This window comes from Siminovitchia acidinfaciens, assembly GCF_003605385.1.
Classification (GTDB): domain Bacteria; phylum Bacillota; class Bacilli; order Bacillales; family Bacillaceae_C; genus Siminovitchia; species Siminovitchia acidinfaciens.
This window is the reverse complement of sequence record NZ_QYTV02000002.1, coordinates 1-115,343: the sequence shown is the minus strand read 5'-3', so window position 1 is coordinate 115,343 and position 115,343 is coordinate 1. Positions and strand designations below refer to the sequence as shown.

At 40.5% G+C, this 115,343-nt stretch carries 115 protein-coding genes, 2 other RNA genes, 3 pseudogenes, 1 riboswitch and 2 other annotated features; of the genes and pseudogenes, 85 read left to right on the top strand and 35 right to left on the bottom strand.

The window, feature by feature from the left end:
* Nucleotides 1–62: 62 nt before the first annotated feature.
* The gene (locus D4T97_RS04850; protein WP_126048301.1) at nt 63–689 is read right to left on the bottom strand and encodes an NAD(P)-dependent oxidoreductase; all 627 of its coding nucleotides are present in this window, start codon (nt 687–689) and stop codon (nt 63–65) included.
* Between the two features lie 834 nt (nt 690–1,523).
* Nucleotides 1,524–2,192, bottom strand: a complete 669-nt coding sequence (locus tag D4T97_RS04845) for a carboxymuconolactone decarboxylase family protein (protein WP_126048299.1) — start codon at nt 2,190–2,192, stop codon at nt 1,524–1,526.
* Nucleotides 2,193–2,333: 141 nt separating this feature from the next.
* Nucleotides 2,334–2,446: riboswitch (SAM riboswitch) on the bottom strand.
* Between the two features lie 613 nt (nt 2,447–3,059).
* Here D4T97_RS04845 and ssrS (D4T97_RS04840) point away from each other — a divergent pair.
* From ssrS (D4T97_RS04840) to D4T97_RS04745, 20 genes are all read left to right on the top strand, one after another.
* Nucleotides 3,060–3,255: non-coding RNA, 6S RNA (gene ssrS, locus D4T97_RS04840), on the top strand.
* Between the two features lie 475 nt (nt 3,256–3,730).
* Complete coding sequence (gene resA, locus D4T97_RS04835; RefSeq protein ID WP_126048297.1) at nt 3,731–4,261, top strand: thiol-disulfide oxidoreductase ResA; 531 nt, start codon at nt 3,731–3,733, stop codon at nt 4,259–4,261.
* 39 nt (nt 4,262–4,300) lie between these two features.
* Nucleotides 4,301–5,029, top strand: coding sequence for a cytochrome c biogenesis CcdA family protein (locus D4T97_RS04830; protein WP_126048295.1), 729 nt, complete (start codon nt 4,301–4,303; stop codon nt 5,027–5,029).
* 454 nt (nt 5,030–5,483) lie between these two features.
* Nucleotides 5,484–5,927 (top strand): MarR family winged helix-turn-helix transcriptional regulator, encoded by a 444-nt coding sequence (locus tag D4T97_RS04825; protein WP_126048293.1) that lies wholly within the window; start codon nt 5,484–5,486, stop codon nt 5,925–5,927.
* Nucleotides 5,928–5,992: 65 nt separating this feature from the next.
* Nucleotides 5,993–6,391: a DoxX family protein gene (locus D4T97_RS04820; RefSeq protein ID WP_126048291.1), complete on the top strand. Its 399-nt coding sequence runs from the start codon at nt 5,993–5,995 to the stop codon at nt 6,389–6,391.
* A gap of 114 nt (nt 6,392–6,505) precedes the next feature.
* Nucleotides 6,506–7,492: a ring-cleaving dioxygenase gene (locus D4T97_RS04815; protein WP_126048289.1), complete on the top strand. Its 987-nt coding sequence runs from the start codon at nt 6,506–6,508 to the stop codon at nt 7,490–7,492.
* A gap of 114 nt (nt 7,493–7,606) precedes the next feature.
* Nucleotides 7,607–8,218, top strand: a complete 612-nt coding sequence (gene wrbA / locus D4T97_RS04810) for an NAD(P)H:quinone oxidoreductase (protein ID WP_126049145.1) — start codon at nt 7,607–7,609, stop codon at nt 8,216–8,218.
* Nucleotides 8,219–8,508: 290 nt separating this feature from the next.
* Nucleotides 8,509–8,844, top strand: a complete 336-nt coding sequence (locus D4T97_RS04805) for a 2Fe-2S iron-sulfur cluster-binding protein (RefSeq protein WP_126048287.1) — start codon at nt 8,509–8,511, stop codon at nt 8,842–8,844.
* Nucleotides 8,845–8,962: 118 nt separating this feature from the next.
* On the top strand, nt 8,963–10,228 hold the full coding sequence (locus D4T97_RS04800) for a hypothetical protein (RefSeq protein ID WP_206435535.1): 1,266 nt from the start codon (nt 8,963–8,965) through the stop codon (nt 10,226–10,228).
* Nucleotides 10,229–10,664: 436 nt separating this feature from the next.
* On the top strand, nt 10,665–11,141 hold the full coding sequence (locus D4T97_RS04795; protein WP_126048285.1) for a DUF2975 domain-containing protein: 477 nt from the start codon (nt 10,665–10,667) through the stop codon (nt 11,139–11,141).
* A 10-nt stretch (nt 11,142–11,151) separates the two neighbouring features.
* Nucleotides 11,152–11,373, top strand: coding sequence for a helix-turn-helix domain-containing protein (locus D4T97_RS04790; protein ID WP_126048283.1), 222 nt, complete (start codon nt 11,152–11,154; stop codon nt 11,371–11,373).
* A gap of 74 nt (nt 11,374–11,447) precedes the next feature.
* On the top strand, nt 11,448–12,278 hold the full coding sequence (locus tag D4T97_RS04785) for a DUF817 domain-containing protein (RefSeq protein ID WP_126048281.1): 831 nt from the start codon (nt 11,448–11,450) through the stop codon (nt 12,276–12,278).
* Between the two features lie 496 nt (nt 12,279–12,774).
* Nucleotides 12,775–13,197 carry a VOC family protein gene (locus D4T97_RS04780; protein WP_126049141.1) on the top strand — a complete coding sequence of 141 codons (423 nt, stop codon included), beginning with the start codon at nt 12,775–12,777 and terminating at the stop codon, nt 13,195–13,197.
* A gap of 451 nt (nt 13,198–13,648) precedes the next feature.
* On the top strand, nt 13,649–14,146 hold the full coding sequence (locus D4T97_RS04775; RefSeq protein ID WP_126048279.1) for a GNAT family N-acetyltransferase: 498 nt from the start codon (nt 13,649–13,651) through the stop codon (nt 14,144–14,146).
* Between the two features lie 184 nt (nt 14,147–14,330).
* A complete protein-coding gene (locus D4T97_RS04770; protein WP_126048277.1) occupies nt 14,331–15,287 on the top strand; it encodes a patatin-like phospholipase family protein in 957 nt (318 codons plus the stop codon).
* Between the two features lie 322 nt (nt 15,288–15,609).
* Nucleotides 15,610–16,239, top strand: coding sequence for a DJ-1/PfpI family protein (locus D4T97_RS04765; protein ID WP_126048275.1), 630 nt, complete (start codon nt 15,610–15,612; stop codon nt 16,237–16,239).
* Between the two features lie 35 nt (nt 16,240–16,274).
* Nucleotides 16,275–17,303 (top strand): flavin-containing monooxygenase, encoded by a 1,029-nt coding sequence (locus D4T97_RS04760; RefSeq protein ID WP_126048273.1) that lies wholly within the window; start codon nt 16,275–16,277, stop codon nt 17,301–17,303.
* Between the two features lie 443 nt (nt 17,304–17,746).
* Nucleotides 17,747–18,316 carry a hypothetical protein gene (locus tag D4T97_RS04755; protein WP_206435534.1) on the top strand — a complete coding sequence of 190 codons (570 nt, stop codon included), beginning with the start codon at nt 17,747–17,749 and terminating at the stop codon, nt 18,314–18,316.
* Nucleotides 18,317–18,397: 81 nt separating this feature from the next.
* Nucleotides 18,398–20,488, top strand: a complete 2,091-nt coding sequence (locus tag D4T97_RS04750; RefSeq protein ID WP_126048268.1) for a copper-translocating P-type ATPase — start codon at nt 18,398–18,400, stop codon at nt 20,486–20,488.
* Nucleotides 20,489–20,674: 186 nt separating this feature from the next.
* Nucleotides 20,675–21,268 (top strand): YdhK family protein, encoded by a 594-nt coding sequence (locus tag D4T97_RS04745; RefSeq protein WP_126048266.1) that lies wholly within the window; start codon nt 20,675–20,677, stop codon nt 21,266–21,268.
* 594 nt (nt 21,269–21,862) lie between these two features.
* On the opposite strand, the gene D4T97_RS20890 is transcribed toward D4T97_RS04745, so the two are convergent.
* The 4 genes from D4T97_RS20890 to D4T97_RS04730 all read right to left on the bottom strand — a co-directional run bounded on the left by D4T97_RS20890 (nt 21,863) and on the right by D4T97_RS04730 (nt 25,183).
* Nucleotides 21,863–21,991, bottom strand: coding sequence for a hypothetical protein (locus D4T97_RS20890; protein ID WP_268920401.1), 129 nt, complete (start codon nt 21,989–21,991; stop codon nt 21,863–21,865).
* A gap of 200 nt (nt 21,992–22,191) precedes the next feature.
* Nucleotides 22,192–23,100 carry a F510_1955 family glycosylhydrolase gene (locus tag D4T97_RS04740; protein WP_126048264.1) on the bottom strand — a complete coding sequence of 303 codons (909 nt, stop codon included), beginning with the start codon at nt 23,098–23,100 and terminating at the stop codon, nt 22,192–22,194.
* Nucleotides 23,101–23,132: 32 nt separating this feature from the next.
* A complete protein-coding gene (locus tag D4T97_RS04735) occupies nt 23,133–23,810 on the bottom strand; it encodes a response regulator transcription factor (protein ID WP_126048262.1) in 678 nt (225 codons plus the stop codon).
* A 2-nt stretch (nt 23,811–23,812) separates the two neighbouring features.
* On the bottom strand, nt 23,813–25,183 hold the full coding sequence (locus D4T97_RS04730) for a HAMP domain-containing sensor histidine kinase (protein WP_126048260.1): 1,371 nt from the start codon (nt 25,181–25,183) through the stop codon (nt 23,813–23,815).
* A gap of 518 nt (nt 25,184–25,701) precedes the next feature.
* Between D4T97_RS04730 and D4T97_RS04725 the strand changes: the two genes are divergently transcribed.
* A complete protein-coding gene (locus tag D4T97_RS04725; RefSeq protein ID WP_126048258.1) occupies nt 25,702–26,313 on the top strand; it encodes a trimeric intracellular cation channel family protein in 612 nt (203 codons plus the stop codon).
* A 124-nt stretch (nt 26,314–26,437) separates the two neighbouring features.
* On the top strand, nt 26,438–26,965 hold the full coding sequence (locus tag D4T97_RS04720) for a hypothetical protein (RefSeq protein ID WP_126048256.1): 528 nt from the start codon (nt 26,438–26,440) through the stop codon (nt 26,963–26,965).
* A gap of 421 nt (nt 26,966–27,386) precedes the next feature.
* Here the strand turns inward: D4T97_RS04720 and D4T97_RS04715 are convergent, their stop codons facing one another.
* Entirely contained in the window at nt 27,387–28,265 is an 879-nt protein-coding gene (locus D4T97_RS04715; protein WP_268920409.1) for a LysR family transcriptional regulator, read from the bottom strand.
* Between the two features lie 121 nt (nt 28,266–28,386).
* On the opposite strand from D4T97_RS04715, the gene D4T97_RS04710 reads away from it, so the two are divergent.
* From D4T97_RS04710 to D4T97_RS04695, 4 genes are all read left to right on the top strand, one after another.
* Nucleotides 28,387–29,145, top strand: a complete 759-nt coding sequence (locus D4T97_RS04710; RefSeq protein WP_126048252.1) for an alpha/beta hydrolase — start codon at nt 28,387–28,389, stop codon at nt 29,143–29,145.
* Nucleotides 29,138–30,358 carry an MFS transporter gene (locus D4T97_RS04705; protein ID WP_126048250.1) on the top strand — a complete coding sequence of 407 codons (1,221 nt, stop codon included), beginning with the start codon at nt 29,138–29,140 and terminating at the stop codon, nt 30,356–30,358. Before D4T97_RS04710 ends, D4T97_RS04705 begins: the two co-directional genes overlap by 8 nt.
* Nucleotides 30,359–30,947: 589 nt before the next feature.
* Nucleotides 30,948–31,472, top strand: a complete 525-nt coding sequence (locus D4T97_RS04700; RefSeq protein ID WP_126048248.1) for a sigma-70 family RNA polymerase sigma factor — start codon at nt 30,948–30,950, stop codon at nt 31,470–31,472.
* Nucleotides 31,462–32,265 carry a hypothetical protein gene (locus D4T97_RS04695; RefSeq protein WP_126048247.1) on the top strand — a complete coding sequence of 268 codons (804 nt, stop codon included), beginning with the start codon at nt 31,462–31,464 and terminating at the stop codon, nt 32,263–32,265. Before D4T97_RS04700 ends, D4T97_RS04695 begins: the two co-directional genes overlap by 11 nt.
* A 127-nt stretch (nt 32,266–32,392) precedes the next feature.
* On the opposite strand, the gene D4T97_RS04690 is transcribed toward D4T97_RS04695, so the two are convergent.
* Nucleotides 32,393–33,487: a serine hydrolase domain-containing protein gene (locus tag D4T97_RS04690; protein ID WP_126048245.1), complete on the bottom strand. Its 1,095-nt coding sequence runs from the start codon at nt 33,485–33,487 to the stop codon at nt 32,393–32,395.
* Nucleotides 33,488–33,707: 220 nt separating this feature from the next.
* Nucleotides 33,708–33,951, top strand: a binding site (T-box leader).
* A 48-nt stretch (nt 33,952–33,999) separates the two neighbouring features.
* Between D4T97_RS04690 and D4T97_RS04685 the strand changes: the two genes are divergently transcribed.
* From D4T97_RS04685 to D4T97_RS04670, 4 genes are all read left to right on the top strand, one after another.
* Nucleotides 34,000–35,559: a 2-isopropylmalate synthase gene (locus tag D4T97_RS04685; protein ID WP_126048243.1), complete on the top strand. Its 1,560-nt coding sequence runs from the start codon at nt 34,000–34,002 to the stop codon at nt 35,557–35,559.
* 810 nt (nt 35,560–36,369) lie between these two features.
* Nucleotides 36,370–37,935, top strand: a complete 1,566-nt coding sequence (locus D4T97_RS04680) for an ABC1 kinase family protein (RefSeq protein ID WP_235872159.1) — start codon at nt 36,370–36,372, stop codon at nt 37,933–37,935.
* A gap of 26 nt (nt 37,936–37,961) precedes the next feature.
* On the top strand, nt 37,962–38,387 hold the full coding sequence (locus D4T97_RS04675; protein ID WP_235872158.1) for a hypothetical protein: 426 nt from the start codon (nt 37,962–37,964) through the stop codon (nt 38,385–38,387).
* Between the two features lie 32 nt (nt 38,388–38,419).
* Nucleotides 38,420–38,890 (top strand): DUF523 domain-containing protein, encoded by a 471-nt coding sequence (locus tag D4T97_RS04670; RefSeq protein ID WP_126048237.1) that lies wholly within the window; start codon nt 38,420–38,422, stop codon nt 38,888–38,890.
* Between the two features lie 54 nt (nt 38,891–38,944).
* On the opposite strand, the gene fabZ is transcribed toward D4T97_RS04670, so the two are convergent.
* On the bottom strand, nt 38,945–39,370 hold the full coding sequence (fabZ, locus tag D4T97_RS04665) for a 3-hydroxyacyl-ACP dehydratase FabZ (RefSeq protein ID WP_126048235.1): 426 nt from the start codon (nt 39,368–39,370) through the stop codon (nt 38,945–38,947).
* A gap of 353 nt (nt 39,371–39,723) precedes the next feature.
* Between fabZ and D4T97_RS04660 the strand changes: the two genes are divergently transcribed.
* The 5 genes from D4T97_RS04660 (at nt 39,724) to D4T97_RS04640 (ending at nt 44,098) form a co-directional block, all read left to right on the top strand.
* Nucleotides 39,724–40,449 (top strand): MOSC domain-containing protein, encoded by a 726-nt coding sequence (locus D4T97_RS04660; RefSeq protein ID WP_126048233.1) that lies wholly within the window; start codon nt 39,724–39,726, stop codon nt 40,447–40,449.
* Nucleotides 40,450–40,576: 127 nt separating this feature from the next.
* Nucleotides 40,577–41,371, top strand: a complete 795-nt coding sequence (locus D4T97_RS04655; RefSeq protein ID WP_126048232.1) for a YwqG family protein — start codon at nt 40,577–40,579, stop codon at nt 41,369–41,371.
* A 413-nt stretch (nt 41,372–41,784) separates the two neighbouring features.
* On the top strand, nt 41,785–42,831 hold the full coding sequence (locus D4T97_RS04650; protein WP_126048230.1) for an alpha/beta hydrolase: 1,047 nt from the start codon (nt 41,785–41,787) through the stop codon (nt 42,829–42,831).
* 17 nt (nt 42,832–42,848) lie between these two features.
* Nucleotides 42,849–43,775, top strand: coding sequence for a ketopantoate reductase family protein (locus tag D4T97_RS04645; protein WP_126048228.1), 927 nt, complete (start codon nt 42,849–42,851; stop codon nt 43,773–43,775).
* Nucleotides 43,776–43,864: 89 nt separating this feature from the next.
* Entirely contained in the window at nt 43,865–44,098 is a 234-nt protein-coding gene (locus D4T97_RS04640; protein ID WP_126048226.1) for a hypothetical protein, read from the top strand.
* Nucleotides 44,099–44,689: 591 nt separating this feature from the next.
* Here the strand turns inward: D4T97_RS04640 and D4T97_RS04635 are convergent.
* Nucleotides 44,690–45,496, bottom strand: a complete 807-nt coding sequence (locus D4T97_RS04635) for a nuclease-related domain-containing protein (protein ID WP_268920400.1) — start codon at nt 45,494–45,496, stop codon at nt 44,690–44,692.
* Nucleotides 45,497–45,756: 260 nt separating this feature from the next.
* Here D4T97_RS04635 and mutM point away from each other — a divergent pair, with 260 nt between their 5' ends.
* The 12 genes from mutM to D4T97_RS04575 all read left to right on the top strand — a co-directional run bounded on the left by mutM (nt 45,757) and on the right by D4T97_RS04575 (nt 57,389).
* The gene (gene mutM / locus D4T97_RS04630) at nt 45,757–46,557 is read left to right on the top strand and encodes a bifunctional DNA-formamidopyrimidine glycosylase/DNA-(apurinic or apyrimidinic site) lyase (RefSeq protein WP_126048222.1); all 801 of its coding nucleotides are present in this window, start codon (nt 45,757–45,759) and stop codon (nt 46,555–46,557) included.
* Between the two features lie 16 nt (nt 46,558–46,573).
* Nucleotides 46,574–47,413 carry a deoxyribonuclease IV gene (locus D4T97_RS04625; RefSeq protein WP_126048220.1) on the top strand — a complete coding sequence of 280 codons (840 nt, stop codon included), beginning with the start codon at nt 46,574–46,576 and terminating at the stop codon, nt 47,411–47,413.
* Between the two features lie 129 nt (nt 47,414–47,542).
* Nucleotides 47,543–48,001 (top strand): GNAT family N-acetyltransferase, encoded by a 459-nt coding sequence (locus D4T97_RS04620; RefSeq protein WP_126048217.1) that lies wholly within the window; start codon nt 47,543–47,545, stop codon nt 47,999–48,001.
* Nucleotides 48,002–48,016: 15 nt separating this feature from the next.
* Complete coding sequence (fosM, locus tag D4T97_RS04615) at nt 48,017–48,439, top strand: FosM family fosfomycin resistance protein (RefSeq protein WP_126048216.1); 423 nt, start codon at nt 48,017–48,019, stop codon at nt 48,437–48,439.
* 21 nt (nt 48,440–48,460) lie between these two features.
* The gene (locus tag D4T97_RS04610; RefSeq protein WP_235872157.1) at nt 48,461–49,468 is read left to right on the top strand and encodes a DUF1835 domain-containing protein; all 1,008 of its coding nucleotides are present in this window, start codon (nt 48,461–48,463) and stop codon (nt 49,466–49,468) included.
* A gap of 148 nt (nt 49,469–49,616) precedes the next feature.
* Complete coding sequence (locus D4T97_RS04605; protein WP_164525471.1) at nt 49,617–50,123, top strand: GNAT family N-acetyltransferase; 507 nt, start codon at nt 49,617–49,619, stop codon at nt 50,121–50,123.
* A 441-nt stretch (nt 50,124–50,564) separates the two neighbouring features.
* Nucleotides 50,565–52,307 carry an ABC transporter ATP-binding protein gene (locus D4T97_RS04600; protein WP_126048212.1) on the top strand — a complete coding sequence of 581 codons (1,743 nt, stop codon included), beginning with the start codon at nt 50,565–50,567 and terminating at the stop codon, nt 52,305–52,307.
* Entirely contained in the window at nt 52,304–54,037 is a 1,734-nt protein-coding gene (locus tag D4T97_RS04595; RefSeq protein ID WP_126048210.1) for an ABC transporter ATP-binding protein, read from the top strand. The genes D4T97_RS04600 and D4T97_RS04595 overlap by 4 nt, the downstream gene beginning before the upstream one ends.
* A 293-nt stretch (nt 54,038–54,330) precedes the next feature.
* Complete coding sequence (locus D4T97_RS04590) at nt 54,331–54,648, top strand: PadR family transcriptional regulator (protein ID WP_126048208.1); 318 nt, start codon at nt 54,331–54,333, stop codon at nt 54,646–54,648.
* Entirely contained in the window at nt 54,648–55,181 is a 534-nt protein-coding gene (locus tag D4T97_RS04585) for a DUF2812 domain-containing protein (protein WP_126048206.1), read from the top strand. The genes D4T97_RS04590 and D4T97_RS04585 overlap by 1 nt, the downstream gene beginning before the upstream one ends.
* Nucleotides 55,182–55,237: 56 nt before the next feature.
* Nucleotides 55,238–56,170: an ABC transporter ATP-binding protein gene (locus D4T97_RS04580; RefSeq protein ID WP_126048204.1), complete on the top strand. Its 933-nt coding sequence runs from the start codon at nt 55,238–55,240 to the stop codon at nt 56,168–56,170.
* Nucleotides 56,163–57,389 (top strand): ABC transporter permease, encoded by a 1,227-nt coding sequence (locus D4T97_RS04575; RefSeq protein ID WP_126048202.1) that lies wholly within the window; start codon nt 56,163–56,165, stop codon nt 57,387–57,389. The genes D4T97_RS04580 and D4T97_RS04575 overlap by 8 nt, the downstream gene beginning before the upstream one ends.
* A 195-nt stretch (nt 57,390–57,584) precedes the next feature.
* On the opposite strand, the gene D4T97_RS04570 is transcribed toward D4T97_RS04575, so the two are convergent.
* The 4 genes from D4T97_RS04570 to D4T97_RS04555 form a co-directional block, all read right to left on the bottom strand.
* Entirely contained in the window at nt 57,585–58,076 is a 492-nt protein-coding gene (locus tag D4T97_RS04570) for a staygreen family protein (RefSeq protein WP_126048200.1), read from the bottom strand.
* 137 nt (nt 58,077–58,213) lie between these two features.
* Nucleotides 58,214–59,407, bottom strand: a complete 1,194-nt coding sequence (locus tag D4T97_RS04565) for a chromate transporter (RefSeq protein ID WP_126048198.1) — start codon at nt 59,405–59,407, stop codon at nt 58,214–58,216.
* A 16-nt stretch (nt 59,408–59,423) separates the two neighbouring features.
* A complete protein-coding gene (locus D4T97_RS04560) occupies nt 59,424–59,732 on the bottom strand; it encodes a PadR family transcriptional regulator (RefSeq protein WP_126048197.1) in 309 nt (102 codons plus the stop codon).
* Between the two features lie 220 nt (nt 59,733–59,952).
* Complete coding sequence (locus D4T97_RS04555) at nt 59,953–61,716, bottom strand: PhoX family protein (RefSeq protein WP_126048195.1); 1,764 nt, start codon at nt 61,714–61,716, stop codon at nt 59,953–59,955.
* 191 nt (nt 61,717–61,907) lie between these two features.
* Here D4T97_RS04555 and D4T97_RS04550 point away from each other — a divergent pair, with 191 nt between their 5' ends.
* The 4 genes from D4T97_RS04550 to D4T97_RS04535 all read left to right on the top strand — a co-directional run bounded on the left by D4T97_RS04550 (nt 61,908) and on the right by D4T97_RS04535 (nt 64,733).
* Nucleotides 61,908–62,579, top strand: a complete 672-nt coding sequence (locus D4T97_RS04550) for a hypothetical protein (protein ID WP_235872156.1) — start codon at nt 61,908–61,910, stop codon at nt 62,577–62,579.
* A 133-nt stretch (nt 62,580–62,712) separates the two neighbouring features.
* Entirely contained in the window at nt 62,713–63,174 is a 462-nt protein-coding gene (locus D4T97_RS04545; protein ID WP_126048191.1) for an SAM-dependent methyltransferase, read from the top strand.
* Nucleotides 63,175–63,186: 12 nt separating this feature from the next.
* Nucleotides 63,187–63,780: a dienelactone hydrolase family protein gene (locus D4T97_RS04540; RefSeq protein ID WP_126048189.1), complete on the top strand. Its 594-nt coding sequence runs from the start codon at nt 63,187–63,189 to the stop codon at nt 63,778–63,780.
* A gap of 284 nt (nt 63,781–64,064) precedes the next feature.
* Nucleotides 64,065–64,733 carry a YdeI/OmpD-associated family protein gene (locus tag D4T97_RS04535; RefSeq protein WP_126048187.1) on the top strand — a complete coding sequence of 223 codons (669 nt, stop codon included), beginning with the start codon at nt 64,065–64,067 and terminating at the stop codon, nt 64,731–64,733.
* 478 nt (nt 64,734–65,211) lie between these two features.
* Here D4T97_RS04535 and qoxD read toward each other — a convergent pair whose 3' ends face one another.
* Genes qoxD through qoxA form a run of 4 tightly spaced genes read right to left on the bottom strand, consistent with a single transcriptional unit; the run spans nt 65,212 to nt 69,038 of the window.
* Nucleotides 65,212–65,502: a cytochrome aa3 quinol oxidase subunit IV gene (gene qoxD, locus D4T97_RS04530; protein ID WP_126048185.1), complete on the bottom strand. Its 291-nt coding sequence runs from the start codon at nt 65,500–65,502 to the stop codon at nt 65,212–65,214.
* A 1-nt stretch (nt 65,503) separates the two neighbouring features.
* Entirely contained in the window at nt 65,504–66,100 is a 597-nt protein-coding gene (gene qoxC / locus D4T97_RS04525; protein ID WP_126048183.1) for a cytochrome aa3 quinol oxidase subunit III, read from the bottom strand.
* A complete protein-coding gene (gene qoxB / locus D4T97_RS04520) occupies nt 66,097–68,040 on the bottom strand; it encodes a cytochrome aa3 quinol oxidase subunit I (RefSeq protein ID WP_126048181.1) in 1,944 nt (647 codons plus the stop codon). The genes qoxC and qoxB overlap by 4 nt, the downstream gene beginning before the upstream one ends.
* 50 nt (nt 68,041–68,090) lie before the next feature.
* Nucleotides 68,091–69,038: a cytochrome aa3 quinol oxidase subunit II gene (gene qoxA, locus D4T97_RS04515; protein WP_126048179.1), complete on the bottom strand. Its 948-nt coding sequence runs from the start codon at nt 69,036–69,038 to the stop codon at nt 68,091–68,093.
* 429 nt (nt 69,039–69,467) lie between these two features.
* On the opposite strand from qoxA, the gene D4T97_RS04510 reads away from it, so the two are divergent.
* Nucleotides 69,468–69,752: a cupin domain-containing protein gene (locus D4T97_RS04510; RefSeq protein WP_126048177.1), complete on the top strand. Its 285-nt coding sequence runs from the start codon at nt 69,468–69,470 to the stop codon at nt 69,750–69,752.
* 84 nt (nt 69,753–69,836) lie between these two features.
* Here D4T97_RS04510 and D4T97_RS04505 read toward each other — a convergent pair whose 3' ends face one another.
* On the bottom strand, nt 69,837–70,742 hold the full coding sequence (locus tag D4T97_RS04505) for a GNAT family N-acetyltransferase (RefSeq protein ID WP_126048175.1): 906 nt from the start codon (nt 70,740–70,742) through the stop codon (nt 69,837–69,839).
* A gap of 65 nt (nt 70,743–70,807) precedes the next feature.
* Complete coding sequence (locus D4T97_RS04500; RefSeq protein ID WP_126049137.1) at nt 70,808–71,389, bottom strand: LOG family protein; 582 nt, start codon at nt 71,387–71,389, stop codon at nt 70,808–70,810.
* A 180-nt stretch (nt 71,390–71,569) separates the two neighbouring features.
* Between D4T97_RS04500 and D4T97_RS04495 the strand changes: the two genes are divergently transcribed.
* The 4 genes from D4T97_RS04495 to D4T97_RS04480 all read left to right on the top strand — a co-directional run bounded on the left by D4T97_RS04495 (nt 71,570) and on the right by D4T97_RS04480 (nt 74,814).
* Nucleotides 71,570–72,514, top strand: coding sequence for a DMT family transporter (locus D4T97_RS04495; protein ID WP_126048173.1), 945 nt, complete (start codon nt 71,570–71,572; stop codon nt 72,512–72,514).
* A gap of 78 nt (nt 72,515–72,592) precedes the next feature.
* A complete protein-coding gene (locus tag D4T97_RS04490; RefSeq protein WP_126048171.1) occupies nt 72,593–73,261 on the top strand; it encodes an RluA family pseudouridine synthase in 669 nt (222 codons plus the stop codon).
* Nucleotides 73,262–73,358: 97 nt separating this feature from the next.
* Complete coding sequence (locus D4T97_RS04485; protein ID WP_126048169.1) at nt 73,359–74,207, top strand: SDR family oxidoreductase; 849 nt, start codon at nt 73,359–73,361, stop codon at nt 74,205–74,207.
* A 175-nt stretch (nt 74,208–74,382) separates the two neighbouring features.
* The gene (locus D4T97_RS04480; protein WP_126048167.1) at nt 74,383–74,814 is read left to right on the top strand and encodes an acyl-CoA thioesterase; all 432 of its coding nucleotides are present in this window, start codon (nt 74,383–74,385) and stop codon (nt 74,812–74,814) included.
* 488 nt (nt 74,815–75,302) lie between these two features.
* Here D4T97_RS04480 and D4T97_RS04475 read toward each other — a convergent pair whose 3' ends face one another.
* Both D4T97_RS04475 and D4T97_RS04470 read right to left on the bottom strand, forming a co-directional pair.
* On the bottom strand, nt 75,303–75,527 hold the full coding sequence (locus tag D4T97_RS04475) for a hypothetical protein (protein WP_126048165.1): 225 nt from the start codon (nt 75,525–75,527) through the stop codon (nt 75,303–75,305).
* 1 nt (nt 75,528) lies between these two features.
* A complete protein-coding gene (locus D4T97_RS04470) occupies nt 75,529–75,852 on the bottom strand; it encodes a YbjQ family protein (protein ID WP_126048163.1) in 324 nt (107 codons plus the stop codon).
* Between the two features lie 142 nt (nt 75,853–75,994).
* On the opposite strand from D4T97_RS04470, the gene D4T97_RS04465 reads away from it, so the two are divergent.
* The 3 genes from D4T97_RS04465 (at nt 75,995) to D4T97_RS20415 (ending at nt 80,501) form a co-directional block, all read left to right on the top strand.
* Nucleotides 75,995–78,193: a YhgE/Pip domain-containing protein gene (locus D4T97_RS04465; protein ID WP_206435532.1), complete on the top strand. Its 2,199-nt coding sequence runs from the start codon at nt 75,995–75,997 to the stop codon at nt 78,191–78,193.
* Nucleotides 78,194–78,317: 124 nt separating this feature from the next.
* Nucleotides 78,318–80,282 (top strand): aconitate hydratase, encoded by a 1,965-nt coding sequence (locus tag D4T97_RS04460; RefSeq protein WP_126048161.1) that lies wholly within the window; start codon nt 78,318–78,320, stop codon nt 80,280–80,282.
* A 48-nt stretch (nt 80,283–80,330) separates the two neighbouring features.
* Nucleotides 80,331–80,501, top strand: a complete 171-nt coding sequence (locus D4T97_RS20415; protein ID WP_164525470.1) for a hypothetical protein — start codon at nt 80,331–80,333, stop codon at nt 80,499–80,501.
* 76 nt (nt 80,502–80,577) lie between these two features.
* On the opposite strand, the gene D4T97_RS04455 is transcribed toward D4T97_RS20415, so the two are convergent.
* Together D4T97_RS04455 and D4T97_RS04450 are read right to left on the bottom strand one after the other, a co-directional pair.
* A complete protein-coding gene (locus D4T97_RS04455; protein ID WP_126048159.1) occupies nt 80,578–80,784 on the bottom strand; it encodes a heavy-metal-associated domain-containing protein in 207 nt (68 codons plus the stop codon).
* Between the two features lie 85 nt (nt 80,785–80,869).
* Nucleotides 80,870–81,712 carry an MBL fold metallo-hydrolase gene (locus D4T97_RS04450; RefSeq protein ID WP_126048157.1) on the bottom strand — a complete coding sequence of 281 codons (843 nt, stop codon included), beginning with the start codon at nt 81,710–81,712 and terminating at the stop codon, nt 80,870–80,872.
* Between the two features lie 216 nt (nt 81,713–81,928).
* On the opposite strand from D4T97_RS04450, the gene D4T97_RS20410 reads away from it, so the two are divergent.
* A complete protein-coding gene (locus D4T97_RS20410; protein WP_164525469.1) occupies nt 81,929–82,102 on the top strand; it encodes a hypothetical protein in 174 nt (57 codons plus the stop codon).
* An 87-nt stretch (nt 82,103–82,189) separates the two neighbouring features.
* On the opposite strand, the gene D4T97_RS04445 is transcribed toward D4T97_RS20410, so the two are convergent.
* Entirely contained in the window at nt 82,190–82,294 is a 105-nt protein-coding gene (locus D4T97_RS04445) for a YjcZ family sporulation protein (RefSeq protein WP_126048155.1), read from the bottom strand.
* Between the two features lie 216 nt (nt 82,295–82,510).
* Between D4T97_RS04445 and D4T97_RS04440 the strand changes: the two are divergent.
* From D4T97_RS04440 to D4T97_RS04435, 3 genes and pseudogenes are all read left to right on the top strand, one after another.
* Nucleotides 82,511–82,963, top strand: a pseudogene (locus D4T97_RS04440) (spore coat protein).
* A gap of 57 nt (nt 82,964–83,020) precedes the next feature.
* On the top strand, nt 83,021–83,173 hold the full coding sequence (locus D4T97_RS20405) for a hypothetical protein (protein WP_164525468.1): 153 nt from the start codon (nt 83,021–83,023) through the stop codon (nt 83,171–83,173).
* Nucleotides 83,174–83,344: 171 nt separating this feature from the next.
* Complete coding sequence (locus tag D4T97_RS04435; protein ID WP_126048153.1) at nt 83,345–84,145, top strand: ABC transporter ATP-binding protein; 801 nt, start codon at nt 83,345–83,347, stop codon at nt 84,143–84,145.
* Between the two features lie 38 nt (nt 84,146–84,183).
* Here D4T97_RS04435 and D4T97_RS04430 read toward each other — a convergent pair whose 3' ends face one another.
* Both D4T97_RS04430 and D4T97_RS04425 read right to left on the bottom strand, forming a co-directional pair.
* Nucleotides 84,184–84,801 carry a YktB family protein gene (locus tag D4T97_RS04430; RefSeq protein WP_126049133.1) on the bottom strand — a complete coding sequence of 206 codons (618 nt, stop codon included), beginning with the start codon at nt 84,799–84,801 and terminating at the stop codon, nt 84,184–84,186.
* A 112-nt stretch (nt 84,802–84,913) separates the two neighbouring features.
* The gene (locus D4T97_RS04425) at nt 84,914–85,618 is read right to left on the bottom strand and encodes a general stress protein (RefSeq protein WP_164525467.1); all 705 of its coding nucleotides are present in this window, start codon (nt 85,616–85,618) and stop codon (nt 84,914–84,916) included.
* Nucleotides 85,619–85,804: 186 nt separating this feature from the next.
* On the opposite strand from D4T97_RS04425, the gene ruvA reads away from it, so the two are divergent.
* The 6 genes from ruvA (at nt 85,805) to yajC (ending at nt 90,419) form a co-directional block, all read left to right on the top strand.
* A complete protein-coding gene (gene ruvA / locus D4T97_RS04420; RefSeq protein ID WP_126048149.1) occupies nt 85,805–86,425 on the top strand; it encodes a Holliday junction branch migration protein RuvA in 621 nt (206 codons plus the stop codon).
* A gap of 20 nt (nt 86,426–86,445) precedes the next feature.
* Complete coding sequence (gene ruvB / locus D4T97_RS04415) at nt 86,446–87,447, top strand: Holliday junction branch migration DNA helicase RuvB (RefSeq protein WP_126048147.1); 1,002 nt, start codon at nt 86,446–86,448, stop codon at nt 87,445–87,447.
* The gene (locus D4T97_RS04410) at nt 87,444–87,650 is read left to right on the top strand and encodes a DUF2905 domain-containing protein (RefSeq protein ID WP_126048145.1); all 207 of its coding nucleotides are present in this window, start codon (nt 87,444–87,446) and stop codon (nt 87,648–87,650) included. Before ruvB ends, D4T97_RS04410 begins: the two co-directional genes overlap by 4 nt.
* 3 nt (nt 87,651–87,653) lie before the next feature.
* Nucleotides 87,654–88,682: a tRNA preQ1(34) S-adenosylmethionine ribosyltransferase-isomerase QueA gene (gene queA / locus D4T97_RS04405; protein WP_126048143.1), complete on the top strand. Its 1,029-nt coding sequence runs from the start codon at nt 87,654–87,656 to the stop codon at nt 88,680–88,682.
* A 306-nt stretch (nt 88,683–88,988) separates the two neighbouring features.
* Nucleotides 88,989–90,128: a tRNA guanosine(34) transglycosylase Tgt gene (gene tgt / locus D4T97_RS04400; protein WP_126048141.1), complete on the top strand. Its 1,140-nt coding sequence runs from the start codon at nt 88,989–88,991 to the stop codon at nt 90,126–90,128.
* A 30-nt stretch (nt 90,129–90,158) separates the two neighbouring features.
* Nucleotides 90,159–90,419, top strand: coding sequence for a preprotein translocase subunit YajC (gene yajC, locus D4T97_RS04395; protein ID WP_126048139.1), 261 nt, complete (start codon nt 90,159–90,161; stop codon nt 90,417–90,419).
* Nucleotides 90,420–90,642: 223 nt separating this feature from the next.
* Here yajC and D4T97_RS04390 read toward each other — a convergent pair whose 3' ends face one another.
* Nucleotides 90,643–91,038 (bottom strand): TIGR04086 family membrane protein, encoded by a 396-nt coding sequence (locus tag D4T97_RS04390; protein ID WP_126048136.1) that lies wholly within the window; start codon nt 91,036–91,038, stop codon nt 90,643–90,645.
* Between the two features lie 148 nt (nt 91,039–91,186).
* Here D4T97_RS04390 and D4T97_RS04385 point away from each other — a divergent pair, with 148 nt between their 5' ends.
* Entirely contained in the window at nt 91,187–91,849 is a 663-nt protein-coding gene (locus D4T97_RS04385; RefSeq protein ID WP_126048134.1) for a DUF421 domain-containing protein, read from the top strand.
* Between the two features lie 74 nt (nt 91,850–91,923).
* Here D4T97_RS04385 and spoVB read toward each other — a convergent pair whose 3' ends face one another.
* Nucleotides 91,924–93,468: a stage V sporulation protein B gene (spoVB, locus tag D4T97_RS04380; RefSeq protein ID WP_126048132.1), complete on the bottom strand. Its 1,545-nt coding sequence runs from the start codon at nt 93,466–93,468 to the stop codon at nt 91,924–91,926.
* A gap of 117 nt (nt 93,469–93,585) precedes the next feature.
* On the opposite strand from spoVB, the gene D4T97_RS04375 reads away from it, so the two are divergent.
* The 7 genes from D4T97_RS04375 to dtd all read left to right on the top strand — a co-directional run bounded on the left by D4T97_RS04375 (nt 93,586) and on the right by dtd (nt 103,676).
* Nucleotides 93,586–93,882, top strand: a complete 297-nt coding sequence (locus D4T97_RS04375) for a post-transcriptional regulator (RefSeq protein WP_126048130.1) — start codon at nt 93,586–93,588, stop codon at nt 93,880–93,882.
* A gap of 101 nt (nt 93,883–93,983) precedes the next feature.
* Complete coding sequence (secDF, locus tag D4T97_RS04370; protein WP_126048127.1) at nt 93,984–96,251, top strand: protein translocase subunit SecDF; 2,268 nt, start codon at nt 93,984–93,986, stop codon at nt 96,249–96,251.
* A 642-nt stretch (nt 96,252–96,893) separates the two neighbouring features.
* Nucleotides 96,894–97,790, top strand: a complete 897-nt coding sequence (locus D4T97_RS04365; protein WP_126048124.1) for a cation diffusion facilitator family transporter — start codon at nt 96,894–96,896, stop codon at nt 97,788–97,790.
* A 92-nt stretch (nt 97,791–97,882) separates the two neighbouring features.
* Nucleotides 97,883–100,252 carry a single-stranded-DNA-specific exonuclease RecJ gene (gene recJ, locus D4T97_RS04360; RefSeq protein WP_126048122.1) on the top strand — a complete coding sequence of 790 codons (2,370 nt, stop codon included), beginning with the start codon at nt 97,883–97,885 and terminating at the stop codon, nt 100,250–100,252.
* Complete coding sequence (locus tag D4T97_RS04355; protein ID WP_126048120.1) at nt 100,243–100,755, top strand: adenine phosphoribosyltransferase; 513 nt, start codon at nt 100,243–100,245, stop codon at nt 100,753–100,755. Before recJ ends, D4T97_RS04355 begins: the two co-directional genes overlap by 10 nt.
* A 276-nt stretch (nt 100,756–101,031) precedes the next feature.
* Nucleotides 101,032–103,224 (top strand): RelA/SpoT family protein, encoded by a 2,193-nt coding sequence (locus D4T97_RS04350; RefSeq protein ID WP_126048118.1) that lies wholly within the window; start codon nt 101,032–101,034, stop codon nt 103,222–103,224.
* Nucleotides 103,225–103,238: 14 nt separating this feature from the next.
* On the top strand, nt 103,239–103,676 hold the full coding sequence (gene dtd, locus D4T97_RS04345) for a D-aminoacyl-tRNA deacylase (RefSeq protein ID WP_126048116.1): 438 nt from the start codon (nt 103,239–103,241) through the stop codon (nt 103,674–103,676).
* Nucleotides 103,677–104,045: 369 nt separating this feature from the next.
* Here the strand turns inward: dtd and D4T97_RS04340 are convergent, their stop codons facing one another.
* Nucleotides 104,046–105,314, bottom strand: a complete 1,269-nt coding sequence (locus D4T97_RS04340; protein ID WP_164525466.1) for an N-acetylmuramoyl-L-alanine amidase — start codon at nt 105,312–105,314, stop codon at nt 104,046–104,048.
* 456 nt (nt 105,315–105,770) lie between these two features.
* Here D4T97_RS04340 and D4T97_RS20400 point away from each other — a divergent pair, with 456 nt between their 5' ends.
* From D4T97_RS20400 to aspS, 3 genes are all read left to right on the top strand, one after another.
* Complete coding sequence (locus D4T97_RS20400; RefSeq protein ID WP_164525465.1) at nt 105,771–105,947, top strand: hypothetical protein; 177 nt, start codon at nt 105,771–105,773, stop codon at nt 105,945–105,947.
* Nucleotides 105,948–105,999: 52 nt separating this feature from the next.
* Nucleotides 106,000–106,228: a binding site (T-box leader), on the top strand.
* A 65-nt stretch (nt 106,229–106,293) separates the two neighbouring features.
* A complete protein-coding gene (gene hisS / locus D4T97_RS04335) occupies nt 106,294–107,565 on the top strand; it encodes a histidine--tRNA ligase (RefSeq protein WP_235872155.1) in 1,272 nt (423 codons plus the stop codon).
* A 13-nt stretch (nt 107,566–107,578) separates the two neighbouring features.
* Nucleotides 107,579–109,348, top strand: a complete 1,770-nt coding sequence (gene aspS, locus D4T97_RS04330) for an aspartate--tRNA ligase (RefSeq protein ID WP_126048112.1) — start codon at nt 107,579–107,581, stop codon at nt 109,346–109,348.
* Between the two features lie 142 nt (nt 109,349–109,490).
* Here the strand turns inward: aspS and D4T97_RS04325 are convergent, their stop codons facing one another.
* The gene (locus tag D4T97_RS04325; RefSeq protein WP_126048110.1) at nt 109,491–110,336 is read right to left on the bottom strand and encodes a hypothetical protein; all 846 of its coding nucleotides are present in this window, start codon (nt 110,334–110,336) and stop codon (nt 109,491–109,493) included.
* Nucleotides 110,337–110,395: 59 nt separating this feature from the next.
* Between D4T97_RS04325 and D4T97_RS04320 the strand changes: the two genes are divergently transcribed.
* Entirely contained in the window at nt 110,396–110,617 is a 222-nt protein-coding gene (locus tag D4T97_RS04320) for a hypothetical protein (protein ID WP_126048108.1), read from the top strand.
* 2 nt (nt 110,618–110,619) lie between these two features.
* On the opposite strand, the gene D4T97_RS04315 is transcribed toward D4T97_RS04320, so the two are convergent.
* Nucleotides 110,620–111,084 carry an Hsp20/alpha crystallin family protein gene (locus D4T97_RS04315; protein WP_126048106.1) on the bottom strand — a complete coding sequence of 155 codons (465 nt, stop codon included), beginning with the start codon at nt 111,082–111,084 and terminating at the stop codon, nt 110,620–110,622.
* 301 nt (nt 111,085–111,385) lie between these two features.
* On the opposite strand from D4T97_RS04315, the gene D4T97_RS04310 reads away from it, so the two are divergent.
* From D4T97_RS04310 to D4T97_RS04295, 4 genes are all read left to right on the top strand, one after another.
* The gene (locus tag D4T97_RS04310) at nt 111,386–111,637 is read left to right on the top strand and encodes a hypothetical protein (RefSeq protein ID WP_126048104.1); all 252 of its coding nucleotides are present in this window, start codon (nt 111,386–111,388) and stop codon (nt 111,635–111,637) included.
* A gap of 1 nt (nt 111,638) precedes the next feature.
* On the top strand, nt 111,639–111,875 hold the full coding sequence (locus tag D4T97_RS04305) for a hypothetical protein (protein ID WP_235872154.1): 237 nt from the start codon (nt 111,639–111,641) through the stop codon (nt 111,873–111,875).
* 505 nt (nt 111,876–112,380) lie between these two features.
* Nucleotides 112,381–112,568: non-coding RNA, 6S RNA (ssrS, locus tag D4T97_RS04300), on the top strand.
* A 358-nt stretch (nt 112,569–112,926) separates the two neighbouring features.
* Nucleotides 112,927–113,688, top strand: coding sequence for a tRNA threonylcarbamoyladenosine dehydratase (locus D4T97_RS04295; protein ID WP_126048102.1), 762 nt, complete (start codon nt 112,927–112,929; stop codon nt 113,686–113,688).
* A gap of 81 nt (nt 113,689–113,769) precedes the next feature.
* Here D4T97_RS04295 and D4T97_RS04290 read toward each other — a convergent pair.
* From D4T97_RS04290 to D4T97_RS20715, 3 genes and pseudogenes are all read right to left on the bottom strand, one after another.
* A pseudogene (locus D4T97_RS04290) lies at nt 113,770–113,931 on the bottom strand (IS3 family transposase); the annotation flags it as partial.
* Between the two features lie 2 nt (nt 113,932–113,933).
* Nucleotides 113,934–114,991 (bottom strand): annotated as a pseudogene (locus D4T97_RS04285) (IS3 family transposase); the annotation flags it as partial.
* A gap of 4 nt (nt 114,992–114,995) precedes the next feature.
* Nucleotides 114,996–115,288: transposase (locus D4T97_RS20715; protein ID WP_235872153.1), on the bottom strand; the 293-nt coding region annotated here is incomplete at its 3' end.
* Nucleotides 115,289–115,343: the final 55 nt, after the last annotated feature.

Below are 115,343 nucleotides of genomic sequence, written 5' to 3'. Positions count from 1 at the left end.
TAGTATGCTTTTTCGGTCGCGTAACGCCACTCTTCATACATGAACCTTCCACTCTTTGAGGCTTAATACGAAATTCCTACCCGTTTGCCAATAAATGTGCTGTCATGGAGCTGGGCATAGGCAAAGGCCGCGGTGTCTTGAACGGATATCTGTTTTCCGTCTGCAGGCAGCATATCCACTTCCACCCGATATTGTCCCGTTTCTTCTCCTTCCGGCAAGTAGGTCGGACAAACGAGCGTCCAATCCAGCGCAGACTTCTGCATCTGGTGATAAGCTGCTAAATGGTCTTCCGCTGCAGTGGTTGTCTTCCGCTTGGATTCACTTGATTGAAAACGGTACAACTTTGGGTTCACTCTGCTGTCCAATATACCTGCCGTACCTATGGCAATCAGTCTGTTTACATGGTGTTTTTTCATCAAATGAATGAGTAAGGTAGTGCTCCTGGACAATGTATTATTTTTATCGGTGTTTAATCCACTCACAACCGCTTCAATGGGCAGCCTCGTCATCGCTTCTTCCAGTGCCGCTTCATCGAGCACGTCTCCATGGATAATTTGCAGATTAGGGCTTGTGACTGTAATTCTACCAGGCGTCCGGACGAGTGCCACCACTTGATGTCCGTCTCTCAGGGCTTTTGCCAACAGCACACTTCCAACTCTGCCCGTAGCCCCCAATAATAAAATATTCATCGTATGACCTCCGCATTCTTAATATTCCCCTTGTACTATTGTTGCACATGCGTTCTATTAAGTGAAATCATCAACGTGGCCACCTGTTAGAAAATATTTTAGGGAGAGGGAAGATCATATTAGAAGAAACATGAAATATGTTGCGATGGGTGCTGTCAATTTATGATAGAGCCTATAAAGTAATAGGAGAAGTGGGATGAAATAATGTTTAACTGAGCCCCGATTGGTGGAAGGTTAAAAATGATTTAATCATTGGTTCTAAGTTAGTTCCTCCAAGTACAATACTACAACTAAAAGATGCATTTGGAACAATTCCCAACAATAAGCAAAACTACGTTGTTCGTATTCATAATAAAGTTTTAACCATTAAGCTTGAATAGGGAGTTTTAAAGAAACATGAATGACAAACCTCTGTCTAGATGACATGGGGGACATGCAGGAACGTTTCTGCGAACACCCACTTTGCGGAGTGGTGGTTTAAAACTTTCTTAGATTCTATACGGCAGAAGCGGCTTGTACATAATGAAAACAAATCAGCTTCCTTTGGGTGCTGTTTTATTGATGTCTATATTTAAATCTTTTTAAAGCTACTATGTATTAGTCTAGCATCTGACGGACAGTCTTACGGCAATGGCCGGCCCATCCAATACTGCTATAGTAAGGCAATCAAGGTGAACAGATAGGGGAAAGTGTCTAATGTTTCCTCTATACTTTAAAGCCTTTAAAACTCTAGGCTCTAAAGTTAACTCACTGAGTAAATTTTTATAACTTAAAACGCTACACCTCTTTATGAGGCATAGCGTTTTGTTAAGCTCCTTCGTTAGGTATTATTTATTACTTTTCATAAGCATTTAATGCATTGACACCGTGAGCAAGGGCAGAACCAGCTTTTAATGCTACAGCAACAAAAATTGCTTCCGATACATCTTCCAAGCTTGCTCCAGCTTTTTTCGCTGCACCAATATGTAAATCAATGCAATATGGGCAACCTGTGACATGTGCGACAGCAACAGCGATTAATTCTTTTTCTTTTACAGTCAACTCTCCGGCTTTTAATGCTTTTTGATCAAAGTCGATAAATGATGAAAAATTATCACCGCTTAAATTAGCAAACTCTTTAATCCGATTGAAATAAGAAGCTTTATATAGTTCTTGATCTCCCTCTCCATCGAATGCATTCAGTGCATTAACCCCGTGAGCAAGTGCAGAGCCAGCTTTTAACGCAGTTGCAACAAAGATTGCCTCAGCTACTTCTTCTTTACTAGCTCCAGCTTTTTTTACATCATTCACATGAATTTCAATGCAATACGCACATCCAGTAACATGGGCGACAGCCACGGCGATCAATTCTTTTAATTTTACAGATAACTTACCTTCCGCTAGTGCCTTATTGTTAAAGTCAATAAACGATGTAAAGGCTTCTGGAGCATAGTCAGCCAATTCTCCTAATTTGTTTAAGTTTGATTTTCTGTAAAGTCCCAATTCAGTTGTTTTAGTTGTCATTTTATATTCCTCCAGTATGTTATATAATTTGCACTTATCAGATCTGAAAACTTAAATTAAAGGTGTAAAGATTCGTCGCGACTTTTTCTTTTACAAAAAAACCCCCTTCCAAAAAGGAAGAGGGTTTTTTATCTACACTCTTCCTCATCTTTCAAGCTGACTCGCTTGCTGGAATTAGCACCTTTTTACTTATTTTAAGTAATGGTTGCCGCAGGATCGCCGGACCAGATTCCTCCCCTGACTCTTGATAAGGAAAAATATTTAATTGTCATTGAATAACTATACCTTAACTTGAATAGAATTATCTGTCAAGTATAAAAATGAAGGGAGCTAGATGAAATCTGGGGTAGAATGAATGAATTTTATACAAAACAATTATGTTGTTTTCTCCGGGGTAAAAGTCGAAATTGCTTTCAATTTCAAGTGAAAACGATTGTTTTGAAATTTATTAATAGTGGGTGGAACCATATTATCATTTTGTTTTTAATATTCCATCCAATCAATTTAAGAAGCAAAGATTTGGTTCAAAGGAAGAAAAAAACTTTTGCGGGGGAGACAGAGAAGACAGAGTCCATTTTTCATTTCGGCCCGCACATGTCTTCCATTTTGAAGATCTAGCAGGAAGTAGAACTAATTGATCCATTTGCAAACCTCCGTCTTTCAGTAAATAATATTTTTAATATCATTGAAATTTGTTTAATTGCAAAGGACGCACCAAGAGTGGGTGTGTAACTAAAAGAAATAACCATTTTTGAACTCGATTTTTGGCTATGCAAAATATCGCCTAAAATAAGAGGAAATTAACAACTAAAATGCATCGACAACAATTTCCATTGAACTATAAGTAAATCTAGGGTAAAATAATCACATAAGCTGCGTTGTTCGTATTCATAATAAAGTTTTAACCTTTAAGCTGGAATAGGGAGTTTTAAAGGAAACCGGAATGACAAACCTCTGTCTAGATGACATGGAGGACATGCAGGAACGTTTCTGCGAACACCCACTTTGCGGAGTGGTGGTTTAAAACTTTCTTATATTTCTATACGGCAGAGGCGGCTTGTACATATTGTAAGCAGATCAGCTTCCATTGGGAGCTGTTTTTTTGTTGTCTAATTTAACTCTTTTTTAAAAAACAGACTTAAATTACAGAGTTTCAGCCCAGCATCAATTCCAGACAGTCTTTCGGCAATGTACTGCTTAAACCAATACTGTTTTAGAGAAGGTAAATAGTGGTCATGCTCGTGGTTAGTTTTTTGGTGATAATAGAATAGAGGCCCAAAGAGAAGGACTCTTTTTAGCTTTTTATATTTGTATTTTTTTAGTTAATCCTTTGTTAATTTAAACTCATTTCAAGCCTTTAAAGAATGCTATTTTTATAACTTCCAACTAAATGATGACATTTATAAGTTTTCAAGATAACTTCATAGTTTCTTCACATTCGTGTCTTATCTTAAATAGTGCGTATGTTCATCAATCTTGGTAGGGACAAGTTTTATTGGATTTTAATAACTGTTTTTTACATATATAGGAGGTAAAAAATGAAGAAAAAGAAACGACTGATTATGCGAAGTGTGATACTAGCCATTATGGTGACTGCTATCGTCTACACCCTATATAACAATTTTACCAAGGAAGCCAGAGGGCAACTGGCTATCGGGGATAAAGCACCGGATTTCATTCTATCTGATATGAATGGTAATACACATAAATTGTCTGACTATGAAGGAGAAGGTGTGTTTTTGAACTTTTGGGGAACATGGTGCAAGCCGTGTGAAAGAGAGATGCCTTATATGGAAAATCAATATCAAGTGTTCAAAGATCAAGGGGTGGAGATATTGGCTGTTAACGTAGGGGAGCCAGAATTCGCCATAAATAAATTTGTTCAAAAACACGGTTTAAACTTTCCGATTTTGAAAGATACGAATAAAGAAGTTCTCAATCTGTACAAAATCACACCTCTACCCACTACAATACTGATTAATTCAGAAGGTATAATAACGGCAATAGAATCAGGGGAACTTCCAGAAGCAAAAATTAAAGGAATGATGGAGAGCATCCAGCCTCATTAAGAAACTATAAAGTGGTAAGATTAAAATGAGGTCGATGATATGTATCAAGAGATCAGCAAAATAAGTCAATTTTTAAGTGACCCATTTATGTCACTGTATCATGGGACAGAGGCACCTATAGTTGTTGCTTTTTTACTAGGGTTAATAGGTGCACTGGCACCTTGCCAGTTAACAGGAAATATAAGCGCAATTACACTTTATGGGAATAGGAGCCTGCAAAATTCCCAGTACTGGGTCGATGTGCTTTTCTTTGTCCTTGGCAAGATTGTAGTATTTAGCGGTTTGGGCCTCCTTGTCTGGTTGGCTGGACGAAGCTTTGAAGAGAAAATCATTGTCCTATTTCCTGTATTCCGTAAAGCGATTGGCCCCATTCTTATTTTTATAGGAATCTTTTTACTTGGGTGGATAAAACTAAATTTAATCAATAAAATGACAAGTAAAATACCAATGAAACTGCGCAGCGGAAAAACGGGGTCTTTCTTAATGGGCGCAAGTTTCTCCATTGCATTTTGCCCAACCATGTTTGTCATATTTTTCGTTACACTAATGCCGGTTGTTTTGACCTCTTCTTACGGTTTGATTCTCCCCACTGTTTTTGGAATTGGAACTTCTATACCTGTACTGGTTGTTATCGGAATGATTTCATATTTAGGATTAAGTGGTTCCCTAATGAAAAGAAGTAGAAAAGTAGGGAATGTGGTCCAACGAATTGCCGGAGCAGCTCTTATTTTGATAGGGATATTGGATACCGTTACTTATTGGGTTTAGAAAAGCCAAACAATCACTATATACTAAATAAAAATTCCCTTTGCATCGCAATAGGGAATTTTTTTGTTCAGCTGTTTTCCTGCATATTTCTGCACAGTTAAAGCAGTCTCCGTACATTTTCGACAGATATCGTGGTCTTTATTACATTGTCTCCTCAAGCTTCACAAACCACTGCACATAATTCGCAAATTTGCATTGCGAAAGGACTTCTGGACTCGATATGGTTCGCTTTTCTTAAAAAGCTTCCTCATTAATACCATTAACACAATAGAAAGAGCCCAATTCTTGCTACAGAATTGGGCTCTTTGATTGAAGCCTTCTATTTTGAATTCATCGCGAACATTTCAAAAGCGACAAATATCAGTTTTGAATCACGACCTATATTAAAGTGTTGACATCGATAAAATTTCATCATATAATTATCTCGAATTCGAGATAATGGAGGTGAGTTCCTATGGGGCTAGCTGAGGATCGGGATGTATCATTAAAACTATTTATTGTTTTAACGAGAGCAATGCAATCCATCACGAAACGTGCTGAGGAAGATATAAAAAGTTATGGACTTAACACTACAGAGTTTGCAGTCCTGGAGTTACTTTATCATAAAGGGGAACAACCGATACAAAAAATAGGTGAAAAAATTCTGCTTGCAAGCAGCAGTATAACTTATGTTGTAGATAAATTAGAAAAGAAAAATCTAATTGTACGTAAACCATGTCCTAAAGATCGTCGAGTTACTTATGCAGTCATAACCGAGAAAGGACAGGAGTTCATGAGTGAAGTCTTTCCAAAACATAAAGAAGCCCTTCAAGAGATCTTTGCTGGATTGGAAGTTGAGGAAAAAGAGCAGTTAATTAGACAATTAAAGAGGTTAGGCATGTACGCTGAGCAAATCTAACCTTTTTTTTGGTTAATTATCTCGAATTCATAATATATTAATGGATTATATCCAAAAAGGAGATTATAATGAGTTTAGGATTATTATTAATACGATTGGTTATTGGAATTTTATTTATAGGACACGGTGCCCAAAAATTGTTTGGATGGTTTGGTGGTCATGGATTGAAAGGTACTGGAGGGTGGTTCGAATCAATTGGCATGAAACCAGGAGTATCTCTGGCCCTTTTAGCAGGATTAGCAGAGCTTATTGGTGGAATTTTGTTCGCTTTAGGGCTTCTAACTCCACTTGCAGGAGTCATAATTGCAGGAACCATGGTAATGGCTATTGTTAAGGTGCATGGCTCGAATGGATTATGGGCAACATCAAATGGATACGAATATAATCTGACTTTGTTAGTAGTCGCTATTGGTATAGCACTAATAGGTCCGGGTCAATATGCTTTGGACACATTTTTATTCTAATATATCTCGAACTCGAGACTCTTTGATTTAATATAAACCTGTGACAATTTAGATTCTATATTATGGACAAAATAAAGTATTAGATTTCTGCAAAGGATAAAGGAGGGTTTAACAATGAATGAATTAAAAGGGATACATCATGTAACAGCTATAACTAGCAGTGCAGAAAAAAACTATGAATTTTTTACGTATGTTTTAGGAATGCGCTTAGTAAAGAAAACAGTTAACCAAGATGATATTCAAACATATCACTTATTTTTCGCCGATGATAAAGGCAATCCGGGAACAGATATGACCTTTTTTGATTTTCCTGGCATACCAAAAGGGGTTCATGGTACAGATGAGATTTCGAAGACATCATTCCGTGTACCGAACGACGCAGCTTTGGATTATTGGGTAAAACGTTTCAACCGTCTTAAGGTTAAACATACAGGGATTAGAGAACAATTTGGAAAAAAGACACTTTCCTTTGTTGATTTTGATGACCAAAAATATCAATTGATCTCTGATGAAAATAATAAAGGGGTTGCTCCGGGGATACCATGGCAAAAAGGCCCTATACCTATAGAATATGCGATTACTGGATTAGGGCCAATATTTGTTCGTGTCTCTAACTTTGATTATTTTAAGAAGATGATGGAGGAAGTCCTATTATTCAAAGAAATAGCAGAAGAGGATTCATTTCATTTGTTTGAAGTTGGAGAGGGAGGAAATGGCGCTCAAGTAATAGTTGAATACAACGCGATTCTGCCCAGATCACGCCAAGGTTTTGGAACGGTGCATCATGCAGCATTTCGTGTTGAAGACCGTTCTGTATTAGATGAATGGACCAAACGATTGCAATCCTTTGGTTTATCAAACTCAGGTTATGTGGAGCGTTATTACTTTGGATCATTATATTCGAGGGTTGCACCGCAGATTTTGTTTGAATTTGCTACAGATGGACCAGGTTTTATGGGAGATGAACCATATGAAACGCTTGGAGAAAAATTATCATTGCCTCCATTTTTTGAACCACAACGTGAAGAGATTGAAAAACTAGTTCGTCCGATTGACACAGTCAGAAGTACGAAAGAATTTATAAAAGAATATGAGGATTAAAACCGTTACTAAGAAATGAATACAAACTTTATAAGAAAGAAACAATAGGTGGTGTGTGAAATGAGTTTTTTATCCAAATTATTTGGAAGTTCAACAATAAAGGAGCCAGAAAAAATGACAAATGTAAAGTTAGCAGTAGTTTTTTACAGCATGGGTGGAACAAATTATCAATTAGCAAAATGGGCGGAAGAAGGAGCCAAAGAAACTGGTGCAGAAGTGAAAATTTTAAAAGTACAAGAATTGGCGCCACAATCCGTTATCGAGGGAAATGAAGTTTGGAAAGCTACTGTCGATGCTACGAAAGACGTTCCAGTCGTAACATCGGACGATATTGAATGGGCAGATGCAATCATCTTTAGTGTCCCAACTCGATTTGGAAACATGCCATCACAAATGAAGCAATTCCTTGATACTCAAGGTGGGCTTTGGGCTAGTGGTAAAACAGTGAATAAAGTTGTAAGTGCAATGACCTCCGCGCAAAATCCACACGGTGGTCAGGAAGCTACTCTCTTATCATTATATACTTCAATGATGCACTGGGGAGCCATTATCGCAACTCCAGGTTATACAGACCCAGTTATATTTGGAGCGGGGGGAAATCCGTATGGAACAAGTGTAACTGTAGATCAGGATGGAAAAATGATAGAAGACGTTCAAGCAGCTGTCAAACATCAAGCGAAACGCACAGTTCAAGTTGCGGAATGGGTTAAAAAAGGAAATCAATAATTAAAAATAGAGGCTGACCGATAGTAATCGGTTGGCTTTTTTTAATTTGCCAAGAACATTTAAAGTAGCAGATTTATTTTTAGAAATTAATCTAAAAAAACCGGTTTCTGCTTTAAGTTTGTCTACCCTCTATTTTCTTTATTTTTTTATTGACATCCATTCGGAAAAATACAGCCAATATTTTCTGCATACAAATAGATATCTGAATACAGGCTAATAATAAATCTTTTTCATCGGGAATTGCAGGTACAGACTATAAAAACCAAGAAATTATATGGGGAGGTATTACAATGCCTAATGTAACAGTATTCGGCGGAAAGACTTTTGAAGTTGAAATGGGAAAAAAATTAGTACTAGCTCTCGAAGACAATGACGTAAATATTCTCCATCAATGTGGAGGAAACGCGAAATGTACTACTTGCAGGGTGGAAGTATTAGCGGGTGACTTTTTGGAGGTAACAAAAAAAGAAAAAAAAGCCTTTGCTGATAAAGGTATTGATGAGCATTTATATGAAGATTATTTACGCTTATCTTGTCAAATTCGTGTAAATGGAGACATAACTGTTCGACCGATTATGACAGTGGAAAGCACGGGGAAAATAGCTGGCCCAAGACCAGCTGACTAATAAGATTTACCTTAGAGTGGGAATGATTTTTGTTAATATCCGTAAATCCTTGAGTGAATGACGGCAGCATCTTAAGAAAAACGATCTAGATGATAATAAGTTTAAGGGAGTTTTTTTAATGAAAACAACAAGAATAACTACACTTTTAGAATTGATGAAAGCAATTTCTGAAAATATACCACAGGTTTTGGAGATAGAAACATCCATTCTTTCCCCTCATTCCATTACTTTACCTGAAGGCTACAAATTAAAAGGAAAAAACAGCGATTCATGTATGGTGAGCTTTAATAATAGTGATGGCTTTGGTATGACGCGCAACAATACCATCTCAAACCTAACAATGATGACAAAACAAACAAACCGAGCAATATATACGGTGTGCGGAATTTCAGATATGGGGAATATTCACCTTGAAAATTTGAATATTACAGGGCAAGTTTCTATTATTTCTAGGCCGGGAACAGACAAGATCAATCTGATTGCAGATAAGATACACATTACTTCTTGCGATTCAAGGCATTACAGTGAGCAGCCGCAAAAGTATGGCGTTAATGTATACCAAGGGGCATTGACTGTATATAATTTTAATTCTAATAAAGAAAGTAAGATTGATTGCAGATTAACGAATATCCGCATAGGGTTAAAAAACTCTCCTGTTATTGGCTCGGGCATTTTTGTTTCCGGTTTTGGCGATGAGGGTGGAAAAGTAAATTTGGAAACACTAACCACAGGTGCTGTGTATTCAAATGGCATGTTACCCTATGGTACCGCCGATATCATTACTGCAGCTGTTTTCATTGTTTATGGTGTTAAGGCAAAAACAGTTGAACATCATGGTGAACTCGTGACTTACGGTGTTAATGATATGGTCCTAGATACGTGGGGCGAAGTAGAAAAATGGGTTAGCAATGAACAAATAGTATCTTATGGCCCGAGCGGTATAGGATTTGTGAACTTTGGTACAGTAAAAGATTTCACGGCACAAGATATCACTACATATGGTTTGGGTGCTAGAGGCTTTAACCAATATGACGGTACGGTTGAAAATATTAAGTTTAAATCCATTACAACCCATGGTGATGGCTCTATAGGTATACAAGTGAGCAAACCGATTGGAAATATGACTGTGGAAGAAAATGTAACAACCTATGGTTCTATGGGTAATTCTTTAGTTAAAGGCGTAATAACGGAGCTTGCAGCAAATGCAATAAGTATTAAATCAGGTGGCAAAGTTGAAAGTTTGACCATTCATGGTGACATTGTTACTTATGGTGAAAATGTTACGAATTACGCATTGGAAGGCGGAGAAGTTGCAAATTTTAAGATTGACGGCAAAATGACAGTTCATGGGGAAAATTCACAACCGAAACTAATGGTGGAGTAAACTTTCCATCGAACTGTTGAATGCATTATTAAAGTTGAAAGAGTAATTGATGATGGAGATATGACGCTTATTAGAGTACTGCCTCAAATTGAACGTCGATCCTTAGGCCCGTTCGTTTACCTTGATCATTATAAGCATTACTCAAAAAGAATAATCCCCCATCAACAGAAACGATTCTGGTAAAAGGGGCGCCTTATTTGGATTGGCCATATTATTGAGGAACAGATATATAAAGCTTGGAGTTGAACAATTTATAAATTAAATAGTATTAAGTTATAGAGCATTTCCTTGTAATGAGGAATTGCTTTTTTTTGTCTAAATTAAAGGGGAATTTTAAATATCAATAATAATATAATCAAAAAGGATAAATATTTATTGTAAAACGATAAATGTGCTGTTAAAATCAAAATGAAAATAAATAGGTGAGGTGCTTTTTATGAAACATGGTTCAAAACTCTTTTTGAAGGTAGCAGTTTTTCTTATTGGAACTCCAGTTCTAGCATTGTGTATATTTGGGCTGCCTTGGTTAACTAAAAACCCAGTAAATCCAGATTATGCCCATATACTATATCCCATTTTGATAGGTATGTTTGTATCGATCATCCCGTTTTATATTGCATTGTATAAGGCTTTTAGACTTTTAAGTTTTATTGACAAGAACCAAGCTTTCTCTGATTTGTCTGTTAAAGCTCTAAAGGATATTAAATTATGTGCAATGACAATCAGTGGTTTGTATGTGTTAATTCTGCCATTTGTTTATATCGTAGCAGAGCTGGACGATGCCCCAGGTCTCATAATAATCGGAATGGTCCCTATATTTGCTTCAATGGTGATTGCAGTCTTTGCTGCTGTTCTCCAAAGACTTTTACAAGAAGCTATAAATATAAAATCAGAAAATGATTTAACGGTCTGAGGTGAAAAACATGGCAATTATAATCAATATTGACGTGATGTTGGCTAAAAGGAAAATGAGCGTGACAGAACTTTCGGAGAGGGTTGGAATCACAATGGCTAACCTTTCTATATTGAAGAATGGTAAGGCAAAAGCGATTCGATTATCGACATTAGAAGCGATTTGTAAGGCGCTGGAATGCCAACCAGGGGATATTTTAGAATATCGAAGTGATGAAGACATCCTAGATTAATAATATATGATAGGAAAACAAGATTCCTTGTTCCATCATTTCAATGATCAAATCCAATAAAAGTGGGGTTACTCATGAATGTAATCGATCAATGTAATTCTCGACAAAAAACATTGAATGCACAAATTGCAAGAGCACTAAAACAACTAGTTCGTTTTGGTTGGGAAGAGGCCCTATCGTGTTTATTTCCTATCGTTGTATTCGCTTCTCTGGCTTTTACTCAACTCATACCACTTCCCATCCTGCCACGGTATGACTGGCTGCTCATCATCTTCCTTCTGATGCAGTGGTGGATGGTGCGCTCTGGGCTTGAAACACGGGATGAACTGAAGGTTATTACACTGTTCCACCTAATTGGGCTTACTTTGGAAATTTTCAAGGTACATATGGGCTCATGGTCTTATCCAGAGGAAGGATATTTCAAAATTCTTGGAGTGCCTTTGTATAGCGGATTCATGTACGCAAGTGTAGCGAGTTATCTGTGCCAGGCGTGGAGAAGGCTAAATGTTGATTTGGTTATGTGGCCGCCGATTTGGGCAGTTGTACCTCTTGCAGCTGCGATTTATTTAAATTTTTTCACCCACCATTATTGGATTGACGTTCGTTGGTGGTTATTCGGACTTGTGATTATCGTCTTTTGGCAATCATGGATCACATACGAGGTCGATGGTACCCGTTATCGTATGCCACTCGTACTTTCTTATTTGCTCATTGGGTTTTTTATTTGGATAGCCGAAAATATCGCAACGTTTTTTGGAGCGTGGCAATATCCGAACCAGACATATGCATGGAGTCCAGTTCATCTAGGAAAGGTTAGTTCATGGGTCTTATTAGTGATAGTTAGCTTTCTTATAGTAGCAATGTTAAAGCGGGTTAAGGGAAGATTCCACTATGATAGACACTAGTCAATTTTTATATCGTTAAGAATCCACTTTTAATAAAGTGAGTTCCATAGGAGCTTTTTAGGGTAAAGTTCTCCTGCTGTATAAAATTACAATAATGAAAAAAGTAACGTTCGAATTGTTACTTTTTTTAAAAATAATACTGCCATGGTCACTTTAAATATAGGGTGCGTTAGTTTCGAAAAAACCATTTCTCTAACTTTCGTTATGCCAATATTGGGCACAATTCGTAACTATATCAGCGCTTATTCGTTTTGTTAGTAATAATTAAAAAGTAATCTTCCAATTTTCCGAACGGGCGGTTTTCTTTAATAATTCGATCTCACTATAAATGTGCGTTATCATCAACAAGAATAACATAAAAATATTAGTATTCAATCATGTTTTTGTTGACGAGCTTATGTACACCTCTATAAAGTTATGGTAATAATAGTTGATGGTTACAGCCAGTGGAAATTACATAAAAATTGAAAAAATAGAACTAAGGAGCTGTTGAATGATGTCAATTAGTTTGAACCCGTATTTGATTTTTGACGGTAACACGAGAGAAGCGGTTCATTTTTATGAGAAAGCGCTTGGCGGGAAAGTGATGGGTATCATGACATTCGGAGACATGCCGGCGGATCCGAACCATCCCTTACCGGATGATATGAAGGATCGCGTTATGCATGCACACTTGAAAGTCGGAGAAGCAGATCTCATGTTTAGCGATACGTACTTAGGCATGCCTTATCAACCAGGCAATACGATTCAGATGGCCATTCATCCTAAAGAAGAGGCCAGAGCCAGAGAAATCTTCGCGGCTTTGGCAGACGATGGGCAAGTCATTATGCCACTTCAGAAGACAGATTGGAGTCCCTTGTATGGACAAGTAAAGGACAAGTTCGGCGTTACTTTCCAAGTGAATGTTCCTGGAGAGTAACCTCAGTATTAGTAAACAGACTTCCACTTCAGCAACAAACAAAGCCTCCTGTTCGCGAATCGACAGGAGGCTTACTTAATTGCAATAAAGTGTTTGTATGGGTAAAGAGTAAATCATACCTGGCCAAGCATCTACAATATAAGGGCGCAAATCTGAAGTAAGGATTTGCGTCATAATAGGGCAGTTTGCCGAATGTATATGAACTTTGTTGTTTGGCTTAATATTTAGACCCTGCTACGTATTGAACCCCGCTTGTAGTATCATAGTTTTTTTCATTTCCTCCAACAGAAAATGGTCAACCAGAAATATTTTTTGGCTAAACTTATAATACGATCAGTTGCGTTTCAGGAACAAGTGCCCATTTTTAATTTAGGGCCATTTAGTGGAATAAAGATTCTTTATTTTATTGTAAAATAGAGGAAATTACTTTTCTTTTTATTAGGAGGAAATAATGGGTATAAGACTTTTGAAGCCGTTAGATGCCGAAGAGTATCGGAATTTTAGATTAGAAGCGTTAAAAAACAGTCCTGAGTCATTCGGTTCAACCTATGAGGAGGAAAAGGAAAATCCCTTAGAAACTTATAAGGATCGGTTTCAATCGGCAAAGTCTTTTACTTTTGGTGCATTTGAAGATGAAAAACTTATCGGTGTAGTTACTTTGGTTAAAGAGTCTAAACTTAAATTAAAACATAAAGCCAATATCTTTGCCATGTACGTTTGTCCTAAGAAGCGCGGTATAGGAATTGGAATGTGTTTGATGGTAGAAGCAATTAAGAAGGCAAAAGAATTGGGGGGAATTGAGCAGATTCATTTAACTGTGGTGTCTACTAATGAGCCAGCAAAAAAACTCTATTCTTCTCTGGGTTTTAAGGTTTTTGGAAAAGAAAAAAGAGCGATGAAATTAGATAAAATGTATTTTGATGAAGATCATATGGTCTTGTTTCTTTAAAGTTAATATATTAACAGCGTGAGCAAAGTAACTAAGAAAGATTCGTATAATAATTTCGCACTTTTCAAACTTGGGTAATCGGGCGCATTCCGGAGCAAGAAATGCGCTCTTCTTAATGTAGTGGGAGATTGTAGAATAGGAGATTGCAGAACTACAATAACTGTAAACGAGAGGTGGTAAAAAGTTGAAGGCAGATGCTGTTTTTGAGGGTGGTGGGGTTAGGGGAATTGCTTTTATTGGAGCGATTCAAGCAATGGAAGAGGAAACAGTAAAATGGGAAAGGTTGGCTGGAACATCAGCGGGCGCATTAATAGCTGCTCTTTTGGCAAGCGGATACAAAAGCTATGAAATTAGCGATCGTGTGAGTGAACTCAATTTTTCAAAGCTTCGAGGTAAGACTTTCTTGAATCGAATTCCTGTTCTCGGTGTATTTTTAGAACTTATGATTAATCTCGGAATATATAAAAATGATTATTTGGAATCATGGGTGGATTCACTTCTTGCAGAAAAAGGAATTATGACGTTTGCAGATCTTCCAGATGGAAAGTTGAAGGTTATTGCTTCTGATATTTCGAATGGCCGAATGCTTATTTTGCCAGATGATTTGGAGCGCTATAGGATGACTCCTGCTGATTTGAAAGTTTCAACAGCGGTTATGATGAGTGCATCTATGCCGTTTTTCTACCGTCCGGTTATATGGAAATCAAAAGAACGCAACAAATCTTACATTTTAGATGGTGGTTTACTTAGTAACTTCCCAATATGGATATTTGATACGGACAACCCTAGGTTTCCAACGTTCGGCTTCCATTTTGTGAAAGATAAAGTTAGCATAGATGCAGTTATACCAACGCCAATCCACCTTTTCAAAAATATTTTTAAAACGATGCTTCAAGCCCATGATTTACGGCATATGAACGAAGAAACGATTGAACGCACGATTCAAATTCCGGCTGGAGACATCAACGCAACTGATTTCGAACTGAATGAGGATGAAATCGATTTTCTCTATAGCTCAGGCTATACTGCTGCTAAAGAGTTTTTATCGAAGTGGGATTTTGAACAATATAAGGTCAAAAGAATGCAGAGAGTGAAGAATAAACAGATGAAAGAAAAGAGAAAGAAAGAACGGCTTTTTTAAAGAAATCCTAATTGAACTTAGGGAATCAATCTTATTTGAAGTGGCCTGGAGCATCTTATTGTTTATACCAAGAATGCTGCTACGCTTAATAAAGAACATTTGGTGAATGGTTAGTCAAAATAAAGCTAACGGGTGCGTTAATTTAATATGGCTGTGCCGTAATTGGGCCATTTAGTTGAAGAAGGATTTTATTAAAGTTCAGCTCTTTTGGATATGTTACATATTTAATTTCCCCAAGTATCCCTAAAACGTTCTTGCCATCAAAATATATATACTTATACCCCCTATACGTATAGAATTGATTGAAAAGGGAGTGAAAAAGATGAAACAATTTCACGTAGGGATTTTACTTTTCAATGAGGTAGATGCCATGGATTTCGTTGGCCCCTATGAAGTTTTCAATTTATCAACCTATAAAGACAGCGATGTATCTAAATTGTTTTTAAACCAGTTGGATAAAGAAGAGAAACCGTTTCTAGTCCACACAGTTTCTGAGGATGGTGGGCTTATAACTGTACATAACGGATTAAAGGTTCAGCCAGATTATAGTTTTCAGACAGCACCCGACTTTGATATTGTCGTCGTCCCCGGGGGACCTTATCGAGCAATAAAGACTGTTACCCAAAATGAAGGAATCATTCATTGGATTGCTGGGAAATCGGAGGATAAATTAGTCCTGTCGGTTTGTACGGGTGCCCTGTTTTTAGCCAAAGCCGGATTGTTAAATGGAAAGCAAGCAACTACAAATCAAGCTGCATTAGATCTTTTAGAGACATCCTACCCTGAAGTGAAAGTAATTAGAGGGGTCAAGTTTGTCGATCAGGGAAGTGTCGTAACAGCTGCTGGCATATCTGCAGGAATTGACATGTCCCTTCATGTTGTTGGCAGGCTTTTAGATAAGGAAGCCGGCATTCGGACAGCCGACACGATTGAATACAATAAACATAAGTAGTTTGTAAAATATCCTATGAAAAGGAAGTTATTTAAATGGATTTTGATGTGATTGTTGTAGGGGGAGGGCAGGCAGGATTATCAGTTGGGTATTATTTAAAAAAAGCTCAAAAACAATTTTTGGTTTTGGATGACCAGAAAGAAACCGGAGATTCATGGAAAAATAGATATGATTCCTTGGTTCTCTTCACTCCAAGGTCTTATTCTTCTTTGCCGGGATTAAAATTGCCCGGGAATCCGGAAGGGTATCCGACAAAAAATGAAGTCGCTGGATATCTGAATGAATATGCTCAGGACTTTGAATTGCCCATTTACCATAATGCTCTAGTAGTTGAACTGCTTAAAGACAAAGGGGCTTTCATCATAAAAACGAGCAGGGGAGATATTTACCGGACCAGACAAGTTGTAGTGGCTTCAGGGGCTTTCCATACAGCCTATATCCCTCCAATCACAGATTCAATCAGTAAAAGAATTATACAGCTGCATGCGTCTGACTATCGAAATCATCATCAGATTCCTTCAGGCAAAGTTCTTGTTGTAGGTGCTGGCAACACAGGCGTACAAATTGCGGCCGAACTCAGCGACACCCACAGTGTAATTCTTTCATGCAGCAAGAAAATAAAGGCCCTCCCACAAATTCTGCTTGGAAAAAGCTTGTTCTGGTGGCTGGACAACTTAGGCTTATTGAACGTTAAAGCCTATTCAACTTTAGGAAAATGGCTAAAAAGAAATGATCCCATTATTGGCAATGACCTGAAAAAGGTAAAAAGAAATGCTCTTATTGTAGATAGATTGGTGGATTTTAAGAATGATACTGCCATGTTTGCCAATCAAACTAAAATGGAAGTACAGACAATTATTTGGGCGACAGGATATCGCAACGATTACCAATGGATTAAAATTGATGGTGTTTTGGATAAAAATAATTTGCCGATTCATAAAAGAGGAGTCAGTGACATTCAAGGGCTGTATTTTATCGGCTTAAGCTGGCAACATAAACGAGGCTCGGCACTTATCCATGGCGTTGGAGAAGACGCAGAATATCTGGTTAACGTAATGGAATAATTAAGATTATTAATTGTCTGCTGACCAATGATAAGTTATGAGATTACAGCATGATATTTTATAAAAGAAAAGTCCTTACCATTCAAAAGATAGTGAGGCTTATGCCTTATTACCATTAGTTTATGGAGCAGCAACCTTTTCTTGTACCTCTTTGCTTGGCTGGCTTGCGCGATTTTGGTTAGTCTGCTCTGTTTTTTTCGTGATTCTTATCGCCAAAGCTTTATTCTGTATGTTTTCTAGATTAGAAGATAAGCAGCCATAAAATAGGATGAAGCACTCTTTTAATCCTTAAAATACTCCTTTTACCGAATATCCTTTTATAATTTCCACGTATTTTTTTGCACAATCTCTGCATTTTTTATGACAAATTATCAGTAAATGGATGTACAGTAATAAAACCTATTTTTCAACCCATATACTTGTACAAAAGTATGGAGCTGATCATGATGACTAAAGGATTAGCCTTTTTAGTTTCTGTATTATTGATACATTTTGCTGGTGTTTCAGTGTCCGCATTTATAGTTAGAAAACAGGTAACAGCTATGCACGGGATGTTGTTTGCCATGTCGATGGCCATGGGAATCGGTTTATTTGCTGGAACGCTTTTCGTGATATTATTTCAGGGTCAATTATTGCTATCAACTGTTATCGGAATATGTATAGGTTTAATAACTGGAGCCTCTATCGGTTCTTATTACTCCTTTCTTGCTCTTTTAGAAGGGATGTTATCTGGAGTAATGGCTGGTATGATGGGGGCTATGCTTGGGGAGATGATAGATTCCGCAGATTGGGACAAAGCCATTATGACCATGTTTACGATTGCCCTATCGATTTGCTTTTTAATTATTTATGAAGTTTTCACCCAATGGAATAGCCAGCCTAAGTGGCTTCGTCTTTATCAAAACCCATTTATTATTGTTTTGATGTTCAGCCTGCTCTGTTTATTCATTTATTCTCAAACGCCGTTTATTTTAAATTCAATGCCATTCCTTTCTCCATCTCACTACCCCTAGCCGAAACCTGTTTCTTCTGCATACATTCTGGATAAATTACATGTAAAATGAGGTAAACATATAAAGAGAGGAGGAAACAAAATGGATGAACATAATCACGATCATTCTCATCATCACAAAACATCTGCCGACGATCATCAACATGGTGAACACTCGGGACATGGCCATCATTCGCATAATGGGAACGAAGGAGATCATCACGGGGGGCATATGGGACATCATGATCATCATGCCCACATGGTAGATGACTTTAAAAAGCGTTTTTATATTTCCCTGATTCTTACAATTCCCATTTTGATACTATCTCCGATGATTCAGATGTTTTTAGGTGTCAACTGGCGTTTTGCTGGCGATATGTACATATTGTTTGCCTTGTCCTCCGTCGTCTTCTTTTATGGAGGATGGCCATTTCTAGCCGGGGCAAAAGATGAGCTTAAGGATAAAAACCCGGGGATGATGACGCTCATTTCCCTGGCCATTATTGTCGCTTATGTTTACAGTTCAGCGGCTGCATTTGGTCTTGCAGAAGATGATTTCTTTTGGGAACTGGCAACCTTGATCGACATTATGCTTCTTGGCCATTGGATTGAAATGCGCTCAGTTATGGGAGCCTCAAAGGCATTAGAGGAACTGGCGAAGTTAATGCCTTCAGAGGCAAGCGTCATTGATGAAGACGGTAATGTAAAAGTTGTGGATATTACCGAACTTAGACACGGGGATCATGTGTTGGTAAGGCCTGGTGAAAAGATTCCGGTGGATGGTGAAATTATCGAAGGTAAATCTACGGTCGATGAGTCGATGTTGACAGGAGAATCAGTACCAGTCGAAAAAGAAACAGGTGAGGAAGCGATTGGAGGCTCCGTTAACGGAGAAGGCTCATTGATCATATCGATTAAGAAGACAGGTGAGGAAACATACCTTTCTCAGGTGATAAAGTTAGTCAGGGAAGCCCAGGAATCCAAATCAAAGGCTCAGGATCTTGCCAACCGTGCAGCGAAGTGGTTGTTTTATGGAGCGCTTGTCGCAGGATTGCTCACTTTTGTTTTTTGGTTGTCCCTCGGTTATACCGTTTCTTATGCAATCACAAGGATGGTCACCGTCCTAATCATTGCCTGTCCGCACGCTCTGGGCCTAGCAGCACCTCTAGTTGTGGCTGTCTCTACATCCATAGCAGCCAAAAATGGTCTGTTAATCAGGAACCGTGCTTCATTTGAAAATGCCCGCTTCATCGAGGCGATTGTTTTTGATAAGACAGGAACGTTGACGAAGGGAGAGTTTGGGGTAACCAATATCGCTATCTCAAGCCCCTACACAGAAAAGGAAGTACTATCATTGGCAGCAGCAGTTGAGGCCCATTCAGAACACCCTATTGCCCGCGGTATTCTTAAATCTGCAAAAGAAAAACAACTTTCGATTCCGCCTGTAAGTAATTTTCAGTCTCTAACAGGCAAAGGGCTGCAAGGAGTGGTAGATGGAAAAGAAATCATGGTAGTAAGCCCTGGTTATGTACGGTCTGAAAAACTTTCTTTTGACGAGGGACCGTTTAATGAATGGTCTGCTGAAGGAAAGACGGTTGTTTTTACCTTGGTCAACGGTAAAATTACCGGTATGATTGCACTGGCAGATATCATTCGGGATACGGCTCAAGAGGCAATTGATCGGTTGAAAGAATTGAATATCAAATCCATCATGCTGACAGGGGACAATGCCAAGGTAGCGCAGTACGTCGGAGGCAAGCTTGGCATGGACGAAATTTTTGCCGAAGTACTTCCTCATGAGAAGTCAGATAAAATCGTACATATCCAGACAAAAGAGGGGCTTAGAACCGCTATGACGGGAGATGGAGTAAATGATGCTCCTGCACTTGCCAAGGCGGATTTGGGCATTGCTATTGGTACAGGTACGGATGTAGCGATTGAAACAGCAGATGTTGTCTTGGTAAAAAGCAACCCCATGGACGTTTTGAATATCATCAAACTCTCAAAAGCAACTTACAACAAGATGCTACAAAATTTATGGTGGGCTGCAGGGTATAATATTCTGGCCATCCCTCTTGCGGCTGGTATCCTTTATCCGATAGGTATTGTGCTAAGTCCTGCAGTTGGAGCAATTCTCATGTCACTTAGTACGGTGATTGTAGCTATAAACGCAAAATTATTAAAAATAGATTAAAAAAATCGGTGTACCTTTATCAGGACCAGGGCCTTTTTATAAAACAAACTTTTAAACATATAAAGAAAGTTAAAAAGTGGATTCCAGTCTCTCCTTTTTCAATAAATTTTTCACTATTCCTGCATGTTATTTGCACATTTGAAGGGTATACTCCTTTGAGAAGGATTTAATAAAAGGAGGATTCCCATGGCGTTTTTTAAAAGTAAAATAATCGTGGCTTCAGGACTCCTTGCACTCTTCCTGGCTGGTTGCCAAAGCGGGGGCATAGAAGACCAAACACAACAGGGCTCCCAAGTGGAAGAAAACACTGATCAATCTGCCCAAGAAGAAGAGCAGAATATGCATGAGATGCATAGCAGTTCCGGAGAAGTACCGGAAGGACTACAGGAAGCTGAAGATCCTAAATTCCCTGTCGGTAGTACAGCAATGATGCACGCTGATCATATGCCCGGCATGAACGGTGTGGAGGCAACAATTAGTGGAGCCTTTGATACAACCGCCTATGCAGTCACCTATACTCCGACCACCGGCGGTGACCTGGTGGAAAACCATAAATGGGTCATCCATGAGGAACTAGTCGATCCGGGAGAAGCCCCCCTTGAAAAGGGAACAGAAGTAACATTGAATGCAGATCATATGGAAGGCATGGATGGAGCTACTGCTACCATTGACTCGGCGGAACAGACAACTGTTTATATGGTCGACTTCACGCCAAAAGACAGTGATCAGGAAGTAAAGAACCATAAATGGGTAACTGAAGATGAATTGTCAGCAGAATAAAAAAGGGATGTACGGAGTCCAACACAATTCCGTGCAGTCCTATTTATGTTTATTTCCATGAAATTAGTATACTTCTACCTACCCCATCATACCGTTATCTTCATATTCCAAAATATGGGGGTAATACATAAAGATGCCTTCTTCCGGAAAGGTGACAAGAGTTTTACACGTTCACCCGGTTCAATTAGTATACTATCTTTTAAGCCTTGCCCGTTCGGTGTCGGGTCTTTTCGTCCCTTGAAATGAGTTTGAATTGGGTACTGTAAATATAGAAAGGGTGGAGCATACCCTCGCGGTTAGTGCCCTTTGTCCAATGTGCATCGTGTTGAGTCCTGCTGTTGGGAGCCATTTCTCATCGGGCACAATCGTGATTGTAGCTGTCAATGCAAATTACTAAAATAGATTAAAAAATCCGATGTCCTAATAAGGATCACCGGATTTTTTATGGAAAAACTACTTTTTTTGATAAGAAAGGGAAATCGATAAATGGCTATCCTGGCTATTATCCAATTGAAATTCTTCATTGTTTTTCACCCTTTGTTCCCTAAACGAGAATGTGATAATGAGGGTTTATTAATAGGCACTTCATAATTTTTATTTTTTCAAGGCAAGCTTGACGGCGATATAAACTACTATACCCGTAAGAATTAAATGTATGATATACCCAAAAAATCCAAAACCAGCCATCATTCCGCCGTAACCGTACCCATAACCATGCATCATTAGTGATCATTCCTTTCTTTTGTTTTTATATAAAAAATCCATCTTTCCAATATAATTCCCCGTTTTTTTGCTTAATCTATCATTTATTATATTATCTCAGATATCTATGGAGAATTTGTGCAGAAAGGAGTAAGGTAATGTGAATGTCCATTGAGAGGAGAGTAAAAAACATCCCCTGAACTAGGGGATGCCGTTAAGAATTAATCAAGCTTTCCTTTTTTAGCTATATTCGTCCAGTTTTTGCCACCGTCTTTAGATATAAAGATATCGTTAGCATAAGTGATAATTGCCATATGTTCTTGATTCTTGTGATTTGCCGCAATAAACATGATAGGGTTATGATCTGCGAGATCAGGAATGGTTATTTCTGTTGTACTGCCATCTGTTATAGGCTGGCTATATAAATGGATGCCTTTGTCATTTAGGACAGAATAAAGAACTATATCATCGAGCATGAATACGGCAGGCACCATAAAGTTTTCAGTAATAAGCTCAAAGTTGTTTCCGGTATCTTTTGATAGGTAAAGACCGTCCTTTGTAGAAATGGCAATAATTTCTTCTTTATTTGGATGAGTAGAGATGGTACCAATAGAATCAGACTCAATTCCGGACAACTTGCTAGATTCCCACGTCTTTCCTTCATCCAATGTATAATACAACCCTGTCTCTAGTTCCGAATTGGGTTCTTGATTTATCACGTAGATTGCCTCAGAGTCAAATCCAGCAGTTAAGTAATGAAAATCAGACTCTCCGTAAAACGCAAGCTGATCTAGGGTCTTGCCTTCATCTGTACTTTTTATCAGCCCGAGTGGATTTTTTAATTTTGAACCATCAGCAGGATGGCCACTTGAATAAAATCCATCTCTTATCATGCTGAATCCCATATAATCATGATTATTTCCAGTAGCGGCATACCAGTTTTTCCCATCATATTTCATAATTCCAGTATGCGTGGCTATATACAGACTATCACCTGCAAAGCCGGTACCATGGATATGGTCAATGTCTGTATCAGTTTTTTCATAGGTAAATTCTTTTGTTTCCTGTGAGCAGGCAGACAAAAGGATTAAGGATGCTAGTGCTGAAACGAACAATTTTGTTAACTTCATTGATGTTTGCCTCCTAACTTAACAATAACAGGTTAGTGAATTTCCCATTTATAGCCAACACCCCACACAGTAGTAAGGTGGTCATCAATCGGGAAGCCGGCATTTCTTAATTTGTCACGTATGTTCCGAATGTGGGAATCTATTGTTCTGTCTTCTGTTCCGGCTTCAAGCCCCCAAATGATCGTGAGAAGCTGCTCCCTTGTAAAGACACGATTGGGATGTTTTATTAATAAACCAACTAAGGAAAATTCTTTAGGCGTTACTTGAACAACTTTTTCACGATAGCTCAGTGAATACGAATCTGGGTTCCATTTAAGGCCATTAAAGCTGATTGTTTTATCTTCTTGCAGTTTAGCCCGTCTAAAAATAGCTTCTATTCGTGCCAACAGTTCACCTGAGTCAAAGGGCTTTGTAATATAATCGTCTGCTCCTGTACTTAGCCCTTTGACGATATCGGATTTATCTGTCCTGGCAGTTAGCATGATGATTGGGACATCTGAAAATTCTCTGATTCTATTACATGTTTCCCAGCCATCCATTTCAGGCATCATTACATCTAGTATGACCAACTCGCACGTTTTATTTAATAAGTAATTTACAGCTTCACCACCAGAAGATACAGGGACACATTCATATCCTTCCGGAGATAAATACAGTGAGATCAAGTTTCGCATCCGTTCTTCATCGTCTACAATTAATATACTTCGCATAATCACAATTCACCTCTGGCAATGATGGTAAAGGTGGTCCCTTTATTGGTTTTACTGGAAACCTCTATTTCCCAGTGATGGGCATCGACCAACTCTTTTACGATTGATAATCCAAGCCCCGTACCGCCTAATTCTCTGGACCGTGATTTATCTACCCGGTAAAACCGCTCAAAGATGAACGGGACATCATTACTTGGGATACCCTTCCCCTGATCATGTATAGAGATTTTTATCTCGGCATCTTTTTTAGCCACTTCTATGGTCGTACTTGTTCCTTCCGGAGAATAATTTCTAGCATTCTCCAACAGATTGACGACGATTTGTTCAAAGCGGACAGGGTCTGCATGGATATGAATGTTTTCGGGGCAAACAGTTAGTAGTTTTATCCCCGCCTGTTTGAAGGTAGGCAACAGCCTTTGTGAAATTTTTTTCAAGGATTCACAGACACTAAAAAATTCTTTCTGAATGGTGAAAGTGTTATTATCCAATTGTGCGAGTTGCATCAATTCGGTTACGAGGGTTGTCATTTTTGTTGTTTCTTCCGTAATGACATTTAAATAACTCAAACGTTCCTCTAAACCAAGGTGATCCCTTTTGGCGACCTCTGAATAACCCTTTATATAGGTCAATGGCGTTCTCAACTCATGTGAGATGCTCGCCAAAAACTCATTCCGTTCCGTTTTTAAATGATTCAGTTCATTGGCAAGGAGTTGAATGGATTCCACGAGTTCTCCCAACTCATCATTGCTTTTACTTTCAAGTTGAATGGAAAAATTCCCTTGGCTCAACTTTTTAGTCGCTTCTTTCATTTTTATTAGAGGCCTGGTGATAATTCTTGAGAGAATTAATATGATAATGGCTGTAACAAAAGCAGTTGCTATACCGGCAATTAGGAAGTGTCTATTTAATTGTTTAATTAATTGCTTTAATTGACTTGTATCCTGGAACATATAAACATACCCTTTATCGACACCTGTTTCAAAAGGGGCTATGGTTGCGATATATGGACCTGACTTCCAATTATCCTCAATGACCTTGCCATTTCGCGGTAAGTTCTTTGTTTTTAGATTTAATAAACTTTGAATTTGGTGATTTATTTTTGCGGAAGAAATGATTACTTTTCCTTCTTCGTTTGTGATCACTACCTCTGTATCAGACTTTACCTCCATTAAAGCGATATGGTGGATTGTCTCCTCATTGTAGTATGTCTCCAATACGTCCCGATGATTGTTTCCTCTGGTGACTAATGCAGACAGCTGCTCATCGATTCTTGAGTGAGCAATTTTTTGATGCAATAAAAAAAACAGGCACACTTCCATAGTGAAGATTAAACAAAAGAAGAGAAGACCGATTTTTATCGAGATTTTCTTCAAACGAGACACCACCCAATGTCATTCTACAAATAGAATATCGAGAATTTATGCAGAAAGGAAGGCGATTGTGGGTATCTGGATTTAGGTTATTATCTGGATTAATAAAGTTAGTTAATCTATCCAGAATGGCCAGCGTCTACTCTTAGCCTTCTTCAATCCCGCTACCCAATAGATATTACTTATACAGGGTATAATATAGCAAATGAAAAAACAGAATTTTACAAAGGAAATCGTCCGATGCTCATCACAGAAATAATGGAAAAACTAGAAACTAAAAAAGAACCTATCATCCTGAACTTTCATTCCAGGAGAAAAGACAGCCGCCTACAACATTAAGGATTTTTAAAGGTGTGCTGTCGATTTAGAGGAAACAAATGTAGGTGGACTTAGAGGATATGCTTCCAAAAATGAAGTGTGATGCATGGGGAAATGATGGACACACCGCATATATGCTGATTTTAGCCGAGACGTTTTGCAGAGGCAAAAGAACAAAATTTTAGAGAAAAGGAGCGGGCGTTTTGACATGGGAAATTCTTAACGTTATTGGTACTATTGCTTTTGCGGTAAGTGGAGCGCTTGTCGCAATAGAAGAGGATTATGATCTATTGGGAGTTTTCGTTTTAGGACTTACAACAGCATTTGGAGGCGGTCTTGTTCGTAATCTTTTAATTGGCATACCAGTTGAAAATGTTTGGAAGCAAGATTATTTATTTGCAATCGCCTTTGTGGTTATTACCATTGTTTTTATTTTGCCAAATAAGTGGATTGGCCGTTGGAAAAAATGTGTGGTATTTTTTGATGCCATTGGTTTAGCGGCATTTGCCATTCAAGGTGCAAACTATGCAGTTTCCATTAAGGCGCCATTAATTGTCGTCATTATCGCAGCTACTATGACGGGAGCAGGTGGCGGGATGATACGAGATGTGTTTGCAGGTCGAAAACCAATGATTTTCCGTTCGGAAATTTATGCCTTATGGGCAGCATTAGCAGGTCTTTCCATTGGTTTAGGTTGGATAAGCGGACCACTTTCCACATTCGTTTTATTAACTGCAATTGTTTTATTTAGGGTATTAGCAGTCTACTTTAAATGGAATCTACCACAAAAGAAACGTTCACGGAAACAGTTATAAACTATACAGGTGAAAGAGAGAAATGAATGAACACCAGTAAATATCCTTTTTCATGTTTTTCATCCTTGTTAATATCTATAATAAGGAGTTAAACTGCATTTTGAATGTTACTGGGGGTGCTACAGTGAGTAAAAAGATGCTCGTCGCTTTATTCTGGTTAGGGGTAGTGGGGGTAGTTTTTATTTCGTTATCACGTCCTGGTCCATCTTTGGAAGAAAAAATCTGTGCGAGGCTAACGGCACAATATGGGGATTGTCAAAATATTATTTTCTTTGATGGTCATTCGAATTTAGTTTTTGCTGAGAGTGATTTGGGAATTATGCCTGTACTTATGGATAAAGAGTTAACCGAAATTGTAAAGGTCATCCACCCACTGGATTTCCAGGAGTACAAGGAGCACAATCGACCAATAGCCTGGCAAGCAGATAATAATCTTCAAAAGGATCTTTCGATGATAAGCGGATTTGCCGATAATACTGCAAAAACAATCATTATTAATAGTGAGGGCGGAGTACAGCCAAATAAATTTTTCATTCGAGATAATTTGTGGTTTTGGTATGTTACATTCAAAAATAAAGTTATCTTGCCGGCGGATGTAACAGCTTATGATGAAAAGGGCGATATTGTTTATAGTGGGGATGAAGAGGAGTAGAGAAGGGCTGATGGTGGCAACAAATTAAAGTATAATCACTGAAAAATAAATAAACTCAGTTATACTATTAGGTAAAATAAAAGGGGTCTATTAAATGATAAAGATTGTGAAGATTCTGCGCTTCGTCTATCTACCTTTATGCGAACTTTTTAGTACTTCCTGTATCTTTTTGGTTCGCTTCCGGTTTTATATCTGAATATGGCCCAGATAGCCCAATGTTTCCAACACCTCTTTGGTTTATTCCCGGGGCAGTGTTCCTTCTTGGATTTGTAATTCAATTCTGGAGAAAAAGTTTCTGGCTAGGAATGGGGTTAACCTTGTTATCAATACTACTTTTCTTTTTACCAATCCCTTATTCATACATTCGTCTATAAATCTCAAAATACAGAAATAGCAGCCTCTTTTGGGCTGCTTTTGAGTTTTAGCTCTCCTTTATAATCCCAATCAGGTCGGAAATGCTTGGAGGTACCTCCAATTCATTTTTTCTCATGCAAAAATATACAGGGCGTTTGATATCGATTCCTTCAACATAGACTCTTGCCACTTGTTTTTGGTGCAAGTAGTTATCCAACGCGATTGTTGGTGCCAGCATGACACCGTAACCTGATGCAACTGTCCGGATCGATTCGGTCAAACCATATAATTGCATTCCAATTTTGGGTGGGGGTGTTTTATGAAGTTTACATAATGCCAGTAATAATTCTTTTGTTGAGCTTCCTTCTTCTCTTAAAATAAAGGGCTCGTTCATCATCTCACCAAGAGATATTGTTTTTCCAGCCAGTCGGTGGGTATAAGGTACAATGAAACAAAATTCCAAGTCCATAAGATACTGATAGATTATATCAGGGTGGTGTTCGCTTTCTTCGATGACAAAAGCGATATCCGCTTTATAATGAAGGAGCTGCTTGATCACTTGCTGTGTATTTTCCGTTTTTACATTCACTTTTCTTGAAGGAAAGGTTTGTTTATATTTACTCAGCCAGCTTGGCAGTAAAAAGTTTGCCGGGAGATAGGAGGTGGAAATATTTAATTCGTCCACTCCAGAATGCTTCACCTGCTCAATTTTTCTCTCGATGTCACTCTCTAAATCAAATAGCCTTTGAGATTGTTTAAATAAAAATTCACCATTGGGTGTAAGGGTGATTCCCCTTCCTTTTGATTCAATTAAAGTGAACCCCACTTCCTTTTCCAAATTCCGCACCTGCATCGTAACGGCCGGCTGGCTGATTCTAAGTAGTTCAGCCGCTTTGGAAACACTGTTCAATTCGGCAACCTTTGTAAATAACCGGAGCGCATGTATATTGATTGCGGGTCACCACCTATAAAATAAATTTATGATTTTATATAAATTATATATTATTTTTATCAAACTGGCTCTAGTATTCTTAATAATAGATGATTCAAAAACTGGAGGATGAAAAGTGAAGATTATTGCACCAAGATCTTTTACATATGAAGCAGGCAATAGAGCTGTTCTATTGCTGCATGGTTTTACGAGCAGTACGAACGATGTCAAATTGCTTGGAAGGCATCTCCAGGCGCATGGCTATACTTGCCATGCACCTTTGTATAAAGGGCATGGAATCGGCCCTGACGAATTAATCCAAACAGGTCCAACAGAATGGTGGAATGATGTTCTCGAAGGTTATCGCTACCTAACTTCTGAAGGTTACAAGGAGATTGCTGTGGCAGGAATTTCCATGGGTGGGGTATTTGCTTTGCGCCTGTCCGGATTTGAAAAGGTACAAGCTGTTATTTCCATGTCTGCACCTATATTAAAAAGAAACACAGAGGATTTGTTCAAACGTGTCCTTGGATATGCGAAAAGATTTAAAAAGCTGGAAGGGAAAAGTGACGAACAGATTCTGGTGGAAATAAATGAATTGGCAGATAAACGGATGGATTCATTAGCGGACTTGCAGAAATTTATCGTGGAAACGGACAGCAGTTTGAAAAAAATCGCCTCTCCGGTTTTTGTTTTGCAAGGGTGTTTGGATGACCCATTATATAAAGAAAGTGCTGATATTATTTTCAATACGGTTGATGTGGAAAACAAACAAATCCAATGGTATGAAGATTCGGGTCATATGATGACAATAGGAAGTGAGCGGAAACAGATTAACGAAGATATCCGTAAGTTTCTAGATTCTATTGAATGGGAATCTGATATCAATGGATAAAAATGAAACAGCTGCAATAGATAAAAGTTATATTCAACAGGGAACGCGGACTTTTAGAAAAGCGAACTTTGCGCTGTTTGCTGCCGCTTTTATCACGTTTGCCAACTTGTATATGACACAGCCGATCATGCCTGTTTTTACTAAAGAGTTTCATGTGTCGCCAACCATGGCAAGTCTGTCCTTGTCATTGACCACACTTTCCCTGGCGTTCGGGCTGCTCATTTTCGGTTCTCTTTCCGAAGCTTGGGGAAGAAAAAACATTATGTCTGTCTGTATTATCATTACCTGCGTTTTAACTGTCGTGATCGCATTTTCACCAAGCTTTGAACTGCTTCTGCTATTAAGGGTGATCCAAGGCATTGCTTTTGCTGGAATCCCTTCGATCGCCATGGCTTATTTGGGAGAAGAAATAGCAGGAAACAGTGTCGGCGTCGCGATGGGGCTGTATATAAGCGGGAATACGATCGGGGGACTTTCCGGAAGGGTCATCATGGGTACCATGACAGACTTGTTCTCCTGGCAAATGGGCATGGTGCTTTTGGGAGTGGTCAGTCTGGTCGCGGGTCTATATTTTATTTATGCACTTCCCCCCTCAAAGCACTTTGAGGCGCAGCCGTTAAAATTAAAAAGTCTTTTCGGCTCACTAGTGTCCCATATGAAAAACCCGTTATTGGTGTGTTTATTTTTAATTGCGTTGTTTTTAATGGGTGGCTTCGTTACGATTTATAATTATCTTGGTTTCAAGTTGGCAGACCCTCCCTATAACCTAAGCATGACAATCATTGGCTGGCTGTTTCTCGTTTATTTGGTTGGAACGTTCAGTTCCGCCTGGTTCGGAATTCTTGCTGACAAATTTGGCCGTCCAATGTTTATCATCATGGGTGCTGTACTTATGCTTTTGGGCGTCATACTGACACTTCCGATGAGTCTAGTCTATAAGATCATTGGTATTATTGTGTTTACTTTTGGCTTCTTCGGTGCCCATTCAGTTGCAAGCGGTTTGGTGAACCGCCGTGCAACTCATGATATCGCCCAGGCATCGTCGCTTTATTTATTCGCCTACTATATGGGTTCCAGTATCGGCGGGTCTGTAGGAGGTATTTTTTGGTCCCGTTATGGATGGGCAGGGGTAGTCGGCTTTACAATAGGGCTATTGATTATTTCTATCTTTTTAGCATTGAAGGTAAAAAAGCTATCCATGATGAAAACATAAATAAGTATATTTTTGTCCATCATTTGAAGGAACAGTCTCGATATATTAATCCCGAGCCGTGGATAAGCGGTAAACTAGTGCAACAATAAAGGCTAATCATGCCCGTGTCAGCGGAAAAATAGCGAACACGGGCAACATTGAGGGTTAATCATGCCCGTGTCAGTGGAAAACAGCAAACACGGGTAACATTGAGGGCCAATCATGCCCGTGTCAGTGGAAAAACAGCGATCACGGGCAACATTGAGGGCTGATCATGCCCGTGTCGGCAGAAAAAAGCAAATACGGGCAATATAAAGAGCCCATGGCGATCTTGGCCTGGCTGTGTCAATGGAAAATATTTAATACAACCTATATAGTAGTTTTATTAGAAATGAATTTAGGTGGCAGGCCCTCCCACTTTAAAATAAAACCGCGACTTTAGCAAAAAATCCCTTTGGATACGAATAGCCAAAGGGATTTTTTAATCCTTGAAAAAAGGTGTAAAGTTGAAAATAGAACTATAAGCAATTAATGAAGAATCATATTTCCCATTTTAACGAAACCAAATGTATTAGTGTTTTGTCTAACTTTATAGGAGAGGAGGTTTACTTTGAGGATTGAGGAGAAAGAAAGACTTCTGAACGAATCTATGGAACAGTTTGGAGATTACGTTAAGAAGCTAATTTTTACATATGTGCAAGATATACATCGAACGGAAGATATTGTACAAGAGGTTTTTATAAAGTTTTACAAAAGCCTTGATTGTTTTGAGGGACGTTCTTCTCTCAAAACGTACTTATACCGCATTGCGGTAAATGAATCTAAAAACTACCTAAAAAGTTGGCATTACCGAAAATTAGAGCTGACAGCCAAAGTTAAATGTTTTCATAAACGGGATTCCCTAGAAGAGGATTATATACAAAAGGAACATAATCAAACGATTGCCAAATTAGTGAATGAACTGCCCATCAAATATCGAGAAGTGATCTGGCTGTACTATTATGTTGAATTATCGGTGTCTGAAATTGCGTACGTTTTAAAGTGTTCCCCAAATACGGTGAAAACACGTTTAGCTAGAGGAAGAAGGAAAGCTAAAATATCGTTTGAGGAGAGTGATGTGATCAATGAGCATTAAACATGAACTCGAAAAATCATTTCCCGAAAAGTTTACTTTAACGGAAAAAGAGAAGAGAGCAATTCGGTATCGTGCTTGTCAAACACATTCATCTAATATTTATTTGAAGCCAATGCTTGTTTCGATGATGTTCGTTGTAATTGTAGGAATTGTCGCATTATCGACAATTCAATCCGGCATAACGAAAGAAAAGCATGCGGCGCAACATATCCCGATGAAAAACCATGCAGTTACTCCGATATCCGAAGAGCAAAAAAACGAATATTACAAGCAATATGTAAAAATTGTTGAGCGGGCCATGCAGCATAAAGTGGGCATATCGATTGAAGTGCCACCAATGGAGGAATTCAAAGAAACGGATTGGATCGAGCCAAGCGAATATGAGAAAAAAGTCCTACAGATAGTAGAGCAGCATTTAGCGACGGAACAAGAAAAAATAAAAGCGAGATCCACTTCTTCGAACGAAGTTGTTCATAATATGGATGGAAGCATAACAAAAATAGACTACATTTATTTAAGTGATTTACTAAAAGAAATAGAAGTAACAGCTAGGTTTAAAACGCAATATATCGCTAAGCAGGACCGTCAATTATTTACAGCGGTAAACGATGTTTCAACGCAATTAGCAAATTCTCCGGGTAATTGGAAACAAACATCTTATAAAGCTTCTTTAAAAGATGGAGGACAAAAATATAGTATCCGAATTGAAGGGACTTTTCATTTAAACAATCTTTCGTTTGAAAAAGCATTTACGGTAGATTTCAATTGTGATGAATATGGCAGAATACAATAGGTGAATTAGGTGACCGTAAAAGTAATCAAAGAAACAGAATCAGCCCTGCCTTGCTTTGGGGAAATAGGGACAACTCCCAGAGGGCAAGGCAGATTGCTGTTATGTACCAAGTGCTCTGTGTGAACTGTTAACCTTCAGCGTACTTCACCAATTTCCTTACAACATTAAAAAAGATAAAATTCATTCCTTTAGATTGATATGTGGTTTGATTGAATCCACCCATTACGTACAGATCTGTATTGGGGAAGTAAAGCATGCAGGTTCCGCTGGCACCCAAATGTCCCCAACCAATATATTTTTTGGAGAATGGAATAAAAGACATCCTCATCAGACCATAGCCATAATCTATACCTATCCACATTTTATTCCAGTCCATCATCTTGTCCAATGTTTCTTTTTGAATAATTTGATGATTGACCAATGCTTTCATGAAGAGCAGCTGATCATCCAATGTACAAACAGTCTGTCCACCGGAATAAAAGCTGCTAAAGCTTCGGTAATCATCTACATTAATAATCAAATCATCGATATAGATATTCGCTACTGGATATTCACTTTTGATAGCTGGCTGGGAAAATTGGGCTAAATATGAGTGTTTCATCTGAAGAGGGGTAAATAGATAATCATGAAGTGCTTCGTGGTAGGGTTTTGACGTAATATTTTCAATAATAAGGCCTAAGAGGTTGTACCCTGTGTCTGTATAGTGGACGCGTTTTCCGGGCTGAAATCGGGGCGTCAAGTGTTCCTTTGTCCAATGTATCGTTTCTTGAGGTGTCCAGGAGCGGGAGGGATTGTCTAGAATTTCCTGCAGCAACCTTTTACCCTGCTTAGGTTTGTCCTCGTAAAAGTCAGGTAGCCCTGATGTATGGCTTAATAGATGGTGGATTTGGATGTCGTTTGTGTAGTCTTTCCCCTTAAAAAGGTGGAGGTTTTTAACTATATCTTCCGATAAATATTGGACAATAGGGTCCTCGAATCGGGCTAGTCCTTTTTCTACTAAAATAGCCACCAATACAGAAGTAAAGATTTTTCCAACGCTTGCCGTATGATAAGGCTGTTGGGGGTGGGCGGCCACGCCATTTGTTTCTCCCGCAGCCATTGGCCAGTGGATGTCCAACTTATCAGAATGGATCAATAAATGAGCATTATGGAGCCTCGGATCAGAAGCTACTCTTTCATCCAGCTTCTGCAAAATGCTCCTGTGCAAATCATCTTTTTTCAACAAACTTCCTCCTCATATAAATAATCAATATAAGTCTTTGAGACTATATTCGGCATGAGCGATTGTTTACCCTTCAATCGCGCTTGAACTACAATGGGAATCATTTTCTATGGCTGCTGAATCTTGGCAATCAGTAAGAATAACCTTAATTAACCTCGGATTATAATTTTTTACTATTGACAACATCAAAATCTCAATATATGATTGCATATAATTAAATTATCAAGCAAAGATTGGAAATAGTAGAAGGCTAATAAACTTTTCAGAGAGCCGATGGTTGGTGAGAATCGGTAGTTATTTTCTTTGAACTCCTCCAAGAGCTGCTCCCTGAACAAACTTTAGTAGGGGATGCCGGGTTTCTGCCGTTAAAAGGATAGGTGGTGATGGCCGCCGAAAATGAGTGGGTTATTTTTTTATTATTTAACCAATTAGAGTGGTACCGCGAGCACAGCCTCGTCTCTATATTTTTATAGAGACGGGGCTTTTTTATATTGACAAAGGAGTGTTGTGAAATGGCGAGAAAAATTTGGGTGTTTGACACGACGTTAAGAGACGGAGAACAGGTTCCGGGTGCAAAGCTGAATCAATTTGAAAAACTGGAAGTGGCTCAACAGCTTAAGAAGCTTGGGGTCGATATTATTGAGGCGGGTTTTCCTGCATCCTCAACAGGTGATTTTCATGCTGTGAAGGAAATTGCCGAAAAGGTAGGAAATACAAATGATATTATGATCACAGCGTTGGCGAGGGCAGTCAAATCCGATATCGATGCAGTCTACAACAGTGTGAAACATGCGGAAAAGCCATTGATCCATATGGTCTTAGGCACTTCGGATATCCACGTGGAAAAGAAATTCGGCAAATCTAAAAATCAAATTTTGGATATCGGTGTGGAAGCAGTAAAATATGCAAAAAGCCTTTTGCCTGATGTACAGTATTCAACGGAAGATGCGTCGCGTTCCGATTTTGAATACTTATGGAAAACGATTGAAGCTGTGGTGAAGGCCGGGGCAACGATGATCAATGTTCCGGATACGGTTGGCTATGCCGAGCCGGAGGAATTCGGAAACTTGATCTGTAGATTAAATGACCGCTTGAAGAATTTGAATGATCAAGTTCTTTTAAGCGTCCATTGTCATAACGATTTAGGGATGGCGACTGCCAATACTTTAGCCGCAATCAAAAACGGCGCAGATAAAGTGGAATGTACGATTAACGGGATTGGGGAACGTGCCGGCAATGCTGCGCTTGAAGAGGTCGTAATGGCCATGAATACCCGTTCAACTCTCTATAATGCATACACGAATATCAATACTCAGGAGATTATGAATACATCCAGGCTGGTCAGCAGCTTTATGGGGCTTGATGTTCAAGTGAATAAAGCCATAACGGGTGAAAATGCTTTTGCCCACTCATCTGGAATACACCAAGATGGCTTGTTGAAATCAAGGGATGCATACGAAATCATCAGCCCGATTGAAGTTGGTCTGGACGATATGGAGCTTGTATTGACAGCACGATCCGGCCGTCATGCAGTAAAAAATGCTCTTGAGAAGTTAGGGTTTGATACTTTCACAGATTTGCAATTTGAAGAGATATTTTCCGGCTTCCTTGCAATGGCTGATGAGAAAAAAGAGGTCTATAACCATGACTTATATATCATTGTCGAAAATTTTTTCAATGAGAATAATCTTTCTAACCAAGCAGGTATGAGTGAAAATTTCTTTGAATTGATGGATTTACAAGTAATCAATAATACACGTCCTTCTGCCAGCGTAACAATGAAAAAGGGAGATCAAATATTCGAGGCGAGCGCAGTTGGCTTCAGTCCAATAGACGCCCTATATTCCGCCATTATGAAAGTTTGCCAGATTGATGCGCAATTGACCGAATATAATATCAGCTGTATTTCAAGAGGGACTGAGGAGGTAGGAAAAGTTAAAATCCAAGTGGAATTCAGAGAAGAGAAGTACACCGCCAAAGCAACGGACGCAGATATGATGAAAGCAAGTGCACTGGCAATGATCAACGCAATAAATAATATTGTTGTTGATCACTTGGTACCTGTCCGTTAAATCTATTGTTTATATGGAGGTAAAGTGAGAATAAAGTTATTGAATTTTTATACCAAAACACATGTAACCCCGTCCTGATTATGGGGGCGGGGTCTAACTTACACTAGCATGTCATTAGAAAATATCACAATACAGTTAATCTGATTGTTTTATTCAAAAATCGCGCTCGATAGTTTTAATGTATTTATTCACAATCTCTTTTTCCATCTCAATTTATTAAATGTACTGAGGAGTACTTCCACTACCTGGCCTGATACTTAAAAAACGCTCTTTAGTTAAATAAGGGTTTTATATATGAAAGAATAAGCTAAAAAATAATTGCAATAAATATCAACAAAATTATCAATACAATTACCAATATTTTATTTTTCTTTACTATTCCATACCTATTCCAATAAGTGTAGCTATAGTAAGAATAATGAACAAAAGCAAATCAATTCACTCCTTCATTTAAGGATATAACTTCTATATTTTCCATTAGTGAACAATACTGCTCTTTAATGGATTAAGAGAATGAAATTTAACCTTTGTTATGAATTCTAAATAAACAGCCTCATTTCGAATTATCTTGAATAATGCTGCCGAAGTTGATCAGTAAATGGCAAAAGTTAATCCGGATTTTCCTGAAGCCCCATTTTTCTAATCCTTTAATTTCACACGAAGCTAAGTTTACTATATTAAACGCGATTCAAATTTTGAAAGAAGGAGTTATGCCTCTTTTTGTTGAATGGAAAAAGTAGCTAGAAGGAAATGAGATGATTCCGGATGAAGGCCAATAGTAAACTGGTTCGGATGTTTAAGGTGTTATACATGTTCTTTATCTTTTTCATTCAGATCTATTGGTACAAAATTAGTAACAAGCCTGAAACTGAATGGGAAAAGCTGTGGGGAAGTATTGGAAAAAGGTTTCGGAAAACACTTTTTGAACTGGAAGGCCTGCTGATTAAAGTGGGACAGATCATTAGCACACGTGCTGATTTGCTCCCAGGGCCATTGATTCGCGAAATAGAAGACCTCACCGATAAGGTTCCACCTTCTGATTGGAGTGAAATAGAGAGAATTCTTGAAAAAGAGTGGGGAAGCAGTCATATAGAACAGCTTTCTATTGAAAAAGAGGCGATTGCTTCTGCTTCAATTGGTGAAGTTTATAAAGGCATTCTCCAAGACGGATCAAAAGTAGCCATCAAAGTGCAGCGCCCGCATATCAATTCCATTGTTCAAACTGATTTTCGTACGTTAGGCATTGCCATTTGGTTTGCAAACTATTTTGTACCTCTGCCAAAGGGGTTTATTAACCTTAAAGTCTTGTTTTCCGAGCTTAAGCAAGTGATTGAACGGGAGCTTGATTTTTCAAAGGAAAAGGAAACTCTCCTATATTTTCAAGAAAGGTTCAAGGATAGTGATATTGTTCAAATTCCGCAAGTTTATACTGATTTTTGCACTTCCAAAGTGTTGGTGATGGAATGGGTAGATGGAATAAAAATTACTGATTTTTCGGCTGTTGATCAGTTGAATGTGACCCGTAAGGAAATGGCTCAGCGGCTCATCAAAGTGTTTCTTCCACAGTGGCTTGAACCCGGGACGTTTCATGCGGATCCACATCCGGGAAACATACTCGTATCCAAGGAAGGGCGCATCATCTTGCTTGATTTCGGCATGTCAGGTGAAATTTCAAAAAATGATGCAACTGCTTTTCAAAGTTTAATTGAAAGCTTTTTGGCTAAAAACTATGCCAAGGCAGTCGAATGCTTGTCACGTTTGGGATTCTTGCTTCCGGAGGCCGACACCAGGATGATTGAAAAATTATTGGCTGAATGGATGACTTTCCAGCCTGCTCAAATGACTGAAATGGGTTTGATAGCCTTTAAAATTGAACTCAACGACATTATTCAGGCCCTCCCCATCCAGGTTCCGACCCGCTTTGTTTTTCTGGGTCGATCTTTTGTCACGATTGAAGGTATTGTCACCCATTTGGCGCCGGAAAAGGAAATTCTTGATCTAGGCAAACCCGTTTTCATGGAATGGTTGATGTCCCAGGGAAATAAATGGTCCTTTGTATGGCAGTGGCTTCAGTCACAGCCGTTATTTAAGGCCTTTCACTCCGTTACGGAGTTTTTAAAGACACCAGAAAAATTGGAACTGATGAAGGAAACTGAACAAAGAAGGCAGTTTCAATTTACGATCTACGAAAATCATAAAAAGCAGTTCTTTCACTTGACGTTGTTCGGATTAACAGGTATTGCCGCCGGTATATTTGTATCACATATGCTAATTTTAAAACTTTCAATTGCACTGTCTGCCTTTTCGATAGTGGGATATGCGATAATTAGTTATAAATTGAAAAAATGGATGAAGTATATGCATAAAAAACGATGATAAAGCATCAAGAAAGGGAGAGGGTCTTGAAAACAGCTTTGACATTGGTGCTAGGCTTATTTCTGTTGGCAGGCTGCGGATCTCAGCAAGCAGAAACGATGGTTCTCTTAGATGAAAAAATATCAGGGGTTAAAATTTCAAAATCAAAAGGGTTCGGCGGGATGAATGAAGATACGTTGCTATCCTTAAAGGATAAGGAATCTTTGAAAATAATGGAAAAAGCCATTGCTACAGCAATTAAGCAACCGGGGAAGGTTGACGTATCTGAACCCGATTACGATGTTATGGTCGAATATGAATCTACAGAGGGGGAATTGCCCACACATGGGCTTCATTTGTGGTTGGGAAAGGAAAATGAAAAAAGCATGTTCATGTATGTTACCGATGATTCGGTTTATCTTACCTCTGTAGAGATGACTAAACAATTAAGGGAGTTGTTACTAACGGAGTAAGCAATAACCGAACTTTAGAAGGGGGCGGTCAGATGATATTGGTGAGCTCTTGCCTGGCAGGGCTGGAAGTCAGATATGACGGAAAACATAGTCTGTATGACGAAATAAAAAGATTAGTGGCTGAAAATAAAGCGATCACAGTTTGTCCTGAATTGAGCGGTGGATTTTCAGTCCCAAGGGAACCTGCTGAGATTATGGGCGGAGACGGATATGATGTGCTGGATGGAAAGGCCAAGGTATTAGATAAGTCAGGTAAGGATGTAACGGCAATGTACATAAAAGGCGCGCAAGCCACGCTAAAAATAGCAAGAGAAATCCAGGCATCCCTTGTGGTCTTGAAGGAGAATAGCCCATCTTGCGGGAGCTCAATGATTTACAATGGTCAATTTACCGGGAATAAGATCGTTGGCGACGGCGTTACATCTGCCTTATTAAAAAGAAACGGCTTTCGGGTAATTTCGGAAGAGCAATTTGATGAAAAGATGTTTGACTCCATCATTTAAGGTAGCCATATGTAAAAGGGAGGGGAGATCCCTTTCCATTGGAAACTACCGGTCCTAATCACCAAAAGCAAAAATCAGCTCCAATTCGCAGACTAAATCTCCGTCAACAGTAGCCATTCCTTTGCCCTTACCAACTGGTCCTTTTAAGCGTGTAATTTCAATTTCGAGCTGAAGCTGATCACCAGGTTTTACCTGTTTCTTAAAGCGGCATTTATCTACTCCTGCCAACAGTCCCAATCGTCCTTGGTTTCCTTCCTGGGAGAGCATCGCAATAGCACTTACTTGAGCTAATGCCTCGACAATCAATACCCCTGGCATCACTGGATAATCAGGGAAGTGGCCGTTAAAGAAATTCTCATTTATAGTCACATTTTTTATTCCAACTGCTCTTTTCCCTTCTTTCAGTTCTATAATCTTATCGACCAAAAGAAAAGGATAGCGATGTTTAATAATATCCTTAATTTGTTGTGTATCTAACATCTTCAGCACCCCAGTTCATTATTAATTCTCCAAACAGGGTATTCTCAACTGTAAATTATCAGTCAATGCCCAGGGAATTGAAACCCATATCTTTGACGCTTGGTAAAGTTTTATCATGTAATCATCTGGTTTATTATCAAGTTGTAGTACCTGGTACTAATTATAAGGTAAGTAAAATGAATATTCAACTAAGGAAATATGAATAATTGAACATAAGCAGAGAAAGATTCTACTTGGAATTTTTTCATATACGAATTGTGTGGCACTTGTAGTCATGGAAACTGAAACAATAGATGATGGACGATTAAAGGTGAATGGTTGTATGAATGATAAATACATAGGGGGTAGATGAATTGTTAATTGGTCATATCAAGGAAATTGTTCGTCATCCAGTAAAATCTTTTCATGGAGAAAATGTTCAAAAAACGAAGATCATGGAATATGGCTTATATGGGGATCGCAGCCACGCTTTTTTAGATGAAAAAAGACCTGGAAAGTTTTTGACCATTACGCAATTCCAAGAAATGGTTCAATATAAAGCAAGATTTGTAGGAGAAGAGATAATAGATAATTATCCAAAGGTTGAAATTATGACTCCAGAGGGAAAAGTTTTTGAGTGGGGTGATGAAGAACTTTTTACAGAAATAGAAAACAAATCAAAACGGAAGGTTTCTCCCATTACGTATAATCCCTCACATGTACCTCTCGGTGCAATCGAGGAAGAACATATTCAGCTGGTAACAGATGTTTCCGTGGAAAAATTGAAAGAAATATGGGGGAAGTCAGTGAATTACCGGCGTTTTCGTCCCAATTTATTAATTTCTTTAGTAGATAAGACCCCATTTGTGGAAGAAGAGTGGTTCGGCAAAAGGATAAAGATTGGAAGACAAGTTGAATTAGAACTAAAAAGGCATTGTGAAAGGTGCATGATCATCACTGTTGATCCTGATAATGCGGAACGGGATCCAAGTTTGCTAAAAACAGTAGTGAAAGAAAGAGAAAATCGTTTTGGGATTTATGCGACTGTCATAAAAACAGGTGAAATTCACGTGGGGGATGAGGCAGTGCTGTGCGAATGACATGGCATCCTGGTTACAGGAGAGGGGCTGAACTCTTTAGGATATAAATATTGTTGTAAATCTATATTTTTATCACTTTTTAATGTATAATGCTTAGAACAAATGTTCCTTGGGAGGAAGTGGATAAATGAAACTGCCGCAGCAATTACTGCCATATGCCGAGGCTCTAGAAAAAACAAAGAAGCCAAGTCTGATTATTCAAGGAAAGATACAAAATACAACACCTCTTGAAAGCAAGTTTGGTGGACAGCCTTATTGGCTGAAGGCTGATGAATATCCGAAAGATGGAAATGGGGAACCACTTCGTTTGCTTGCGCAAATTAATTTTAGTGTAATGAAAGTAACCATTCCTGACTTCCCGACGGAAGGGATTCTTCAGTTTTTCGTAGCGGATGATGATGTGTATGGATTGAATTTTGATGATATGACAGAACAAGACACCTTCCGTGTGATCTACCATGATACGATTGAATCCGATTCGTCAAAGTGGATGACTGAGTTTCCTGCTTTTGGCGATGAAAATTATTTTCCTGTGGAAAAAGAATGTGCATTATCGTTTGTGGTGTCAGAAGAGATTGTGGCTGCAAATGACTACCGGTTCAACAAGCTGACCGGGCTTGACGGCTTATTGGAAAATGATGAGGACGAAGATTATGATGCTTATGACGATATTATGGAAGAATATTATGAGGTCGCGAGCGGGCAAGGTTCCAAGCTTGGAGGATATCCTTTTTTTACTCAGGAAGATCCGAGAGCATATGGAGATTATCCGATTTACGATACGCTTTTGTTGCAAATCGATTCCGAAGATAAGCTTAGCATTATGTGGGGAGATGTCGGGGTTGCAAACTTTTTCATCGCAAAAGAAGATTTGAAGAAACTGGATTTTTCAAAAGTTCTATATAACTGGGACTGCCATTAATGTGATTCAGTGGTTGAGTCCATGGGCATGGTGATGAATTGGCATCGAGCTATACATAAAATTTTCGAGAGGCGCATGGATGATGCGCCTGTTTTAGTTTAATGATGCCGGTTTAGGAAAGTTAAGGGCAATTTTTTCATCAGCTTGGTTCCATTAGACAAAGCTCAAAGCTTTTTAACTTGCGAAAATTTTGTGAGTTTAAAATAGATGCTTTAGACACTTCATCTATTTGTTCCCAAACTCAATCGCTGCTCTTATCCTCTTTAACTTGTAATGTCCCTTAGCTTGTAGATGTAAGCCTTTTTCTTTCAATACGAGAAAAAGACCCCGAAGCTAGCTTTCTCTTTTAAGAAAATGTGTTGTTCATGAATTAGGAAAATAGATATAATTCTATTAATAAGGGGGGATGAAGTATGGCGTTATTTTTTAAAAAGAGAGAATTCGTTATACCATCGACAGGTATTGATTCGCTTGAAAAAGTTAATCTGGGAGGGGTGGAACAATCTGTTCTCATCCAAGCGGTTAACCCCGACAATCCCGTATTATTATTTGTTCACGGGGGGCCTTGCATGCCAGTTCCAGGTGTCGTTTCACGCGGACAAGACTATGCGATTGCAACAGCCACAAAAAAATTGGTTGAGCACTTTGTTCTGGTCTTCTGGGATCAACGGGGAGCGGGAAAATCATATAATAAAACAATTCCTGCAGAATCTATGAAAATCGAACAGTTTATCAGTGACTGTAATGAATTGATCGACTTCTTGAGGAAGAGATTTAATCGGGAAAAGATTTATCTCGCCGGACATTCCTGGGGGACGATCATTGGATTATCCGTAGCCTCCAGATATGCCGAAAAGCTCCATGCTTATATAGGAATCTCCCAAATTATGAACTGGACGGAGAACGATCAACTTTGCTACGATTGGGTAAAAGAGAAGGCGGAATCCGCCGGGGATAACAAAACGCTCAAAAAGCTGGAGGAGCTGGGAAAACCTCCATATGACAAGAGTGTAAAGAAATTTAAAGATTTTCGCGGCCCTTTAATGGAATATAAATCCATGATTTACGAAAGCGAGACAGTCAAACACCCTGGAATGATGGGTGGGCTTAGGATATTTTTAAATTCCTCCGATTACTCGTTCAAGGATATTTTTCATACTTTTTACAGTGCATACAATTTGACGTACACACAGGCATTAATCGAGGATTTCGCAGAAGTAAATTTACATACAATCAAAAGAATCGATACTCCGCTATATTTTTTACATGGGAAACAAGACTTTCATGTAGATGGAAGAACTGTTGAGCGATTTTTTAAAAAGGTAGAAGCACCGTACGGAAAAGAAATGTTATGGTATAAGAATTCTTCACATATGCTCCATCCCGAAGATGCGAAGAAGGTCGAGGAGTTTATGATTGGTTTAGTGAATGGCTCAAATCTGAGTGAAAAAATAAATTAAAAATGTGGTGAGAATGGATGAGGAAAATTGAATCTGTTTCTTTGGTTGGTCTTGGAGCCATTGGTGCCGCCTATGGGAGCAGGCTGCACAATGAACTGAAAGAATCTTTTCGTGTTGTTGCAAATGCGCGGCGGATTGACAAATATTCCAGCAGCGGGGTGAAAGTGAACGGCGATGTTTATCATTTTAATTACATAACTCCAGAAGCTAAGGCCGATTCGGCTGACCTGGTCATTTTTGCTGTAAAAAATACAGAATTACCTCAAGCGATTGAGGATGTCAAGCATCATATCGGACCGGATACGATTATCTTATCTTTGCTCAACGGAATTTCCAGCGAAGACGAAATATATTCTGTTGTCAAAAGTGATCATATTCTTCACAGTGTGAGCGTTGAAATCGATGCGGTCCGGGAAAATAATGAAATAAGGTTCAGCACTTTGGGCAGAATTGTATTTGGAGATAAAAGTAAATCTTCATCTGACGATGTACTGGCTGTTAAAGAATTATTTGACAGGGCCGGAATTGATTACACAATTTCGGAAAATATTCTACATACGATGTGGTGGAAATTTATGATGAATGTCGGAATCAACCAGACATCCGCTGCTTTAAAAGCGCCTTACGGAGTCTTTCAAACACTCCCCATCGCCTATGAATGGGCTGAGTCTGCCATGCGTGAAGTGGTTGAACTATCCCGCAAGACAGGTGCCAATTTAACAGAGGAAGATGTTAAAAGCTTTTGGCCTATCTTGAACAATCTTTCACCAGAAGGAAAAACTTCGATGCTGCAGGATGTGGAAGCTGGTCGAAAGACAGAAGTTGAATATTTTGGTGGGAAAGTGTGTGAGCTGGGGAAAAGATATGATGTCCCAACTCCGGTTAATGACCAGCTATATAAATTCATCCGGATTATTGAGGAAAAAGAGAAATTGGAAATATGAGATAGAGGAATTTTAGAAAACTGTTTCGTTCCCTTGATCGACCTGTAAAAGAAATTCAAGGAAATTTAAAAAAGGAGATGCTGTTTGCAATGAATCTGGGTCAACAGAAATTCAAGTCGTTCATTTTAGAAAGAGTAAAAGATGGAGAGCAGGAAAAAGCGGAAGCATTGCTTACGGAAAGCTTCCAAAAGCTTGACGATAGAAGTTTTGACCAAGAATTTTTAATGAGTTTTGCATCGAGGATGAAAAGCTTGTTAAAGCCGGAACATGTCGAAGAGGTTGAAGCGATCATGAAAGAGTTTGGTTCGAAATTTTCGAGGTGAAACGCGGGACAGATGATGAATCTGTCTCTTTTTATTGAGATAGAAAGCAGAGCTATGGAAAAATTGGGACCACGGTAATCATGAGGAAACCCTTGAAAAGTAGAGGAACTAGTTTATGGGTAATTATCAATGCTTTGGAGTGATCCTAAGTGACCGCGAAGGCGAGATAATCATCTTGACGGTAACTAAGAGTGCTCCTAAGTGCCCGTGAAGTCGAAAATCTCCTCTTGACGGTAACTAAGAGCAGTCCTAAGTGCCCGTGAAGTCGAAAATCTTCTCTTGACGGTAACTAAGAGCAATCCTAAGTGCCCGTGAAGTCGAAAATCTCCTCTTGACGGTAACTAAGAGTAGTCCTAAGTGCCCGTGAAGTCGAAAATCTTCTCTTGACGGTAACTAAGAGCGCTCCTAAGTGCCCGTGAAGTCGAAAATCTCCTCTTGACGGTAACTAAGAGCAGTCCTAAGTGCCCGTGAAGTCGAAAATCTCCTCCTGACGGTAACTAAGTGCACTCCTTAGTTACCGCAAAGATGAATAAATCGCCATCACGGTAACTAAGAATGAGGAACCCTAAAATCTATGCCTAAATATTGAAACTATAGATAATAAGTATGTTTTCCGAAACCTGCCGCACTAAAATTTCCCCGAAGAACTCTCCTAATTGTCTTCTTAGAATCAATAATTTTGCACCAATCATATATCACATTGGTAGTCAACTTTTTGTTCGGAAAAAGGAGCTGGAATTGCTTAATGCTTCTCATTATAGAAGCATCAAGAGCTTCGTCATCGCCGCACTGGGTGCATAGGATTCGGCGATCATGCACAAAGGAAATTAACAACGAGCTGCATACTGCACAAACGATACCTTTTTCGAGTTGCTGGTATTCATAGTGGGGCAACCGCTCATAAGGGGATTCTTCTATATGTAGTTCCGCAAGTTTTTCAGCAAATCTTTTAAGATGTTGTGTTGGCTTCGCTGGGTTCTTCCTTAATTGGGTGATAAATCGATTAAGTTGGGAAGGAAGTACAATAGGGGAATTTAATGGGGCTTGAAATAATGCGAATTCTGGATGTGTGAAGATGATAAGTCCTTTGACAGGGAGGTTGAGGCCGAGCTTACGGAGCAATTGCCGTAATAAAGATTCACTGCGGTTTAGCTGAAGGACGGGGTTTTGAATTTCTCTTCCCGCACCGGTAAACCATTGATCTGACTCTATGTAGAAGTCACCTTCGAAATTTTTTACCTCCAAAAGATATATGAGTTCATTAGAAATCAGCAATGCATCGATCTGAAAGGCGCTGTTATTACACTCAAGCAATAAGTCATGAAGGATGACCCAATTGTCTGGCAATCCCTCTAGTAATCCCGCCATTTTTTGTTCACCTTCGTGTCCTTTTTCCATTCTGAAGAAGAGCTGCGTACTTTCAGGAGGCAATTCCGACCGCTGGATTAAATAACGGAAAACATCCAGTGACGGGGGTTCTTGATAGGCCTTAATAATCATTTTTCACGACCTTTCAATTTTTCGTTTAAAAATTCTGGCTATATACAGGTTAGTATTCTTTACATTGCTTGTCTAGGACAATTTGATCGAATATTCCTCCTCATGTTTTAAGAAAATTGCGGAATAATGATACTGAAACAATTCATGGAGGAATATCTATGCCGGAATTACCTGAGATGGAAACGTATAAAAGATTGCTTCAACAATTGATCGGTGGCAAACCAATTACGGGGGTTGTAATCAATCGGGAAAAATCGATCAATATCCCTACGGATCAATTTTCCCGCCAAATAATGAATCAAAAAATCGATACGATTGATAGAAGAGCAAAACATTTAATTTTTCGTCTGCAAAACGGCTCGTGCTTGTTATTGCATTTGATGCTAGGTGGATGGATGTTTTATGGAAAAAAAGAAGAACAGCCGGATCGAACCGTGCAGGTACAATTGTCTTTTGGGGACCGTCACCTTTATTTCATAGGACTCCGTTTAGGTTATCTATATCTTTTTTCACCTGAAATGATTCAGAGTGAGCTTCGGGAAATCGGACCTGAGCCGCTTGATCCCAATTTTTCGATGAATGCATTTCAGAACATTGTTAAAAACAAAAAAGGTTCACTAAAAACTACACTGATGAACCAGGAAGCCATTGCCGGAATAGGCAACCGCTATTCGGATGAAATCCTTTGGCATGCACAGCTGCTGCCGAAGAGAAAAATGAATGAGCTTGGCCAAGAAGAAGTTGTGCGTTTATACCAGTCAATCAGATTGATTTTACAAAAAGCTATTGATCAAGGCGGCTATATGGACCCGCTTTTTATTGGGGACAATAAAACTGGCGGCTATAAGATGGATGTTCACGGCCGTGAAGGAAAGGCATGTCCAAGATGCACTACTCCTATTGCGAAAATAGAGCTTTCCTCCCGAAAAACATATTTCTGTAAAAACTGCCAGCACTAAAGCGAGGTGAATCCAAGTGAAATTCGGCTGCCACATTTCCATTAAAGAAGGATATTTAGGTGCTGCGAAAAAAGCACATGCGATGAGTGCTGGCGCCTTTCAATATTTTCCAAAGAACCCACGGAGTTTATCAGTGAAAGATTTTAATCAGGAAAATGCGGAATTATGCAAGATATTCTGTGAGAAAACTGCCATTTTTTCAGTTAGCCACTCTCCCTATCCCACAAGTTTAACCCCAACGAATAATGATAAGCGTATTCAGGTGATCGACTCTTTATTAAATGATCTGGAAATTACCGAGGCATGTGGTTCAATTGGTGTCGTCGTTCATTTTGGCAAGCCTGTTCCTCATCTTTCTCTCCTAGAAAGCTATCAACTCATGATTGAGATGCTTAATGAAATTCTCAGTCAGTGGGAAGGGAAGGCTAAAATTCTTCTCGAAAATAACGCAGGATTGCCGGGGGCGATGGGGACTACATTTGAAGAATTAGTCCAAGTCAGGAATTTATGTGAGTATCCCGAAAAAGTTGGATTCTGTTTTGATACATGCCATGCGTTCTCCTGCGGGCTTTGGGAGGGGGGTAATTGGGATGAACTCCTAGAAAAAGGTATGGATCTTGGCTATTTCGAAGAGTTGGAGGTGATCCATTTTAATAATTCGAAATACGCTGCACGAGAAGGGAAAGACCGCCATGCTCCAATATTCGGAAAAAGCGGCTATATAACAGAGGATCAATTTCACGAGCTAATAAAAACGCCACAGCTTGCAGATATTCCATTTATTTTAGAAACGCCGAAAGAGGAATTCACACATGAAAAGGAAATACAGCTTTTACAGGAGAGGTGGGGCTCATGATTTTAAGGATAAGCTTCTGCTGAATCTTACGAATTTTATGGTAATATATTCTTAGCGAAGTGCATGTCCTTCGAATGTGTAAATATAATCAATTTTAAGACCCTAAATAATCATTTAAAGGAAAAGTCAATGAAAATTATTAATGTAAGGGAACAACCGGAATATAAAAAGATAGCAATCAAATATATCCAGAGCAAATGGGCAAAAGATTACAATAAGAAAGTTTACGAGAATTGTATTAATCATTGTATAACAACTGACAGTCCGTTACCTGTTTGGTATTTGGTGGAGGATTCAAGCAATATTATTGGCTGTACAGGCCTGATCAGCAATGATTTTATCAGTCGAATGGATTTGTGGCCCTGGATCTGTGCTCTTTATATCGAAGAAAGATATCGTGGCAGGTCTTTGGGTAGGGAATTGCTCTCACGTGCTAAAGTTGATGCCGCAAAAGCAGAATTCAATAATGTTTATCTTTGTACAGACCTCATTGGGTTCTATGAAAAATATGGATTCACTTATATCGGCGATGGCTATCATCCTTGGGGAAGCAGTTCAAGAATTTATCAAAGTTCAACTAATTTATAAAAATGAGGTGAAGAAGTGGCTGTTAAAGGTCTGAATCATTTTTTATTTTCCGTATCAGATTTAGAAGCTTCTATTGAATTCTATCAAACTGTATTTGATGCAAAGCTGTTGGTTAAGGGGAGAAGTACTGCTTATTTTGACCTCAATGGTATGTGGCTTGCCCTTAATGAGGAAAAAGACATACCGCGTAACGAAATTAGCTTGTCATACACACATATAGCTTTTTCAATCGATGAAGCGGACTTCGATAAAATGCATGTAAAGCTGAGAGCATTGGATGTGAATATTCTACCCGGACGGCCGAGGGATGAAAAAGATAAAAGGTCTGTTTATTTTACTGATCCGGATGGTCATAAATTCGAATTCCATACGGGTACTTTGCAGGATCGATTGGATTATTACAGACAGGATAAAAAGCATATGGAGTTTTATGAATGAACTATGAGGTGAATGTTTCTTATGGAAAAAATTTATCAATCTATTGAAAAGCTAACTGGGAGTGAGGCAAAGAATTTCTTGATGAATATGATGATTCAGTTGGATTTGCTGAAGGAGTCTGAAGTAGTACAGAATGAAATGATTGAGGGACTTTTTCATTTATACGATGAAGTTCTTGGAGTATCTAAACATCAATTTGTAAGAGAATATAATTCTGTACATATTGTGTGTGGTGGAGCTGCAGCGGGTACTTTGCGGGTAGGTTTGGGACATGAAAACAAAGTGATTGGCTTCCCTGATTTCTTTGCGGTCGGGCCGATTTGGAAGCTTCATAGCGATGATGGCTGGAAACACCGTTACCGATGGTTAAAGGACCACCTCAATATAGAAATGGATTACATGGAAGAAGAGTATGAACAGCGATTTATGAATACCCTTGAAGAAATCAAGGCCATTCCAGGAAATCTGCCCATTGTCTTATGGACGGCTGAAAATGCGGATGAACAAACAGGCATGCGTTACATATTGAATTTGCTGAGTGAAAAAACAAATGTTGTTTTCCTGATTAATTCGACTACATCATATAAGGAATTGTATGATACGGAGGAATACCAATATTTTTGCCTACATACGGGTGAAGTTGTCCCCGAAAAATTAAAAGAAATTGATGCAGTGAAACGAATCGATCCGTTGACTGCAGAAGATAGAAAAAAGTACGTAGAGGAATGGGCCGTACTTGAGGAAACGAAAGAAGTACTGCGGATATGGGAAAATGGCAAGATAGCTTCAGTAAGTGAAAATTATTATGATCAGCTCATTATTGATTCTGCCCAAAGACTACATAACGAACAGGAACAATATGAATTCATGTTATCAGCCCGAATTATTGGTGATGTTCTTGGCCATTTGGAGGAACGTGTATCTGATTCATTTTTGGAATACAGGCTCAGAACACTTATATATAACGGAGTTTTTGACATAAAAGGAGTTCCGAAAGGCATGCGATATTATCGTGTGAAATTGAAATGAGTTGTAAAAAAATATTATGAGTAATAGTTAAGAAGAAATTTGTTGGTGCAGATGCTAAAAATCGCTATCATGTGAATCAAGCAAACATACGAATAGCGCCAGCAGGGTATGACACGGATGAAAAATGTCCCTTCACAGGAGTGATTGCATGCATATTAGGAAGGTTCAAGCAGAGGATATCAGTGATTTGGACAATTTATTCAGAGTTTGCATGACAGATCTTGTGATGCGTGAAAACAAAGAGAAGAGCCTAATTGAGGAAGAAGTTGATCAATTAAACCGGATAGTCCAAGAAAGTCTTTTTGATTCCAAAACTGCTTTATTTGTTGCCGAGTTGGATCGGCAAATTGTCGGGACGATTGCTCTGAAAAATCCTAATCTGACAATCTCTGATAATATCCTAACCGAGCCCGATGTTTTCGAAGTTGGTAGTGTGTATATACGTCTTGCTTATCAACGCCAGGGAATCGGGAAGTTATTGTTTCAATATATTAAAAAAGCGCTTCTACGGCTGGGACAAACGAAATATTACCTGGATGCAGGATTTTCAACTTCACAGCAATATTGGCGACAGCTGTTGGGAAAGCCCTCGTACATTTTGAAAAATTATTGGGGGGAAAGGGAGGATCATCATATTTGGATAAATAATGTCTAGGATAATCATCATGAGGATTAGGATTCAATTTGATGAAAAGTCAACCAGACTGTTGACAATTATTTGAAAAGGATGATAATATTCAAGAACACTGAATATTTTTGCAGTAAAACATTGGCTCCCTGAATGGAAGTCGAAGGAGGAATGGATAATGCTTGTTCGTGTCATTTATTTTCAGTCGTCTAATTTCATACATTATCCATGCCCGTTTTCTGTTTAATTGTAATTTGTCAACAAAATAAAGGTATGGATAAAGCTTCTTTACCCATATTGAGATGCATACTCTTTTTAGGGTATGCATCTTTTTGCTGGAAAAATTTGGTGGAATTTTATTAAAAGGAGTAGATAAACATGTCCAAAAATCTAAAAAGAATGATTCACAAAAGGCCGTTGCTAGATAGCGGGTAGCCCTAGTCAAAACCTAGAAAGAAGGTTTGATACATGTTTGACGTATTAGTTAAATTAGGATGGTTTTTCAAACAGTCAAAAAAGCAATATACAGTGGCAATCGTCTTATTGATCATTGCCAGTGTACTTGAAGTTGTTCCCCCATATCTGCTTGGCAACGTCATCGATATTCTGACATCCGGAAATATGACCGCCTCCATACTTGGTCAATATATGCTTATCTTTGCCGCAATCATTGTCGGAGGATACTTTTTGAATTTTGTCTGGCAATATCCTTTGTTTGAGGGAGCCATCAAACTTGAAAAAATGATGCGCCGGAAATTGATGCTTCACTTTTTGAAGATGACACCGACCTTTTATGAAAAAAACCGGACCGGCGATTTAATGGCACGTGCGACAAATGATTTGAATGCAGTTTCTTTGACGGCGGGATTCGGCATCATGACTCTCATTGACTCCACTTTGTATATGGCTGCCATCATTTGTGCTATGGGGTTCATGATCTCGTGGAAATTGACTTTATTTGCTATGCTGCCTGTTCCAATCATGGCAGTGTTGATCCAATATCTTGGCAAGCTTGTACATGAAAGATATATGAAGGCACAAGGCGCATTCGGCGAGATGAACGATAGAGTTTTGGAATCGGTTTCCGGAGTTCGTGTGATCCGTGCCTATGTGCAGGAAAGGAAAGATGAAACAAGATTTGCGGATTTGAGTGAAAAAGTTTACGAAAAAAATATGCATACCGCTAAAATAAACGCTTTTTTCGGTCCAATTACAAAGTTCGGAACGGGGATCAGCTATGTCATCTCGCTTGGGTACGGTGCAGTTTTAGTGTCAAATGGCGAATTGACAGTCGGCCACCTTGTTACATTTAACGTATATTTGGGGCTTGCTGTTTGGCCTATTTTTGCGATTGGTGAACTGATCAATGTTATGCAACAAGGGAATGCTTCCCTTGACCGTGTTAAAGAAACGCTTGATTATAGAGCAGATGTTCAAGATTCAAAGAATCCAGTGATTTTAAATACTCCAAATTATATTGGTTTTGACGATCTGGAATTTCAGTATCCGACGAGTCAGGTGAAGAATCTGCAGGAAATTTCCTTGTCTTTAGGGAGAGGGGAGACACTTGGCATTGTTGGAAAAACAGGTGCAGGAAAGACCACTTTTTTAAAACAGTTGCTCCGCGAATATCCGCTTGGTGAAGGTCAATTGACAATCGATGGAATCGATTTAACATCACAAACAAAAGAACAGGTCCTTAATTGGATAGGGTATGTGCCTCAGGACCATGTGTTATTTTCACGTACCATCAGGGAAAATATTTTATTCGGCAAAGAGGACGCGAAGGAATCCGATATAGCAAAGGCCATCCGACTCGCACACTTTGAAAAAGATTTGGAAACTCTTCCGCAAGGGCTTGAAACTCTTGTAGGTGAAAAAGGGGTTGCTTTGTCAGGGGGGCAAAAGCAGCGGGTGTCAATCGCCCGTGCCCTTATAAAAAACCCGCATATATTGATTCTCGACGACTCATTGTCAGCCGTTGATGCCAATACGGAGGCAAATATTATTAAAAATATCCAAAATGAAAGAAAGGGCAAAACGACCATCATTACGACACATCGCTTATCAAGTGTGCAGCACGCTGATCAAATTATCGTTCTTGATGAAGGGCGGATCATCGAGCAGGGGACACATGGGGAGCTGGTCCAACAATCCGGCTGGTATAAAGAACAATTTGACCGTCAGCAGCTGGAAGGAGGCACCTCATGAGTACGGGTAAACGATTAGTGAAGTATGCCATGTATTTTAAACGGCCGATTTTTCTTGGATTGCTTTTCTTGACCGGAGCAGTTATTGCTGAACTGACAGGTCCGTTTATCGCCAAACATATTATTGATGAACACATGACAATGGGGAAAATCGAGGTAGAGCCGATCGCCTGGCTGCTTTGTTTATATTTAATATTGGCGATGATAACAGCCATTTTACGCTACTTTATGTATATATATTTGCAGGTGGGGGCAAATCGGGTTGTTCAAAAGCTGCGCAAGGATGTTTTTGGCCACCTTCAAATATTGCCCATTCAATATTTTGATAACCTGCCGGCTGGAAAAATTGTAGCACGTGTGACAAACGATACGGAAGCAGTCAGAAATCTATATGTCCAGGTATTGTCTATTGTTGCGACAAGCCTCATCACGGTAATTGGTGTATACGTTGGGCTGTTTATTTTAAACTGGAAAATGGCCCTGCTGGCACTGGTCATGGTGCCGGCCGTCTATCTTTGGATGATTTTATACAAAAAATATGCTTCGGAATACAATGGCGTGATCCGTACAAAAATTGCCGATCTGAATGCCATGATCAATGAATCGATTCAGGGTATGCCCATCATTCAAGCCTTTCGCCGCGAGAAACAGATGACGAGAGAATTTGACGAAATGAACGAGGAACATTATGCCTACCAGAGAAAATTGTTGTTATTGGATTCAGCAACTTCGTTTAACCTGGTAAACACAATCCGTTTGATCATGTTTGCGATTTTCATCCTTTACTTCGGAACCAAATCGATTTCCGCATCTGCAATTGTAAGTGCAGGTACTTTGTATGCCTTTGTGGATTATTTGACGAAGCTGTTCAATCCTATTACACATATCGTCAATCAGTTTTCCCAGCTTGAGCGCTCCCTCGTTGCAGGAAGCCGCGTGTTTGAAGTTTTGGATGTTTCCGGGGAAAAAGTGTCGCAAGAGACAATGCTAAGATATGAGGGGCATGTCGTTTTTAAAGATGTCTCATTTGCCTATAAGGACGATGACTACGTTTTGAAAAATATTTCATTTGAAGCGAAGCGGGGGGAAACGGTAGCCCTCGTAGGACATACGGGTTCCGGAAAAAGCTCCATAATGAATCTTTTATTCAGATTCTATGATCCGTCGAAAGGTAAAATATTTATTGATGGAGTAGACATAACATCGCTGCCGAGACAGACGATACGCCGGCACATGGCGATTGTTTTACAGGATCCATATTTATTTACAGGGACCATTTTTTCAAATGTGAGTTTGAATGACCCAGGAATTTCACGGAAAAAGGCAGAAGATGCATTGAAAGCGGTTGGTGCGGAACGGGTGCTCGGAAATTTGGAAAAAGGCATGGATGAGCCGGTTGTTGAAAAAGGGAGCACTCTTTCCTCCGGCCAGCGGCAGCTCATTTCATTTGCGCGGGCGCTCGCTTTCGACCCTGCGATTTTAATATTGGATGAAGCAACCTCCAACATTGATACTGAAACGGAAGAAGTCATTCAGCATGCGATGGATGTTCTGAAAAAGGGGCGGACGACATTCATCATTGCACACCGGCTTTCTACCATTAAAAATGCAGATCGAATTATTGTGTTGGAAAAAGGAGTAGTTAAGGAGCAGGGAACTCATGATAAATTATTGGCGCAAAGCGGTATTTACGCTGAAATGTATCAAATGCAGGCCCGAGTGACTTCGTAAAAATTAAGATAAGATTATAACAAATGAGACGATGAGGGATACAAGTAGTATGTCAACTTGTATTCCTTTCTTTATCTTATATACTCAATCACTCTGGGGAAATGCTGTAAAGATTCATCTGGCCATTCCTCAAACATTTTAGGGTAATTGGATGATCGTGAGGAAACCTATTAAAAAACGGTTCTGTTGAACTAACGAGAACTGAATAGTAAATATTTACTTTGACTACTATATCACTTTTTGATATATTACTTTTAGATATATCGAAAAGTAATATATAGGAGGGGCAAAGATTGAAATCCGTAGAGACACTTACAGACTCTGAATTTTATATTATGGCCTCTTTTACCGAACCAAGGCATGGATATGCAGTGATGAGTTTAGTGGAAGAAACAACAAAGGGTTTATTTGTAATAGGCCCTGCTTCTCTTTATACGATTATTAAAAAGCTATTAAGAGAGGAACTTATCGTGTTACATGATGACTCAGATTCACGAAGAAAAGTCTATGTATTAACCCAAAAGGGCCTTGGAGTGCTACAAGGAGATATTTTACGTCGAAAAGTCATGATTGAGTTGGCGGAAAAAGGTCTAGAAAGGGGGAATCTGTAATGGTAAGTACAAAATATATCATGTCGTACGGTCTTGCATTTTTTGAAGGGAAAGATATGGATAAGTTGAGACAAAAAGCATTAAAGGGCTGGCACTTGAAAAGGTTTCGTTTTGCAGGTTATGAGTTAGAAAAAGGTGAATGTGAAGACGTTATTTTCAGCATTGATTATCGTACACTGCAGCCGGACGAGAAAAGTGAGTATTTTGAAATGTTTTCGTATGCAGGTTGGACTCACGTTTGTTCTAGCCATGATATGCATATTTTTAAAGCAAAGAAAGGAGCAGTACCGATATACAGTGATGTAGAATCATCCAGAGATAAAATGGTACGCTTGGCGAAATCACTTAGGATAGCAGTGGCATTCTTTGTTGGATCGGCAGTAATTTCATGGCTGATGATGACATTGACTTCAGGGTTTGTTCAAAATATCAGTAAATGGGCTTTTCAAATCTCATATATATTTACAATACCTGCAATCATGACATATATGGCAACTTATTATCATAAGTGGAAAAAAGGAATAGACAAATAAATGATTCACGGAACCAAAATTCAATTTGAAGAATGATGAAGGAGTGAACAGATTCGATGGTAACGATTTTGTCGGTCGAAGGACTAGGGAAGTCCTTCAAGCAAACTCAAATAATCCAGAACATCTCCTTTAACGTAAGAAGAGGGGAGATCATGGCTATTCTAGGTCCGAATGGAGCGGGAAAGTCAACGACTATCAGAAACATCATGGGAATTATGTATCCAGACGAAGGGACAATAAATTTTCATAACTATGCGGCTGGGGAAATACCTCGTAATAAAATTGGCTATTTACCGGAGGAGCGTGGGTTATATAAAAATGTCAAAGTGATGGATATGATTTTATATTTAGCGGAATTAAAGGATTACCCGATTAAAAAGGCAAGGGAGCGAGCACTTGAGTATTTAGCCAAACTCGGACTCGAAGGGAAAGAAAAAGTATCTGTTGAAGAATTATCAAAAGGGATGGGGCAGAAGGTTCAATTTATCGGGTCAATTATTCATGAACCGGAATTATTGATTTTAGACGAACCTTTTTCAGGATTGGACCCAGTTAGCCAAGAAGTTTTTAAAAATGAAATTAAGGATCTAGCGAGTAAGGGAACAGCGATTCTATTATCTTCCCATCAAATGAATATGGTCGAAGAAGTATGTGATCGCTTGTTTATGATTCATCGCGGTCAAAAGGTGATTGATGGAACGTTGGAGGATGTCAAAAATCAATATGCCAATTTTAAATGTACCATTCGGGGTAAAAATGACATTTCGGAGTTGGAGCGGCTTACTCATGTAAATCGTGTTGAGCAAAAAGGGGATGTCTCCGTGGTTTATTTATCTCCAGATGTTGTTGTACCACTTTGGCTCAGACAGTTGCCTGAGACATTGGATATTCAGGAGCTTGCCATTGATCGGATATCCCTCCATGAAATTTTTATCGATGTAGCATCGGACAAACATGTCGAAAACGAAGGAAGTGTCATGAATGCGTAATAGTTTTAAAGTGGCGAAATGGGAGATTAAAAGGAATATGATGAATAAATCGTTCATTATCTCCCTGCTAATAACCCCCGTTCTTTTCATGTTCTTCTTTTTCGTTCCGCAATTATTTAGTGGCGGGGATGAATCCAAAGAAATCGATGTATTTATTTCAGATGAGTTAGGGGTTTTGGGTGACGTAAAGGCAATTATCGAGGTTCAGGATGTGAACTGGAAAATACATTCAACAGATTCAAGTGAGCCTGAGATGCAGAAACAAATTGCCGATAGTGAAAGAACTGTGTATATTCCACTTTCAGAAAAAACGTTGGACCAAGGGACCATTGATATATATATGAGTGAGGATGTTGAAGAAAGTTTTATCCATGAAGCTTATATTCTGGAAGCTCCTTTACGACAACTGCAAATTGATAGGCTCGGATTATCAGAGGAACAGAAAAATATGATTGCAAAAGGCATCTCGGTTAATCAAGCGCAATTTGACAAATCTATTGAAAATAATGAAGGCGTTGAGGACGAAGGTGATCCGCTAAAAAGAGTGATTCCGGGGGCGTTTGCAGGAATTGTATTGTTTTCGATTGTCATGACTGGCATGATGATTTTCACCTCTGCTTCACAGGAAAAGAAGGATAAAGTAGCAGAGATTATCTTATCTTCCGTAACTCCTGGTGAATTAATGCAAGGAAAGATTATCGGCTATTTCGTTTTAGGAATTACCCAAGTTGTCGTGTGGCTTGCAGTTGGATTGCCTGTAGTAGCCTGGAAGCTTGAACTGCCGTTGATGAAATATTTATTAGTTCCGGAAACATTGCTGCTATTAGTGTTGGCTGTTTCCGGGTACCTACTGTTTTCAGCAATATTTGTAGCAATTGGGGCGACGGTCGAGGACATGGCTGCGACAAGCAATTTCCAAGGCATCGTGATGATGCTTCCATTTTTACCCCTTATTTTTATTGGGCCTATCTTGGCAGACCCAAGCGGAATTATCGCTAAAATTGGCTCGTTTATTCCGATTACATCACCGGCTGTTTGGATCATGCGTCTCTCTATTTTGGACGACTGGCCATGGATTGAAATTGTCATTTCGTTATTCATTCTTTTTGCCACGATTTGGTTAATGATGAAAGCAGCAGGAAAAGTGTTTAAAATTGGAATTCTGATGTATGGAAAAAATGCCTCAGTGAAAGAAATTTGGAAATGGTTGTGGGCCTAGGGTAAAAAAAGAACCGCCATTCATTGTTTATATATGACTGGCGGTTTTGATAATAGTACACTAATAGATAACGCTTTAATATTCCTCCATAGAGCTAGTCTCTTGCCATCTTATGTTAAAAACGACAGTGCCAAACCAAATAGCTATTCCAAAACTATCTTTTATTGCCAGTTTGTGTGCAAATCAAAGGTCACCTTATTGCTTAATATTTGATGATCTATGGAAAATTTGCTGTAAGTATTTTCTTGGTGTTCCATAATAAAGAGTCTGTCTAAATGCAGGATAAGAAGATTCATAATGTATAAACATGGGGGCATCAAGAAGCGCTGGGTAATTGGAGTAAAACGGAAGATCACCATATACAATTCCTTTTAGCGCGGTACTCATTTCTTTTTTAAATATGTTAAAACGTGTACCTGACACTTTCTTACTGAACTCTCCGTTGTCAACATACGCTTTGCCTATAAAATAATAATTCCCCTTACGATCCTTTTTCCATTCCGCCAGGACTTCATCCCGCATTTTTGGATGAATCGCCTGATGGTTGAATACATATCCAATGTCCAGAAACAATTCGGCAGTGATATCTGAATGAGTAAGAGTGTATTTTCTCCCTTCAATCGGGTAAATAGTATTAGCAGGGGAAATGATCTTTATGGAAAGTTTGCCAGGATCGAATAAAGTCATATATTAACCTCCTATTAATATCATTCAATCTGCCGACAATAGTGACCTTCCGATTGTGATTTGAATGATTAAAAGCTATCCCAATTATAATATCTATGGGATAGCTTATGATTATTTCGATAAAATTGTCTTTATTATTAACTAGAAATTAACATACCGCCAACAGCACCTGACAACACGATTACCCATGGCGGCAGTTTCCAATAGACCAGCATACTGAATAATATTGCTCCCAAAGCAAAATCTTTCGGTCCAAGTATGGAACTTGTCCAAATGGGTTGATAAAGAGCAGAGATCAGGATTCCAACGACCGAAGCATTTACCCCCATTAAAGCTCCCTTTATATTGGGATTGCTGCGCAGGGAGTTCCAAAAGGGAAGCGTCCCGATAATCAGAAGAAATGCCGGCAGAAATATGGCGAAAGTTGCAAACAAACCGCCTTGCCAACCGTTCATCACCGCACCAATATAGGCGGCAAAGGTAAATAACGGTCCAGGTACAGCTTGGGCTGCCCCGTAACCCGCCAGAAATTGCTGCTCGCTAATCCATCCTGTCGGGACAAATTCTTGTTCCAATAATGGTAAAACGACATGTCCACCGCCAAAGACCAAAGAACCTGAACGGTAGAAACTATCAAAGAAAGCAATCCACTCCAAAGATGTTATGTTTCTTAGAATGGGGAATAGAAACAGAAGGCCGAAGAACAGGGTCAGGCAAATAATTCCCACGCGGCGTGAAACAGGAAACTGTGCAATAGGCTGATCCTTGTCTTGAAGGGCTTGCTTCCTATAAAGAATATAGCCAATAAATCCTGCCAAAAGAATGACGGATACCTGGGAATAAGCTGTTTGCCACAGTAAAGTGATGATCAATGCAAATAATGAAATGGCCTGCCTTTGGATGTCAGGTGTTAAGTTTTTTGCCATTCCTAAAATTGCATGAGCCACCACGACAACAGCGACAATTTTTAGTCCGCTGATCCAGCCAGCCTCACCAATATCAAATGTATGTAAAATAGACGCGAAAATAATGAGTGCAATAACGGAGGGGAGTGTAAAGCCAATAAAGGAGATGACACCGCCGAGCAACCCGCCGCGCATCACTCCGATACCAATGCCCACTTGGCTGCTGGCCGGTCCGGGTAAAAATTGACACAAGGCAACCAAATCTGCATAACTTTTTTCATCCAGCCACTTCCGTCTTCTGACATACTCTTCGTGAAAGTACCCTAAATGAGCAATGGGGCCGCCAAATGAAGTGAGGCCCAGCCTAGCAGATATGAAAAATATTTCCAGCCAAGTTTGAAGTTTACTTTTATTCCTTTCATTCATACAAGTACCAACTCTCTTATTCTTTAATTTCCTTAAATAATTCATATGCTTTTTCTCGAGCGAGAACCAGGGTTTCTTTACCTTTGTGGGTGATTGAATAATATTTTCTTATTTTACCTTCTACATTTTTTTCTTCTTTAAGTAAAAGGCCATCCGCTTCCATACTGTGAAGAATCGGGTATAAGGTTCCTGCACTGATTTCGTAACCATGCTCTTGAAGCTCCTCATGCATCCATGCGCCATATATTGGATGTTCCTTTGCATGATGCAGAATATGTATTTGTATAAAGCCCAAGAAAAGTTTTCTTAATATCTTGTCTTCCAGTTTGCTCAGCTCCTTTATAACTTCATTATTCGATATCTAAAGCCGATATTGTAATCCGATAATATAAACCTAACATAACTATATAGTCAAATCAATTAAGGCAAGAATCGATTAAACGAAGATATTACTGATTAAACGCACGGAAAAAGTAATCCACATAAATGCACACAATCTAGAAGAAAGACCGCCGGAACGAATCCCGGCAGTCTCGGATCAGATCTTATTTTTTGCTTTTTCCAGTTGAAGGGAGGTCGATATATCCAATATTACCCGGGTTCTGTGAGCCGACCATAAGGTAAGAGTGTCCATTCAAATCGTCAATTGCTTGAAGGCCGGTCACTTCACCGCCGTCAGGTGCAGAAATGATACGGGAAAGTTTCTTTGTATCTACATCATATGCCCATCCAAAGTTATTCGTATGCATGCTGCTGTCTTCCGCGATGAATAATGTTCTTAAATTCTCGGAGTATACGATATTATCAGGATTTGCAACTTTTTCAGGGTGAGCGGTGTTTCCATCGGCATCTGCAGAAGCTAGGTCCTCACCAAGCAGTAGACCGGACATATTCTTGACAACATAATCGCTATCAATTGGATTTCCATCACGGTCTTTTTGCCCTTTTGCCATGTTCATTTCATAAATGGCGCCGGCACGTAGTCTTGGCAATTGAATATCGTCAACAGGATCGTTAGAGTTTTTCATCATACCTTTTTCTATGTTGGACATGGCCATATAAATTATATTATCCTCTTTATTTATTGTGAGAGTTTCCATCTTATTAAACTCGGAGGTTGCTCCTTGGAGTGCACCGTATCTGCGCGACTCCAAAAATGCTGCCGCCTTTTCCATCCCAGGTTTAACTTTTAGCCATTCGTCTTTTCCTGATGTTTTAACACGTTTAAAGCCGTTGGATTCAGCATATGCTGCATCGTTTGTTGTTTCAAAAATATCACTGAATGTTAAGCTTTCGGCCAATTCTTTTATTTCTTTATCCGTTGCATGTCCCAATTTAATCCATTCCATATTAGCAGAGCCGCCATTTTGATCGCTCGTCTGATTCCATTTTGCTGCATATAATGTGCCGGCAGACAAATCTTTGGCCTTATCTGCTATGTACATGAAGGACATCGTATAGCTTCCGTCATCCCCAAAATATACAGTGCGGTTATCAGGTGCAACCGTCACGTTTTCAAATGATAAGCGTCCCATACCGTAGTGTTTGACAGCTTTCGTTTTACCATTTGGGTGAACAGTCACTTCAGTTGTATACCCATAAAGGTACGGATTCCCGATTACTTCCAGATCTTGGTAATAGTTGCGGGCAAATTCTGTAACCGGGGACTTCTCAGGGTTCGCTTCATGAGCCCGTGCATCAGGCTCATACTCTTCACTACCCAGATGCGTATTCCATGGTGATAAGACACCTGCACAAGGCGTCCATACGCCACCATCCGCTGAAAAATCGATAGGCTCAATATCAGTTATTTTTAATTCTCCGGTTTTTTTATCTTGTTCAACTGTATTTAAATAAAGCGCTTTTGGCATATTACCAATTTCATTTTTTGGCATACTCTCGAAATGGTTGATCAAATACAATTTACCGCTCTTTCCGTTCACGCTAAGGATCGTGTTGGCGTCCGGCGCTGTGGAAACGATAGGCTTTCCATCTTTATTTTTTATTATATTTCCGTTCACATCGTGAGCTGCTCCGACTGTTTTGCCGTTGATGACATCACCCGGACGAGCCAAAGATTTATATTCCATTGGTACATTTTTTTGGGAACCGTCATTCAATGTTACGAGCAAAGATGCCTCGCTATACATGGCTGATTTTTTGTCACTTGTGTCGGGCGCATCCATTCCAACAAACTCAACTGATTTTACGGATGAAATCGGCTTGTTCGGCTCAGCAAATACATTTGTGGCAGTGGGAAACAGAATCGCTGCACTTAACAATGGAGCAATAATCTTTTTCTTGTTCATTCAATTAGCCTCCTAAAAAGTTTAATAGATTAAATCTATATAAAATAGTAGAGGAGGATTGTTAAATTGCTGTTTTGTAAACATCTAGATTCTGTAAATTTTTTCTGGGTGATTTGACCTCGTCCCAAAGACACTCACCTATATGAACACACATATCATGTAGGGGAAATTAGAATGGTCGAGGTGAAAAGATGAATTATTATTATGGGGGAGTCCCTCCTAGTGACTATTACCGAATATTAGGGCCTTATTATCAAGCGACTCAGCTACAGGGGTTACGACAAAATCATTGCATAACCCAAGCAGAGGTTGATTTAAGAAGCAACAATCGCAGTCTTTGGGAAGAACATGTAGCTTGGACGAGAATGACCATTATAAGCCTGACCTTTAAGCTGCCAGACGTAAATTTTGTTATTGAAAGGCTTTTAAAAAATGCAACAGATATGGGAGAAATGCTTAGGCCATTATATGGAAATGCTGCAGCTGACAAATATGCTGCGCTAATCAAAGACCATCTTCTTATTGCGGCTGATCTTGTAAAGGCTTCATTGGCAGGCAACACTCAAGCAGCGATGGCAGCTGAGAAGAAATGGTATGCAAATGCGGATGATATCGCTGTCTTCTTAAGCAGTGTCAATAAATTTTTGCCGAAGGAAACCGTAAGATCGATGTTCTATCACCATTTGGACTTAACAAAGCAAGAAGCAGTATATATGATCAACATGAATTATCAGAAAGACATTCAGATATATGATGAGATAGAAAAGCAGGCCAGGGGGATGGCGGATATCATATCAGAGGCGATGGTAAAGTTGTATCCGGAAATGTTTAAGCTGCATCCGAATATGTATAGAAATCGATAGAGCAACAAGCTTAAACAGGATTGTTTAAGCTTGTTTATCAAATTTATCAGATAATTGGAAGAAATCAATGACATACAGGTAATTGACATGATACGTTTATTCCAATACTTGTAATTTTAAAAGGAGGATGGTTTTGGAAATAATCATTAAGCCAGTCGCATACGTTAGAAATTCTCGAAAAAATATCGAGGATGACAATTGGGGCTCGATCATTTCTGAGATTGAATTAATTGATGAACTGGATGAATCTTCCTTTCAGGGTGTAGGGGATTTTTCCCATCTCGAGATCATTTTCTATTTTGATCATGTAACGGATGATAAGATCCAGTATGGCGCACGGCACCCAAGAAATAATAAGAAGCTTCCCAAGGTTGGCATTTTCGCGCAACGCGGGAAAAACCGACCGAATAAATTAGGGTTGACTACTGCTGAACTTATTCAGCATGATGGAAGAAAAATAATTGTAAAAGGACTTGATGCAATTGATGGGACGCCTATTGTTGATATCAAGCCAGTGATGAAGGAGTTTCTTCCCAGGAAAGAAATTAAGCAGGCAAAATGGTCCTCTGAATTAATGAAGGACTATTGGAGATAGAAGAGGTGCAATTTGAGATACATTAATAAAGACTCAGAAACAGTCATTATCGTTATTCATGAAATATACGGGATCAATGAGCACATGAAACTAGTTGGTAAAATGTTATCTGAACAAAACGTTGATGTCTATTGTCCAAATCTTTATGAAGAAGAAACAGCCTTTGATTATTCTGAAGAAAACACAGCGTATCTCCATTTTATGGAAAATGTTGGTTTTTTGAATGCGGCGGAAAGAATACAAAGGGTAATTTCTGAACTAGGAGAAAGTTACGATAAAATTTATGTGGTCGGATTTAGTGTTGGGGCCACCATTGCTTGGTTATGCAGCGAGGAAAAAGGGGTCGATGGGATTGTCGGGTTTTATGGGTCACGAATAAGAGACTACATACAAATGTCGCCAAATTGTCCTACTCTGTTGTTTTTTCCGGAACAGGAGCAATCATTTAATGTGGCCGAATTGATTAATAGCCTTAAGGAAAAAGATGTTGAAATTCACATTTTCAAGGGTCAACATGGGTTCAGTGACCCTTACTCTTCAAAGTATGATGAGAAATTGGCAAAACAGGCACATAAAAGATTGATTGAATTTATCACAACGGAGTAAACAAACACGAAGTTCCCCCGGGGATTCGTGTTTTGTGCACTTGGGAGCGCATCATTCTTTAAGAGGGTGTTCAGGACACCCCGAAAATTGGCCGAAGTCTATTATCATCTGTCATCGGGCTAACTTAAGGTGATAAATTCACTGGTTGATGTAATGGATTTTAATGATGCAGTTTTCTAATGGTAATGGTGCCAAGTTGAAAAACAGTTAATATAAGGAGACCAAGGGTATGCATTGTTGGGATATTATTATGCTAGTTTATTTTGAAAAGCAGGTGGATAATGATGGCCAAATCAATAGTGGAAAAACTTAATTTAAAAAAATATGAAAAAGCTGCTGTTTTATATATGCCGGGGGGTAAGGACTATTTTGCGGAATTGGAAGCTTTTGATACTGAGCTTTCTGATTGCGCGTATGATCTTATCTTCGCATTTGTATTGGATATGGAGTCATTAAGAGAACTCGTAAACAAAGTGGTTGAAAACAGAAATCTGAATAAAGGCGGTTATCTGTATCTGGCTTATCCGAAGAAGGGGAATAAAGTATATTCCACATTTATACATCGTGACAATTTGTTGAGCGGGTTGGGGGCAGATGAACACGGATATATCGGCAAGAGTGATATTAAGTTTTCGCGGATGGTAGGATTGGATGATATCTTTACTGTTGTCGGATTAAAGGAGGATTCCAGAAGCAAAAATCGTAAATCAATAAAAGTGAGTCAAAGTGTTGATGACTACATTTCAATGGTACCTGAAGTGGAAAAAGATTTGCAGGATGTACCTGAATTATTGGCCTTTTATCAATCTCTCACTCCGGGGTATCGTAAAGATTGGGCACGCTTTGTATATAGTGCCAAGCAAGAGGCGACCCGGACGAAGCGGCGCGATGAAATGAGGATGGTGCTATCTGCGGGTTATAAGAGCAGGGATTTATATCGGAGAGACCACTAGTATTTACTTTTTTGAAATTACCCATATTGAAAAAATGCCCGGCACCCACAATGTTAGTTAAGAAACAAATCATGTGGATGCCGGGCATTGTATTTTCTATATGATAAGAAAGAATAACTTGCTATGGAAAACGTTAATTTGAAAGCTGCTTTTCTTTGTCCAGCTCCGATGGACAGGAGGTCCTAGTGCAGGCGAAGCGACAGGACGTCGAAGCCCGAGCCTGCCGACGGCGCCACGGGGACGTGGCGTTCTAAGTCGGCCAGCGCCTAGCCCCCCAAGGTCACAAGCCTGCAAAGAAGCAAAAGTGCTCCTGCGCCATAGCTTATTCGTAGAAGTCTTGTTCAGCTCGTCGCAAAGCTGCAGGGAGCATTTTCAAAGTAGCTTCTCAAGATGTTTTCATGTAAGCTGCTTAGCTGAAGAACTGCCTCCTCGGAAATCATCTTGTTTGCCCGCGCTGATCAAGGCGCTTACGCTTTTCTTAGATCATGTTATAACCCCAAAGCATCGCAAACAGGGTTCCAAATATCGTTACTACTCCAACAAATAATGCATAAGTGATATTTGTATAAAGAGTTTTGCTGTCGCTGTTTTCTTTCACATGCATGAACAGGAACAGCTGCAGGCTTGCCTGGATCAATGCAGTTACGACAAGGACGGTCATTCCCGCTTTGAATGACATATCAAACAGGACGACAACAAGGGCCACAAGTGAAAGGACGAGAGAGAAGACAAATCCCATCACATGCGGCAAGGGAAATAGTTTCTTCATCTTACATCATTCCTTTCAGATAGACGAAGCTGAAGATGAAAATCCAGACAACGTCCAAGAAGTGCCAATAAAGTGAGAAGATAAACGACTTATTCGCTGTTTCAGGTGTAAAGCCTTGCTTTTTGACCTGAAGTAAAATTCCGATGCCCCAAAGCAAACCAAAGGTAACGTGCAATCCGTGCGTTCCGAGTAAGGTAAACAAACTTGATAGGAAGGCACTTGTTTGCATCGTGGCACCTTCGTGCACATATGTGACGAACTCAAATATTTCAACGCTGAGGAAGCCTAGTCCAAGTAAAAGGGTGATGCCGAAAAATGTCATCATCGCTTTTTTCATTCCGAGCCGCATGGCATGGATTCCCAGTCCAATGGTAAAGCTGCTGGAAAGAAGGACAATTGTTTCAATCATGACAGGCGTCAATTCAAAAATATGGCTGCCACTTGGGCCGTTGGCATAGTTATTTTGCAATGTAAAATAGACGGCGAACAAAGTGGAGAACAATACGATTTCCGCACCCAGAAATATCCAAAATCCAAGAACCTTTAATTGATTTTCTTCCGTACTATACTCGAGTGGTACGGTGTGATCTATTTTCATATTGCCTCACCTCGCGATGCATGTTCTGTTTGTTCAATTTCTTCGACAGGAATATAATAGCCGTGGTCGCGTTCAAATGTCCGATAAGCCATTGTTCCTAGAATACCGATGCCGGAAATGATGGCTGGAAGCCACAAGCTGAAAACCATGAAAAATCCAAGGAAGAAGAATAATACTCCCATGATGAATGGCTGACCGCTGTTGCTTGGCATATGGATCGGTTCAAGTTTACCCTCAAAAAGCGGCCGGTTTTCTTTTTTGGCGAACCAAAATTCATCCAAAGTATGAATTTCAGGGACCTTAGCAAAGTTATATACAGGAACAGGGCTTGGTGTACTCCATTCCAAAGATCTTCCGTCCCAAGGGTCGCCAGTCAAGTCCCGTGGGCTGTAACGGACACTGTAATAAATATTGTAGACAATCAGGATAAACCCGATTGCAAGGCCGCATGCCCCGATCGCAGAAAGCATATTCAGCGGTCCGAAGCCGGTGCTTGCTGAGTAAGTGTACATTCTGCGTGTCATTCCGTTTAATCCCAAAATAAAGAGAGGGAAGAACGTAACATTAAAGCTGATTGCGATAAACCAGAAGGCAAGTTTTCCAAGCTTTTCATTCAAACGGAATCCGAACACTTTCGGGAACCAGAAGTGGTAGCCGGCAATAACCGCAAACACTGTCCCAGGGATCAGCACGTAGTGAAAATGCGCTACAAGGAACATTGTATTGTGATATTGATAGTCGGCACTAGCCATCGCAAGCATGACACCTGTGACCCCGCCGATTGTAAAAATCGGGATAAAGGCGAGTGCATATAGCATTGGTGTAGTAAAGCTGATTTTTCCTTTACGCAATGTAAAGAGCCAGTTGAATATTTTAACCCCTGTAGGTATGGCAATCGCCATCGTCGTAATCGAGAATACGCTGTTGACCATAACTCCGTGTCCCATTGTATAGAAATGGTGAACCCATACAAGGAACGAAAGCATGGAAATAGCGATCATACTGTACACCATAGATTTATAGCCATAGAGATTCTTACGAGCGAAAGTAGAAATGACCTCGCTGTAAATTCCAAATGCAGGAAGAATAACAATATAAACCTCAGGATGGCCCCATACCCAGAACAAGTTTGCCCAGAGCATGTCCATACCGCCGTTTTGCATCGCAAAAAATTGTGTTCCAAATTGGCGGTCGAGCATCATCAAAGCAAGTGCAACGGTTAAGACAGGAAATGCGAAAACGATGATGACGTTTGTTATTAAAATGGACCAAGTGAACATTGGCATTTTCATCAGAGTCATGCCAGGTGCACGCATTTTAATAATCGTGGTAATAAAGTTGATCCCAGTCATCAATGTTCCGATACCGGCAATCTGCAGAGCAATTGAATAGTAATTATTCCCGACAGTCGGACTGAATTCCAAGCTTGCTAGAGGAAAGTAGGCTGTCCACCCTGCATCCGGTGAACCCCCGACAATAAAAGATATATTGAAAAGCATCGCTCCTGCGAAAAATAGCCAAAAGCTAATCGCGTTCAAGCGTGGGAAAGCAACGTCGCGAGCTCCTATTTGAAGGGGAACGACAACGTTCATTAACCCGATTACAAATGGCATCGCCATGAACAAGATCATAATGACACCATGTGTCGTAAATATTTCATTGTAATGCTGTGCATCTAACAGGCCGTTTTCGGGAATGGCTGTCTGAGCTCTCATTAAAAGGGCGTCGACCCCTCCGCGGAACAGCATGAGCAAAGCACAAAGAATATACATGACGCCGATTTTTTTATGGTCGACTGTTGTCAGCCACTCACGCCAAAGGTAGCCCCACTTTTTAAAATAGGTGAGGGCAACGGGAATTGCGATGGAAACAAGTGCAATGGCTACCATTGAAGCATAGATCATCGGCTCGCCGGTTACGAAAAATTCATCCCATTTCATCTAACTTTTACTCCTTTCGAATTTGGGTTCCAAGGCAGTTGTAATCCAAATTAGTTTGTAGCTTCTTGATGCATGTGATCGTGCATAGAAGAAGCTGAGTCCAATTTCGCGTCATGTTCCATAGAAGAATCTGAATCGCGGCTCTCCTCATTGTGATGGTGGACCGCATGCTCTCCTTCAGGAGCTGGTCTGAAATCAAGGTGAGTTGAATTGTAAGTTTTTCGTCCCACATGAGGTGTTTTTAACAAACTATCAAATTCTTTTTCAGTTAATTTTGGTGCAGTAGTTTTAACATCGTGAATCCATTCTTCATACTCTTTATCAGTCATTGCTTGTGCTTCAAATTCCATATGGGCAAAACCTTCACCGCTGAAGTTGGAGTTTTTGCCGATATAAGAACCAGGCGTTTCTGCTGCCAAGTGAATTTTTGTGACCATGTCACTCATCGCATACTTTTGACCGGCAAGCTGCGGAATCCAGAAGCTCGTGATTGGCCCGTAAGAGTATAAACGGAATTCTACGGGCCTTTTCACCGGGATATTTACGTAGTTCACTGTTTCAATATTTTCTTCAGGATAGCTGAAATGCCATTTCCAGTTGGAAGAAGATGCATATATAACAAGTGGTTTTTCATCTGCATATGCTTTCGGTGTTTTCTCTACGTCGCTGGTTGTACGGACAGTGACAACTGATAACACAATCACAATGACAATAGGGATAACCGTCCAGGTGATCTCCAACCATTTGCTGCCTTCTTCATGGGGAGGCTCATAATCCTTGTCCAACTTGGATGCTCGGTATTTCACAAGCATAAAAGTAAAGAGAATGTAGACGACCAGCAAAATACCAATCATCATGAAAATCGAAAAAAGTATGGTATCTGACAAAGTCTTTGCCTGCGGACCTTTCGGATCGAATATCATCAATGATTTTTCACAGCCTGAAAGGACGCCGGATAAAGTAAGAGCTAATGACAAAAACAACCATTTAGTCTTCAATGAGTACTCCCCTCATTTCTTATGGAATTGCGTGGAATCTTAAAGCGAAACTTTAAGTAAATAAAAGTAATTAAAAGTAATTTTCTGTAAAACTCTTCAAGAAAGTTCCATGCGTAAAAATAATATTCCTGTCGATAAAAAATGACAATAAAAATAGAAACCTTGTCACAAAAGGTTCTTAGTATTGTATTTTTTGTGAAGGTATTTATGGGGATTATTGGAAGTTAAGCCAGTCGAATTTTCCAAACAATAATAGTAGGGTGGAGATGAAATTGATAGTTTAGGTATGAAAAAGCAAAGAACGACTTTAAAAATACTTATCTTGCGGGAAAATCCAATTGAATTTTTACTTTAGGAGAAATATGATATAGGTTGGGTCTCATATTGAAACCAAAAAGCAGAGAATTGAAATTTTTAGGGGGAGAAAACATGAATGGTTTTTTTGTTAAAGAGATTAGCAGCGAAGAAGCAAAAGCTCTGAATGTGGACACTTGGAAAGAATGGGATCATGGCCCCAATAATGTAGAATGGAAAGTGGAAGAGCAAGAAGTGTTTTATGTGTTGGAAGGTGAAGTGTTAATCACGGTAGAGGACGAAACGTATACTGTAAAAGAGAACATGATAGTTTCTTTGCCAAAAGGTCTTGTATGTAATTGGCATATTCCGAAATATATAAGGAAAGTATTCATTTATAACTTTGAAGTAAATATTTAACATTTAATCCTCGATAAAATATGAAATGGAAAACGTACATAATGTGAAAAGGGAGCTGCTTGGTCATTCACCAAGCAGCTCCTTTTAATCTACGGTTGTTTCATTCATCGTCTTCTTCATGAATACTTGCTTTAATGGAATTTTTTGATCGGTAAAAGATTCTATAAATCCGGCATTTATTAAATTGTTAATGAGAAAATGGTTCTTTCTGGGCAGATTATAAGTGGAAATCATGCGGGAGTCGGTCTTAAATAATTGCCCGATCATAAGTTGGATCATCTCCGATCTGGCAGGCAGTCTTTCATCTGCTTCACACTGGAAAAGGATTGTCTTTCCATCCTTGCCCCGTATATTTTGGTATAACATATACCCAGCAGCTTCACCGTTCCGATCCTTCACAATGATTGATTCTCCTCCGCGAATGAACTTCCACTGTGTTTTCCATGGAGCACCATGTTGATAAAACGATAACTCACTAACGTCTTGCGGCAGTCCGCGATGCAGCGTATATCCTTGGATTTTGTCATTGGTAAAAGTGCTCTTTTCATCAGGCTCTGTTTTCTTCAAAAATAACAATTGGTCGACGACTCGATATCCGAAACTTTCATAAAGACGAATGGCCGCATGATTGACAGTGAATGCTTCGAGCGTTGCAATGTCGACATTTTCACGCTTGTAAATTTCCAGACTTGATTCCATCAGCTTCTTTGCAATGCCTTGCTTTCGAAAAGAAGCAGCAACACTCGTACCTCCGTTCCAAGCCAGCCTTTTTCCATTTATTTCGGTTATCCCGTTTAAAATAATCCCAGCAGGAATTTCATTATAGTAAGCGATAAAAGAATAGTCCGGCGACAGCTCATCCCAGCCCAATCTGAAAGTAAATTGGCTGACGCTCATTTGTATTTTTACATAGTAATCCATAAACCCGTTATTCCAGGCCTCGCAGGCATCTCTGATGGGAACATCACTCAACGTTTTAATTTTTAACATCGCCTATACCCCTAAATATCATCTTTTTTTATTCATAAAGGAAACGTTAATCAAGGCGGACAAAATTAAGTTTGATCTTCTCTCAAATAAGCTTTGATATTTGGTGGTTCGTATGCGATAAACTGGTCTAATAGGCCGCTTATCTCTACATCGACAAGCGCCATGTCCCGATATTTTTCATCCAGGAACTTTTCTTTTAACATATGTTGGTATAGGGTAATGAGAGGGTCATAATAGTGATTGATATTTAATAGTCCGCAAGGCTTTTGATGTAGTCCGAGCTGTGCCCACGTATAGATTTCAAAAAATTCTTCAAGTGTGCCAGGCCCTCCTGGGAGAGCAATAAATCCATCTGCGAGGTCGGCCATCTTTGCTTTTCTCTCGTGCATCGAATCCACGATGATCAGCTCTGATAAGCCGGGATGAACGATTTCCTTTCTTTGTAAAAAGTCAGGCATGACACCGATAGCATGTCCTCCATTTTCCAGGACTGAGTCAGCCACAGCTCCCATGATTCCGACACTTGCCGCACCGTATACAAGTGAAATGTTACGCTTGGCCAATTCCTGGCCAACAGCTTTTGCGCCTTCTATATAAACATCAGATGCTCCGCTCCTTGATCCACAAAAAACTGCAACTGTTTTTATCAATAGGAAAGCCTCCTTTTTTAAAATTATATAAAATATATAATATTTTGTTAAACTTAAGTTATTCTTATATTTATATTTTATTCGGAAACACAGTTGGGCATGACCTTATAAGTGTGAATGCGAAACACTTAATTTAGAGTTGGATGCGATAAAGAAAGTCATTTAAGGAGTGGTGTAATGCAGCAGAATCATAACAAAAATACCATTGGGATTTATTTTTTAATGCTATTGGTTCCTTTATTTTGGGGCGGGGCTTTTGGCGCTGCCAAGCATATCATTACAGAAGTGCCGCCTATTACAACTGCCGCACTGCGCTTTGGAGCAGCAGGCCTGATCTTATTGGCAGCAGCCCGCTTCAGTTCAGAATGGAACATCCATAAAATTAAGGAGCAATGGTTGGGGCTGCTTCTGATGGCTTTAACAGGCATATTCGGATATAATATCTTTTTCTTTATCGGCCTGGAATACACATCTGCCGTCAATGGCTCCCTGTTCGTAGCAATAACCCCTGTTTTTGTAACGCTGGGTGCAGTATTATTTCTTGGAGAAAGATGGAGTGCTCGTTTGGGGGCGGGTCTTATATTATCTTTGGCCGGGGTTTTCCTGGTTATCGTTAAAGGTTCACTTCAGACATTGGCGGCATTGGAGTTTAATAAGGGAGATTTGCTGTTTTTTGCCGCAGTTATTTGCTGGGTTGCTCACGGTTTGATTGGGAAAGTCGTTTTACAAAAAACGTCTCCATTTATGACAACCACTGTTTCCACGCTTGTCGGTTCCATTTTCTTAACAATCCTTTCCTTTTTTGAAAAAGGGTGGGGCAATGTTTTAAGTATGTCGAACCAAGCATGGGCAGAGATGATTTTTATGATTCTTTGTGCGTCCATCATTGCATTTTTCTTATGGAATAAAGGAATACAGATCATTGGTGCAAGCAAAGCAAGCATGTACATGAACCTGGTTCCGATCAATGCTGCCTGGATCTCCTTTTTCATCTATGGTACGGACATTACTTGGCAGCAACTCGCAGGAATGCTTATGGTCATTATTGGTGTCTACGTGTCGGCAACAAACCAGAATAAAAGCAATGAAAAATTGAAAAAAACTAGAGGAAGAGCGATTTAATTAGAAAGTCCTGAGGATGACATGGAAACCCTATTATTGAGTAAGTTAAGTTGTTTACTGAAAGGATTTTGTGCATAGATGAAAATTCAAATTTTATATGAAGACAATCATCTTCTTGTGGTGGAAAAGCCGGTGAATGTACCTGTGCAGGAAGATAATAGCGGTGACAAAGATTTACTTACTTCCTTAAAAGAAGATATAAAGATCCGATATCAAAAACCTGGTAACGTGTACCTGGGGCTAGTCCACCGGTTGGACCGGCCAGTTGGCGGAGTGATGGTTTTTGCGAAAACTTCCAAAGCTGCGTCCAGGCTGTCTGATGCAATCAGGAGACAAAAGTTTGAACGGACATACCTTGCGGTTGTGAGGGGAGTTCCTCAAGACGAGGGGCGGCTTGAGCATTACTTATATAAAGATCAGCGGAACAATATTGTTCGGACAGTTCCTTCCAACCATAAACAGGGAAAAAAATCAATTTTGGAATATAAGCTGCTTAGGAGCGCAGAGGATCTTAGTCTTGTTACTGTAAGGCTTCTTACGGGCCGGTCTCACCAAATCCGGGTACAACTCTCGTCCATCGGCTATCCTTTGTATGGCGATCAAAAGTATGGACAGAAGGTAAACCGTCCGGGACAGCAGATTGCATTGTGGGCAAATACCATTGAATTTGAGCATCCTACGAATAAAGAGTGGATCAGATTCGAATCAAGACCGCCCAAAGAGTATCCATGGGACATGTGGCGATAAATATGTTGTTGAGGTGTTATCTATATTGAGTGGCAATACCGTTTGCCTGAAATGAGTTTATATTTAAATTTCAATTTTTAATAGAGAGGGAAAAGATATGCGGGAACAGACGGTATTGATTACCGGTTCATCGAGCGGATTCGGCTTATTGGCGGCAGTCGAATTGGCGAAGGAAGGGTTCACTGTCATAGCAACGATGAGAAACTTGGATCGGGGTGCTGAATTAAAACGGCTGAGTAAAGAGAATGGAATAGAAGACCGTTTGATTTATCGGAAGCTTGATGTGGCATGCCCGAAGTCTGTAGAAAACTTCTCATATCAAATACAGGATCTTCCCCCAATCGATATTTTGATCAACAATGCAGGTTTTGCCTTTGGCGGCTTCTGTGAAGAAACAAGTTTAATAGAGTATAAGGAGCAATTTGAAACTAATTTCTTTGGCGTGATTTCTGTTACGCAAGCAGTTCTTCCTTCCATGAGAGAACGAAAAAAAGGGAAAATCATTAACATAAGCAGTATTTCTGGAAAAGTGGCATTTCCGGGCCTGTCTCCATATGTTGCTTCAAAGCATGCGTTGGAAGGCTGGAGTGAAAGTTTGCGACTGGAAGTAAAGCCGTTTGGAATAGATGTCGCTTTAATTGAACCGGGGTCATATAAAACTTCGATATGGTCGACCGGCAAAAGAATAGCCGAGATGTCACAGGCGGACAGCTCCCCGTATAACTCGTATATGAAAGTCATAGAAAACCAGCTCGAAAAAGGGAAGGACAAACATGAGAATCCTCGGGATGTAGTTAAACTAATAACAGATCTATGCTTTAAGAATAAAATTAAAAAATTACGGTACCCAATCGGCCACGGGGTGAAAACAGCATTGTTTTTGAAAAAAATCATACCTTGGCCGTTATGGGAAAAGCTGTTCTTCTCTAAATTGAAAATAAAGTAAAAAGGTCAGGCTTGCTCCAGCGGTTGACTCATAATTGAATGTTTGAATGAATGCCGCCCAGTGTTGAGCGGCGTTTTTTAGTCTGCCAAAATTCCTCCAAGTTGTTTGTATGTTAATCATGTAATAATATTGATAGGTGTTGGAAAAGGCAAATATTAGAAAAAGAGGAGATTGTATGGAAACCACCATTTCTTCAGATGTATCGAGGACGATTCAGACAAAACTTGTTTTACCGCCGGATACGAATCATTTGGGAACTATTTTTGGAGGCACCGTTTTATCGTACATAGATGAAATCGCTGCAATTGCCGCAATGAAGCATTCGAAGAGAACCGTTGTCACTGCAGCAATAGATACTGTTAATTTTTTATCGTCAGCGAAAAGCGGCGATATTCTGACGTTGGAGGCGTTTGTTCTGTCGACAGGCAACACTTCCATGAAAGTGTATGTTAAGGTTGAAAGTCATGACCTGGCAATTGATGAGAAAAAGCTTACCACTACCTCTTCTGTTACGTTGGTTGCGCTTGATGAAAATGAGAGGCCTACACCCGTACCAAAGGTGAAACTGGAATCAGACTGGGAAAAAAATCTTTTAGGGAACATATGAGAGACCGTCCAGGAAGTCAATGCAATTGATTTTCTGGACGGTGTTTTTGTAAGAGAGCATATCATCTACCCGGAGAAACAGCCTCTTTTCAGAAGACAAAAGTTTGAAATGTTTTCTTTACATTATGAATTGTTATGTCCAGCTCCATGTACTAGCGGCACAAGGAGCGAGTCACGCGCAAGTTTATTCAGGAAGAATGTGCTCCTGCGGCACAGCATATTTGAGACAAAGCGGCATGATGCAAATTCGTTGATGTTTCTCACGATGTAGGTGAAATCAGTTACTTTGCTGTGGTGGCTGAAAAGCTGCCTCCTCGTAATTCGCCTTGTGCTTTTTTTGTAAAACAAGGTTTCAAAATAACGTGATATAAGAGGCGTCCATCTGAAGAAAGGTCAGATGACGCCTTTGTAATTTCCTCAAACAAAATCCAAGAATTTTTTTTGAAAAATCCTTATCGAAATACATCTATGCAGCTTGCCCGCGTGCCTTTACTCCTCCTTATAAAACCGCTCGCCGGTTTCAGGATTATAGTAAACAATCAATCTTTTCTTTGTAGTCGGGTCAATGGATATTTCATTTGTCTTCTGGAAGCCGGCAGGGACTTCCCGTCCGTGTTTCTTTTTAAATCGTTTGTCCCATATGAACCAGGAGACAATTATTAAAATTATCAATATTAATATTTGAACGCCATAAAAGCCAATGATCCATTTCAATTCATTGTTCCTCTTCCACAACTACGGCTGTTCCATAGGCGATGATTTCGCTCATATTTTGCCCGATTTCGCCTGAATCGAACCTCATCATTGTCACTGCGTTGGCTCCCATTGCCCTAGCATTTTCCACCATGCGATCAATTGCCTGTTTCCTGGCATCTTCAAGCATTTCAGTATACTGGCTTATTTCGCCACCCAGCAATCCCTTAAAGGAAGCCACAATATCTTTTCCAATTCCCCTTGCCCTAACCGTTATTCCGAAAACAGGGCCTTTGATTTCAACGATTTTGTGGTTGGCAATATTTTCTGTTGTTACGATAAGCATATTTCTCGCTTCCTCTCGAAATAATTTATTTATCCCTTTTTTACGTATGGGCAGCAAGAAGGTTTCAATAATTTAGTGAAGATTATGAGCATCGATGTAGGGGTATATTAACAAATATTATCGGAAGAAAAAGGGATATCTCATGAACCATATTTTACATATCTTTAAAAAAGACCTTAAAAATATCAGTACAAATTGGGCTGCCGCCATCATTGTCGGCGGTCTTGTCCTGCTTCCGTCCTTATATGCTTGGTTGAACATCGCGGCAATGTGGAATCCCTACTCCCATACCGATCAAATTCCTGTTGGCGTTGTCAATGAAGATAAGGGAGCCGTCGTTAGGGAGCAACATATTAATATCGGAAAAGAGCTGGTAGCTGAACTGAGAGGGAATAAAGATTTGAATTGGGATTTCACCAACCGAAATAAAGCAATGAAAAGATTGCGAAACGGGGATTATTTTGCTGTGATTGTAGTTCCTGAAAATTTCTCGGAGAAACTGGGGACAGTCGTTTCAGGTCACCCGAAAAAGGCGAAAATGGAATACTACGTAAATGAAAAGATCAACTCCATTTCCCCGAAAATTACACAAAAGGGAGCTTCCATGATCGTCGAGCAAGTCAGCAGCAAGTTCATTGCTACAGTGAACGGAGTAATTTTTGAACTGTTCAATGAAATAGGGATCGAATTGCAAAAAGAACTGCCAGATATTAAACGTTTTGAACAATATGTGTTTACCCTGGAAAAGGAATTGCCTGCCATTAACAAATTGATCGATGACTCCTTACAAGATGCTTCTACAGCGGAAGATATGATTTATAAAGCGCAAAGGATGATACCTGAAGCAAGACGATTAACGAGTGATGGCTTGGACACGATTAATAGAACAGCCGCTTTTTTGTCAGATGCAGAAAAAAAGCTGCGAGAGACGGCCCCTCAAATAAATGCTGATTTACAGAAAGTACAGAAGGCAGCTGCAGATATCAATGAATTTCTTGGAAAGGTTCAAGGAAAGGAGATTGATTTGAGTAAAGGCTACCAAATCAACAATCAGCTTCAATCTCAGTTGAATGAAGCAATTGGGACCCTTGATACCATTCAGGCAGTGTTGGCTGAGGCAAAAAGCATGAACGGTTCACTACAAAATCAGGATGCTGAGCAAAACGAAGTTCAAGGACAGAGTAATCTGGCTCAAATTGACCAAGCCATTCAAAAAACGAACCAATTAAAAAGCGACCTTCAGCAAGTACAGGGGAAAGCTTCCGAAATAAACGAGTTGCTTGAAAGTAAGAAGAAGGAATTCAATGATACTCTGGCCAGCCTTCAACAGATGGCCGGAAATACATCTGTCAAAATCGATGCATTTGCCAGAGAATATAAAGAAAATATTGAGCCAACGGTCATAAATGAAATCACCAAAGCTCAGAAGACGTTATCCGGCGCAAGAGATATGCTGGCCAAAGTACAGACTTCGCTCCCTGAAGTTGAAAAAGTATTGGAGAGAACAGAGAAAGACTTGCAAAAAGGGAAGAATGCATTGGAATATGCGCATGGAGAATTTCCTTATGTAAATGATAAGGTTCATGACTTGGCGGATAAAATCCGAACACTGCAAGGGGAGACGAATCTGAATGACATTGTACAATTACTTTTGAACGACCCGAATGCAGAAAGGAGTTTTTTTGAGGAGCCTGTTCAGTTAAATGAAAACAAACTTTTTCCGATTCAAAACTATGGAACGGGTATGACTCCATTTTATACCGTTTTATCAATTTGGGTCGGAGCTCTGCTGTTAATATCGCTGCTGTCAACTGATATAAGAAATCATGAAGAGTATTCTGGCCGACAAGTATATTTTGGCAGGCTACTCACTTTTTTAAGTATAGGATTTTTGCAGACGTTGATTGTGGTGGGCGGAGACCTGCTCATCCTGGGCGTTCCTGCCCGGCATCCTTTTTGGATGATTTTATTCGGTCTATTCATAAGCCTCGTATTTATGCTGATTGTGTACACACTGGTTTCGGTATTCGGCAATATTGGGAAAGCGTTGGCGATTGTCATGCTAGTTTTGCAAATTGCCGGTTCAGGGGGGACTTATCCAGTTGTTTTGCTACCGGAGTTCTTTCAAGTCATCAGTCCTTTATTGCCTTTCACCTATGCGGTCGATTTGATTAGGGAATCAGTAGGGGGCATCGTTTGGCAATCGGTATTGCGTGACCTGCTGTTCCTGGCTCTGTTTGGTTTGGCTGCCCTGCTGTTTGGGACGTTTCTTAAAGGACCGGTTAATAGTAAAACAAGAGCATTCCTGGAAAAATCAAAAGAAGCAGATATATTCCATTAAACTGCATTTCCCATGATGTAATTTTCAAAGGGCAAAGGCTTCTATGAATATTTCACTTCTCCAATAACAATCCTAAATAAAAGTTAGGATTGTTACTACAAAGTTATTAACAGGAGGAAGAAGGATGCCACTGAACATTACAGAAAAGCTGATCAAGGCCCATCTTGTTTCGGGAGAGATGATTCCAGGTAAAGAAATCGGATTAAAAATCGACCAAACCCTAACGCAGGATGCAACCGGCACGATGGTTATGCTGGAGTTGGAAGCCATGGGGGTGGAGCGGGCTCAAACAGAGGCTTCGGCCCAATACGTGGATCATAATATCATACAGGTTGACAATAAAAATGCGGATGATCACTTGTTTTTGCAAAGCGCTACGCGCAGATTTGGTCTCTATTACAGCCGCCCGGGGAACGGCGTGAGTCACCCTGTGCATATGCAGCGTTTGGCAAAGCCGGGTAAAACTCTTCTTGGTTCTGACAGTCATACTTGTGCAAACGGCTGTATGGGAATGCTCGCTATGGGTGCTGGAGGGATGGATGTCGCTTTGGCGATAGCGGGTGAACCTATTTATATTAAAATGCCGAAAGTTTGGGGAATCAAGCTTTCCGGTGAGATGCCTGACTGGGTGAGTGCCAAGGATATCATATTTGAACTTCTTAGAAGGCATGACGTAAAAGGCGGTGTTGGAAAAGTGATTGAATATTACGGTCCCGGATTGGACCAATTAAGCGCAATGGATCGTCATGTCATTGCTAATATGGGTGCAGAGCTCGGAGCAACAGGGACTGTCTTTCCTTCGGACGGTGAGATTAGGCGTTTTTTAACAGAGCAGGGACGGGAAGAAGATTGGGTTGAGTTGAACGCAGATCGTGGAGCTTCATACGACATTGAGGAAGAGATTAATCTATCCGAGTTGGAACCACTCATTGCCAAGCCTTCGAGTCCCGGCAATGTTGTGCCGGTATCTGAAGTGGCAGGGACGCCCATCTACCAATCCTATGTGGGTTCCTCGGCAAACCCAGGTTACAGGGATTTTGCAGTGGCGGCAGAAATCGTCAAAGGAAAAATGGTTGCCAGCGGAGTTTCATTCGATATCAATCCAACCTCAAGACAAATGTTGACCGATCTCGTAAAAGAAGGACATATCGCAAGCCTTCTCCAAGCAGGTGCGAGGCTTCACCAGGCAGGCTGCAACGGCTGTATCGGAATGGGGCAGGCGCCGGCTACCGGAAGGAACAGCTTAAGGACAACTCCCCGTAATTTTCCAGGACGCTCTGGAACACAGGAGGACAGTGTGTTTCTATGCAGCCCGGAAACAGCGGCAGCTTCGGCCTTAACAGGTGAAATCACTGATCCACGGACGCTTGACATTCCGTACCCCCAGATAAAGGAACCGGAAAATCCTACAGTTGATACCTCCTTGCTGGATGAACCGCTTCCGTATGAAGAAGCTAAGAAAATCAAATTGTTTAAAGGACCTAATATTGCTTCAATCCCGCCTATGGACGCATTGCCTGATGAGTTGGAGCTGCCGATTTTATTAAAAATGGGAGATAATATTTCAACAGATGAAATCCTGGCAGGAGGAGCGCGGGTGCTTCCGTACCGGAGCAATCTTCCGGAGATAAGCAAATTCGCTTTTGAAATCATTGATAAAACATATTACGCAAGGGGCATGGAGAGTGTTTCGACAGGAGGCCATGCCATTGTTGGAGGATTTAACTACGGTCAGGGATCCAGCCGGGAACATGCGGCATTGGCTCCGAGATTTCTAGGGCTGCGCGTTGCCTTGGTAAAGGACTTTGCACGCATCCATTGGCAAAACCTAGTGAATTTCGGCGTTCTTCCTTTAATTTTTGCAAATGAAAAAGATTACGATCAATTAGAGCAGGGGGATATTCTTCAACTGAATGATCTGCGGAATAAGGTACAACAGGGTAATGAGTTTACAATTAATGTAAAAGGGAAAAGTTTATCTATACAAGTTTCTCATGCATTATCTGAGAGACAAGTCGAAGTGATGCTTAAAGGCGGATTGATCAACCTTGTGAAGGAACGTCTGAAGAGGGATCAGACTTCGCTTTAATACTTTAACGCAGTGGGGGTCAGACCCCATAAAAAGGAGGAAACTGTAATGGATATCCGCGATAATCATTGCAAAGCTTGCCATGGAACAGGAATGCTGGCTGATGATGAAGGGTGGCAGTACAAATGCAGTGTTTGCAGGGGGGCAGGATTTATTAGCCAAGAAACTTCTGACGCTAGAGTCATGGAAGTTGATGAAAACAACCGGCTGCTTGATTAAAAAAGAATCAATATGAAAAAACGGACGAGCTTTTGCCGTCCTTTTTTTCATTTGAAGTAAAACAGAGCAGTACATACTAAGGTAAAACATCAAAACCGTTTCTCGAAATTGTTGAAAGAATCGCTTCATGTTGGAGTTCCGTTTCACTGTATGTAATTTTTACTTCACCATCATCTATATCCACCAAAGCTCTTTCCACCCCATTTAATTGAAGCAGAATCTGCTCGAGCTTTTCGATTGCTTGTTTGTTGTTTGCTACATCAACATATATAGTTGTGTCCATTAACGACGACACCTCCTGTTTCCAAAACTATTCCCTTTTTGAAAGTTCGGAATGACCGGGAGTCATTACAGTCCTCCCGGTTTTTCTAATTTAAATATTTTCCATAATCAGGTACAGCAATTTTATCGAATTCCCTCGTAAGTTTTTCAAGGTTTTGGGACAATTCCTCCCCTTCCATTGCGACGCCGTGGCCTGTGATAGCCGATGTCGGTTTTAATGTTTCAAGCTTTTTCACAGATTCCCAGGCGGCATCCCAATCCGGCGTTAAATATCTGGGTGGTCCGCTGATCTCTTTTTCCTGTGTAAAAACCCTGTACAAATATTCTTGTTTTACCGTTACAAAAGCATCCCCCGCGATCAATACACCATCATTGTCCCGGAAAAAGGAAACATGTCCGATACTATGGCCGGGTGTATGGATCCATCGAAAGTCGGGCAAGTGGGGAACGGTTCCGTCTGATGGAAGCTTCTCAACGTGGTCTCCCAAATTGATGGGTTCAATTGGAAACATAGGAGACATTTTGGCTACCATCCCTCCTTCGACGGTCATGTCGGGTTCGGGATAACTTTTTTTGCCTGTCAGATACGGCAGTTCAAGCTCATGTGCATAAACAGGAACATCCCAATGTTCGACCAGCTCGATCAAAGCGCCGACATGATCGAAGTGGCCATGTGTAAGGATAATTACATTGGGTCTCGCATCCGGACCAAAGCGATCTTCCGTCAGTTCTATGATTTTATCCGCTGAATGCGGCATACCTGCATCGATAAGAACAAATCCGGAATTCCGCTGACCAATTAGGGCGATATTGACAATTTGGATTGTATGATAATAAACATCCGGACGAATTTCTTCCCCGGTTCCGCTATTTATTGATGTTGCAGGAACGTATTTATAATCACTTCCGTATGACATGCCTTTTTCCAATGTTAATGCCTCCTTGCGAATAAAATATTCCCACTAAATAGCTTTTCCATGGCTGAGCCTTTCATCCATAAAACTCTTCCAACCATTTACTTCACTTTGTCTTTACCCGGAATCGTGTTTGTATAACATTTGGGAAGAAGTGTATGGTTTTTATAAAGAGAATCGGTAAACCTATAATTGCTCGTATGAGCAAAAAAATAAAGCGGGTGACAAGAGATGCCAAATAACAAAATTCAAATTTTGCCTATAATAGCTTCTGTAGGAATTGGAGCCGCTGCATACAGCATGATGACAGGACGGGGCGGACAGCTTTCAAACATGATTCCACAATTTTCGACCATGGGACAGGGACAGGGTAAGGGCAGTAATCAAAACCAATCGATGGGTTAAAGTTAAAAGCCAAGAAACGACTCAAATGTCGTCTCTTGGCTTTTTTGAAGTTTTCTGGACAAAACGTCTGTCCAGGCGGGCAAGATTTTAGTAATATCCGTAACCAACAAAGGCAGTTCCAACGATGATTAGGAGGATAAACAATACGACAATTAACGCAAATCCTGTGCCGTGGCCTCCATAGCCGCCCATAAAAGCACCCCCTTGTTTTTGGCTTCCATATAACATATGGGAATTTCCGACACTGGTTAAGACAAGAATCCCGTAATAATAAAAAATATACGTATGAACCATGGATCAAAACAAATGACTGATTTTGATCATTGAATAAGATGATTTTTATAGAAAACAAATGGTGGTATGGCCATGTCAAACAATAATCGAAATACCCTAGCCTGACATGAAACATTGGAGGTGCATGAACTCGTTGCAACCCAGTCAATTGGATTGATGAAACTCAAAGGGGATAAAAAACGTCAGTGATCCGCAGTTAAAAACAATATACTGAAAATCCATTCAGGAGCTGGAACTTAATATCCGGGATTTGATCAAATATTATCCTTCTGCACCCATCCAGCCCCGGCGGGAATAATTCCGTCAGAATCAATTCGGCTTCCAGGCGGGGGAATTGCTCAGCTTTTGCAAGGCTTCGGTACTAAATTACGCTATGGCAATAACCGAAACTGCTACACCTGTTTTAAGACAAACTTTAACCAATCACCTTAATCGGGCAATAAAAAGCCACGAGAATATTTTCCATACATGTATACAAAAGGTTATTATCCAGCATACGATTTGGGAAGGCTGCTTCAAAATGATTTGAAAAACGCTGGCCATGCATTAAAAATGCCGTTTGAGTAAAATAATGTAGGTTCCTCTTTTTCTCTGCATAAAATAGCGGGTAAAGGGGGATTTTTAATGGATAAAAAAAATGAAATCTTCATTATTTTAATAACAAGCATCTTTTTGGTTTTTACTTTATATATGTTTAGAAGTATCATACCTACGGTTAAAGACAGCAAAGAAACAGGCCATTACCAAATAGAGAGAAGTATTTCGGAGCTTGGATAATTTCGGACCATCCGATGAAGACGGCAAAGTCACAAAAAGTAAACGCTTAATATATTGTTCCCTTAATCTACAAGCTGTCATTTTAAAACACAGGGTTCCATATATTTACACAGGCCTGAAACTCTGTTACTGTAAAATAAACTCTTTATTCTGCAAAATGGGGATGAATATATGGACACGATTATATCTCTTGAAGGCGTTTCATGGAAAAGGGACGGAAGAGAAATTTTAAGTGGAATAGATTGGGAAATGAAGAGGGGGGAGCATTGGGGCATCTTAGGATTGAATGGTTCAGGCAAAACCTCCATTTTGAATATTGTATCCGGCTATCATTTTCCATCGGAAGGAAATGTAAAGGTGCTTGATCGCCAATTCGGGAAATCATACCTGCCGGATCTTCGCAAGGAGATTGGTTTTGTCAGCAGTTCCTTAAACCGCTTTTCTCATATTATCGAGTATGAAACCATCGAAGAAATCATTGTAAGCGGCAAGTTTGCATCCTTTGGTATATATGAAAAGGTGGCAAAGGCTGACTGGGAAAAAGCGGATGACTTAATTGAAAGATTTCGGCTGAACAAATTGAAAGGTAAGCCTTATCATCTTCTGTCACAAGGAGAGAGAAGAAGAGTCTTGATTGCACGCTCGTTGATGAATGATCCCAAGTTGTTAATATTGGACGAGCCATGTTCGGGCCTTGATATTTTATCCAGAGAGCAAGTATTGGCTTTGACGAAAGAAATTGACAGAAGCAACTGCAGCATCATTTATGTCACTCACCATATTGAAGAGCTAGTCGAGGATATTACACATGTAATGCTGTTGAGTGAGGGTAAAATTGTAGCAGCCGGTCCGAAAGCAGAAGTGATAAAGGACATATTATTATCCGAAACGTTTCATCTTCCGGTCAGCGTGCGCTGGGAAGAAAATAGGCCGTGGCTCTCAGTGGCCCAAAATGCAAAAATCAATATTTAATAGTAAAAAGCCGGCTGGATTGCCGGCTTCGTCGATTTTTATGCAAACCCTAGCTTATAGATAGGGACGAGTGTTTCAAATGTCTCTCTTGCCAGTGAAATGAATCGGTCACCGTCTTTTAAAATCGGGTCATCAGCAGCAAGATGCCTTCCGATTAAAAATTCCGCTTTTTTGACGTCACGGAAGCGTTCAAGCGTTTTTTTCAAATCTGTATCTTCAAGCGCAACAGCGTCCTTTTTCATATGATCCATGGAAATGACGAAGTCGCCAGGTACTCTCTCTTTGATTTCGTTCATATGATCTAGGAACTTCTGTGCAAATTCTGCTTTGTTCGGGAGTTCGTAAATATAGGCAAGCCAAAGAAAAGCATGATCGTCAAATAGTCCAACTTGAAAATGTGGATGTTTTTTGTATCCTCGTTTGTTATTTGCGATGGCCAGCCATGTGTCCTTAGGCGGATTCACCGTTCTTCTTGCATGCTTGGCTATATGTAAGAACATTTCGGTCCCTAGCGTGGCAGTTAAGTCGGAAGTCAAGGACTCACCAATAATTTTAAATTTCGGCTGAATTCTATTTTGAATCGCGGCCATTCGTTCTTCGAGACCGTCAATCTGAAATGTTTGAAAGTCACTTTCCGTAAAACCGTCAAATTGCATCATTAACTTCTCCTCTCTGGCGTCAGTTCTTTTCCAGTTTACTAAAAAATACAACTATGTATAATAATTGTACTCTTAAATAAGAAAAAAGCCGGCTTTTTGCCTGGCTTTTTTAAGAAGGATTGTGTCCGTAATCCTGATGGTCGTTGCTGCCTTTTTGAAGGTCTGTTCTCGAAAAGTCGGCCGGATACCTGTTTTCGAACGGGTTGACCAATTCTTCATATTCCCTTTGCCTACATTTCAAATCCATGCCATTCTGTCGTTCTTTAGGTCTTCCTGCATGCTGTTCAGAGTGGTTTTTTTCATCCGAAGGGGGATGCATCCGTGCCTGCGGATGAGTCTTATCCCTATCAAACCTGTCACCTGTGGTGAAGTTGTCCACTTTTTCGCCATGAACTTTAACATCAAACGTATGATTCAAAGGAATATTTTCGGTGGATAGCAAACCAATTCTCCCATGGTCGGCATCACTGTCCACCAGTACTAAAATATGTCCATTTTCCACTTCATTCGCATATCTGTTAACATCCGCTTCCGTCATACCAAGATCCAAGAGGTGATCTGAGTATGTCTTGATTCCATCGTCTTTTTTCGTAAAAAATGATGTAAGTTCTTCCCAAAGGGTGTTCCGCCCTGCTTTATCTTGAATTTCATCTTCGACAGCTACACCGGTCTTCTCTTCAATTGTATTGGACTTCAAATCATCATTGGCAACCACGCATATATGGTCTTGATCAATCCCATCATGTTTCAGGGAATCAATGGCCTTCATTGCTTCAAAGCTGGTGGCAAAGATTCCGACAACATTTTTCTTCATGGTTGAAGCCCTCCTTTTTTTCGGCTTTCTTGGCATGGGAAAAGAAGTGTTGAATAATGTTTACCCTAAAGAGAATTAATGTAAACTTTTTAAAATAAACACATTAGAACATATGTTGTTTATTTGTATAAAGCGGAAGGGTTTATATGATACAATGATGGTTAGTATGAAAGAGGAGAGAAAGCATTGTACGAATACATCAAAGGGATTGTGGGACAAATCGGGCCTGAATATGTTGTGATTGAAAATAACGGAATCGGCTATCAAATTTTAACGCCGAACCCTTTTATATTTTCGACTAAACAAGGAATGGAGATTGTCATTTATACATACCAGCATGTACGGGAAGACGTTATTGCGCTTTATGGTTTTGAAACAATGACTGAAAAGCAGATGTTCAGGAAGTTAATCAGTGTTTCCGGAATCGGACCAAAAGGGGCGATGGCGATTTTGGCTTTCGGCGAGCCGGTACAGGTCATCCAAGCCATTGAAATGGAAGATGAGAAATTTTTAACGAAGTTTCCGGGGGTTGGAAAGAAAACAGCGAGGCAAATGATCTTGGATTTGAAAGGAAAGCTTAATGATGTGTTGCCGGAAGGAATGACAGAAGCTGCTGCGGATGTACAAGACGAATCGGTTGGGGAAACAACAGGCGATTCAGCTGCCTTGGACGAAGCAATGCTTGCCCTCACGGCATTGGGATACTCCGAGCGGGAGTTAAAGAAGATCCGACCTCAGCTGTCAAAAGAGGATGTAACGACGGATCAATTTATTAAGTATGCACTGCAGCTGTTGCTGAAACAATAACACGAAAGAGGTGATCATGGATGGAGGAGAGAGTGCTTTCCGGAGAAGCGTCGTCGAATGATGTATCATTTGAGCAAAGTCTCCGTCCGCAATCACTTTCCCAATATATCGGCCAGGACAAAGTGAAGAGTAATTTGTCCGTTTTTATCGAGGCGGCAAAAATGAGAAAGGAAGCCCTTGACCACGTTTTACTTTATGGTCCCCCTGGTCTGGGAAAAACAACGCTGGCTGTTGTGATTGCCAATGAAATGGGTGTAAACGTTCGGACCACATCGGGACCTGCCATTGAGCGCCCTGGAGATCTTGCTGCCATTCTTACATCGCTAGAACCTGGTGAGGTTCTTTTTATCGATGAAATCCATCGCCTGCCGCGTGCTATTGAAGAGGTCTTATACCCGGCAATGGAAGATTACTGTCTTGATATCGTCATAGGGAAAGGCCCAGAGGCAAGATCTGTCAGGCTTGACTTGCCTCCGTTTACGCTTGTCGGGGCAACAACTCGTGCTGGAGCGGTTTCAGCACCTTTGCGCGACCGCTTCGGGGTGCTCTGCCGACTGGAATATTATAATGATGAACAGTTGACAGATATCGTCGTCAGGACTGCGGATATACTTGATACCGAGATTGAATGGAATGGAGCCATCGAAATTGCCAAACGATCAAGGGGAACACCCAGGATAGCGAACCGTCTGCTCAGGAGGGTCCGCGACTTTGCGCAAGTTCGGGCGGATGGAGTCATTACACTGCCATTGGCTGATGAAGCTCTCGGGTTATTGCAGGTCGATAAGCTGGGGCTTGATCACATTGACCATAAGCTTCTACGGGGGATTATCGATAAGTTCAGGGGCGGCCCCGTTGGTATCGATACGATTGCGGCAAGCATAGGAGAAGAATCGACAACGATTGAAGATGTCTATGAACCATATCTACTGCAGATCGGTTTCCTGCAACGGACACCGAGAGGGCGGATGGTTACCCATCGGGTATATGAACATTTTAATTTGGAGGTGCCGAACCCGTGAACGGGATGGCCAAGCTTTTAATGGTTGCCGGAGCAGTCATTTTCATTGTGGGTTTTTTGATACATTTTCTGAAGCTCGGGAGACTTCCAGGCGATATTGTCATTAGGAAGGGGAACGCAACCTTCTTTTTTCCCATAGTAACTTCAATCATCATTAGTGTTATTTTATCGGCAATCTTTTTTGTAGTTGGGAGGCTTAAATGAATTTTGAAAGTTGAAATGTTTGATTTTGATTTGCCTGAGGAGCTGATTGCGCAGGTCCCGCTGGAAGACAGGTCCTCAAGCAGGCTGATGGTATTGAATAAGCGCACTGGTGCGCTCAGACACGAAACGTTTAGCCATGTGATCGATTATTTGAATCCGGGGGACTGTCTTGTATTAAATGATACAAAGGTGCTTCCTGCTCGGCTGTTCGGGACAAAAAAAGACACCGGTGCAAAAGTGGAAGTCCTGTTATTAAAACAAGTGAACGGCGATCGTTGGGAGACACTTGTCAAACCGGCAAAACGGGTAAAGATCGGAACTGAAATCATTTTTGGCGACGGTCAGCTGAAAGCGGTCTGTACAGGAATGGAAGAACATGGGGGACGTTTGTTTGAATTTCAATATGATGGCATATTTTATGAGATTTTGGATGCCCTTGGCAAGATGCCGCTTCCTCCATACATAAAAGAGCAATTGGAAGATCAGGACAGGTACCAGACGGTCTATGCCCGGGAAAGGGGTTCAGCCGCTGCACCTACTGCAGGTCTTCACTTCACGAATGACATGATTGAGAAAATCAAAGAAAAAGGGGTACACGTGACCTTTATTACGCTTCATGTAGGTCTGGGAACGTTCAGGCCGGTCAGCGCAGAAAGTGTTGAGGACCACGACATGCATGCAGAATTTTACCGGATGTCGGAAGAAACGGCCTCTTTGCTCAACGATGTTAAAAAGAGTGGCGGCAGAATTATTTCTGTTGGCACCACTTCGACAAGGACGCTGGAAACAATCGCTTCGGCCAATGACGGCTTGTTTAAGCCAGGAAGCGGTTGGACAGACATTTTCATTTTCCCGGGCTACAAATTCCAAGCGATAGATGGGCTAATTACAAACTTTCATCTGCCGATGTCCACATTGATCATGCTTGTCAGTGCCTTGGCGGGACGTGAGCATGTTCTTCATGCTTATAATACAGCTGTTCAGGAGAAATACAGGTTTTTCAGCTTTGGAGATGCAATGTTGGTTCTTTAATAAATGTCTTTAAACAACTTTTGTATTTCGGTTTCAGCCGGGCACTTTCCACGGGCGGTAAGTGAGCTGCCTCGTCACTTCGGTGTTAGCCCAACGATTCGCTTTTGGACGCAAAATCCGTTCGCGGTGACGGCCTGCGGTTTCACACGGACACGCTAATCCCGTAGGACCCAGAAAAAGTCTCTTTGAATAAGGATCTCACGAATGGGGATGCGAGGCATTTTCAAGGAGTCGTCGCCTTCGGCTGCAATTTACGAACTTGGTAAAAAAGAACAATAATTTAATGAAAAGAAAGGAGGGTGCTCATTGCCTGCTATTACTTATGAATTGATTAAAACTTGCAAACAGACTGGAGCCAGACTTGGAATGATACATACTCCTCATGGTTCGTATGAGACACCCATGTTTATGCCGGTAGGGACGCTTGCCACTGTAAAAACGATGAGTCCCGAAGAATTAAAAGAAATGGGTGCGGGAATTATTCTCAGCAATACATATCATTTATGGCTGCGCCCCGGGGAGGACATCGTCGAGGAAGCAGGAGGGCTCCACCAATTTATGAACTGGGATCAAGGCATTCTTACTGATTCCGGCGGTTTCCAGGTGTTCAGTTTGAGTGAATTTAGGGAAATTGAGGAAGAGGGGGTTCATTTCCGGAATCACCTTAATGGTGATAAATTATTTCTTTCTCCTGAAAAAGCAATGGCGATTCAAAATTCTCTTGGATCGGATATTATGATGGCATTTGATGAATGTCCCCCATATCCGGCTTCACATGAATACATGAAAAATTCAGTTGAGCGGACATCACGTTGGGCCGAAAGATGTCTAAAAGCCCATAAACGGGCGGATGTCCAAGGGCTATTTGGCATCGTTCAAGGCGGAGAATACGAAGATTTACGCAAGCAGAGTGCCAAGGATCTTATTTCGCTTGATTTCCCGGGATATGCTATTGGCGGCTTATCTGTCGGAGAGCCGAAAGATGTAATGAATCGTGTTCTTGATTTCACAACTCCGCTTCTGCCTTCCAATAAGCCTCGCTACCTTATGGGAGTAGGGTCACCAGACTCCCTTGTAGATGGCGCTGTAAGAGGCGTGGACATGTTTGACTGTGTCCTGCCAACACGGATAGCTAGGAACGGGACGTTAATGACAAGCAATGGACGTCTTGTCGTGAAAAATGCAGCCTACGCACGTGATTTTGGCCCGCTGGATGAAAATTGCGATTGCCATGTTTGCCGAAATTATTCACGTGCCTATATCCGTCATTTAATTAAATGCAACGAAACATTCGGAATTAGGCTTACGACTTACCATAATTTATATTTTCTGTTAAAATTGATGAAGCAAGTCAGAGAAGCGATTAAAGAAGATCGTCTTGGAGACTTCAGAGAAGAATTTTTTGAGCGCTACGGATTCAATCGTCCTGACGCAAAAAATTTCTAAATAAATGCAATCTGGAAAGGGGGAAAAGTCTTGGGTACTCTTGCTAATTTAACGCCGTTCATTCTAATGTTCGTTCTTTTTTACTTCCTGTTAATCAGGCCGAACCAAAAGCGGCAAAAAGCTGTCCAAACGATGCAGAGCAATTTGCAAAAGGGGGACAAGGTCATCACAATCGGAGGTCTTCATGGCACGATTGATGCAATTGATGAAGGGAAAGTGGTCATCCTTTGCGGTGATGGCAGCAGACTTACATATGATCGCAATGCGATTCGCGAAGTAGTGCAACCGTAAGAAAATCAGTACATAAAAAAAGAAGCGTAGTCTATGTGACGCTTCTTTTTTTGTGTGAAATTGTATTACCTATAATGCGGATAATTTTGTTATCGCATTATGTTACATTCAGCTTTATGCCTATCAACTAGACTTCGCGCTCCTTCTATGTCGGCGATTTTCTTTATCACACGGAGTGCACTCTAGTTTTTACGTCGATGAAAAGGCGCTTGTGCTCTTATCTTTACGAATGATGCTGCGCCGGACCACCTGCGATATTGACTCCCAGTACGCCCCCCATCATAGCGGTCAGTGTATAACAGATGTAATAAACGAGCTGTTCAATTGTGAAGAAGGAACCGTGGCCTAAATATTGATATAAAAATATGATTAAGCTGTATAATAGGCCTGTTGCTCCGCCCAAGACCCATCCCTTTTGCTTGCCTTTTCCTCCACAAATGAACCCGCCGGCAAAAACGCTGAAAAAAGAGATGATCGTAATGAGCAGGTTAATGGACTTCTCCTGGGTGTTTGTGAAGGTCAAAATGAACGAAAAAATCAGACTTGTAATTGCAGCCAGCAAAATAATCGTAAAAACCCCATACAAAACCGATACTCCGAAATTCTTTGCTTCGATCATCTTTCACTCCTTTCCTGAAACATTTGGGCAAATACGCCTGTCCTTTTACAAACATATTCACGAGTTTAGTTATTAGAAGCTTTTTCCTCATGTTTATCAAATTGTTGCCCATACTAATTTATGACGTTTTTAACAGGGGGAAATAAATATGAATGATTTCATTGTCATTATTTTGAGGACAGTCGTTCTGTATGCGATTATCCTCGTTATCTTCCGGCTGATGGGAAAAAGGGAAATTGGTGAACTCAGTGTGTTGGACCTAGTGATATTTATCATGATAGGTGAAATGGCTGTCATTGCCATTGAGCAGCATAAAGATCCAATTATGCATACGATCGTACCTATGGCTGTATTGCTTATTATTCAAGTGGGGATGGCCTATTTTTCATTAAGAAGTCGTAAATTTCGCAGTCTTATTGATGGAAGGTCATCGGTTATCATTGAAAGAGGAAAGATTAACGAGAAAGAGATGAAAAGGCACCGTTATAATTTTGATGATTTGCTTATGCAATTGCGGCTAAAGGACATAAACAATATTGCTGATGTAGAGTTCGCCATACTGGAAACATCAGGGCAATTGTCTGTATTTAAAAAAGAAAATAAAAAAAAGGCAGGCTCCGTTACCATCCCTCTTATCATTGATGGGAAAATTCAGCAAGATGGCTTAAAGGAATCGAATAAAAGCGAACAATGGCTTCGTCGTGAGCTAGGTACAAGAGGTCACAAAGATATAGAAAACATTTCATTTTGTAGTTTTCAGGACGGAAAATTTTTCGTTGACTACATCGATGAAGGGAAAAGGCCGCATTAAAGGGGTCTGACCCCCCGCTGCGTTAATACGTTACCACTTAAACGCGCTGGGGGTCAGACCCCGGTTTTACAGTTTTATTTTATTATATTTCCTATGAATGGTATTTTTGTCACGTCACTTTTGGTCACCAGTTTAAATCCGACCAGCAAAGCTAAATAGATTAGCGTTATGAAAATGATTCCTATGGTCAGCTTAATTAAACTTGAATTGAAAAATAGAGAGTCATATATGATTTTGCCGCCCCAGCCTGCCATAATGGCAGCAGCAAAAAACTTTACATAGTCATTGATATACACGGTAAACTGAACCTTCTTTAATACAGTGGCATAATGCAACGCGGTAATTAACAAGGTTCCGGTTGCAATGCCAAGGGCCGCTCCCGTAATGCCGATGGTCGGCTGGGATGCTAACATAAAAATTACTCCAAGCTTGACAGCGTTTCCGATCAAGCTGTTGATCATTGCTGCCCTCGCCAGGTCAAGTGCTTGCAATATGGCCTGTAGCGGTCCCTGATAGTAATGAAAGATAAAAAATGGGGCCATCAGCTTAATGAAATAAGCGCCGTTTTCTGAACCATAAATTAGCTTCATCAATGGCTCGGCAAATGTGAATAATACAATCACGGAAAGTCCACCGGATAGCAAAGCAAACCGCAATGCCTGCTGGAGCCTGTATTCAACGAGCTGATAATTGCGAACAGCATTGGCTTCACTGATCGCAGGAACGAGTGATGTTGCAAGTGAAAACGTAATGAACGATGGCAAAGTCAACAAGGGAAGAGCGTACCCAGTCAAAAGTCCGTATTGTTTAGTAGCTATCCCCGCAGCTATCCCCGCGATAAGCAGACTTTGGGAAACGATGATCGGCTCAAAAAACCAGGATAAGGAACCGATCATTCTGCTCCCTGTTGTAGGGAGTGCGACATTCATCAATTCTTTGAACGTTCCGCGGCCACCCCTTAAAGCAGATAAAAAATTTCTCCTGATCGGAAAACGTTTCTTCACTTTAAACATGGTGAATAAGTAAAAAAGAGAAACAAGCTCCCCTATTACCGATGCAACCATCGCTGCAGCAGCAGCGTATTCAATCCCCATGGGAAGAAAGGCCTTGGTAAGTACTGCAATCAATGCAATCCGGACAGTCTGTTCAATAACTTGGGAGACTGCAGACGGCTTCATATTTTGCTTCCCTTGGAAATATCCTCTGATTACTGATGAAACAGCGACAATTGGTATAATTGGTGCAATGGCTGCCAATGGATAATAAGTTCTCGGGTCTGTAAAGAGTGTCTCGGAAAGCAGCGGCCCCAGCATAATTAAGGCAGGGGTGAAAATCAATGAAAGTGTTCCTGTCACTGTTAATGAAACGACGAGGATCTTTTTGATCTTTCGTTGATCCCCTTGTATATCAGCTTCTGCTACAGCTTTGGAGATAGCCACCGGAAGCCCCAGTTGGGTGATAGTTACAACAAGGATCAACGTCGGATAGGCCATCATATACAAACCTACCCCTTCTTCTCCAATCAACCTCGCTATAACAATCCTGTTGATGAAGCCGAGCAGCCTTGTTACCAGACCGGCAGCCATCAAAATCATTGTGCCTTTCAGAAACTTTGACATCTATTTCCCTGCCTTCTCAAATTTGCTCAATTCGATTACAATTATGTATATGCTTGGACTTGGACAAAGCATGACAAGTTCGAGCTTTCGCATGGCAAAAAGAAGGGTGGTAGGCAGATGTCGGAAAACAAGCATGAATACGATGACTATTTTCATATGCTCAAACCTGCTTTATTGAGTAAGGCGGAGGAGTTTGCTGTACTTGGGTACGAGGATGTAACGATTAAGGACATATGGAGATTTTTAACGCAGAAAACTTGGAAAAAGCCTAAGGAAGGAGTTAGGGTCTACGAGTTAGTTTCGGATGTTCTGTCTTTAAGGGTTGGTGACTTTATGAATTTTGTAACTATGGAAGCGTTTCGCTCACAAGAATCCCCATTTGATGAGCTAAATAATAAGAAGTTTAACAACTAATGAAAGCAGACGAGGATTGACACCCTTTACCATCTGTTTCATAATTTAAAAAGATATAGAGAGTACAGTATGCTCTTCATCGCAAGGAGGATTTATATTTCATGGTAAAGAGAAGCAGGATAGTAGCCTTTTTCCTCATATTGATATTCCTCGCGGGAATTATGGGGTCGACCACAAACAGCATCATCAATAACATAAAGCTTGGTCTTGATCTCCAAGGTGGTTTTGAGGTTTTATATGACGTGAAACCGGCAAAAGAGGGGCAGAAAATAACCAGGGATACATTGGTACATACGGTCGATGCTCTTAACCGAAGGGTTAACGTCCTTGGTGTCAGTGAGCCAAACATTCAAGTTGAAGGAAACGACCGCATCAGGGTACAACTTGCAGGTGTGGAAGACCAAAACCATGCAAGGGAGATACTTGGTACCCAGGCAACTCTCACATTCCGGGATGTAAACGACAATGTGATGCTTGATGGTACCGATCTCGTTGAAGGAGCGGCCAAACAAAGCTTCTCTCCTGATACAAATCAGCCCATTGTTCTGGTCAAAATGAAAGATAAAAACAAGTTCAGAGACGTGACCGAGAAGATCCTTAGCATGAAGCCGAATAATCAATTGGTTATTTGGATGGATTTTGAAGAAGGGGTGGACTCTTACGAAAAGGCGGTTACAAGCGGCAGCCAAAAACTGCTCTCAGCCCCAAATGTCAATCAGGTCTTTTATGAAACCGATGTTACAATTGAAGGAAGCTTTACAACCCAAGAGGCAGAAAACCTTGCCAACCTGCTAAATGCCGGTGCCCTTCCTGTCAAACTGACAGAAGTGTATTCCACATCAGTGGGTGCCCAGTTTGGTGAGCAGGCGATGGATAAAACAGTTACAGCAGGCTTGATCGGAATTGCGATCATATTCTTGTTCATGATCTTCTACTATCGTTTTCCAGGTGTAATTGCGACGATTACGTTATCCATCTATATATATTTAATATTGCTTGTATTCACCTTGATGAATGGAGTCTTAACTTTACCGGGAATCGCAGCTTTAATTCTCGGGGTAGGGATGGCGGTAGACGCGAACATACTTACATACGAAAGGCTCAAGGAAGAAATCAGGCTTGGCCGTTCATTGAAATCAGCCTTCCAGGCAGGAAATAAGTCTTCGTTTGTTGCTATCCTTGATGCAAACATAACAACACTACTGGCAGGAGCAGTTCTGTTCTATTTCGGGACAAGCTCCGTCAAAGGGTTTGCAACGATGCTTATACTAAGTATTTTGATGAGCTTCGTAACAGCAGTTTACGGGTCCAGGTTCCTTCTTGGGCTTTGGATCAACAGCCGTTTCTTTAAAGAGAAGCCTGGCTGGTTTGGAGTGAAGAAATCCGAGATCCATGACTTGTCGGAAAACATTGCAGCACATGAATTAAAAACGCCATTTGACAGATTTGACTTTGTAAAAGCGAGAAAGAAGTTTTACGCTATTTCCATTATTCTGCTCGTTGCAGGGGCTATTGTTCTTGGCATATTCAGACTGAATTTGGGAATTGATTTTTCAAGTGGAACCCGTGTGGAAATTGATGCGGGCAAGACCTTGACTACCGAAGAGCTAAAAACGGAGCTGGACGCTATCGGAATGCCGTCTGATGATATTGTACTTTCGGGAGCAAATCAGGAAATCGGCGTAGCCCGCTACAAAGGAGCCATGTCTAAGAACGAGATAGCAAAACTGAAGGACCACATTGAAGAAAAGTATGGTACGGAACCGAATGTCAGCACGGTATCTTCCACAGTTGGTAAAGAACTTGCCAAGAATGCTTTATATGCACTTGCCGTAGCAGCATTGGGCATCGTCATTTATGTATCATTCCGCTTTGAATATAGGATGGGGCTTTCAGCTGTACTGGGACTTGTCCACGATGCCTTCTTCATTGTTGCGTTTTTCAGCCTGACTAGGTTGGAGGTTGATTTAACATTCATTGCCGCCGTCTTGACAATTGTCGGTTATTCCATCAATGACACAATTGTCACGTTTGACCGTATCCGAGAAAATATGAGAGCAAAAAAACGCTTGAAAACAGAGCAGGATATTGCCGATGTTGTCAACACAGGTCTACGTCAAACATTGACGCGTTCCATCAACACTGTGCTGACTGTCATTGTCACTGTTGTAGCGCTCTTAATATTCGGCAGCGAGTCGATCCAGAACTTTTCACTTGCTTTGCTTGTGGGTCTATTGGCAGGAACTTATTCATCCATCTTCATTTCCGCACAGCTTTGGTATGATTTGAAAGTCAGGGAACTGAAGAAAAAGGGACCAATCAACACGGTAAAAGAAAAGAAAAAGTGGTCGGATGAGCCGCAGGTGTAAAGAAAAGCGTAAGCGCCTTGCTTAGCCTCGACAAGCACAAGAAGATTCCCGAGGAGGCAGTTCTTCAGCCACCACAGGGAATCAGCTTGTGACCTCGAGGGGCTAGGCGCTGAAGCTGGACAACAAGAAAAGCGGAGGGCGACGTTTAGCGACGTACAGACTGGATGACTCTTGACGAGATAAAGGAGACACGGCGAATGCCTTAGGCGAGCTGATGTCGACTTATCGTAGGAGGGAGGAGGAAGTCTGCTAGTCGCTGGAGCCCGTAGCTAGACAGTAAGAAAAGCGTAAGCGTCCGTTTAGCGACGTACAAACTGGAGTCCTCCGTAACGAGATAAAGGATTTATAAGTGTAATTTATCGGCGGCAAGCATAAGAAGAGGCTGAGGGGAAGGCTTAGTTTGCCTTCAGTAGCGATAGCCTTATGACCCTGAGTCAATGGCACTCGGTAGGCTCAGAACACGACATCCTGTCGTTTTGCTTGCACTAGCACTTCCTGTCCGTCGGTGGCACTAAGATGTCCAGTCCTGCGCAGCTGTATAGAGGAGAAATATTTTCAAGTAAAAAAAGCCGCAACTTGCGGCTTTTTTGCTTGGAAAGGGTAGTATAAGTAATACCAGCTGCGTAAAGGAGAATGGTATAAATGGAGAAGGATCGCTTTAAACAAGCTGAGCGGGCAGCTTGGCTCGGGGTTATAATTAATATCTTACTGACAGTTATAAAAGGGGCTTTTGGCCTAAAGGCACACAGTAAAGCATTGATTGCAGATGCTGTCCATTCAGCTTCTGATATAGTCGGATCCTTGGCGGTTTATGTGGGCCTTCGAGCTGCTAAACGGCCGCCAGATGAGGAGCATCCTTACGGACATGGGAAAGCCGAATCCATTGCTGCAATTATCGTTGCAGTGATATTATTCATTGTTGGTCTGCAAATTGGTAAATCATCGTTTGAGTCTTTTTTCAAGCCACTGGAAGCACCAGGTTCCATAGCCATTTATGCGGTTGTATTTTCAATCATCGTCAAGGAAGCACTGTTCAGATACAAATACAAGCTTGGAAAAAAGCTTAACAGTGACGCATTGATTGTGAATGCCTATGAACATCGATCAGATGTTTATTCTTCCATCGCTGCATTGATAGGGATTGGCGCCTCCATTCTTGGCGAAATGCTGAATGTGGATTGGCTGGTTTATGGCGACCCGGTAGCTGGTTTGGTTGTATCGGTTATGGTCTTAAGAATGGCATGGAAGCTTGGAGCTGAATCTATTTATAATACATTGGACCATGTTTTGGATGATAAGGAGATCGAAGAATTCAAAGAGGCAGTTTTTTCCGTTCCGGAAGTCATGAGGATTGACGAGCTTCATGCCCGGAAGCATGGCTATTATGTGATCATTGATTTAAAGATTTCAGTCAACCCTGATATGACTGTCTCTGAAGGACATTTGATTGGAAAAAAAGTAAAGAAAAAACTCCTCAGCGACCCGAATGTGCATAACGTTTTAGTCCATATAAATCCATTTTATACAGAATCGAACTAAGAATTTGTTTTCTGTAATTTCCATTTTAAAAAGGGGTCATTGAATGGGACATACCTATTTTGTATAATTAGGAAGTCTGAAGGAGTGAATGTATGTTACAGTCAAAAACTCGATGGATCGTCCGGGAAGCGGATAAGAAAATAGTCCAGATGCTTTCCGATGAACTTAATTTATCGCCGCTCACTGCCACGTTATTAGTAAATAGAGGCATAACCGATCCTGAGGAAGCTCATAGATTTTTATATATAGAAAAAGAAGAGTTCCATGATCCATTTTTGATGCAGGATATGCGAAAAGCGGTTGACCGGATACGTAAGGCCATCGAAATGCAGGAGAAAATTCTTGTGTTTGGTGATTATGACGCCGATGGTGTAACAAGTACTACTGTATTAATGACGGTATTAAAGGACTTAGGGGCTATCGTCGAGTATTACATACCCAATCGATTCACTGAGGGATACGGTCCAAATGAAGGGGCGTTTCGCCGTGCAGCTGCCGACGGAATCGGGCTTATCATCACTGTTGATACAGGGATTTCTTCTGTACACGAAGCAGAAGTAGCAAAAGAGCTTGGCATGGATTTGATCATTACAGACCATCACGAAATAAGGCCGGAAATACCTTCTGCCTATGCTATCATCCATCCAAGGTACAATGACACCCCTTATCCATTTCCGGATCTTGCCGGGGTAGGTGTCACGTTTAAGCTTGCCCATGCGTTATGCGGTGCTGCACCGGAAAAATTGCTTGACCTGGTAGCTGTCGGAACAATTGCCGACCTCGTTCCGCTGCATGGGGAAAACCGTCTCATTGTCAAAAAAGGCCTTAGAGTCCTTGCCAGATCTGCGAGACCGGGACTTGTCGCATTAAGCAGGCTGGCAGGCGCGAACCTGGCTGAAGCGAATGAGGAAACCGTTGGTTTCACAATTGGACCGCGTTTGAATGCGGCTGGCAGGCTTTATTCAGCCAACCCTGCCGCTGATCTTTTACTGTCAAAAGATGAACAAACAGCAGAACAGTTGGCAGAGGATATCGAGCAATTCAATATCGAAAGAAAAGAGATTGTGTCGGAAATAACTAAAGAAGCGATAAATATGGTGGATACTTTATATCCTCCGTCCGAAAATCATGTGCTTGTGATTGGAAAAGAAGGTTGGAATCCCGGGGTCATCGGTATTGTCGCATCAAGGCTGACTGAGAAATACTACAGGCCGGTAATTATTCTTGGTTACGACCAAGAGACCGGCAAGGCGAAGGGATCTGGCAGAAGCATCAAAGGTTTTGATTTATTTACAAACCTGCTTTCCTGCTCTGATCTGCTTGAACACTTTGGCGGGCATCCAATGGCTGCCGGCATGACTCTTTCAATTTCCGATGTAGAAGACTTGCGAACCAGATTGAATAGCGCAGCAAAAGAACAGTTGAGTGAAAAGGATCTAGTTCCATACACAGATTTGGATGCTGAGGCTACATTGGTCAATGTGGATATTGATTTGATCAAAGAGCTGGATTTGCTTGCGCCGTACGGCGTGATGAACCCAAAACCAAAGTTTATGGTCAACGAAGCTGACGTGCAGGATAAAAGGAAAATTGGTGCCGCACAGAACCATTTGAAGCTGACATTAAAGCAGGGCGGCGGAATGTTGGACGGTATCGGCTTTAATCTCGGGGAAATAGCTGACAGCATTTCACCGGATGCTAAAATGTCGGTCGTCGGCGAGCTTGCTATCAACGAATGGAATAATATAAGAAAACCGCAAATATTTATTAGAGACGCAGCTATTAATAATTGGCAGCTGTTTGATTTAAGAGGAAATAAGCGGCCTGAAAGCTGGCTGCCCCTATTACCGGATAAGAATATAACTTTCATAGTTTTTAATCAAAACAGCCTGAGCGAGTTTCCCTGGGATTCCGGTGAGACCGATATTAAAATTATTGCTGATGCGGAAGAGGCGAGACGTCTGACGCTTGATGGAAAAAGCATAGTCCTTCTTGATCTCCCTCCGAGCATCGATCTTCTCGAGGAAATGCTAACAGGAAAGTCACCGGATCGAATTTATGCACATTTCTATCATGGGCGCGGGGAATATTTTAAAACAATTCCAACACGGGACCATTTTAAATGGTTTTACGCTTTTCTTGCTAAAAGGCGCACTTTTGACGTCAAAAAATATGGCAAAGAGCTTGAATCTTACCGAGGATGGTCAAACGAAACAGTGGAGTTCATGACTCAAGTGTTTTTTGAATTGGAATTTGTTACAATAAAAGATGGAGTCATTGTGTTAAATCAGGTAAAAATGAAAAAGGATTTAACGGAGTCGCCTGCCTATCAAGAAAAACAGGCAGTTATTGAACTGGAAAATGAACTGATCTATTCATCATACCAGGAATTGAAGCAATGGTTTGAGAAGAGAGTCTCACACCCTGTTTACTATGAGGAGGAAGTGGATGCATGGACTTAAAACAATATATTACAATTGTTCCGGATTGGCCTCAAAAAGGTATTCTTTTTAAGGATATTACTACATTAATGGACAATGGAGAGGCCTTCCACTATGCAACGGACCAAATTGTTGAATATGCGAAAGAAAAGCAAATAGATCTTGTTGTCGGCCCGGAAGCCCGGGGATTTATCATCGGCTGCCCTGTTGCATACGCTCTTGGAGTAGGCTTTGCCCCTGTCAGAAAAGAAGGGAAGCTTCCGAGAGAGACAATTAAGGCAAGCTACGGAAAAGAATATGGTAAAGATGCCTTGACAATTCATAAGGACGCGATTAAAAAGGGACAGCGGATTTTAATTACGGACGACTTGTTGGCGACCGGTGGTACGATTGAGGCGACAATCGAGCTCGTTGAAAAATTGGGCGGCGTTGTTGCTGGTATAGCATTCCTCATCGAACTTTCATATCTTGATGGAAGAAAAAAGCTGGATAATTATGACCTTTTGTCCCTTATGAAGTACTAAGCACTCAATTGAGTGCTTTTTATTATAATCTAGGGAATAATCAAATGCTCAAGTTGTGGTCCGGCGATGAACAGGTGTTTACGCTTTTGCTCTATCAAAGTAAATAAAATTCGATAAAATTTGAGATAAATGTTGGAAAAGTAAAGCTTCTTCTTTACAACCCATGCTATAAAAACGATAATAGTATTCATATATTCTTTTTTCTACACAATTTTATTCGACAATTTTTGCAATTGCTATTAGTAATATTTATTTTTAATAAAAAAGGTGATCCTTGTGGCAAAAGATAAAATATTAACAGCTGAAGATGTCTTTGAGCGGACTAGAAAGTATTTGAACGAAGATCATGTCGAACTAGTAAAAAAAGCTTATGAATTTGCCCACCAGGCTCATAAGGATCAGTATCGCAAATCGGGGGAGCCATATATCATCCATCCGGTTCAAGTGGCCGGGATCCTTGCTGATCTGGAATTGGATCCCGCTACTGTAGCGGCGGGCTTCCTGCATGATGTTGTGGAAGATACCCAGGTGACAATCAAGCAGTTATCCGAGGAGTTCAATAGTGAAGTGGCGATGCTTGTTGATGGCGTCACAAAGCTTGGAAAAATAAAATATAAATCCCATGAGGAGCAGCAGGCCGAAAACCACAGGAAGATGTTTGTTGCGATGGCGAAAGACATTCGGGTCATTTTGATCAAACTTGCAGATAGACTCCATAACATGCGGACATTAAAGCATCTGCCGCCGGAAAAACAAAGAAGAATCTCCAATGAAACCCTGGAAATCTTTGCTCCTCTTGCCCATAGGTTGGGTATTTCAAAGATTAGATGGGAATTGGAAGACACCTCGTTGCGCTACATGAATCCGCAGCAATATTATCGCATTGTCAACTTGATGAAGCGGAAGCGGGCTGAAAGGGAACGGTATTTGGACAACGTCATTGACGAAATGAACACCCGGTTGGAGGAAGTTGAGATTAAAGCCGAGCTGTACGGCAGACCCAAGCATATTTATTCCATCTACCGTAAAATGAGCTTGCAGCATAAACAATTCAATGAAATCTATGACCTGCTTGCTGTGAGAATCATCGTCAACAGCATCAAAGATTGCTACGCTGTTCTCGGAATCATCCATACATGCTGGAAGCCGATGCCTGGAAGGTTCAAGGATTATATTGCTATGCCCAAGCCCAATATGTATCAATCACTCCATACAACCGTCATAGGGCCAAAAGGTGAACCGTTGGAAGTGCAAATCAGGACGATTGAAATGCATCGGATTGCCGAATACGGGATAGCTGCACACTGGGCTTATAAAGAAGGAAAAGCGCTTGATCAGCGGGCGTCCTTCGAGAAAAAGCTTTCCTGGTTCAGGGAGATTTTGGAATTTCAAAATGAATCGGCCAATGCTGAGGAGTTCATGGAATCATTAAAAATCGATTTGTTTTCTGATATGGTATTTATTTTCACCCCGAAGGGGGATGTCATTGAACTTCCGGCAGGATCGGTTCCCATTGACTTTGCTTATCGAATTCACTCGGAAATCGGCAATAAAACAATCGGAGCAAAAGTCAATGGAAAAATGGTCACGTTGGATTATAAGCTGAATACAGGTGATATTATTGAAATCCTTACGTCAAAGCACTCTTACGGACCAAGCCAGGATTGGCTCAAGCTAGCGCAGACATCCCAAGCGAAAAATAAAATAAGGCAATTTTTCAAAAAACAGAGAAAAGAAGAGAACATCGTTAAAGGCAGGGAATTGGTCGAAAAAGAGATCAAAGAACTGGATTTTGATCTCAAAGATATCCTTGTCCCCGAAAATATAGAAAGAACTGCAGAGAAATTCAATTTTCCAACCGAAGACGATATGTATGCGGCAGTTGGCTATAATGGCATATCGGCGCAGCAGGTTGCGAACCGTTTGACGGAAAAATTGAGAAAGAAACGGGATGAAGAAGAGGCCGTTAAAGAAATCGTATCAGCTGAAGGAAGACAGGCTTCACGACCAGGCAGGTACGAAGCAGGCGTGACGGTGAAAGGTGCAGACAATCTGCTTATACGTCTGTCCCGCTGCTGCAACCCGGTTCCTGGTGATGAGATAATCGGTTTCATCACTAAAGGGAGAGGTGTTTCCGTCCATAGATGTGATTGTCCGAATGTCGCCAGCTCTGACCAGGAAAACCGTCTCATTCCTGTTGAGTGGGTGCAAGGCGGAAGCACTCGAAAAGAATACAATGTGGATATCGAAGTGCTGGGCTATGACCGACATGGACTGTTGAATGAAGTTTTGCAGACAGTAAGTGGAACAAAAACGAACATCACTGCTATAAATGGCAGAACGGACCGGAATAAAATGGCTACTATTATGGTGACGATTTCCATTCATAACATCAGCCATCTACACAAAGTGGTAGACAAGATCAAACAGATTCCGGACATCTATGCAGTCCATCGAATAATGAACTAAAGGAGCATATAAACGTGAAAATTGTGCTTCAGAGATGTAAACAGGCTAAGGTAACGGCAGCAGGTAAAGTGACAGGGGCAATCGGCAAAGGCTTTGTTTTGCTGGTGGGTATCACTCATGATGACACGAAAAATGAAGCCGAGTGGCTGGCGGATAAAATCGTGAACCTTCGTGTTTTTGAAGATGCAGAGGGCAAGATGAACCTATCATTAAAGGACGTGGATGGCGAAATCCTGTCAGTCTCCCAGTTCACTCTTTATGCTGACTGTAATAAAGGTAGGCGTCCGAGCTTTATTGATGCAGCGGCACCCGACGCCGCCAACCTGTTCTATGAACAATTTAATGAAATGCTTCGGGAGAAGGGTGTGAAAGTAGAGACAGGCGTTTTCGGTGCCATGATGGAAGTCGATCTAATTAATGACGGGCCTGTCACCCTTGTACTGGAACGATAAATAGAAATGTACTAAATATTTGGTAGAAAAATAGGAGGGCGTCCAGAAAATCAATTTAAACTGATTTTCTGGACGCCCTCCTTTTAAAATGAAAGGCATTATGCAGGTGCTATCAATAATGGGAGCCTGTATCGGTGACAGATTTTTTATGAAAAGCAACAATTGATGGTTAGTCGTTTTTTCTATGAAGTAAGGGTATTTGCACAATAATCCATTACTCTGTCACTAAACAGTAGATTAAGTTACTGCAGTAATGGAAAATCACTAGCTTGGTCACTAAGAGTGGCTCCAAGTTACAGTAACAACGAGAAAATTTCTCACTCGGTCAAGAGGAATCCCGAATAGCGAGTCAGAAGTATGGCATTCCAGTCATCGCTCAAAATAATCTTCCAGCCCTTTGACAATTGCGTCGGTAACTTTTTCTCTATATTTATTTCTTTTAATAGTCTTTTCTTCATCAATGTTGCTCAAATATCCAAGTTCAAGCAATACGGCCGGCTGGGTGTTTTCTCTCAAGACATAATAATTCCCGAATTGAGTTCCCCGGTCTTTCAGTTTGATTGATTTGGATAAATGGCTGTGTACTGTGTCGGCCAAACGTTTTTCATAAGAATAGTAATAATATGTCGTATAGCCTGAGGCGGAGGCATCGTCGATGCTATCGTAGTGCAGACTGATGAAAGCATCTGCTCCATTCTCGGCAGCTGTGTTTGTCCGGTTATAAAGGGGGACGTATTTATCGCCGGTCCTAGTCATCATGACAATCGCCCCGGTTTTCTTTAGTTTTTTTTCAAGCAGCTTGGCCGTTTTCATTGTCAAGTCCTTCTCAAGCGCCCCATTAGCTCCTGCTGCCCCCTGATCGTTACCCCCGTGTCCCGCGTCAATGACAATGAGTTTGCCTGAAATTCCCTTTCCGGTTTTTCTGATGCCGGCAGGCCTGTCAGTCATAGAAACGACCCAGCTGGCTATGTACCCTTTTTTCCCTTTTTCTGTCCTGACTCGAATCCAGTCATTCTTTTGATCAATGATCTCATATACTTCTCCGGCAAAAGCCTGTCCAACGATATTAGATTTAATGTCGGGTTTTTTTCTTATGTTTGAATTATCATGAAGAATCATGATGTTGACCTGATCATTATTTTTCCTATCTTGAGAAGCTGCTTTTTTATCAACGTATTGGCTGCTGACCCATGCTGTCTCCGAGTCAAAAAGGATCTTGCTCCATCCGTTGCTTTCTTCCACTATTTTCACTTTCGAGTCTATGTCAAGTTTACCGAGAATATCACTTTCCGTACTCGGTTCGGACCGGACGTTCAGGTTATGAACAGTGATTGTACCCTCTATCGATGGTTCACTATTTGAATCTTTGGATGCGAGCCATCCGGCAATCCATCCGGTTTTGCCCGAGGGGAGTTCGACTTCATACCAGTCGTTCTTTTCTTTTATGATAGGGTAAGTTTCCCCTTTTTTTATTTGGGTAATGATTGAATAGGAAGTACCTGGTTTTTCTCTGACATTGACCACTTCACCTGTAACTGTGGCGCTTCCTGACTCTGCAGTATTGGACGACGGATCCTTGCTGCATCCGATAATGATAAAAATTAGTGCAAGAATCACCAAAAGCTCTTTTTTCCCCACGTCCATACCGCCTTTCTCTCATGGTTATCATTATCGCATGATGAAATGAAATAAAAAAGTGCTTAATGTTTTTCTTGTCCATTTAAATTAAGATGGGATATCCAGCACGTGTGGGAAGGAAGCTAGCTTGTGCGCTTAACAAATCTTGTGCTATTACATTATGCTACGTTTAGCTCCAGCGCCCAGCCCCTAGAGGTCACAAGCCTGTAAGGAAGAGTGTGCTTCTCCGCCAAACCATATTCAAGGAAGTCTTTGTTCTACTCGTCGCAAAGCTGCATGAAGCATCCTCAAAGAAGTTTCACAGGATGTGATGGAAGCAGCCACTTGGCTGAAGAACTGCCTCCTCGGGAATCATCTTGTGCTTGTCGGGGCTAAGTAAGGCGCTTGCGCTTTTGTTGTTATAATTTTTCAATCTAAGGAAATAATAATGGAATATCAATTCCGGGAGGATATTTAATGAGGATCAATGAAAAAGGCCGATACGCAGGCGCGGCTTTGCCAAACACAGAAGGACTCAATCTGCAGAACGTGCTTGAAAGTGAGACTGGAGAAATATCTGTTCAATCTATGCATGAGGCGGGCTTGGATAATACAAATATCCAATTTTTGAAAAGAGGCCTTGAGCGTGGTTAAACATTGACAAAATCTGTATACATTCGTATGATAATATAGAGAAAAATAGATGATTCATCCGGTGAGGGAGAAAGTAGTTGGGAACGATTTGATCAGAGAGGAAATATCCAGGCTGAAAATATTTCCGCAAATTGCCTCAATGAAAGACACTCCTTAGGATTCCGCTTCGAACGGCTCTAGCTTAGTAGGAGAAGGACGCTAACACGCGTTACGTGAAAAAGTGAAAGTGCAAAATTGCTTTTAAAAAGGGTGGCACCGCGGGAAATACTCTCGTCCCTTGTTTTTCGAAACAAGAGACTGGGAGTATTTTTGTTTTAAATTAATGACTGTGAAAGGGGATATGAGGTTGTCCAACATTCAAATACCAAGAGGTACTCAGGATATTCTTCCTGGTGTGGTTGAAAAATGGCAGTTTATTGAGAAAAAAGCTAAAGAAATATGCGGCAAATTTCAATATAAAGAAATAAGGACTCCAATTTTTGAACAAACAGAACTGTTTCAACGCAGCGTCGGGGATACGACTGATATTGTTCAAAAAGAGATGTATACGTTTGAAGACAGGGGCGGGCGCAGTTTGACACTCCGTCCGGAAGGCACGGCTGCAGTTGTCCGTTCTTATGCGGAAAACAAAATGTATGGACAAGCGGTCCAGCCTGTCAAGCTGTATTATTTCGGACCGATGTTCCGCTATGAACGCCCGCAGGCCGGACGATACCGCCAGTTTGTTCAATTTGGCATAGAAGCAATCGGAAGCGATGATCCGTCCATCGATGCGGAAGTCATTTCACTTGCGATGGAGCTATACAGGGAGCTTGGTTTGAAAAAGCTTCGCCTGGTCATCAATAGCCTGGGCGACAGTTCTAGCAGAAAGGCACACAGGGATGCTTTGATCGCCCACTTCAAGCCAAGTATCGGGGAATTCTGCGGAGATTGTCAGCAACGGCTTGAGACGAATCCTTTAAGAATCCTTGATTGCAAGAAGGATCGCGATCACGAATTGATGAAAACTGCACCGTCAATCCTTGATTATTTGAATGATGAATCACGCAGCTATTTTGAGAAGGTGAAAAAGCATCTGACAGACATGCAGATTGATTTTGTGGTTGATCCTACACTTGTAAGAGGCTTGGATTACTATAACCATACTGCCTTTGAAATCATGAGTGAGGCAGAAGGCTTTGGTGCCATTACAACTTTATGCGGAGGCGGAAGATATAATGGCCTAGTGCAGGACGTTGGCGGCCCTGACCAGCCTGGAATCGGGTTTGCCCTTAGTATCGAGCGCCTTTTAAGTGCTCTTGACGCAGAAGGGGTGGAGCTTCCTCACGAAGAGGCAGTTGACTGTTATATTATTGCACTTGGCGATGAAGCGATGGACTATTCGATGCCTTTATTGCAGCAGCTCCGTAGAGAAGGATTTTCGGCAGAGAAGGATTACATGGGGCGTAAGATGAAAGCACAGTTTAAAGCAGCCGAGCGACTTCATGCCCAGCATGTTCTTATTATAGGCGAAGACGAGTTGGAAAAAGGTCTTGCTGTTATCAAAGATCTGCAAACGGGAGAACAGAAAGATGTCCCGTTGGAAAATATTGTTTCATTTTTAAAAAGAGAAGGATAAGGAGAGTTTGCTCATGTATGGAAGAACATATTATTGTGGAGAGATTACAGAAAGTGCAATCGGGGAATCGGTTGTTCTAAAAGGTTGGGTTCAAAGACGCCGTGACTTGGGCGGGCTGATTTTTATCGACCTTCGTGACCGTACGGGAGTCGTGCAAATCGTTTTTAATCCGGAAGTATCGAAAGAAGCGTTGGAAATTGCTGAAACAATCAGGAATGAGTTTGTGATCGATGTAAAGGGAGAAGTAATCAAACGGGATGAGTCGACATTCAACACAAAAATTAAAACAGGAACGATTGAAGTGATTGTCAATGAAGTGACAATTATCAACAAAGCCAAGACACCTCCGTTCATGATTGAAGACAATACTGAAGCTGCCGAAGATATCCGGCTGAAGTACCGCTACCTGGATTTACGCCGTCCGGAAATGTTTGAAGTCTTCAAAATGCGCCACGATGTTACAAAGACAATCAGAAATTATTTGGACGACGAAGGCTACCTTGACATTGAAACACCGATGTTGACAAAGAGTACTCCGGAAGGTGCCAGAGACTACCTTGTCCCAAGCCGTGTTCATCCGGGAGAATTCTATGCATTGCCACAGTCGCCGCAGCTTTTTAAACAAATGTTGATGGTCAGTGGCTTTGATAAGTATTACCAAATTGCACGTTGCTTCAGAGATGAAGATTTACGTGCGGACCGGCAGCCGGAGTTTACCCAGGTGGATATTGAAACTAGCTTCATGAACCAGCAGGAAATCATGTCCATGGTTGAAAAAATGATGGTGAAAGTCATGAAAGACGTGAAGGGCTTGGATGTCCCATCCCCATTCCCGGTTATGTCATACGATGAAGCAATGTCCCGTTTTGGATCCGACAAGCCTGATACACGCTTTGAAATGGAGCTTCAGGATGTGTCCGAAATCGTAAAAAGCTCAAGCTTTAAGGTTTTTGCGGGGGCAGTCGAATCAGGCGGACAGGTGAAAGCTATCGTTGTAAGACAGGCTGCAGACAAGTATTCCAGAAAAGACATTGATGCACTTGGCGAATATGCTGCCATTTATGGAGCAAAAGGGCTTGCCTGGATGAAAGTCGAAGAGGATGGCATCAAAGGGCCGATTGCCAAATTCTTTGATGAAGACGAAGTAAAGCAGATCACTACTTTGGTGCAGGCAGAGGTTGGCGATTTGATCCTTTATGTGGCAGATAAAAAGAGTGTAGTGGCAGACTCGCTGAATGCCCTAAGATTAAAGTTGGGCAAAGAGCTTGGGCTCATCGATGAAAACAAATTTAACTTCCTTTGGGTAGTTGACTGGCCCCTGCTTGAATATGATGAGGAAGAAGGACGGTATACTGCGGCTCATCATCCGTTTACGATGCCTGTCAGGGAAGATGTTGAGCTGCTTGAAACTAAACCGGAAAATGTAAGGGCGCAGGCTTACGACCTCGTCTTGAATGGATATGAACTTGGCGGAGGTTCATTGAGGATCTTTGAAAGGGAAGTCCAAGAGAAAATGTTCAAAGCCCTAGGATTTTCAGCAGAAGAGGCACAGGAGAAATTCGGCTTTTTACTTGAGGCCTTTGAGTACGGGACCCCACCTCATGGAGGGATTGCGCTTGGCCTGGATAGAATGGTCATGATCCTCGCCGGCAGATCCAGTCTCAGGGATACAATTGCATTTCCGAAAACAGCTAGTGCCAGCGATATTCTCATGAAAGCTCCTGATGAAGTGGATAGCAAACAATTAAAGGAACTTCATCTGCAAGGTGAAGGTAACAAATAATAGAAATCTTAAGTAAAAACGCTAGGCGCCTTGTTTCTGCACGTTAATCCACTTCAAGCCGCCAACAGATTATTTTTTAATATGGGCTACAAATATAAAGTGAAAGCAGGGCCGGCATTTATAGAGGTCGGCCTACTTTCCTTTATTCAATGGAAATCTCTGTAAAGTCATCATTATCATCATCAATCACTTGGTTGTGTTCTCCAGTGTTTTGGTGTTCAGTAACCCTCTCATCGGGTTCCACACTAGATTCCCAACTTGATTCTTCACTGGCATCTACACTAGACTCCTCCCCAGTATTCTCCAAGTCGTTATCTTCATTTTCTTTTTTGAAGCTATTGAAATCAGCTTTTAAATCTTCAGCTATTTCAGCGGGAAGTGTACTGTTTCCGTATGTTGCTCCAATATTTAGCTGTCCGCTCAAAGCCTTAATCCCCAAGGAACCAAAGTTATTATTTTGTTCGTACTTATCCAATAAAACTTTATCAACTTTTATTTCCCGTATAACGATAGGCTGTGCGCTTTTCGAGGCGGGATTCTTCTTTACCTTGTCCAACTCTTCCATGAGTTCTTTCGTTTGTTGCCTGTTTTCTACCACAATTTCTTTTATCATGGCAAAATGATCTTCCATAATAGCTATTCGCTGTTCCAAACTGTCTACTTTGATCTTAAAGGGGGCCAGCGTTTGTGAAATAAACTTTGACAATTGCAATAAAAAGTGCTCTTCCTCCACAATATATGATTTTTGATTTCCGGTTTTAGCCTTATCGGATCTTTTGGGACTTCCTTTCCGTTCATTATAGTCAGATTGGGAGGATAAGGTTTCTTTCTTCAACTTACTCTCCATCTTTAGAAGCCTTTTCATCTGTATATCCATTGCATTTATTTTTTTCACTTGTTGTTCAAGTGTCTGTACCCTTTTTGTAAGGTTCTGTATTTCCTCATCATTATTTTCATTTCGGTTGAATAAACCTTTTATAGGCATCATTAATTCACACCTTTATTGTTTAAAAGAGTGTTGTCCAAAAATGAAAGGGGATGTTCAAAATGAAAGCAAAAACGACCATTAATTTACATGGTTTGCACATTCGGACAATGGACAGGAGATCTTCCGTTACCTTAGGCAGTACAAATTCGCATGGAAACCATGTCTGCAACCATCGAAATGAAGGTTTTGGCGAGCAAAGTGGCGATGGAGTCATTCAAAACTATCCTGTTTCGGTCGTAGAGGATTCTGATTTCATCGATAACAATGTCCTGAAAAAGTAAATCTACAGGATGGGTATATTCTCGTGTCGGGTATATCTTCTCTTGTATGTCACAAACAGGAGGCCGCTCACAAATTTAGCTTGTACATCCTTATGTTCAGCAGCTTCAGGCAGCTCAATGACCCTCTCAAATTCTCCATAATGCCGTTCAGTTAGAATCGGAGATCCTGAAACACTCGGTTTGTTACTAATCCCTTTGACAAGCAGCTTAGTTCCTGAGAGCGAAAGCTGAACCTCTTCTTTCTGAAGACCTGGTAATTCAATGATGACCATGATTTGTGTGTCCGTTAAATAAATATCCGCTAACGGGAATTTGGTCGAAGGTCTGCTTGCCTTTGATCCCATTGGATATTTTTGAGGATTTTGCTCCGGCGTATCCATAAATTGGTCAAAAATGGCATCCCAAAAGTTTCCGTTTTGGTATTTTTGCGCCATTTCCATCCACTGTTTTAGTTTTTCCAGGTCCATTATTCCTACCTCCAAACATATGTCTTTTCACTTGGACAGGAATAGGATAAGTTGCACAAGTTGTTGGTAAATGGAGGACTTGACTGAACCACTGTTCAAGCATACCGGACTTTCCTAGTTCATAGTGCTTTAAAAGTCAGCACCAAGAAGATTTTCATTTTCCTTTTATATATGTATTAACACGGGGATCCATTCATTACTCCGATTCTTGACACTTCTAGAGGGTGCGGGTTCTTTTGCTTTTACCTCATAAAAGGTAAGGTTTTGTAATATATTCACTTAAGGGAGGGAGGGTCAATGCATGAGGGGGGCACCTATTAATATAAATATATATATGTTAAAGATAAATTCGTTTGAGAACGCTTCTGCCGTTAATATAGGTCAAAACTTGTTGGCTAATTGGAATAATTCCGATAAGAAAACGCAAGGTTTTGGGCAGAATTTTGGAGATGACAGCGCCTTTTTAGGCCCGCAAAGCTTTATAGATGATCGGGATTTGGTGGATTCCCCAGCCACCTTTAATGCGTTGCCAAAGATGAGGGGGAAAGGGTGAGATGCTGGTGTTTGGACCTGTTGTCATAAACTTATTAGCCTTTAAAGTGAATACAATGGATCGAAATGCATCTGTAAACATGGCACCTTCTGCGCGTTTTGATGTTTTTCTGAACAATAAACAAAACTATGGTTTGGGGGAAGAAAACGGCGACTTCTCGATCATGAATGTTCCGCTCAATCTTGTCAATGACCAAGATGTCAATGACACTAATGCTCAGAAGACAAGTGTTATTTAAAGGGACCAAATATACAGAATTATGAAAGGCGAACCGTGAAAAGGTTCTCCTTTTTTTATATCGTTCTATAGATCTTGCTAATTTATGTCCCGGTATGGATTAAAATTTTATTACGTTTAAGAATGCTTAAAATCAGTTTTTTATTCAAACTAGAGTACGTTATGCCCAGCTACGGACAGGAAGTCATGGTCCCGCTGGAGCCCAAGTCATGCAAAGTTTATTCAGGAAGATTGTGTTCCTGCGGCACAGCATATTCGAGGAAGCTAAGAGAAAATCATAGCAAATCGCATGACGCAAATTCCGAGGGAATTCTTACAATATGATTGAATCAGCCGCTTTTCAGTGGTGGCTGAAAAGCTCTCTCATCAAGATCCGTTTTGTGTTGTCGCCTAAGCGCCTTGCTTTTCTTTAAGACTAATTTTCGAGACTCTCCCGCTGAGGGAAATTCCCAGGATGTTTTCAATTGATATATTTTTGTGCCTGTGATAGTATTTAATCAATAAGAAAAGTCCTGATGTGTTCGTCTAAATACCTTATCGTTTTGACCGACAAGTTTTAACTACGGGAGCTTGGAGTTTCCAAATCGATGGCATGCCTTTGGTTAAAGGACGCTTGAGATTCGGAGCAGAGCACCCACCTGCCGAGAGCGGGTTCAAAACAAAGGATCTTAATGACGGCACAATCGGGACTTTTCATCATTAAAAAAGCAATCTGTTTAGGCAGATTGCTTTTTTAATGATGAAATTACAAAACGCCTATAAATGTGGATAACTTAATTATCGGATTATGCTGACCCTAGCTCCAACGCTGTTGTCGAATTATGCTACCTTGTCGCAGAGCTGCAAGTAGCAAATTTAAAGAAGTTTCACATGATGTAATTGAATTACTTCCTCCTCGGGAATCACCTTAATTGCCTGCGCTAGGCATGGCGCTTTCGCATTTTAGATCAGCCTGCACGTCGATGAACAGGCGCTTTTGCTTTTTTACTTGCAAACTGGTTTTTTTTAAATTACTCTTAGTCCAGTATTCATTTAAATCTGGAGTTGATTTTATGCTGCATCAGTTTTCACGCAATGAATTGGCAATAGGAAAAAAAGGGTTGGATATATTGAAAAACAGCACAGTGGCTGTACTTGGGATTGGCGGAGTCGGTACGTTTGCCGCTGAGGCACTGGCAAGGTCCGGAGTCGGCAAATTGGTGCTCGTTGACAAGGATGTTGTGGATATTACGAACGTCAACAGACAAATCATAGCCTTATTGTCGACAGTTGGACAGCCAAAAGCTGAATTGATGAAAGAAAGAATTAAAGATATTAATCCTGAATGCGAAGTTGTTGCATTAAAGATGTTTTACACGGAAGAGACATATGAGGAGTTTTTCTCACATGATCTGGATTTTGTGGTAGACGCTTCAGATACGATTTCATACAAGATTCATCTGATAAAAGAATGTCTGAAAAGGGATATACCGATGATTTCAAGTATGGGTGCCGCAAACAAGATGGACCCTACGAGATTCATGATTAGAGATATATTTAAAACGCATACGGATCCAATTGCTAAAGTGATAAGGACAAGATTAAGAAAAGAAGGGATCAAAAAAGGAGTTCCTGTCGTGTTCTCAGACGAAAGCCCGATTGTTGTCAGGGAAGATGTGGTTGAAGAAGTCGGAAAACAAGATTCTGATATTCGGAAAGCGAAAATGCCACCTTCATCGAATGCTTTCGTCCCTTCCACAGCAGGGCTGATCATGGCCAGCCATGTTGTCAGGGAATTTCTGAAGGATATTCATATTCAAAGGGTTAGTGATTAATGGGAGTTGTCAAATACAGCCATTCATTAAAAGCAGGTGGTAACGATTGAAGTGACCCCGAAAAGTTAGACATATTTTTTATTAAGCAACTTTCAAGGTCTGAACTCGGTATTCAACCGGGCTCAGGCCTTTTAATTTTGCCTTTATGCGTTTGTGGTTATAGTAATGGATATACTTGTCCAATTCCTGTTGAAAGTGCTCTACACTCTCAAATTCATTGAGATATAGGAATTCTGATTTCATANTTAAGCAACTTTCAAGGTCTGAACTCGGTATTCAACCGGGCTCAGGCCTTTTAATTTTGCCTTTATGCGTTTGTGGTTATAGTAATGGATATACTTGTCCAATTCCTGTTGAAAGTGCTCTACACTCTCAAATTCATTGAGATATAGGAATTCTGATTTCATAATACCAAAAAAGTTTTCAATCACTGCATTATCATAACAGTTGCCTTTGCGTGACATGCTCTGTGTGATTTTTTTCTCTTTTAAGGTGTGTTGATATTGGGTCATCTGATAGTGCCAGCCCTGATCTGAATGGATGAGGAGTTTGTCTCCCTCGGATATCCGTTTAAATGATTTTTCCAACATCTCTGAAACGAGTGAATACGTAGGCCTGGAGCCTATGGTATAAGTGATGATTTCTCCATTGTATAAATCCAGTATAGGAGAAAGATAGAGTTTCTTTCCAAACAATTTAAACTCCGTGATATCCGTTACCCATTTCTGATTCGGCCTTTCAGCTTCAAATTTCCGGTCTAGAATATTTGGTGCAATCTTGCCTACTTTTCCTTTATAAGAACGATATTTCTTCATGCGAACAAGGCTTTTTAAGCCCAACTCTTTCATGAGGCGCTGGACCTTTTTATGGTTTACCTTATGTCCTCGGTTCCATAGCTCATCACGAATACGGCGGTAGCCATAACGGCCCTGATGCTCATCGTAGATGGATTGTATCAACTTTTTTAACTCTGCATCTTTGTCCGGCCGTCCGAAATTCTTTACCCAATAATAGTACGTGCTGCGTGGAATTTCCGCCAACTCCAGCAAGGCCTTTACCGGGAACTCATGCCTTAGTTCATATATGGCTTGCGCTTTGTCTTTTTTGGTGACTTTTCCTTGTTTTGAACTAAGGCATTCAACTTTTTTAAATAAGCGTTCTCCATGCGTAAACGCTCTACCTCTGCCTGAAGAGCCTCTACAGATCCTTCAGCCGTGTTTTTTTTATTTTTTCCTTTATTATTCATGGCTGGACGCCCCTTTTTCTTCGGTTTCAGGGCATCTACTCCTTGGTTATTTAGTTCNNNNCCACGCCATTTTCTAATAAGGGCGGGTGACGAAATACCAAATATAACAGCAGCTTCATTAGGAGACAGCCCATGATCGAGCATATATTTAATTACGTCCAGTTTAAACTGTAGTGAATAGGTTGTATAGCTTTTTTCAAAAGCTTTGATTCCGTGATATTCAAATTGCTTGATCCACATCCGGACAACCTCATGATTTACACCAATGGATTTGGCAACCGTTCCCACACCTTCGTGTCCATTTTGATAACGGAGTACAGCATCTATTTTCTGTTCTATGGTATATTTGGCCATAAAAAAACCACACCTCCAATTGTTAGATGGTGTCTAACAATTAGGGTGCAGTTCA

Bases quoted from the DNA above. Each gene is read 5' to 3' on its own strand.
- mutM (WP_126048222.1), top strand. From the start codon at position 45,757: ATGCCGGAATTACCTGAGATGGAAACGTATAAAAGATTGCTTCAACAA.
- D4T97_RS04355 (WP_126048120.1), top strand. From the start codon at position 100,243: ATGGACTTAAAACAATATATTACAATTGTTCCGGATTGGCCTCAAAAA.
- D4T97_RS04295 (WP_126048102.1), top strand. From the start codon at position 112,927: ATGCTGCATCAGTTTTCACGCAATGAATTGGCAATAGGAAAAAAAGGG.
- D4T97_RS20400 (WP_164525465.1), top strand. From the start codon at position 105,771: ATGAGGATCAATGAAAAAGGCCGATACGCAGGCGCGGCTTTGCCAAAC.
- D4T97_RS04735 (WP_126048262.1), bottom strand. From the start codon at position 23,810: ATGCGAAGTATATTAATTGTAGACGATGAAGAACGGATGCGAAACTTG.
- D4T97_RS04805 (WP_126048287.1), top strand. From the start codon at position 8,509: ATGCCTAATGTAACAGTATTCGGCGGAAAGACTTTTGAAGTTGAAATG.
- D4T97_RS04705 (WP_126048250.1), top strand. From the start codon at position 29,138: ATGGATAAAAATGAAACAGCTGCAATAGATAAAAGTTATATTCAACAG.
- qoxD (WP_126048185.1), bottom strand. From the start codon at position 65,502: ATGAAGAAACTATTTCCCTTGCCGCATGTGATGGGATTTGTCTTCTCT.
- spoVB (WP_126048132.1), bottom strand. From the start codon at position 93,468: ATGTCAAAGTTTCTGAAAGGCACAATGATTTTGATGGCTGCCGGTCTG.
- D4T97_RS20415 (WP_164525470.1), top strand. From the start codon at position 80,331: ATGGATATCCGCGATAATCATTGCAAAGCTTGCCATGGAACAGGAATG.
- D4T97_RS04655 (WP_126048232.1), top strand. From the start codon at position 40,577: ATGAAACTGCCGCAGCAATTACTGCCATATGCCGAGGCTCTAGAAAAA.
- D4T97_RS04680 (WP_235872159.1), top strand. From the start codon at position 36,370: ATGTTCTTTATCTTTTTCATTCAGATCTATTGGTACAAAATTAGTAAC.
- D4T97_RS04445 (WP_126048155.1), bottom strand. From the start codon at position 82,294: ATGGGCGGCTATGGAGGCCACGGCACAGGATTTGCGTTAATTGTCGTA.
- D4T97_RS04670 (WP_126048237.1), top strand. From the start codon at position 38,420: ATGATATTGGTGAGCTCTTGCCTGGCAGGGCTGGAAGTCAGATATGAC.
- D4T97_RS04490 (WP_126048171.1), top strand. From the start codon at position 72,593: ATGAAAATTCAAATTTTATATGAAGACAATCATCTTCTTGTGGTGGAA.
- D4T97_RS04430 (WP_126049133.1), bottom strand. From the start codon at position 84,801: ATGCAATTTGACGGTTTTACGGAAAGTGACTTTCAAACATTTCAGATT.
- ruvB (WP_126048147.1), top strand. From the start codon at position 86,446: ATGGAGGAGAGAGTGCTTTCCGGAGAAGCGTCGTCGAATGATGTATCA.
- D4T97_RS20410 (WP_164525469.1), top strand. From the start codon at position 81,929: ATGCCAAATAACAAAATTCAAATTTTGCCTATAATAGCTTCTGTAGGA.
- wrbA (WP_126049145.1), top strand. From the start codon at position 7,607: ATGACAAATGTAAAGTTAGCAGTAGTTTTTTACAGCATGGGTGGAACA.
- D4T97_RS04845 (WP_126048299.1), bottom strand. From the start codon at position 2,192: ATGACAACTAAAACAACTGAATTGGGACTTTACAGAAAATCAAACTTA.
- D4T97_RS04790 (WP_126048283.1), top strand. From the start codon at position 11,152: ATGGCAATTATAATCAATATTGACGTGATGTTGGCTAAAAGGAAAATG.
- D4T97_RS04635 (WP_268920400.1), bottom strand. From the start codon at position 45,496: ATGGAAAAAGGACACGAAGGTGAACAAAAAATGGCGGGATTACTAGAG.
- D4T97_RS04485 (WP_126048169.1), top strand. From the start codon at position 73,359: ATGCGGGAACAGACGGTATTGATTACCGGTTCATCGAGCGGATTCGGC.
- fabZ (WP_126048235.1), bottom strand. From the start codon at position 39,370: ATGTTAGATACACAACAAATTAAGGATATTATTAAACATCGCTATCCT.
- D4T97_RS04595 (WP_126048210.1), top strand. From the start codon at position 52,304: ATGAGTACGGGTAAACGATTAGTGAAGTATGCCATGTATTTTAAACGG.
- D4T97_RS20405 (WP_164525468.1), top strand. From the start codon at position 83,021: ATGGATAAAAAAAATGAAATCTTCATTATTTTAATAACAAGCATCTTT.
- D4T97_RS04470 (WP_126048163.1), bottom strand. From the start codon at position 75,852: ATGCTTATCGTAACAACAGAAAATATTGCCAACCACAAAATCGTTGAA.
- D4T97_RS04375 (WP_126048130.1), top strand. From the start codon at position 93,586: ATGTCGGAAAACAAGCATGAATACGATGACTATTTTCATATGCTCAAA.
- D4T97_RS04740 (WP_126048264.1), bottom strand. From the start codon at position 23,100: ATGAAGTTAACAAAATTGTTCGTTTCAGCACTAGCATCCTTAATCCTT.
- D4T97_RS04645 (WP_126048228.1), top strand. From the start codon at position 42,849: ATGAGGAAAATTGAATCTGTTTCTTTGGTTGGTCTTGGAGCCATTGGT.
- D4T97_RS04455 (WP_126048159.1), bottom strand. From the start codon at position 80,784: ATGGACACAACTATATATGTTGATGTAGCAAACAACAAACAAGCAATC.
- D4T97_RS04825 (WP_126048293.1), top strand. From the start codon at position 5,484: ATGGGGCTAGCTGAGGATCGGGATGTATCATTAAAACTATTTATTGTT.
- D4T97_RS04650 (WP_126048230.1), top strand. From the start codon at position 41,785: ATGGCGTTATTTTTTAAAAAGAGAGAATTCGTTATACCATCGACAGGT.
- D4T97_RS04775 (WP_126048279.1), top strand. From the start codon at position 13,649: ATGGGTATAAGACTTTTGAAGCCGTTAGATGCCGAAGAGTATCGGAAT.
- qoxB (WP_126048181.1), bottom strand. From the start codon at position 68,040: ATGAAATGGGATGAATTTTTCGTAACCGGCGAGCCGATGATCTATGCT.
- D4T97_RS04315 (WP_126048106.1), bottom strand. From the start codon at position 111,084: ATGGACCTGGAAAAACTAAAACAGTGGATGGAAATGGCGCAAAAATAC.
- D4T97_RS04325 (WP_126048110.1), bottom strand. From the start codon at position 110,336: ATGATGCCTATAAAAGGTTTATTCAACCGAAATGAAAATAATGATGAG.
- D4T97_RS04800 (WP_206435535.1), top strand. From the start codon at position 8,963: ATGAAAACAACAAGAATAACTACACTTTTAGAATTGATGAAAGCAATT.
- D4T97_RS04305 (WP_235872154.1), top strand. From the start codon at position 111,639: ATGCTGGTGTTTGGACCTGTTGTCATAAACTTATTAGCCTTTAAAGTG.
- D4T97_RS04695 (WP_126048247.1), top strand. From the start codon at position 31,462: ATGAGCATTAAACATGAACTCGAAAAATCATTTCCCGAAAAGTTTACT.
- resA (WP_126048297.1), top strand. From the start codon at position 3,731: ATGAAGAAAAAGAAACGACTGATTATGCGAAGTGTGATACTAGCCATT.
- D4T97_RS04570 (WP_126048200.1), bottom strand. From the start codon at position 58,076: ATGACTTTATTCGATCCTGGCAAACTTTCCATAAAGATCATTTCCCCT.
- D4T97_RS04600 (WP_126048212.1), top strand. From the start codon at position 50,565: ATGTTTGACGTATTAGTTAAATTAGGATGGTTTTTCAAACAGTCAAAA.
- D4T97_RS04505 (WP_126048175.1), bottom strand. From the start codon at position 70,742: ATGTTAAAAATTAAAACGTTGAGTGATGTTCCCATCAGAGATGCCTGC.
- D4T97_RS04760 (WP_126048273.1), top strand. From the start codon at position 16,275: ATGGATTTTGATGTGATTGTTGTAGGGGGAGGGCAGGCAGGATTATCA.
- D4T97_RS04745 (WP_126048266.1), top strand. From the start codon at position 20,675: ATGGCGTTTTTTAAAAGTAAAATAATCGTGGCTTCAGGACTCCTTGCA.
- D4T97_RS04550 (WP_235872156.1), top strand. From the start codon at position 61,908: ATGAATTATTATTATGGGGGAGTCCCTCCTAGTGACTATTACCGAATA.
- D4T97_RS04385 (WP_126048134.1), top strand. From the start codon at position 91,187: ATGAATGATTTCATTGTCATTATTTTGAGGACAGTCGTTCTGTATGCG.
- D4T97_RS04465 (WP_206435532.1), top strand. From the start codon at position 75,995: ATGAACCATATTTTACATATCTTTAAAAAAGACCTTAAAAATATCAGT.
- D4T97_RS04565 (WP_126048198.1), bottom strand. From the start codon at position 59,407: ATGAATGAAAGGAATAAAAGTAAACTTCAAACTTGGCTGGAAATATTT.
- D4T97_RS04605 (WP_164525471.1), top strand. From the start codon at position 49,617: ATGCATATTAGGAAGGTTCAAGCAGAGGATATCAGTGATTTGGACAAT.
- D4T97_RS04780 (WP_126049141.1), top strand. From the start codon at position 12,775: ATGTCAATTAGTTTGAACCCGTATTTGATTTTTGACGGTAACACGAGA.
- D4T97_RS04610 (WP_235872157.1), top strand. From the start codon at position 48,461: ATGGAAAAAATTTATCAATCTATTGAAAAGCTAACTGGGAGTGAGGCA.
- D4T97_RS04585 (WP_126048206.1), top strand. From the start codon at position 54,648: ATGGTAAGTACAAAATATATCATGTCGTACGGTCTTGCATTTTTTGAA.
- D4T97_RS04480 (WP_126048167.1), top strand. From the start codon at position 74,383: ATGGAAACCACCATTTCTTCAGATGTATCGAGGACGATTCAGACAAAA.
- D4T97_RS04495 (WP_126048173.1), top strand. From the start codon at position 71,570: ATGCAGCAGAATCATAACAAAAATACCATTGGGATTTATTTTTTAATG.
- D4T97_RS04685 (WP_126048243.1), top strand. From the start codon at position 34,000: ATGGCGAGAAAAATTTGGGTGTTTGACACGACGTTAAGAGACGGAGAA.
- D4T97_RS04755 (WP_206435534.1), top strand. From the start codon at position 17,747: ATGATGACTAAAGGATTAGCCTTTTTAGTTTCTGTATTATTGATACAT.
- D4T97_RS04765 (WP_126048275.1), top strand. From the start codon at position 15,610: ATGAAACAATTTCACGTAGGGATTTTACTTTTCAATGAGGTAGATGCC.
- D4T97_RS04795 (WP_126048285.1), top strand. From the start codon at position 10,665: ATGAAACATGGTTCAAAACTCTTTTTGAAGGTAGCAGTTTTTCTTATT.
- D4T97_RS04320 (WP_126048108.1), top strand. From the start codon at position 110,396: ATGAAAGCAAAAACGACCATTAATTTACATGGTTTGCACATTCGGACA.
- D4T97_RS04815 (WP_126048289.1), top strand. From the start codon at position 6,506: ATGAATGAATTAAAAGGGATACATCATGTAACAGCTATAACTAGCAGT.
- D4T97_RS04640 (WP_126048226.1), top strand. From the start codon at position 43,865: ATGAATCTGGGTCAACAGAAATTCAAGTCGTTCATTTTAGAAAGAGTA.
- D4T97_RS20890 (WP_268920401.1), bottom strand. From the start codon at position 21,991: ATGATGCATGGTTATGGGTACGGTTACGGCGGAATGATGGCTGGTTTT.
- D4T97_RS04310 (WP_126048104.1), top strand. From the start codon at position 111,386: ATGAGGGGGGCACCTATTAATATAAATATATATATGTTAAAGATAAAT.
- D4T97_RS04575 (WP_126048202.1), top strand. From the start codon at position 56,163: ATGCGTAATAGTTTTAAAGTGGCGAAATGGGAGATTAAAAGGAATATG.
- D4T97_RS04620 (WP_126048217.1), top strand. From the start codon at position 47,543: ATGAAAATTATTAATGTAAGGGAACAACCGGAATATAAAAAGATAGCA.
- D4T97_RS04425 (WP_164525467.1), bottom strand. From the start codon at position 85,618: ATGAAGAAAAATGTTGTCGGAATCTTTGCCACCAGCTTTGAAGCAATG.
- D4T97_RS04460 (WP_126048161.1), top strand. From the start codon at position 78,318: ATGCCACTGAACATTACAGAAAAGCTGATCAAGGCCCATCTTGTTTCG.
- D4T97_RS04510 (WP_126048177.1), top strand. From the start codon at position 69,468: ATGAATGGTTTTTTTGTTAAAGAGATTAGCAGCGAAGAAGCAAAAGCT.
- recJ (WP_126048122.1), top strand. From the start codon at position 97,883: ATGTTACAGTCAAAAACTCGATGGATCGTCCGGGAAGCGGATAAGAAA.
- aspS (WP_126048112.1), top strand. From the start codon at position 107,579: ATGTATGGAAGAACATATTATTGTGGAGAGATTACAGAAAGTGCAATC.
- D4T97_RS04785 (WP_126048281.1), top strand. From the start codon at position 11,448: ATGAATGTAATCGATCAATGTAATTCTCGACAAAAAACATTGAATGCA.
- D4T97_RS04830 (WP_126048295.1), top strand. From the start codon at position 4,301: ATGTATCAAGAGATCAGCAAAATAAGTCAATTTTTAAGTGACCCATTT.
- D4T97_RS04555 (WP_126048195.1), bottom strand. From the start codon at position 61,716: ATGAACAAGAAAAAGATTATTGCTCCATTGTTAAGTGCAGCGATTCTG.
- D4T97_RS04580 (WP_126048204.1), top strand. From the start codon at position 55,238: ATGGTAACGATTTTGTCGGTCGAAGGACTAGGGAAGTCCTTCAAGCAA.
- qoxC (WP_126048183.1), bottom strand. From the start codon at position 66,100: ATGAAAATAGATCACACCGTACCACTCGAGTATAGTACGGAAGAAAAT.
- D4T97_RS04750 (WP_126048268.1), top strand. From the start codon at position 18,398: ATGGATGAACATAATCACGATCATTCTCATCATCACAAAACATCTGCC.
- D4T97_RS04850 (WP_126048301.1), bottom strand. From the start codon at position 689: ATGAATATTTTATTATTGGGGGCTACGGGCAGAGTTGGAAGTGTGCTG.
- D4T97_RS04435 (WP_126048153.1), top strand. From the start codon at position 83,345: ATGGACACGATTATATCTCTTGAAGGCGTTTCATGGAAAAGGGACGGA.
- D4T97_RS04365 (WP_126048124.1), top strand. From the start codon at position 96,894: ATGGAGAAGGATCGCTTTAAACAAGCTGAGCGGGCAGCTTGGCTCGGG.
- secDF (WP_126048127.1), top strand. From the start codon at position 93,984: ATGGTAAAGAGAAGCAGGATAGTAGCCTTTTTCCTCATATTGATATTC.
- D4T97_RS04390 (WP_126048136.1), bottom strand. From the start codon at position 91,038: ATGATCGAAGCAAAGAATTTCGGAGTATCGGTTTTGTATGGGGTTTTT.
- D4T97_RS04535 (WP_126048187.1), top strand. From the start codon at position 64,065: ATGGCCAAATCAATAGTGGAAAAACTTAATTTAAAAAAATATGAAAAA.